At 65.1% G+C, this 113,015-nt stretch carries 104 protein-coding genes (2 of these 104 only partly in view); 41 read left to right on the plus strand and 63 right to left on the minus strand.

The window, feature by feature from the left end; all coding sequences use genetic code 11:
* Positions 1-44: the 5' end (the start) of a hypothetical protein gene (locus tag ACFSQR_RS09700; RefSeq protein WP_377729552.1), read on the minus strand. 370 nt of this gene lie to the left of the window's left edge; only the first 44 of its 414 coding nucleotides appear in the window; its start codon is at positions 42-44; the stop codon falls past the left edge of the window.
* Positions 45-482: 438 nt separating this feature from the next.
* Between ACFSQR_RS09700 and miaB the strand changes: the two genes are divergently transcribed.
* From miaB to ACFSQR_RS09750, 10 genes are all read left to right on the plus strand, one after another.
* Positions 483-1,844, plus strand: coding sequence for a tRNA (N6-isopentenyl adenosine(37)-C2)-methylthiotransferase MiaB (miaB, locus tag ACFSQR_RS09705; protein WP_377729553.1), 1,362 nt, complete (start codon positions 483-485; stop codon positions 1,842-1,844).
* Complete coding sequence (locus ACFSQR_RS09710; protein ID WP_377729554.1) at positions 1,841-2,899, plus strand: PhoH family protein; 1,059 nt, start codon at positions 1,841-1,843, stop codon at positions 2,897-2,899. Before miaB ends, ACFSQR_RS09710 begins: the two co-directional genes overlap by 4 nt.
* Entirely contained in the window at positions 2,883-3,338 is a 456-nt protein-coding gene (gene ybeY, locus ACFSQR_RS09715; RefSeq protein ID WP_377729555.1) for an rRNA maturation RNase YbeY, read from the plus strand. Before ACFSQR_RS09710 ends, ybeY begins: the two co-directional genes overlap by 17 nt.
* Positions 3,339-3,557: 219 nt before the next feature.
* Entirely contained in the window at positions 3,558-4,436 is an 879-nt protein-coding gene (locus ACFSQR_RS09720) for an HlyC/CorC family transporter (protein WP_377729556.1), read from the plus strand.
* Complete coding sequence (lnt, locus tag ACFSQR_RS09725) at positions 4,436-5,971, plus strand: apolipoprotein N-acyltransferase (protein WP_377729557.1); 1,536 nt, start codon at positions 4,436-4,438, stop codon at positions 5,969-5,971. Before ACFSQR_RS09720 ends, lnt begins: the two co-directional genes overlap by 1 nt.
* A 144-nt stretch (positions 5,972-6,115) precedes the next feature.
* Positions 6,116-7,036: a glycine--tRNA ligase subunit alpha gene (gene glyQ / locus ACFSQR_RS09730; protein WP_377729558.1), complete on the plus strand. Its 921-nt coding sequence runs from the start codon at positions 6,116-6,118 to the stop codon at positions 7,034-7,036.
* Positions 7,037-7,053: 17 nt separating this feature from the next.
* Complete coding sequence (gene glyS / locus ACFSQR_RS09735) at positions 7,054-9,141, plus strand: glycine--tRNA ligase subunit beta (protein ID WP_377729559.1); 2,088 nt, start codon at positions 7,054-7,056, stop codon at positions 9,139-9,141.
* Between the two features lies 1 nt (position 9,142).
* The gene (gmhB, locus tag ACFSQR_RS09740; protein ID WP_377729560.1) at positions 9,143-9,706 is read left to right on the plus strand and encodes a D-glycero-beta-D-manno-heptose 1,7-bisphosphate 7-phosphatase; all 564 of its coding nucleotides are present in this window, start codon (positions 9,143-9,145) and stop codon (positions 9,704-9,706) included.
* Positions 9,707-9,772: 66 nt separating this feature from the next.
* Positions 9,773-10,465: a lysophospholipid acyltransferase family protein gene (locus ACFSQR_RS09745; RefSeq protein WP_377729957.1), complete on the plus strand. Its 693-nt coding sequence runs from the start codon at positions 9,773-9,775 to the stop codon at positions 10,463-10,465.
* Positions 10,466-10,512: 47 nt separating this feature from the next.
* Positions 10,513-11,409 carry a M48 family metallopeptidase gene (locus tag ACFSQR_RS09750; protein WP_377729562.1) on the plus strand — a complete coding sequence of 299 codons (897 nt, stop codon included), beginning with the start codon at positions 10,513-10,515 and terminating at the stop codon, positions 11,407-11,409.
* Between the two features lie 138 nt (positions 11,410-11,547).
* On the opposite strand, the gene ACFSQR_RS09755 is transcribed toward ACFSQR_RS09750, so the two are convergent.
* The 10 genes from ACFSQR_RS09755 to rfbB form a co-directional block, all read right to left on the minus strand.
* A complete protein-coding gene (locus ACFSQR_RS09755) occupies positions 11,548-12,969 on the minus strand; it encodes a M20/M25/M40 family metallo-hydrolase (protein ID WP_377729563.1) in 1,422 nt (473 codons plus the stop codon).
* A gap of 100 nt (positions 12,970-13,069) precedes the next feature.
* Positions 13,070-14,338 (minus strand): lipid IV(A) 3-deoxy-D-manno-octulosonic acid transferase, encoded by a 1,269-nt coding sequence (gene waaA, locus ACFSQR_RS09760; protein ID WP_377729564.1) that lies wholly within the window; start codon positions 14,336-14,338, stop codon positions 13,070-13,072.
* Complete coding sequence (gene waaC / locus ACFSQR_RS09765) at positions 14,338-15,303, minus strand: lipopolysaccharide heptosyltransferase I (protein ID WP_377729566.1); 966 nt, start codon at positions 15,301-15,303, stop codon at positions 14,338-14,340. The genes waaA and waaC overlap by 1 nt, the downstream gene beginning before the upstream one ends.
* 7 nt (positions 15,304-15,310) lie before the next feature.
* On the minus strand, positions 15,311-16,693 hold the full coding sequence (locus ACFSQR_RS09770) for a phosphomannomutase/phosphoglucomutase (protein WP_377729567.1): 1,383 nt from the start codon (positions 16,691-16,693) through the stop codon (positions 15,311-15,313).
* Positions 16,694-16,858: 165 nt separating this feature from the next.
* Positions 16,859-17,164, minus strand: a complete 306-nt coding sequence (locus tag ACFSQR_RS09775) for an H-NS family nucleoid-associated regulatory protein (RefSeq protein ID WP_377729568.1) — start codon at positions 17,162-17,164, stop codon at positions 16,859-16,861.
* 82 nt (positions 17,165-17,246) lie between these two features.
* Positions 17,247-18,341, minus strand: a complete 1,095-nt coding sequence (locus ACFSQR_RS09780; RefSeq protein WP_377729569.1) for a glycosyltransferase family 4 protein — start codon at positions 18,339-18,341, stop codon at positions 17,247-17,249.
* Between the two features lie 61 nt (positions 18,342-18,402).
* Positions 18,403-19,254: a dTDP-4-dehydrorhamnose reductase gene (rfbD, locus tag ACFSQR_RS09785; protein WP_377729570.1), complete on the minus strand. Its 852-nt coding sequence runs from the start codon at positions 19,252-19,254 to the stop codon at positions 18,403-18,405.
* Entirely contained in the window at positions 19,251-19,796 is a 546-nt protein-coding gene (gene rfbC, locus ACFSQR_RS09790) for a dTDP-4-dehydrorhamnose 3,5-epimerase (protein WP_377729571.1), read from the minus strand. The genes rfbD and rfbC overlap by 4 nt, the downstream gene beginning before the upstream one ends.
* Positions 19,796-20,677 carry a glucose-1-phosphate thymidylyltransferase RfbA gene (gene rfbA / locus ACFSQR_RS09795; RefSeq protein WP_377729572.1) on the minus strand — a complete coding sequence of 294 codons (882 nt, stop codon included), beginning with the start codon at positions 20,675-20,677 and terminating at the stop codon, positions 19,796-19,798. Before rfbA ends, rfbC begins: the two co-directional genes overlap by 1 nt.
* Positions 20,678-20,680: 3 nt before the next feature.
* Complete coding sequence (gene rfbB / locus ACFSQR_RS09800; protein WP_377729574.1) at positions 20,681-21,742, minus strand: dTDP-glucose 4,6-dehydratase; 1,062 nt, start codon at positions 21,740-21,742, stop codon at positions 20,681-20,683.
* Between the two features lie 93 nt (positions 21,743-21,835).
* Between rfbB and ACFSQR_RS09805 the strand changes: the two genes are divergently transcribed.
* A complete protein-coding gene (locus ACFSQR_RS09805) occupies positions 21,836-22,690 on the plus strand; it encodes a symmetrical bis(5'-nucleosyl)-tetraphosphatase (protein ID WP_377729576.1) in 855 nt (284 codons plus the stop codon).
* Between the two features lie 8 nt (positions 22,691-22,698).
* On the opposite strand, the gene ACFSQR_RS09810 is transcribed toward ACFSQR_RS09805, so the two are convergent.
* From ACFSQR_RS09810 to ACFSQR_RS09835, 6 genes are all read right to left on the minus strand, one after another.
* Positions 22,699-23,430 carry a lysophospholipid acyltransferase family protein gene (locus ACFSQR_RS09810; protein WP_377729577.1) on the minus strand — a complete coding sequence of 244 codons (732 nt, stop codon included), beginning with the start codon at positions 23,428-23,430 and terminating at the stop codon, positions 22,699-22,701.
* A 94-nt stretch (positions 23,431-23,524) separates the two neighbouring features.
* Complete coding sequence (locus tag ACFSQR_RS09815; RefSeq protein ID WP_377729578.1) at positions 23,525-24,823, minus strand: dihydroorotase; 1,299 nt, start codon at positions 24,821-24,823, stop codon at positions 23,525-23,527.
* Complete coding sequence (locus ACFSQR_RS09820) at positions 24,820-25,785, minus strand: aspartate carbamoyltransferase catalytic subunit (protein ID WP_377729579.1); 966 nt, start codon at positions 25,783-25,785, stop codon at positions 24,820-24,822. Before ACFSQR_RS09820 ends, ACFSQR_RS09815 begins: the two co-directional genes overlap by 4 nt.
* Positions 25,778-26,299 (minus strand): bifunctional pyr operon transcriptional regulator/uracil phosphoribosyltransferase PyrR, encoded by a 522-nt coding sequence (pyrR, locus tag ACFSQR_RS09825; protein WP_377729580.1) that lies wholly within the window; start codon positions 26,297-26,299, stop codon positions 25,778-25,780. Before pyrR ends, ACFSQR_RS09820 begins: the two co-directional genes overlap by 8 nt.
* Complete coding sequence (gene ruvX, locus ACFSQR_RS09830; protein WP_377729581.1) at positions 26,286-26,678, minus strand: Holliday junction resolvase RuvX; 393 nt, start codon at positions 26,676-26,678, stop codon at positions 26,286-26,288. Before ruvX ends, pyrR begins: the two co-directional genes overlap by 14 nt.
* Positions 26,678-27,331 (minus strand): YqgE/AlgH family protein, encoded by a 654-nt coding sequence (locus tag ACFSQR_RS09835; protein WP_377729582.1) that lies wholly within the window; start codon positions 27,329-27,331, stop codon positions 26,678-26,680. Before ACFSQR_RS09835 ends, ruvX begins: the two co-directional genes overlap by 1 nt.
* Before the next feature lie 173 nt (positions 27,332-27,504).
* On the opposite strand from ACFSQR_RS09835, the gene ACFSQR_RS09840 reads away from it, so the two are divergent.
* From ACFSQR_RS09840 to ACFSQR_RS09850, 3 genes are read left to right on the plus strand one after another with little or no spacing between them, the layout of a single operon-like run.
* On the plus strand, positions 27,505-28,947 hold the full coding sequence (locus tag ACFSQR_RS09840) for a cryptochrome/photolyase family protein (protein WP_377729583.1): 1,443 nt from the start codon (positions 27,505-27,507) through the stop codon (positions 28,945-28,947).
* A 43-nt stretch (positions 28,948-28,990) separates the two neighbouring features.
* Positions 28,991-29,635 carry a hypothetical protein gene (locus tag ACFSQR_RS09845; protein WP_377729584.1) on the plus strand — a complete coding sequence of 215 codons (645 nt, stop codon included), beginning with the start codon at positions 28,991-28,993 and terminating at the stop codon, positions 29,633-29,635.
* Positions 29,632-30,255 (plus strand): RES family NAD+ phosphorylase, encoded by a 624-nt coding sequence (locus ACFSQR_RS09850; RefSeq protein WP_377729585.1) that lies wholly within the window; start codon positions 29,632-29,634, stop codon positions 30,253-30,255. The genes ACFSQR_RS09845 and ACFSQR_RS09850 overlap by 4 nt, the downstream gene beginning before the upstream one ends.
* A gap of 81 nt (positions 30,256-30,336) precedes the next feature.
* On the opposite strand, the gene ACFSQR_RS09855 is transcribed toward ACFSQR_RS09850, so the two are convergent.
* From ACFSQR_RS09855 to ACFSQR_RS09880, 6 genes are all read right to left on the minus strand, one after another.
* A complete protein-coding gene (locus ACFSQR_RS09855) occupies positions 30,337-35,880 on the minus strand; it encodes an Hpt domain-containing protein (RefSeq protein WP_377729586.1) in 5,544 nt (1,847 codons plus the stop codon).
* 17 nt (positions 35,881-35,897) lie between these two features.
* Entirely contained in the window at positions 35,898-38,189 is a 2,292-nt protein-coding gene (locus tag ACFSQR_RS09860; protein ID WP_377729587.1) for a methyl-accepting chemotaxis protein, read from the minus strand.
* 66 nt (positions 38,190-38,255) lie between these two features.
* Positions 38,256-38,774 carry a chemotaxis protein CheW gene (locus ACFSQR_RS09865; protein WP_377729588.1) on the minus strand — a complete coding sequence of 173 codons (519 nt, stop codon included), beginning with the start codon at positions 38,772-38,774 and terminating at the stop codon, positions 38,256-38,258.
* Positions 38,771-39,142, minus strand: coding sequence for a PleD family two-component system response regulator (locus ACFSQR_RS09870; protein ID WP_377729589.1), 372 nt, complete (start codon positions 39,140-39,142; stop codon positions 38,771-38,773). Before ACFSQR_RS09870 ends, ACFSQR_RS09865 begins: the two co-directional genes overlap by 4 nt.
* A gap of 27 nt (positions 39,143-39,169) precedes the next feature.
* A complete protein-coding gene (locus ACFSQR_RS09875; RefSeq protein ID WP_377729590.1) occupies positions 39,170-39,562 on the minus strand; it encodes a PleD family two-component system response regulator in 393 nt (130 codons plus the stop codon).
* A 127-nt stretch (positions 39,563-39,689) separates the two neighbouring features.
* Positions 39,690-39,884 carry a rubredoxin gene (locus tag ACFSQR_RS09880; RefSeq protein WP_377729958.1) on the minus strand — a complete coding sequence of 65 codons (195 nt, stop codon included), beginning with the start codon at positions 39,882-39,884 and terminating at the stop codon, positions 39,690-39,692.
* Positions 39,885-39,957: 73 nt separating this feature from the next.
* Between ACFSQR_RS09880 and ACFSQR_RS09885 the strand changes: the two genes are divergently transcribed.
* From ACFSQR_RS09885 to ACFSQR_RS09905, 5 genes are all read left to right on the plus strand, one after another.
* Positions 39,958-40,788: a hydroxymethylpyrimidine/phosphomethylpyrimidine kinase gene (locus ACFSQR_RS09885; RefSeq protein ID WP_377729591.1), complete on the plus strand. Its 831-nt coding sequence runs from the start codon at positions 39,958-39,960 to the stop codon at positions 40,786-40,788.
* 2 nt (positions 40,789-40,790) lie between these two features.
* Positions 40,791-42,074: a glutamate-1-semialdehyde 2,1-aminomutase gene (gene hemL / locus ACFSQR_RS09890; protein WP_377729592.1), complete on the plus strand. Its 1,284-nt coding sequence runs from the start codon at positions 40,791-40,793 to the stop codon at positions 42,072-42,074.
* A 69-nt stretch (positions 42,075-42,143) separates the two neighbouring features.
* Positions 42,144-43,418 (plus strand): NRAMP family divalent metal transporter, encoded by a 1,275-nt coding sequence (locus tag ACFSQR_RS09895; protein ID WP_377729593.1) that lies wholly within the window; start codon positions 42,144-42,146, stop codon positions 43,416-43,418.
* Between the two features lie 15 nt (positions 43,419-43,433).
* The gene (locus tag ACFSQR_RS09900; protein WP_377729595.1) at positions 43,434-43,931 is read left to right on the plus strand and encodes a hypothetical protein; all 498 of its coding nucleotides are present in this window, start codon (positions 43,434-43,436) and stop codon (positions 43,929-43,931) included.
* On the plus strand, positions 43,928-45,250 hold the full coding sequence (locus ACFSQR_RS09905) for a GAF domain-containing protein (protein WP_377729596.1): 1,323 nt from the start codon (positions 43,928-43,930) through the stop codon (positions 45,248-45,250). The genes ACFSQR_RS09900 and ACFSQR_RS09905 overlap by 4 nt, the downstream gene beginning before the upstream one ends.
* Before the next feature lie 32 nt (positions 45,251-45,282).
* Here the strand turns inward: ACFSQR_RS09905 and ACFSQR_RS09910 are convergent, their stop codons facing one another.
* The 10 genes from ACFSQR_RS09910 to mpl all read right to left on the minus strand — a co-directional run bounded on the left by ACFSQR_RS09910 (position 45,283) and on the right by mpl (position 54,728).
* Positions 45,283-45,993 (minus strand): hemerythrin domain-containing protein, encoded by a 711-nt coding sequence (locus tag ACFSQR_RS09910; RefSeq protein ID WP_377729597.1) that lies wholly within the window; start codon positions 45,991-45,993, stop codon positions 45,283-45,285.
* Between the two features lie 173 nt (positions 45,994-46,166).
* The gene (gene corA / locus ACFSQR_RS09915; protein ID WP_377729598.1) at positions 46,167-47,135 is read right to left on the minus strand and encodes a magnesium/cobalt transporter CorA; all 969 of its coding nucleotides are present in this window, start codon (positions 47,133-47,135) and stop codon (positions 46,167-46,169) included.
* A 144-nt stretch (positions 47,136-47,279) separates the two neighbouring features.
* Positions 47,280-47,672: a DUF4124 domain-containing protein gene (locus ACFSQR_RS09920; RefSeq protein ID WP_377729599.1), complete on the minus strand. Its 393-nt coding sequence runs from the start codon at positions 47,670-47,672 to the stop codon at positions 47,280-47,282.
* Between the two features lie 11 nt (positions 47,673-47,683).
* Positions 47,684-48,403: a monofunctional biosynthetic peptidoglycan transglycosylase gene (gene mtgA / locus ACFSQR_RS09925; RefSeq protein ID WP_377729600.1), complete on the minus strand. Its 720-nt coding sequence runs from the start codon at positions 48,401-48,403 to the stop codon at positions 47,684-47,686.
* Positions 48,400-49,209 (minus strand): shikimate dehydrogenase, encoded by an 810-nt coding sequence (gene aroE / locus ACFSQR_RS09930; protein ID WP_377729601.1) that lies wholly within the window; start codon positions 49,207-49,209, stop codon positions 48,400-48,402. Before aroE ends, mtgA begins: the two co-directional genes overlap by 4 nt.
* A complete protein-coding gene (locus ACFSQR_RS09935) occupies positions 49,209-50,060 on the minus strand; it encodes a TonB family protein (RefSeq protein ID WP_377729602.1) in 852 nt (283 codons plus the stop codon). The genes aroE and ACFSQR_RS09935 overlap by 1 nt, the downstream gene beginning before the upstream one ends.
* A gap of 124 nt (positions 50,061-50,184) precedes the next feature.
* Positions 50,185-52,203: a ribonuclease catalytic domain-containing protein gene (locus ACFSQR_RS09940; RefSeq protein WP_377729603.1), complete on the minus strand. Its 2,019-nt coding sequence runs from the start codon at positions 52,201-52,203 to the stop codon at positions 50,185-50,187.
* A gap of 1 nt (position 52,204) precedes the next feature.
* The gene (locus tag ACFSQR_RS09945) at positions 52,205-52,786 is read right to left on the minus strand and encodes a chorismate--pyruvate lyase family protein (protein WP_377729959.1); all 582 of its coding nucleotides are present in this window, start codon (positions 52,784-52,786) and stop codon (positions 52,205-52,207) included.
* Positions 52,783-53,364, minus strand: coding sequence for a YqiA/YcfP family alpha/beta fold hydrolase (locus ACFSQR_RS09950; RefSeq protein ID WP_377729604.1), 582 nt, complete (start codon positions 53,362-53,364; stop codon positions 52,783-52,785). The genes ACFSQR_RS09945 and ACFSQR_RS09950 overlap by 4 nt, the downstream gene beginning before the upstream one ends.
* The gene (gene mpl / locus ACFSQR_RS09955; protein WP_377729605.1) at positions 53,364-54,728 is read right to left on the minus strand and encodes a UDP-N-acetylmuramate:L-alanyl-gamma-D-glutamyl-meso-diaminopimelate ligase; all 1,365 of its coding nucleotides are present in this window, start codon (positions 54,726-54,728) and stop codon (positions 53,364-53,366) included. The genes ACFSQR_RS09950 and mpl overlap by 1 nt, the downstream gene beginning before the upstream one ends.
* A 102-nt stretch (positions 54,729-54,830) precedes the next feature.
* On the opposite strand from mpl, the gene ACFSQR_RS09960 reads away from it, so the two are divergent.
* From ACFSQR_RS09960 to ACFSQR_RS09995, 8 genes are all read left to right on the plus strand, one after another.
* Positions 54,831-55,436, plus strand: coding sequence for a hypothetical protein (locus tag ACFSQR_RS09960; protein ID WP_377729606.1), 606 nt, complete (start codon positions 54,831-54,833; stop codon positions 55,434-55,436).
* Positions 55,437-55,450: 14 nt separating this feature from the next.
* Positions 55,451-56,002, plus strand: coding sequence for a TlpA family protein disulfide reductase (locus tag ACFSQR_RS09965; protein WP_377729607.1), 552 nt, complete (start codon positions 55,451-55,453; stop codon positions 56,000-56,002).
* Positions 56,003-56,101: 99 nt separating this feature from the next.
* Positions 56,102-56,539, plus strand: a complete 438-nt coding sequence (gene aroQ / locus ACFSQR_RS09970; protein WP_377729608.1) for a type II 3-dehydroquinate dehydratase — start codon at positions 56,102-56,104, stop codon at positions 56,537-56,539.
* A gap of 94 nt (positions 56,540-56,633) precedes the next feature.
* Positions 56,634-57,125, plus strand: coding sequence for an acetyl-CoA carboxylase biotin carboxyl carrier protein (gene accB, locus ACFSQR_RS09975; protein WP_377729609.1), 492 nt, complete (start codon positions 56,634-56,636; stop codon positions 57,123-57,125).
* Positions 57,126-57,210: 85 nt separating this feature from the next.
* The gene (gene accC / locus ACFSQR_RS09980) at positions 57,211-58,569 is read left to right on the plus strand and encodes an acetyl-CoA carboxylase biotin carboxylase subunit (protein ID WP_377729610.1); all 1,359 of its coding nucleotides are present in this window, start codon (positions 57,211-57,213) and stop codon (positions 58,567-58,569) included.
* Entirely contained in the window at positions 58,566-59,483 is a 918-nt protein-coding gene (prmA, locus tag ACFSQR_RS09985) for a 50S ribosomal protein L11 methyltransferase (protein ID WP_377729611.1), read from the plus strand. The genes accC and prmA overlap by 4 nt, the downstream gene beginning before the upstream one ends.
* Before the next feature lie 7 nt (positions 59,484-59,490).
* Entirely contained in the window at positions 59,491-60,846 is a 1,356-nt protein-coding gene (locus tag ACFSQR_RS09990; protein WP_377729612.1) for a zinc-ribbon and DUF3426 domain-containing protein, read from the plus strand.
* Positions 60,847-60,852: 6 nt separating this feature from the next.
* Positions 60,853-61,797 (plus strand): carbohydrate kinase family protein, encoded by a 945-nt coding sequence (locus tag ACFSQR_RS09995; protein ID WP_377729613.1) that lies wholly within the window; start codon positions 60,853-60,855, stop codon positions 61,795-61,797.
* A 26-nt stretch (positions 61,798-61,823) separates the two neighbouring features.
* On the opposite strand, the gene ACFSQR_RS10000 is transcribed toward ACFSQR_RS09995, so the two are convergent.
* The 15 genes from ACFSQR_RS10000 to ACFSQR_RS10070 form a co-directional block, all read right to left on the minus strand.
* Entirely contained in the window at positions 61,824-62,123 is a 300-nt protein-coding gene (locus ACFSQR_RS10000) for a DUF167 domain-containing protein (RefSeq protein ID WP_377729614.1), read from the minus strand.
* Positions 62,120-62,575 (minus strand): YggT family protein, encoded by a 456-nt coding sequence (locus ACFSQR_RS10005; RefSeq protein WP_377729960.1) that lies wholly within the window; start codon positions 62,573-62,575, stop codon positions 62,120-62,122. The genes ACFSQR_RS10000 and ACFSQR_RS10005 overlap by 4 nt, the downstream gene beginning before the upstream one ends.
* A 153-nt stretch (positions 62,576-62,728) precedes the next feature.
* On the minus strand, positions 62,729-63,718 hold the full coding sequence (locus ACFSQR_RS10010) for a hypothetical protein (RefSeq protein WP_377729615.1): 990 nt from the start codon (positions 63,716-63,718) through the stop codon (positions 62,729-62,731).
* A 757-nt stretch (positions 63,719-64,475) separates the two neighbouring features.
* A complete protein-coding gene (locus ACFSQR_RS10015; protein ID WP_377729616.1) occupies positions 64,476-65,039 on the minus strand; it encodes a hypothetical protein in 564 nt (187 codons plus the stop codon).
* Positions 65,040-65,280: 241 nt separating this feature from the next.
* Entirely contained in the window at positions 65,281-65,820 is a 540-nt protein-coding gene (locus ACFSQR_RS10020) for a DUF4256 domain-containing protein (RefSeq protein WP_377729617.1), read from the minus strand.
* Between the two features lie 163 nt (positions 65,821-65,983).
* Positions 65,984-66,652, minus strand: coding sequence for a toll/interleukin-1 receptor domain-containing protein (locus ACFSQR_RS10025; RefSeq protein ID WP_377729618.1), 669 nt, complete (start codon positions 66,650-66,652; stop codon positions 65,984-65,986).
* Positions 66,653-66,738: 86 nt separating this feature from the next.
* Positions 66,739-67,656 (minus strand): TIR domain-containing protein, encoded by a 918-nt coding sequence (locus tag ACFSQR_RS10030; protein WP_377729619.1) that lies wholly within the window; start codon positions 67,654-67,656, stop codon positions 66,739-66,741.
* A gap of 32 nt (positions 67,657-67,688) precedes the next feature.
* On the minus strand, positions 67,689-68,549 hold the full coding sequence (locus tag ACFSQR_RS10035) for a DUF4231 domain-containing protein (protein WP_377729620.1): 861 nt from the start codon (positions 68,547-68,549) through the stop codon (positions 67,689-67,691).
* Positions 68,546-69,049 carry a TIR domain-containing protein gene (locus ACFSQR_RS10040; RefSeq protein WP_377729621.1) on the minus strand — a complete coding sequence of 168 codons (504 nt, stop codon included), beginning with the start codon at positions 69,047-69,049 and terminating at the stop codon, positions 68,546-68,548. Before ACFSQR_RS10040 ends, ACFSQR_RS10035 begins: the two co-directional genes overlap by 4 nt.
* Positions 69,050-69,131: 82 nt before the next feature.
* The gene (locus ACFSQR_RS10045) at positions 69,132-70,244 is read right to left on the minus strand and encodes a ribonucleotide-diphosphate reductase subunit beta (protein ID WP_377729622.1); all 1,113 of its coding nucleotides are present in this window, start codon (positions 70,242-70,244) and stop codon (positions 69,132-69,134) included.
* Between the two features lie 132 nt (positions 70,245-70,376).
* A complete protein-coding gene (locus ACFSQR_RS10050) occupies positions 70,377-73,301 on the minus strand; it encodes a ribonucleoside-diphosphate reductase subunit alpha (RefSeq protein WP_377729623.1) in 2,925 nt (974 codons plus the stop codon).
* A 435-nt stretch (positions 73,302-73,736) separates the two neighbouring features.
* Positions 73,737-75,206 (minus strand): sigma-54-dependent transcriptional regulator, encoded by a 1,470-nt coding sequence (locus ACFSQR_RS10055; RefSeq protein WP_377729625.1) that lies wholly within the window; start codon positions 75,204-75,206, stop codon positions 73,737-73,739.
* A gap of 28 nt (positions 75,207-75,234) precedes the next feature.
* Positions 75,235-76,899, minus strand: a complete 1,665-nt coding sequence (locus ACFSQR_RS10060) for a sensor histidine kinase (protein WP_377729626.1) — start codon at positions 76,897-76,899, stop codon at positions 75,235-75,237.
* Positions 76,900-77,151 (minus strand): PP0621 family protein, encoded by a 252-nt coding sequence (locus tag ACFSQR_RS10065; RefSeq protein ID WP_377729627.1) that lies wholly within the window; start codon positions 77,149-77,151, stop codon positions 76,900-76,902.
* Complete coding sequence (locus tag ACFSQR_RS10070; protein WP_377729628.1) at positions 77,148-77,951, minus strand: inner membrane protein YpjD; 804 nt, start codon at positions 77,949-77,951, stop codon at positions 77,148-77,150. The genes ACFSQR_RS10065 and ACFSQR_RS10070 overlap by 4 nt, the downstream gene beginning before the upstream one ends.
* 297 nt (positions 77,952-78,248) lie before the next feature.
* Here ACFSQR_RS10070 and ffh point away from each other — a divergent pair, with 297 nt between their 5' ends.
* Positions 78,249-79,619, plus strand: coding sequence for a signal recognition particle protein (ffh, locus tag ACFSQR_RS10075; RefSeq protein ID WP_377729629.1), 1,371 nt, complete (start codon positions 78,249-78,251; stop codon positions 79,617-79,619).
* Positions 79,620-79,707: 88 nt separating this feature from the next.
* On the opposite strand, the gene ACFSQR_RS10080 is transcribed toward ffh, so the two are convergent.
* Together ACFSQR_RS10080 and ACFSQR_RS10085 are read right to left on the minus strand one after the other, a co-directional pair.
* The gene (locus ACFSQR_RS10080; RefSeq protein ID WP_377729630.1) at positions 79,708-80,586 is read right to left on the minus strand and encodes an SDR family oxidoreductase; all 879 of its coding nucleotides are present in this window, start codon (positions 80,584-80,586) and stop codon (positions 79,708-79,710) included.
* A gap of 15 nt (positions 80,587-80,601) precedes the next feature.
* Positions 80,602-81,261, minus strand: a complete 660-nt coding sequence (locus ACFSQR_RS10085) for an NADPH-dependent F420 reductase (protein ID WP_377729631.1) — start codon at positions 81,259-81,261, stop codon at positions 80,602-80,604.
* A 103-nt stretch (positions 81,262-81,364) separates the two neighbouring features.
* Here ACFSQR_RS10085 and ACFSQR_RS10090 point away from each other — a divergent pair, with 103 nt between their 5' ends.
* From ACFSQR_RS10090 to ACFSQR_RS10100, 3 genes are all read left to right on the plus strand, one after another.
* Positions 81,365-82,318: a LysR family transcriptional regulator gene (locus tag ACFSQR_RS10090; protein ID WP_377729632.1), complete on the plus strand. Its 954-nt coding sequence runs from the start codon at positions 81,365-81,367 to the stop codon at positions 82,316-82,318.
* A 21-nt stretch (positions 82,319-82,339) separates the two neighbouring features.
* Positions 82,340-83,332, plus strand: a complete 993-nt coding sequence (locus ACFSQR_RS10095) for an alcohol dehydrogenase catalytic domain-containing protein (protein ID WP_377729633.1) — start codon at positions 82,340-82,342, stop codon at positions 83,330-83,332.
* 199 nt (positions 83,333-83,531) lie between these two features.
* On the plus strand, positions 83,532-83,894 hold the full coding sequence (locus tag ACFSQR_RS10100; RefSeq protein WP_377729634.1) for an SWIB/MDM2 domain-containing protein: 363 nt from the start codon (positions 83,532-83,534) through the stop codon (positions 83,892-83,894).
* 132 nt (positions 83,895-84,026) lie between these two features.
* On the opposite strand, the gene ACFSQR_RS10105 is transcribed toward ACFSQR_RS10100, so the two are convergent.
* From ACFSQR_RS10105 to ACFSQR_RS10120, 4 genes are read right to left on the minus strand one after another with little or no spacing between them, the layout of a single operon-like run.
* Positions 84,027-85,391 carry an alkaline phosphatase gene (locus tag ACFSQR_RS10105; RefSeq protein WP_377729635.1) on the minus strand — a complete coding sequence of 455 codons (1,365 nt, stop codon included), beginning with the start codon at positions 85,389-85,391 and terminating at the stop codon, positions 84,027-84,029.
* Positions 85,385-86,827 (minus strand): alkaline phosphatase, encoded by a 1,443-nt coding sequence (locus ACFSQR_RS10110; RefSeq protein WP_377729636.1) that lies wholly within the window; start codon positions 86,825-86,827, stop codon positions 85,385-85,387. The genes ACFSQR_RS10105 and ACFSQR_RS10110 overlap by 7 nt, the downstream gene beginning before the upstream one ends.
* A complete protein-coding gene (locus tag ACFSQR_RS10115) occupies positions 86,824-87,441 on the minus strand; it encodes a lytic transglycosylase domain-containing protein (protein WP_377729637.1) in 618 nt (205 codons plus the stop codon). Before ACFSQR_RS10115 ends, ACFSQR_RS10110 begins: the two co-directional genes overlap by 4 nt.
* A 32-nt stretch (positions 87,442-87,473) precedes the next feature.
* Positions 87,474-89,198: a proline--tRNA ligase gene (locus tag ACFSQR_RS10120; RefSeq protein WP_377729638.1), complete on the minus strand. Its 1,725-nt coding sequence runs from the start codon at positions 89,196-89,198 to the stop codon at positions 87,474-87,476.
* Between the two features lie 207 nt (positions 89,199-89,405).
* Here ACFSQR_RS10120 and ACFSQR_RS10125 point away from each other — a divergent pair, with 207 nt between their 5' ends.
* Both ACFSQR_RS10125 and ACFSQR_RS10130 read left to right on the plus strand, forming a co-directional pair.
* Entirely contained in the window at positions 89,406-90,071 is a 666-nt protein-coding gene (locus ACFSQR_RS10125) for an RNA pyrophosphohydrolase (protein WP_377729640.1), read from the plus strand.
* 6 nt (positions 90,072-90,077) lie between these two features.
* Complete coding sequence (locus ACFSQR_RS10130; RefSeq protein ID WP_377729641.1) at positions 90,078-90,500, plus strand: DUF1841 family protein; 423 nt, start codon at positions 90,078-90,080, stop codon at positions 90,498-90,500.
* Between the two features lie 72 nt (positions 90,501-90,572).
* Here ACFSQR_RS10130 and ACFSQR_RS10135 read toward each other — a convergent pair whose 3' ends face one another.
* Together ACFSQR_RS10135 and ACFSQR_RS10140 are read right to left on the minus strand one after the other, a co-directional pair.
* Entirely contained in the window at positions 90,573-90,911 is a 339-nt protein-coding gene (locus tag ACFSQR_RS10135; RefSeq protein WP_377729642.1) for a c-type cytochrome, read from the minus strand.
* Between the two features lie 12 nt (positions 90,912-90,923).
* A complete protein-coding gene (locus tag ACFSQR_RS10140; RefSeq protein ID WP_377729644.1) occupies positions 90,924-91,256 on the minus strand; it encodes a c-type cytochrome in 333 nt (110 codons plus the stop codon).
* 175 nt (positions 91,257-91,431) lie between these two features.
* Between ACFSQR_RS10140 and ACFSQR_RS10145 the strand changes: the two genes are divergently transcribed.
* The 5 genes from ACFSQR_RS10145 (at position 91,432) to ACFSQR_RS10165 (ending at position 96,547) form a co-directional block, all read left to right on the plus strand.
* A complete protein-coding gene (locus tag ACFSQR_RS10145) occupies positions 91,432-92,286 on the plus strand; it encodes an AAA family ATPase (protein WP_377729645.1) in 855 nt (284 codons plus the stop codon).
* Positions 92,286-92,885, plus strand: coding sequence for a GNAT family N-acetyltransferase (locus tag ACFSQR_RS10150; protein ID WP_377729646.1), 600 nt, complete (start codon positions 92,286-92,288; stop codon positions 92,883-92,885). Before ACFSQR_RS10145 ends, ACFSQR_RS10150 begins: the two co-directional genes overlap by 1 nt.
* Positions 92,886-92,888: 3 nt before the next feature.
* Entirely contained in the window at positions 92,889-94,058 is a 1,170-nt protein-coding gene (locus ACFSQR_RS10155; RefSeq protein ID WP_377729647.1) for a VWA domain-containing protein, read from the plus strand.
* A gap of 145 nt (positions 94,059-94,203) precedes the next feature.
* A complete protein-coding gene (locus tag ACFSQR_RS10160; protein ID WP_377729648.1) occupies positions 94,204-95,394 on the plus strand; it encodes a cation:proton antiporter in 1,191 nt (396 codons plus the stop codon).
* A complete protein-coding gene (locus tag ACFSQR_RS10165) occupies positions 95,384-96,547 on the plus strand; it encodes a YbdK family carboxylate-amine ligase (RefSeq protein WP_377729649.1) in 1,164 nt (387 codons plus the stop codon). Before ACFSQR_RS10160 ends, ACFSQR_RS10165 begins: the two co-directional genes overlap by 11 nt.
* A gap of 138 nt (positions 96,548-96,685) precedes the next feature.
* Here ACFSQR_RS10165 and ACFSQR_RS10170 read toward each other — a convergent pair whose 3' ends face one another.
* Positions 96,686-97,624: a gamma-glutamyl-gamma-aminobutyrate hydrolase family protein gene (locus tag ACFSQR_RS10170; protein WP_377729650.1), complete on the minus strand. Its 939-nt coding sequence runs from the start codon at positions 97,622-97,624 to the stop codon at positions 96,686-96,688.
* 55 nt (positions 97,625-97,679) lie between these two features.
* Positions 97,680-98,474, minus strand: coding sequence for a two-component system response regulator (locus ACFSQR_RS10175; RefSeq protein ID WP_377729651.1), 795 nt, complete (start codon positions 98,472-98,474; stop codon positions 97,680-97,682).
* Between the two features lie 188 nt (positions 98,475-98,662).
* Here ACFSQR_RS10175 and ACFSQR_RS10180 point away from each other — a divergent pair, with 188 nt between their 5' ends.
* Positions 98,663-100,660 (plus strand): DNA topoisomerase IV subunit B, encoded by a 1,998-nt coding sequence (locus ACFSQR_RS10180; RefSeq protein ID WP_377729652.1) that lies wholly within the window; start codon positions 98,663-98,665, stop codon positions 100,658-100,660.
* Between the two features lie 122 nt (positions 100,661-100,782).
* Complete coding sequence (gene parC, locus ACFSQR_RS10185) at positions 100,783-103,098, plus strand: DNA topoisomerase IV subunit A (RefSeq protein ID WP_377729653.1); 2,316 nt, start codon at positions 100,783-100,785, stop codon at positions 103,096-103,098.
* A 122-nt stretch (positions 103,099-103,220) separates the two neighbouring features.
* Here the strand turns inward: parC and ACFSQR_RS10190 are convergent, their stop codons facing one another.
* Positions 103,221-104,057 (minus strand): hypothetical protein, encoded by an 837-nt coding sequence (locus ACFSQR_RS10190; protein WP_377729654.1) that lies wholly within the window; start codon positions 104,055-104,057, stop codon positions 103,221-103,223.
* A 134-nt stretch (positions 104,058-104,191) separates the two neighbouring features.
* Positions 104,192-105,613, minus strand: a complete 1,422-nt coding sequence (locus ACFSQR_RS10195) for a M64 family metallopeptidase (RefSeq protein WP_377729655.1) — start codon at positions 105,611-105,613, stop codon at positions 104,192-104,194.
* Between the two features lie 141 nt (positions 105,614-105,754).
* Here ACFSQR_RS10195 and ACFSQR_RS10200 point away from each other — a divergent pair, with 141 nt between their 5' ends.
* Positions 105,755-106,876 (plus strand): succinylglutamate desuccinylase/aspartoacylase family protein, encoded by a 1,122-nt coding sequence (locus tag ACFSQR_RS10200; protein ID WP_377729656.1) that lies wholly within the window; start codon positions 105,755-105,757, stop codon positions 106,874-106,876.
* Between the two features lie 72 nt (positions 106,877-106,948).
* On the opposite strand, the gene ACFSQR_RS10205 is transcribed toward ACFSQR_RS10200, so the two are convergent.
* The 3 genes from ACFSQR_RS10205 to ACFSQR_RS10215 all read right to left on the minus strand — a co-directional run.
* Positions 106,949-107,374 carry a GNAT family N-acetyltransferase gene (locus tag ACFSQR_RS10205; RefSeq protein ID WP_377729657.1) on the minus strand — a complete coding sequence of 142 codons (426 nt, stop codon included), beginning with the start codon at positions 107,372-107,374 and terminating at the stop codon, positions 106,949-106,951.
* Between the two features lie 43 nt (positions 107,375-107,417).
* The gene (locus ACFSQR_RS10210; RefSeq protein ID WP_377729658.1) at positions 107,418-107,981 is read right to left on the minus strand and encodes a hypothetical protein; all 564 of its coding nucleotides are present in this window, start codon (positions 107,979-107,981) and stop codon (positions 107,418-107,420) included.
* Positions 107,982-108,114: 133 nt separating this feature from the next.
* Positions 108,115-113,015: the end of an Ig-like domain-containing protein gene (locus tag ACFSQR_RS10215; protein WP_377729659.1), read on the minus strand. Its footprint extends 6,175 nt past the window's final position; the window shows 4,901 of its 11,076 coding nt (coding positions 6,176-11,076); its start codon lies off the right edge, out of view; it ends in the stop codon at positions 108,115-108,117.

Here is a 113,015-nt window from a genome sequence, read left to right on the forward strand (position 1 = left end):
TTGGGGTTGTAACTTTCCTGAGATGCCAATGCATGATGTGCCATGATTTTCCTCATCTATGTTAGTTGAAATGCGCTCTCCGACAGCGCGACCAAATTCCCTCCCGTGTCTTTTCAACAATTATTAGGCTTCACAGCAACGACGATGTGCGATCGCAACAGGCTGGCAATTGTTAAAAATCAAGCTATCGGTCGGAAATTTTGTCACGCGTACATTTCACCACATGAAGACGAATGGTGGCGCACGCAAGAGCGAATTTGCATCAATTGCTAAAAAGCTTGTTATCGATGTTAACTCACTTCTTTTACGAAATATGATTTCGATGTCTTTTGGATAATCACGGAAAAGGGATTTTGTTGCGCTATTAACATCTTTTACATTTCCGCAAAGAATGATTGAAACGACCACGTCGCGCGCGTAGCGGGGCTTTTGCTATTTACGGTAAACTTCGTCCTCTTGTACTGCCCTTCGCCCTCTTATTCATGCAGAAAAAAGTATTCATCAAGACCTTCGGCTGCCAGATGAACGAGTACGACTCCGCCAAGATGGCGGACGTGCTCGGTGCCGCCGATGGCCTGGTGCGCACCGAGAAGCCGGAAGACGCCGACGTGATCCTCCTCAATACCTGTTCGGTGCGGGAGAAGGCCCAGGAAAAAGTATTCTCGGACCTTGGCAACATCCGCAAGCTCAAGGCATCGAAGCCGGAGCTGGTGATCGGCGTGGGCGGCTGCGTGGCCTCGCAGGAAGGCGAAGCGATCGTCAGGCGCGCGCCCTTCGTGGACGTGGTGTTCGGTCCGCAGACGCTGCACCGCCTGCCGCAGCTGATCGAGCAGCGCCGCAGCAGCGGCCGCGCGCAGGTCGACATCAGCTTCCCCGAGATTGAAAAGTTCGACCACCTGCCGCCGGCGCGCGTGGAGGGAGCCAGCGCCTACGTGTCCATCATGGAAGGCTGCAGCAAGTACTGCAGCTACTGCGTGGTGCCCTACACCCGCGGCGAGGAAGTCTCGCGCCGTTTCGAGGACGTGCTGACCGAAGTCGCGGGCCTGGCCGCGCAGGGCGTGCGCGAGATCACGCTGCTGGGCCAGAACGTCAACGCGTTCCGCGGCGAGATGGAAGGCGGCGAGACCGCCGACTTCGCGCTGCTGATCGAATACGTGGCGGCCATTCCCGGCATCGAGCGCATCTACTTCGTGACCAGCCATCCCAAGGAATTCACGCAGCGCCTGATCGACACCTACGCCAGGGTGCCGCAGCTGGCCAGCCACCTGTACCTGCCGGCGCAGCACGGGTCCGACCGCATCCTGAACGCCATGAAGCGCGGCTACACCACGCTGGAATACAAGTCGATCATCCGCCGCGTGCGCGCGGTGCGGCCGGACATCACGATCGCATCGGACTTCATCGTCGGCTTCCCCGGCGAGACGGACGCCGATTTCGAGGCCATGATGAAGTTCGTCGAGGACGTCGGCTTCGACAACAGCTACAGCTTCATCTTCAGCAAGCGTCCCGGCACGCCGGCCGCCAACCTGCCCGACAACACGCCGCCCGAAGTGAAGCAGCAGCGCCTCGCGCGCCTGCAGTCGCTGATCGACGCGCAGACCCGGCGCATCACCGAAGCGATGGTGGGCAAGGTCGAACGCATCCTGGTCGAGGGCCCGTCCAAGAAAGGCGACGGCGAACTCAAAGGCCGCACCAGCACCAAGCGCCAGGTCGTGTTCCATCCGGGCGAGGCCGGCGAGTCCCTGGTGGGGCAGCTGGTCGACTTGCGCCTGGTCGAATCCCTCGATTACTCACTGCGCGGCGAACTCGTCGCCTGCGCGGACCACTTAGCCAAAGCCAGTTGAAAACCAAGACCCCATCCCAGCCGCACTACTTCATTCCCGAGCCGCTCGATAACACGCGCCTTGCGCACCTGTGCGGCCCCCTCGACGAAAACCTGCGCCAGATCTCGGCCGCACTGGACGTGACCATCTTCCGCCGCGGCGAGAAGTTCATCGTCAGCGGCGCCAACGCCGAGCGCGCGGTGGAGATCCTGGAGCGCTTCTACGCCGTCGCCAACAAGATCGTGCCGATCGAGGAAGTGCAGCTGGCCCTGGTGGAGCAGCGCACGGGCCTTAAGCCGCACATCGAAGCGCCCGAAGGCGAGGCGCCGGCGGCAGAAGAGGAAGAGGACGAAGAACTCGTCAGCCCGATCCTCAAGACGCGCCGCCACGACCTGCGCGGGCGCACCCCGCACCAGATCCGCTACCTGAAGGCGCTGCTGGAACACGACATCAGCTTCGGCGTCGGGCCGGCAGGCACCGGCAAGACCTACCTTGCGGTGGCGGGCGCGGTCGATGCGCTCGAGCGCGACGCGGTCAAGCGCATCATCCTCACGCGCCCTGCGGTGGAAGCGGGCGAACGGCTCGGCTTCCTGCCGGGCGACATGTCGCAGAAGGTCGACCCGTACCTGCGTCCTTTATATGACGCGCTGTACGACCTGCTCGGCTTCGACCGCACGCAGAAGATGTTCGAGAAGCAGGTGATCGAGATCGCGCCGCTGGCCTACATGCGCGGGCGCACGCTGAACCACGCGTTCGTGATCCTGGACGAGGCGCAGAACACCACCGTCGAGCAGATGAAGATGTTCCTGACCCGTATCGGCTTCGGCAGCAAGGCCGTGGTCACCGGCGACGTCACCCAGATCGACCTGCACAAGACCCAGCGCAGCGGCCTGGTGGACGCCATGCGCGTGCTGAAGGACGTGCGCGGTATCGCCTTTACCCAATTCTCGTCCGAGGACGTGGTGCGCCATCCGCTGGTGGCCCGCATCGTCGACGCCTATGAAAACGCCGCCTCGATCGAAGAGCTGGCCCCGATCCCGAAACCTGCCACGACCCGCAATGCAAGAAAAAAATAGCCTGTCCCTGTCCGTCCAGTACCCCGATCCGCGCCTGAAGGACGTGATCACCCGGCCCAAGGTGCGCCGCTGGGTGCAGGCCGCCCTGTTCGCGCCGGCCGAACTGACCATCCGCTTCGTCGACGCCGCAGAAGGCCAGGTCCTGAACCGCGACTATCGCCATAAGGACTATGCCACCAACGTGCTGACCTTTGCCTACTCCGAGGATACCGACGGCCCGGTGCAGGCGGACATCATCCTGTGCACCGACGTGCTGGAGCAGGAAGCGAAAGAGCAGAAGAAATCGCTGGAAGCGCACTGCGCGCACCTGATCGTGCACGGCGTGCTGCACGCGCAGGGCTACGACCACATGGACGAGGAGGAGGCAGAGGAGATGGAAGGCATCGAAACCGAGATCGTCCAGAAGCTCGGTTTCCCCAACCCGTACCAGGCCGCCTGAGAAGATATCTTCAGCTGGCAAGGTGCCAGGGGGTATCTGCCCACCTGCTGCCTTCAGGCATATACCCCTCCCCAGTATCCAACGCAAATCCTGAATTCCGGGATACCCGGGGGGAGTATCTTCGCCCGCCGGGGATCCCCCGCGCACTGCCTAAAAAACAGGCAGCGCGCATTTTGGTGTATCCTATAACCCTCCGTAACAACGGCTTCACGCCAATATATGCCCGAGTATCCCTCTGACGTCAGAAATGACGGCAAATCCCACCGCTCCCTGTTTGAACGGCTCACCGCACTGATCGCTCCTGAGCCGGAGAACCGCACCGAGCTTCTCGATGTCCTGCACGAAGCGCACCAGCGCAACCTGATCGATGCCGACGCGCTGTCGATGATCGAAGGCGTGTTCCAGGTTTCCGACCTTTCCGCCCGCGACATCATGGTGCCGCGCTCGCAAATGGACGTGATCGACATCACCCGCCCCATCGACGAATGGCTGCCCATCGTGCTGGAAACCGCTCACTCGCGCTTCCCGGCCATCGAGGGCGACCGCGACAAGGTAGTCGGCATCCTGCTGGCGAAAGACCTGCTGCGCTACTACGCGGAAGAGTCGTTCGACGTGCGCGACATGCTGCGCCCGGCCATCTTCATCCCCGAATCGAAGCGCCTGAACGTGCTGCTGCGCGACTTCCGCGCCAACCACAACCACATGGCGATCGTGGTGGACGAGTACAGCGGCGTGGCCGGCCTGTGCACCATCGAGGACGTGCTGGAGCAGATCGTCGGCGAGATCGAGGACGAATACGATTTCGACGAGGAAGAAGACAACATCCTGTCGATCAAGGAAGGCCAGCAGGGCCCGCGCTGGCGCGTCAAGGCGCTGACCGAGCTTGACCAGTTCAACGAAGAGCTGGGCACCAGCCTGGAGGACGACGACGTCGACACCATCGGCGGCCTGGTCGCCAACCACCTTGGCCGCATGCCGCACAAGGGCGACGAATTCACCATCGAGAACCTGCGCTTTGAAGTGCTGCGCGCGGACGCCCGCCAGATCCACGTGCTGCTGGTCGAAAAGCTGCCGCAGTCGGACGAAGACCACGACTGATGCGGTTCCGCAGCAAGCCAGCGGCCGATGCGCCGCGCGCGCCGCGTACGACCGTGCGGCCCATGATCTTCGCGGTGCTGGCGGGACTGTCCAGCATCCTCTCCTTCGAACCGTTCGGCTGGTGGCCCGTGCAGCTGGTCGCGCTCGCGTGGCTGTTCTACCAGGTCGGCATGACCACTTCGGTCAAGCGCAGCGCGTGGATCGGCTGGGCCTTCGGCTTCGGCTGGTGCGTGGCCGGCATGCACTGGCTGTACGTGGCGATGAACACCTACGGCGCGATGCCGGCGCCGATCGCCGCTATGGCGATCGTGCTGCTGGGCGCCTACATGGGCATCTACGGCGCATTCGCGACGGGCGCCGCGTCCTGGCTGCGCAATCGCTGGGCGCTGCCGGTGCGCTCCTTCCTGCTGGTCGCGCTGCCGATCGGCTGGGGCGTGGGCGAATGGCTGCGCGGCTGGGTGTTCACCGGATTCCCGTGGGCGAACGCGGGCTACGCGCATAACATCAGCCCCCTCGCCGGCTACGCGCCGCTGGTGGGCGTGTACGGCGTGTCGATCATCGCCGCGCTGTGCGCCGGATGCCTGGCCATGCTGACGCAGCGCGCGCGGCTGCAGGCAATCGGCCTGCTCGCCGCCGCGATGGCGGCCGGCTTCGGCCTCACCCACATCGAATGGACCACCCCGCACGGCAAGCCGATGACGGTGCGCCTGCTGCAGGGGAACGTCCCGCAGGACCAGAAGTTCGACAACGCCTACATCGCCGACACGCTCAAGCTGTACCAGGACATGGTCACCTCCGCGCCGGCCGACCTGGTGGCGACGCCCGAGACGGCCATCGTGATGTTCCCGCAGCAGCTGCCGCCGGGCTACCTCGGCTCGTTCGCATCGTTCGCGGCGCGCACCGGCAGCACGGTGATGTTCGGGATTCCGTTCTCGGACGGCCCGATGACGTATTCGAACAGCGTCGGCGGCGTCAATCCGCAGGGCGACTCCTACCGCTACGACAAGCACCACCTGGTGCCGTTCGGCGAATTCGTGCCGACCGGTTTCCGCTGGTTCGTTAACTTCATGTCGATCCCGCTGGGCGACTTCACGCGCGGGGCGGCAGTGCAGGCGCCGTTCGCGGTCAAGGACCAGCTGGTGCTGCCGAACGTCTGCTACGAAGATGCGTTCGGCGAGGAGATCGCCGACCAGCTGCGCGGCTCGGCGACGCCCGCGACCGTGCTGCTGAACGTGTCCAACCTGGCCTGGTACGGCGAGTCGGTCGCGATCCCGCAGCACCTGCAGATTTCGCAGATGCGCTCACTGGAGACGGGCCGGCCGATGCTGCGCTCGACCAATAACGGCGCGACCGCCATCGTGGACGGGCGCGGCAAGGTCACGCACCAGCTGCCGTTCTACACGCGCGGCGCGCTGGCGGGGACGGTGCAAGGCATGACCGGCTTCACGCCATATGTCCGGTTCGGGAACTACCTGTTCCTCGCGCTGTCGGCGCTGGCCCTGGCCGCCGCCTTCTTCGCCGCCCGCCGCCGCTAGCGTAATAGGGGGTGCGCCCCCTTGACCGGCATCAGCACACAAAAAGACCGGGGACAGTCACGTAGAGACAGTCCCCGGTGCTAAAATTGGTTGTTTAGCAAACTCACCCGCGATGCGCCCTGCGCGCACAGCCACTTCGATCCAATGCTCACTTTCCAACAAATCATCCTGACGCTGCAATCCTACTGGGACAAGCAGGGTTGCGCCCTGCTCCAGCCGTACGACATGGAAGTCGGCGCCGGCACCTTCCACACCGGTACCTTCCTGCGCGCGATCGGCCCGGAGCCATGGCGCGCGGCCTACGTGCAGCCATCGCGCCGCCCCAAGGACGGCCGCTATGGCGAGAACCCGAACCGCCTGCAGCACTACTACCAGTACCAGGTGGTGCTCAAGCCGGCGCCCGAGAACATCCTCGACCTGTACCTCGGTTCGCTGGAAGCGCTGGGCCTGGACCTGAAGCAGAACGACGTGCGCTTCGTCGAGGACGACTGGGAAAGCCCGACCCTCGGCGCCTGGGGCCTGGGCTGGGAAGTCTGGCTGAACGGGATGGAAGTCACGCAGTTCACCTACTTCCAGCAGGTCGGCGGCCTCGATTGCAAGCCGGTGCTGGGCGAGATCACCTACGGCGTCGAGCGCCTGGCGATGTACCTGCAGGGTGTGGAAAACGTCTACGACCTGGTGTGGACCGAGTGGGAAGAAAACGGAGCGGCCGGCGCTCCGGAGAAGAAGACGCTGAAGTACGGCGACGTCTTCCACCAGAACGAAGTCGAGCAGTCCACCTACAACTTCGAGCACGCCAATACCGAGCTGCTGTTCGCCGCGTTTGCGAACCACGAGTCGGAGGCCAAGCGCCTGATCGAGCTGGAGCTGACGCTGCCGGCCTATGAGCAGATCATGAAGGCCTCGCACAGCTTCAACATGCTGGACGCGCGCGGCGCGATTTCCGTGACCGAGCGCGCCGCCTACATCGGCCGCGTGCGCACGCTCTCGCGCCTGGTGGCGCAGGCGTACTACGACTCGCGCGAAAAGCTCGGCTTCCCGATGCTGCCGACGGCCGCAGCCTGAATACAAAGATCACAGACATGAACCAGACCCTCCTCGTCGAACTCCTGACCGAAGAGCTGCCGCCGAAGGCGCTCGCCAAACTGGGCGCGGCTTTCGCCAGCGGCATTGAAAACGGCCTCAAGGCCCGCGACTTCCTGGAAAGCGACAGCGTCGCTACCGCTTACGCCACCCCTCGCCGCCTCGCGGTTTCCATCACCAACGTGCGCTCCACCTCGCCGGACAAGGCGATGCGCGAAAAAGTGCTGCCGGTCTCGGTGGCGCTGGACAAAGACGGCAACCCGACCGCGCCGCTGGCCAAGAAGCTCGCTGCGATGGGCCGCGCCGAACTGACCGTGGCCGATCTCGAACGCGCGCAGGATGGCAAGGCCGAGAGCTTCTTCCTGAACTACACCGCTACGGGCAGCGCGCTTGCCGCCGGCCTGCAGCCGGTGCTGGAAGAAGCGCTGGGCAAGCTGCCGATCCCGAAGGTGATGAGCTACCAGCGCCCGGACGGCAGCACCGTGCAGTTCGTGCGCCCGGTGCACAAGCTGGTCGCGCTGCACGGCGAGACCGTGGTGCCGGTGTCGCAGCTGGGCATCGATGCCGGCCGCGAGACGCTCGGCCACCGCTTCCTTGTGGAGCGCGGCGCGATCCGTATCGGTCATGCCGACCAGTATGCGGCCACGCTGGAAAACGAAGCGAAGGTGATCCCGAACGTCGAAGCGCGCAAAGAGAAGATCCGCGCGGCGCTGCTGGCCAAGGCCGGTTCCGACAAGGTGCTGATGCCTGAATCGCTGCTGGACGAAGTATCGGCGCTGGTCGAGTGGCCGGTGGTATACGAATGCCGCTTCGAGGAAGAGTTCCTGTCGGTGCCGCAGGAATGCCTGATCCTCACCATGCAGACCAACCAGAAATACTTCGCGCTGACGGACGAACAGGGCAAGCTGCGCTCGCGCTTCCTGATCGTCTCGAACATCGAAACGAACGATCCGCAGCACATCATCGGCGGCAACGAGCGCGTGGTGCGCCCGCGCCTGTCAGACGCCAAGTTCTTCTTCGAGCAGGACAAGAAGAAGTCGCTGGAATCGCGCCTGCTGCACCTGTCGAACGTCGTCTATCACAACAAGCTGGGCACCCAGGCCGAGCGCACCGAGCGCGTGATGTCGCTGGCCGGCTCGATCGCAAAACGCCTCGGCTACGACGTGGCGCTGGCCGAACGCGGCGCGCTGCTGGCCAAGGCCGACCTGCTGACCGACATGGTGGGCGAGTTCCCCGAGCTGCAAGGCATCATGGGCACCTACTACGCGCGCCACGATGGCGAGCACGAGGAAGTGGCGCTGGCAGCCTCCGAACACTACCAGCCGCGCTTCGCCGGCGACTCGCTACCGTCCACCCAGACCGGCACCGCCGTCGCGCTGGCCGACAAGCTCGAAACGCTGGCCGGCATCTGGTCGATCGGCCTGCAGCCGACCGGCGAGAAGGATCCGTTCGCGCTGCGCCGCCACGCCCTCGGCGTGCTGCGCATGATGCTGGAAAAGCGCCTGCCGCTGCAGATCTCCGGGCTGCTGGGCGACGCCGTGGCGTTGTTCGCCAAGCGTGCCGAGTTCAAGGACCCGACGCTCGACATCACCGTGTTCATGCAGGACCGCCTGCGCGGCATGCTGCGCGAGCGCGGCTTCTCGCCGAACGAGGTGGAAGCGGTGCTGGCGCAGAATCCGGACCGACTGGACGACATCGTGCAGCGACTGGACGCCGTCAAGGCCTTCGCCGCGCTGCCGCAGGCCGAGTCGCTGGCCGCCGCCAACAAGCGCATCACCAACATCCTCAAGAAAACCGAGGTGGAGCCGGGCTCCGTCAAGCCGGAACTGCTGGCGGAAGCCGCCGAGAAGAACCTGTTCGCCGCCATCGAGCGCGTGCGCCCGGAGGTCGATGCGGCCTGGGCGCGCGGCGACTTCGAAGGCACGCTCAAGACGCTGGCGCAGATGCGCGACGACGTCGACGCGTTCTTCAACGACGTGATGGTGATGGCGGAAGACGAAGCCCTGCGCCGCAACCGCCTGGCGCTGCTGTCGCAACTGCACGGCATGATGAACCGCGTCGCCGACATCTCCAAGCTCGCTGCGTAACATGAAGCTGATCATCCTCGACCGCGATGGCGTCATCAACTACGACTCGCCGGAATTCATCAAGTCCCCCAAGGAGTGGATTCCGATCCCCGGGTCGCTGGAAGCGATCGCGCGCCTGAACCAGGCCGGCTACCGCGTGGTCGTGGCGTCGAACCAGTCGGGCATCGCGCGCGAACTGTTCGACATCACCACGCTCAACGCCATCCACCAGAAGCTGCACACCAGTGCGCAGCAGCTGGGCGCCTCGGTCGATGCGATCTTCTTCTGCCCGCACGCGGCGGTGGACAACTGCGACTGCCGCAAGCCCAAGGCCGGCATGTTCGAGGAGATCTCCAAGCGCTTCAAGGTCAGCCTGAAAGGCGTGCCGACCGTGGGCGATTCGCTGCGCGACCTGCAGGCCGGCTTCATCAGCGGTTGCGCGCCCTACCTGGTCCTGACCGGCAAGGGGCAGAAGACGTACGAGACCGGCGGCCTTCCGCCCGGCACGCAGGTGTTCCCCGACCTCGCCAGCATGGTGAATTCGCTGCTCAAGGTGAACGCCGCTGCAGCCCACATCCCCATCTGATCAACCTGGAGACTTCGTTTGCGTTCCGTGATTCCGTTCATTCGTTCGGCCCTCTTTGTCGGCATCATGCTGGCGGCTACCGTGATCTGGGTCGTGCCCTGCATGCTGGCCGCCCCCCTGCCCTATAACAAGCGCTATTGGGTGACCGCGCGCTGGAACGTGTTCTGCATCTGGCTGGCGAAAGTCCTGTGCGGGATCGAATACCAGGTCAAGGGCTGGGAGAACCTGCCCGATTCGCCGGCCATCCTGCTGTCCAAGCACCAGTCGGCGTGGGAGACGGTGTTCCTGCTGCAGGCGATGCCGCGCCCGCTGGTCTACGTCTTCAAGAAGGAGATCCTGTACATCCCGTTCTTCGGCTGGGGCATGGCGCTGCTGCGCATGATCCCGATCGACCGCAGCCGCGGCAAGAACGCCTTCGAGCAGGTGGTCCGCATCGGCAAGCGAAGGCTGGCCGGCGGCCAGTGGGTCATGATGTTCCCGGAAGGGACGCGCATCCCGGTCGGACAAAAAGGCAAGTACAAGACGGGCGGCACGCGCCTCGCGATCGCGACCGATACCGTTGTGGTACCGATTGCTTTAAACTCCGGTGAATGCTGGCCCAAGAACTCCTTTACTAAACGTCCGGGCCTGGTGACGGTCTCTATTGGCAAGCCGATATCGCCGAAAAACCACACCCCGGAAAGCATGATGCAAGAGGTCGAAACTTGGATAGAATCAGAAATGCGCGTCATTTCGCCTCACGCTTACAGCGCTGGCTGAACGGAGGTATTGGCGCGCTGACAAGAGCATCATCACCGCGCCAGCACATGACATCAGCACCAAAGAACGCCTCGCAACTCGAACTCTTCGCCCAGGATTTTTTCGCTGCACTGGAGCCGGCTCCCCGGCCCCTCCCCCACCAGCCGCTGTTCAAGGCTCCGCCCCAAGTGGAGCCGGTTCCGCTGCTGCCCTTGCAGCCGCTGCAGCCGCTGTCCTCGCCCAAGCGCCAGATCCAGCTCGGTTCCCACACTGTCGAATACGAGCTGAAACGCTCGGCGCGCCGCACCATCGGTTTCATGATCGATGACGCCGGCCTGCACGTCACCGCGCCGAAGCGCCTCACCCTCTCAGAGATCGACAACGCCATCCGCGCCAAGCAGCGCTGGATCGTGACCAAGCTGCTCGAACGCGGCGAGCGCCGCGCAATCCGCGAAGAGAAGCCGGTGGCGTGGGTGGACGGCGCCAGGCTGCCCTACATGGGCGGCGAGATCACGCTGCGGCTGGAGCCGGCGGCCAGGAGCCACTGCTACTTCGACGCGGTGCTGCAGGAGCTGAACGTGGGCGTGGTGCCGGGGCTGCAGGAGTGGCAGCTGCAGGAACGCGTGCGCCTGTGGTTCGAATCGCAGGCCAAGAAGGTGTTCCGCGAGCGGCTCGACCACTACGCGCAGAAGATGGGCGTGTCGTACAACGCGTTCGCGCTGACGTCGGCGGGCACGCGCTGGGGCTCGTGCACGGTGCAGGGGCACATCCGCCTGAACTGGCGCCTGATGCACTATCCGCTGGCGCTCATCGACTATGTGGTGGCGCACGAACTGGCGCACCTGCGCGAGATGAACCACAGCCCGCGCTTCTGGGCGACGGTGGGCACCGTCTATCCCGACTACGAGGGCGCCAAGGCCGCCCTCAAGAAACGTTCCGCCGAACTTCCGATCGTCTTCGCATAGGAAGGGGACTGTCCCTGCGCCGCTGAACGGGCAGTTCCGTCCCCGGACTTCCGGCGAACATTGGCGGAATCGAACCATTCATGGCGGAATCCGCCAAAAGTCCGGGGACATTCCCTGGGGGACGGTCCCCAAACCCGCTTACTTCGAGACGGTTTTCAGGGCTTTCAGCGCGTCGGTGCCGGAGCCGAAGCTGACCGGCGACTGCGCCGCCATCCACGCAAACGCCGCATACGCCGCAGCAGTCTGGTTGATGCGCGCCGGGACGATCTTGTCGAAGGTGTCGTCCGGGGTGTGGTGCAGGTCGAAGTAGTCCTCGTTGTTCAGGCCCAGGCCAAAGCTGGCAGTGCCCGCGCTCTTGAGGATGCCCATGTCAGGTCCCGGATGCGCATCGTTGTCGCCCGCCTGCACGCCCAGCGGCGCCAGCACGTCGAACATCTGCTTCACTACCGGCAGCGCCGCAGGCTGCACGTACGACGAGAAGCGCACCACCGGGCCCTGGCCGGAATCGGCTTCCGCCGCCGCCTGGATCTTGTGCAGATCCTTCACGTGCGCGTCGTGGTACGCCTTGCCGCCGATGAGGCCCTGCTCTTCGTTCGCGTACAGCACCACCCGGATCGAACGCTTCGGGCGCAGGCCCTGGCGCTTGATGAATTCGCCCGCGGCCATCGTGATCGCCACGCCCGCGCCGTCGTCGATGGCGCCGGTGCCCAGGTCCCACGAGTCGAGGTGGCCGCCGATCAGCACGTATTCGTCCTTCTTCTCGGTGCCGGTGATTTCGCCGATCACGTTGTACGAGGTGTAGGTGCCTTCGTTCTCCGCGCCCAGGCGCAGCTTGAGCGAGACAGGCTTGCCGCGCTCGAGCATGCGCACGACGAGGTCCGCGTCAGGGTTGGAGATGGCCGCTGCCGGGATCTTCGGAATGCCTTCCTTGTAGCGCATCATGCCGGTGTGCGGGAAGCGGTGGCTGTCCGTGCCGACCGAGCGGATCACCAGCGCGACCGCGCCCTTCCTGGCCGCTTCCGATGCGCCCTGGCTGCGCCCGGCCTGCACCGAACCGTAGTCGCTGGCCTTCTGCATCTTGTGGTCGATGAAGGCGATCTTGCCGCGCACCGCGTCGTCCGGCGCCTCGATCAGGTCCTTGAGGGTGGCAAAGCGCACGATGTCGCCGGTGATGCCTTCCGCCGGCGTGCCGACGCTGAAGCCCAGCGCGGTGACCAGCAGCGGCTGCGGGAACGGCGCCACGATTTCGGCGCTTTCCACGCCGCGCGTCCACACCGGGAACGTCACGGGCTCCTTCCATACCTTGTCGAAGCCGAGCTCCCTGAACTTGGCTTCCGCCCACGCCACCGCGCGCGCATCGTTCTTCGAACCGGCCATGCGCGGACCGATTTCGGTGGTCAGCGATTCGAGGATGCGGTAACTGAGGTTGCCGGTCTGGGCGGCATCGCGCAGCGCTGAGGCGGTCTGCAGGTCCTTGGCGGACAGCGTCTCGGCCGCGAATGCAGGGACGGCAAATACAGCGGCAACGGCAGCTGTAATTACGTACTTAGTGAACAGCATCTGCTTCTCCGGGGTGTGGGCAAACCGCTAGCGTAGCAGACGCCGCCCGATCTTGTCGATGAAAGGCCCGGGGCAGTCTACATTCGAGGACAGTCCCGGCTTAGCGGACGTAAGGGGCCAGCATGTCAACGGTGCGGGCAGTGGCGCCGCGATGCTGGTTCGCGAACGCAGCGGCCCGCTCCCCCATCGCAGAGCGCGCAGCGCCGTCGTCGAGCAGCGCCAGCGCCGCGCGGACCAGGTCCTGCGCATCGCGCACGCGCTGCGCGCCGCCGGCCGCGACGGCCTGCTCGCTCACTTCGAGGAAGTTGAAAGTGTGCTCGCCGATCAGCACCGGCTTGCCGAGCGCGCACGCTTCGATCAGGTTCTGGCCGCCCAGCGGTTGCAGGCTGCCGCCGATGAACGCCACGTCGCACGCGGCGTAATAGGCGAACATCTCGCCCATCGAATCGCCCAGCACCACGTCCGACGACACGGTATCGTCCGCGCCCAGCCGGGAGCGGCGCTGCACCGACAGTCCGGCTGCATCGGCCAGCCCCGCTACTTCGTCGAAGCGCTGCGGATGGCGCGGGACGATCAGCAGTAGCGGCCGCGCTGCAGGATCGACCTTGGTGAACGCCTCGATGATCTGCTGTTCCTCGCCATCGCGCGTACTGGCGCACAGGAATACCTTGCGCCCGCCGAAGCGTTCGCGCATCCACGCGCCCAGGTCCAGCGCCGCTTGCGGCACCACGACGTCGAACTTGATCGAGCCGGTCACGCCGACGTGCGGCGCGCCGAGCGAGCGGATGCGGGCGGCATCGTCTTCGGTCTGCGCCGCGACCACCGTGACGGAACTCGCCGCTTCGGTCATCAGCCTGCCGAAACGCTGTCCACGGCGCAGGGACCGCTCCGACAGGCGCGCATTGACCAGGGCGACCGGCACGCTCATCGACTTGCAGGTCGCAATCAGGTTCGGCCACACCTCCGTCTCCATCAGGATGCAGATCGACGGCGCGTAGTGGCGGATGAAACGCGACACGATGAAGCCGATGTCGTAGGGCAGGTAGGATTGCAGCAGGCGATCGCCATGTTTCGCGAACAGGCTCTTGCCGGTCGCGCGCCCGGTCGGCGTCATGTGCGTCAGCAGGATGCGGCTGCCGGGGTACGCCTCGAGCAGCGCGTCGACCAGCGGCTCGGCGGCGCGCGTCTCGCCCACCGATACCGCGTGCACCCAGATCGTCTTGCGGTCCGAGCGCGTGGCCCGGCTGTAGAAGCCGAGCCGTTCGCTCCAGTGGCCGCGGTAGCCCGGCTCCTTGCGGCCGCGCAGCCACAGGCGCAGCAGCACCAGCGGCAGCGCCAGCACCCACATGAAAGAATAGAAAGCGCGCATCAGCTCAGGCGGCGGACCGCGTCCAGTACTTCCTCCACCGTGGGCGGAGAACCCTGGTCGCCCAGGTTGATGATGTTGGGCGACCAGTTCCCTTCGGTCTTCCACTTGGGGGAGTCGCAATACAGTTCGATGGTCGGTCGCACGAAGGCCGCCGCGATGTGCGTCAGGCCGGTGTCGACGCCGATCACCAGCCCCGCGTGGCGCGCCAGCTGCGTGGCCTCGTCCATCGACAGCCTGGGCAGCACAGTCGCATTCGGCAGTTCGGCTGCCAGCGCTTCCGCATCGGCCTTCTCGGCAGCGGAACCCCACGCCAGCAGCACCGGCTTCGGCGCCAGCGCGCGGCCCACGGCGATCCAGTTTTCACTCGGCCATTTCTTCGCGGCGCGCGCGGTCCCGTGGAAGAACACGGCGTAGTCCTCCGCCGGCATCCATGCCGGGCGCGCATCGCTTGCCGATGGCGCCGGCAGGCCGAAGTCGGCCGGCTCGTCCGGCGAATAGCCGAGCGCGCGCGCAGCGACGATCCGGCCGCGCTGCACCGCATGCGTGCGCGGATCCGTCGGGATGCTCTTGGTGTGGAAGATGCGGGAGATGCCCTCGTAGCCGGAACCTTCGCTGCCGTTGGCCATGCCGACCTTGTTGTGCCCCCGCGCCGCGCCCATGATGATGCCGGTCTTGAGCAGGCCCTGCGTGTCGAACACGTAGTCGTACTGCTCGGCGCGCAGCTTGCGGAAGAAGTCCTTCATTTCCGCGCGCGTTGCGGCCTTGAGCAGGCTTTTGCGCCAGCGCCGCAACGCCCACGGGATGATCCGCCGCACGCCCGGGTTCAGGCGCACCAGGCTGACGTAGCCCTCCTCGACCACCCAGTCGATCTGGGCGTCGGGGAAGTGGCGGTGGATATCGGCCACCATCGGCATGTTATGCAGCACGTCGCCGAGGGAGGAGACGCGCACCAGGAGAATCTTCACGCGCGGCTCAGAACGGAAGCGTTGCGTCGGGCTTGGCCGCCACGATCACACGGCGGAATTCGCCCTGGATGCGGCGCAGCGCCTCCGGCGACTCCGCTTCGAAGCGCATCACGATCACCGGCGTGGTGTTCGAGGAGCGCGCCAGGCCGAAGCCGTCCGGGTACTCGACGCGCAGGCCGTCGATGGTGATGGTCTGGTCCGAGCCGGGGAAGGTGGCGTTGGCGCGCAGCTTGTCCATCAGCTCGACGTTCTCGCCCTCGCCCAGGTGCAGGTGCAGTTCCGGCGTGCTGTCCGACTGCGGCAGCGCGTTCAGCACCACCGACGGGAACTGCATGCGGGTGAGCAGCTCGATCAGGCGCGCGCCCGAGTACAGGCCGTCGTCGAAGCCGTACCAGCGGTCCTTGAAGAAGATATGGCCGCTCATTTCCCCTCCCAGCGGTGCGCCGGTTTCGCGCAGCTTGGCCTTGACCAGCGAGTGGCCGGTCTTCCACATCAGCGGCTTGCCGCCGTGCTTGGCGATCCATGGCGCCAGGTGGCGGGTGCACTTCACGTCGAACAGGATTTCCGCGCCCGGATGGCGGGTCAGCACGTCCTGAGCGAACAGCATCATCTGGCGGTCCGGGTAGATGATCTGGCCGTCCTTGGTGACCACGCCCAGGCGGTCGCCGTCGCCATCGAAGGCGATGCCGATTTCGGCATCGGTCTCGCGCAGGCAGCGGATCAGGTCCTGCAGGTTCTCGGGATGCGCCGGATCGGGGTGGTGGTTGGGGAAGGTGCCGTCCACTTCGCAGAACAGTTCGATCACTTCGCAGCCCATCCCGCGGAACAGCTGCGGCGCGAACGCACCGGCCACGCCATTGCCGCAGTCGACCGCGATCTTCATCGGCCGCGCGAGCCTGACGTCGCCGATGATGCGCTCGAGGTAAGCCGGCGCGATGTCATGCGTGCTGTAGCCGCCCGGCGTGACGGCGCCCTCGCCGTCGTGCGCCAGGATCGTGTCGTACAGGCCCGTGATCGCATCGCCGTAGATCGCCTCGCCGGCGAGCACCATCTTGAAGCCGTTGTAGTTGGGAGGATTGTGGCTGCCCGTGACCATGATGCCGGAGCGGGTCGGCAGCACGTGGGTCGCGTAATAGACCATCGGGGTGGCCACGACGCCCAGGTCGATCACATCCACGCCGGCACTCTGCAGGCCTTCCGCCAGCCGGGATGCGAGCTCGGGGCCTGACAGGCGCCCGTCCCGGCCGATCACGACCGATTTCTCCCCCTTCGCCAAGGCTGCCAGGCCGAACGCATGGCCGATCTTTCTTGCGATGCCGCCGTCGAGCGTGCTGCCGATGACGCCGCGGATGTCATAAGCCTTGAATATCGATTTGGAGAGTGGAAGCATGGGTCGCCGTGGGAATAAGATTAACCGGGTGATTGTAGCGGCTCGCGCAATTGTTTGGAATGCGCACACCGTAAACGGCATCTCCCCGCGCAAACAGGCCCGGCAAGCGGACCCGCCCGTGCGGGGAGACGATTCCGGCGCGCGCAGGCGCCGGCAAGACCGGTATTAAACGCGCAGCTTGTCCATCGATTTGCCGCTTTCGACCCAATCCTTGACCCACTTCGGCTGGCGGCCACGGCCGGTCCACTGCTGCGATGCATTGTCCGGATGGCGATAGCGCACTGCCACGCTGCTGCCTTTGCCGCGGGTATTGGCGACCAGGTCCTTGAGCGGAACGCCGACGCTTTGGGCGATGGCCAGGATCTGCTCGCGCGCTTTTGCTACTTCCTGGTGCTCGCGTTTTTTCATTTCCTGTTTGATCTGGTCTTGCAGGTTGCGCAAATCGCCGAGCGACATATTCGAGAGATCCATCGTGATTCCTTATTTGTCAGGGGTTAAGGGCAGAAGTTAAATGTCACCAATTGTCGCAATATACTACATTCGCAGTTTTATGCTAGCCCTTCTTGCGGAAAATCAGCCAGCGCGGCGACTTAAACCGAACAATACGCGCATAAAGCCACACATAACTGACGACAAACAAGAAACAGAAAGAAATAAGGATGCTGGTCCGGTCCCAGAAGACGGTGGCGGGAATAACCGCCATCAGCGACAGCAGCCACAAATAAGGTGAAGTCAGCGAATTGCGCCGCATCAGGGCGCGCGCTTCCTTGCCGCCGATCGCCCATACGACAATGCGGCGGAATATCAGGCTGTGCAAATGAATACCATCGGGCATCGCCGGGGATTTGCCGCGAATGAACATCCGGCGATAAGCGGAAAATATCGTTTCAAATGCCGGGTAGATCAGCAGGAGCGCCGCGTACCAGGTGGACACTTCCGGATTGCGCATCACCAGCAGCAAGGCCAGTTCGCCCAGCATGAAGCCGATGAAGTAGGCGCCGCCGTCCCCCAGGAATATCAGTCCGACGGGGTAGTTCCATATCAGGAAGCCAGCCGTTGCGCCGGCCACCATCAGCGCCGTCACCAGCACGAACGTATCGCCCACTTGCAGGGCGACATAACCGAGCGAGATCAGCATGCACACCACCACCATGCCGGCCAGCCCGTTAAAGCCGTCGATGATATTGACCGCATTGGCAATACCGGCCACCGCCAATACCGTAAATGGCAGGCTTATCCAGACCCATTCGATCGGAATGGTTCCAAAAGGCAGATCAATACGGTCCAGTTTGGCGTCGATCAAATAATACGCGCATAAAGCCGCCGCTATCGTCAGCACCAGGCGGCGCATTGCGCTCATCCGTCCGGTGTAATCCTCGACAATACCGCCGACAAATGCCACCGATGCGCACAGCATCAGCCCGAGGACGAGCGGCGCCATGGGCGGCACGCGCCAGACGGAAATGGCGGCACTGATTGCGGTGGCAAGGAAAATCGACAAGCCGCCGATGCGGGCGACTTCGTGTGCGTGGACTTTCTGGACGCCCTGGAAATCACGGTCCAGCGCCGGACCATGCAAGGTCACCTGCTTGATCACCAGGAGGGTCAAGAGCGCTGACGCCGTGAAACTGACTAGAAAAGAAAACATTTAAATTAGGAGCGGGCTCGCACAACTGACCGGGCATTGTAACGGAACCGAAGCACGAGAACTAACGCATGCAAAGGCGAAGCGACGTTTTCCAATGAGGTAGCGCACATAAATGCGCAGTAAGCTTGTCGGCATTCATCAGCGAATTGGCCGGGCGGCGTGCGGCAGCCGGATAATCCGCGCCCGGGATTGGCAAAACGGGGGATTCCAGCCCGGCCATCTCCATAATGGCCTGGGCAAAACCATACCAGGTGGTTTCGCCGCGCGCGGTCAGGTGGTAGGTGCCGCCGTGGCGCTGCCACCAGCCCTCCGCCCGCGCTTGTGCCAGAAGCACCGCGGTCGTGTCGGCGATCGTACGCGACCAGGTCGGCGCCCCATGCTGGTCACTGACCACACGCAGCTCCCCGCGCTCCTTGGCCAGCCGCAACATTGTAAGCAGAAAATTCTTGCCGCGCAGGCCGTACACCCAGCTGGTGCGCAGGATCAGGTGGTCGATCCCGGCGGCGGCGACCAGCTGCTCGCCTTCGAGCTTGGTCCGGCCATACACGTTGAGGGGATTGGCCGGGTCGGTTTCGAGATAGGGGCCCTGCTTGGTCCCGTCGAACACGTAGTCGGTCGAATACTGGACCATGGCGGCGCCGAGCCGCCTGGCTTCCTCGGCCATCACGCCGGGGGCCAGCGCATTGATGCGGCGCGCCAGCTCCGGCTCCGATTCGGCCTTGTCGACGGCGCTGTAGGCCGCCGGGTTGACGATCAGGTCCGGCCTGACCGCGCGCACCACTTCGCGCACCTGGACCAGGTCGGACAGGTCCATGCGGCCGCGGTCGACCGCCACCACCTCACCCAGCGCCTGCAGGCTGCGTTCGAGCTCATAGCCGACCTGCCCGCTGCATCCGGTAAGGAGGATCCTCATTCGAAAGTCTCCGCGTCGGCCAGGCCCCTGGCCTGCGCATCCCTGGCGGACAGCTGCGGCGCACCGCGCAGCGGCCATTCGATGCCGACAGCCGGGTCGTCCCAGCGCAGCGCGCGCTCGAGCCCGGGCTCCCAGTAGTCGGTGGTCTTGTACAGGAACTCGGCGAAGTCGGACAGGACCAGGAAGCCGTGCGCGAAGCCCGGCGGGATCCACAGCTGCCGCTTGTTCTCCGCCGACAGCTCGACTCCCACCCACTTGCCGAAGGTCGGCGCGCTGCGGCGCAGGTCCACCGCGACGTCGAAGACCGCGCCAGCCACAACCCGCACCAGCTTGCCCTGCGGTTGGCGGACCTGGTAGTGCAGCCCGCGCAGCACGTTGCGCGCGGACCTCGAGTGGTTATCCTGGACGAACGGCTGCGCGACGCCGGTCAGCTCGCGGAACCTGCGCTCGTTGAAGCTCTCATAGAAAAAACCTCGCTCGTCGCCGAATACCTTGGGTTCGATGATGACGACGCCGGGGATCGCGGTCGGGATCGCGTTCATCAGAACACCTTGTCGCGCAGGACGCGCCGCAGGTACTCGCCGTAGCCGTTCTTCAGTGGTCCGGCCAGGCGCTCCACAGCAGCGGCGTCGATATAACCTTTGCGGTAGGCGATTTCCTCGGGCACCGCGATCTTCAGGCCCTGGCGTTTTTCCAGCGTGCCGATGAACTGCGAGGCATCGAGCAGCGATTCGTGCGTGCCCGTGTCGAGCCAGGCCATGCCGCGGCCCATCACCTCGACCGACAGCGCGCCGCGCTCGAGGTAGGTCTGGTTCACGTCCGTGATTTCCAGCTCGCCCCTTGCGGACGGCCGGATCGCGGCGGCGATGTCGCACACCTGGTTGTCATAGAAGTACAGGCCGGTGACGGCGTAGTTGGACTTGGGCTGCGTCGGCTTTTCTTCGATCGAGACCGCGCGCATACCGTCCCCGAACTGCACAACGCCGTAGCGCTCCGGGTCGAGCACGTGGTACGCGAACACGGTCGCGCCTTCGGCACGCTCGTCGGCCTTGCGCAGCTGCGCATCCAGGTCGTGGCCGTAAAAGATGTTATCGCCCAGGATCAGGGCGCAAGGATCGTTGCCGATGAAATCGCGGCCGATGAGGAATGCCTGCGCTAGCCCCTCCGGCGCCGGCTGCACCGCGTAGCTGATCGCGATGCCCCACTGGCTGCCGTCGCCCAGCAGCTCGCGAAAGCGCAGGGTATCTTGCGGCGTAGTGATGACCAGGATGTCGCGGATCCCCGCCAGCATCAGGGTCGTGAGCGGGTAGTAGATCATCGGCTTGTCGTAGACCGGCAGCAGCTGCTTCGACACGCCCATCGTGATCGGATACAGGCGCGTGCCGGAGCCGCCTGCGAGGATAATGCCCTTCCGTGCGCTCATCGCTTACTCCCTGTCCCGGTAATTCTGTGCGATCCAGTCCTGGTATGCGCCGGACTGCACGTCGCGCACCCATTCCTGGTTGCCCAGGTACCAGCGCACTGTCTTGAGGATACCGGTCTCGAAAGTCTCGGCGGGGCGCCAGCCAAGCTCGCGCTCCAGCTTGCGCGCGTCGATCGCGTAGCGGCGGTCGTGGCCCGGACGGTCCGCCACGAAGGTGACCAGCTCGCGGTAGCTGCCGCCCGCCCTGGGCGCTTCGCGGTCGAGGATGCCGCACAGGGTGTGGACGACGTCCAGGTTGGCCATCTCGTTCCAGCCCCCGACGTTATAGGTTTCTCCCGGCTTGCCCGCTTCCAGCACCCGGCGGATCGCGGCGCAATGGTCGCTGACGTACAGCCAGTCGCGCACCTGCTGGCCGTCGCCGTAGACCGGCAGCGGCTGCCCGGCCAGCGCATTGGAAATCACCAGCGGGATCAGCTTTTCCGGGAACTGGTACGGGCCGTAGTTGTTCGAACAGTTCGTCGTCAGCACCGGCATGCCATAAGTATGGTGGTAGGCGCGCACCAGGTGGTCCGAGGCTGCCTTGGATGCCGAATAGGGACTGTTCGGCGCGTAGGCAGTGGTCTCCGAAAACGGCGGATCGTTCGGTCCCAGCGTCCCGTACACCTCGTCGGTGGAGACATGCAGGAAGCGGAACGCATTCTTCGCGGACTCGGGCAGCTCGCTCCGGTAGGCGCGCGCCGCCTCCAGCAAGCCGAAGGTGCCGTTGATGTTCGTCTGGATGAATTCGCCCGGGCCGAGGATCGAGCGGTCGACATGGCTCTCCGCCGCGAAGTTCAGGATGGCGCGCGGCTTGTGGCGGCCCAGCAGTTCCAGCACCAGTTCCTTGTCGCCGATATCGCCGCGCACGAACAGGTGGCGTGCGTCGCCTTCCAGCGAAACCAGGTTCTTGAGGTTGCCCGCATAGGTCAGCTTATCGAGATTGAGCACGGGCTCGTCGGATTGGGCAAGCCAGTCCAGCACAAAATTCGATCCAATGAAACCGGCTCCGCCAGTCACAAAAATCATTTAGCATCCCGCGGGCGTAATAGGTAAGATCGTATTCTATTGGAAACTCTTACGTCGCGAAGTGAGAATCGTGCGCGTTGACACAACACAAACATGAAGATTTACGTGATCGGCGACCTGCAGGGATGCGCGCACGAGGCGCAGCTGCTGCTGGACCGGATTGACACCGATGCACATGGCGAGGAACGGCTCATCTTCGTGGGCGACCTGGTCAACCGCGGCCCGGATTCGCTGGGCGCCTTACGCCGCATCAAGGCGCTGCAGGAGGCTGGCAAGGCAGAGGCCCTGCTCGGCAACCACGACCTGCACCTCGTGGCGGTCGCCGCCGGCGCCCAGGCGCGCTCGCACGCCGATACCCTGGACGAGATCCTCGATGCCCCGGACTGCGACGAGCTGATGGCCTGGTTGCGCGCGCGCCCGCTCGCCGTGATGCACGATGGCTGCCTGATGGTGCACGCGGGCGTCCTGCCGCAATGGAGCGCTACCCGCACCCTCGAGCTTGCGGGTGAAGTGCAGGACGTGCTGCGCGGCGAGCAGTACGGCGATTTCCTGCGCGAGATGTACGGTAACCAGCCGGACCGCTGGGACGACTCGCTGACCGGCTTCGCGCGCCTGCGCTGCATCGTCAACGCCCTGACCCGCATGCGCCTGTGCGCGCCCGACGGCACCATGGATTTCAAGGTCAAGGAAAGCGCAGGCGCGCCGGACGGCTCAGGCCTGCTACCGTGGTTCGACCTGCCCGGCCGCGCCACGGAGGACACCACAGTCGTATTTGGGCACTGGTCGGCACTTGGCCTGCTGCTGCGCCCCAACCTGATCGGGGTAGACAGCGGCTGCGTCTGGGGTGGCAAGCTCAGTGCCGTCCGTCTCGACACACGCCAGGTCATCCAGGTTGCGTGCCCCGAATACCGCGAACACGCCGGCAAGAGGAGCGTCGCCCCGGCATAGCGGCGCCGTCAGGCGGCCATGGCGCTTTCGATCTCGGCACGGGCAGCCTGCGCCAGGTCGCGCCGGTGCGCACCAGCCGCCTCGATCGGCTCGAGGCAGGCCAGCTGCGCCTCCAGCCCATCGGCACGCAGGATCTTCATGACACTGTCGACAAACGTCGTGTCGCCGGTGAAGTCGACAGCATGATGCAGCGCGCCGCCCGCATCCACGTACTTGAGCGCAAAGGGCTGGACCGGCACTTTGGCATCGATCGCGGCTTCGAACAGATTTGCATGGAACGGCAGCACCACGCCTGGCGGCGCGGTCTCGCCCTCAGGGAAGAAGGCGACGCGCTCGCCCGTCTGCAGGCTCGCAACGAGTCCCTTGAAGACGTGGCGCAGGTCGCGCCGGTTACCACGCGCGATGAAGACCGTCCCAGCCATCGCCACCAGCCAGCCCACTACCGGCCACCGGCGAATCTCCGCCTTGGCGACGAATCGCGAGGGGTAGAGCGCGTTGATAACGAAGATGTCCAGCCAGCTGACGTGGTTGGCGACTACCAGCGCGTGGGCCAGCGCGGGAGCACCATCCACTGGGGTGAGCCTCACGCCGCAGATGCCGAGCAGGCGGCGAGACCAGCCCAGCGTGAGGCGCTGGCGCGTCGCAGGCGACGCCCAGGGGAAGACCAGGGCGCACTTGGCCAGCCCTTCAATGAGGTGCAGGAGAATGCGCGCGAGGCGCCATGCGAGGCGGATGTTCAAGCGGTGTCGTCAGCAGACAGTCTGCTGTTAAGCAAGCAGACCGGTAAATCGTACGAAGAATCAGGGGACAGTCCAAGGAGACTGTCCCCGTTGGTCAGGCCTGGTAGGCGACGTGGCCGCCGACGATGGTGGCGCGCACCTCGCCGGTCAGCTCGTAGCCGGCGAACGGCGTGTGCTTGCCCTGGCTGGCCAGCCTTGCGCCCTCCACCTTCCAGCGCGCAGACGGGTCGAACAGCACGACATCCGCAGCAGCGCCGGGCGACAGCGTGCCGGCATCCAGCCTGGCGATGCGGGCTGCATCGACGGTAATGCGCGACAGCGCCGCCGACAGCGAGGACGGCTCGCCGCGGCCGTGCTCCTCGGCCCAGCGCAGCGCCAGCGACAGCAGCAGCTCCAGGCCGGTTGCACCCGGCGAGGCTTCCGCGAACGGCAGCAGCTTCTCGTCGTCGTCCACCGGCGTGTGGTCCGAGCAGATCGCGTCCACCGTGCCGTCCGCCAGTCCGGCGCGGATCGCGTCGCGGTCGCGCTGGCTGCGCAGCGGCGGCGTCAGGCGCGCGCTCGAATCGAAGAAGCCGATGTCGGCATCGGTCAGGTGCACGTGGTGGGCGCCGACGTCGCAGGTGACGGGCAGGCCTTCCTGCTTGGCGGCCTTCACCAGCGCCAGGCCGGCGGCGGACGACATGCGGCACAGGTGCACTCGCGCGCCGGTTGCGCGCATCAGTTCGAAGATCGTGTGCAGCGCGATGGTCTCGGCCATCACCGGCACGCCGGACAGGCCAAGGCGCGAGGCCAGCGGTCCGCTGTGCGCAACGCCGCCCTGCCCGATGTACGAATCCTGCGGACGCAGCCAGACCGTGTAGCCGAAGGTGTTCGCGTACTGCATCGCGCGCAGCAGCACATTGGTATCGCGCACCGGCTCCTCGGCCTGGGCGAAGCCGACGCAGCCCGCTTCGGTCAGCTCGGCCATCTCGGTCAGCGCCTGGCCCTTGAGGCCGGTCGTCAGTGCGCCCAGCGGGTGCAGGTTGGCGCCGCGGCGCGCCGTGTGCAGGTCGCGCGCGCGGTGCTTGAGCATTTCGACCAGGCCCGGCTCGTCGAGCACGGGATCGGTGTCGGGCGGGCACACGAGACTGGTCACGCCGCCGCGCAGCGCGGCCTGCATTTCCGATTCCAGCGTGGCCTTGTATTCGTAGCCTGGCTCGCGCAGGCGCGCGGACAGGTCCACCAGGCCGGGCGCGACCACCAGGCCGTGTGCGTCGATGACCTGGTCTGCTGCGAAACCGGCCGGCGCTGCGCCCAGCGCCGCGATCTTGCCGTTGTCGATGTACAGGTCCTGTACTGCGTCCACCTTGTTGGCCGGGTCGATCACGCGGCCGTTCTTGATATGTAGTTTCATGCCTGGGTTCCCGCCACAATACTCATTACCGCCATGCGCACCGCAATACCGAAGGTCACCTGAGGCAGGATCACTGCCTGCGGACCGTCCGCCACCGCCGAGTCGATCTCGACGCCGCGGTTCATCGGACCCGGGTGCATCACGATCGCGTCGGGCGCCGCCAGCGCCAGGCGCTCGGGCGTCAGGCCGTAGTGCTTGAAGTACTCCTGCGCCGATGGCAGCAGCGCGCCGCTCATGCGCTCGTGCTGGAGGCGCAGCATGATGATCACGTCCACGCCCTTCAGGCCCTCGTTCATGTCATTGAACACGCGCACGCCCATCTGTTCCAGGCCGCCCGGCAGCAGGGTCGCCGGGCCGATCGCGCGTACTTCAGGCACGCCCAGCGTGGTCAGCGCGTGGATGTCCGAGCGCGCCACGCGGCTGTGCAGGATGTCGCCGACGATCGCCACGCGCAGGTTGGTGAAGTCCTTCTTGTAGTGGCGGATGGTGTACATGTCGAGCAGGCCCTGCGTCGGATGCGCGTGGCGTCCGTCGCCGGCGTTGACCACGTGTACGTGGTTCTGCTTCGTTTCGTTCAGGTGCTTGGCGATCAGGTAGGGCGCGCCGGACTGCGAGTGGCGCACCACGAACATGTCGGCGTGCATGGCGGCCAGGTTGTCGATGGTGTCGAGCAGCGATTCGCCCTTGGTGGTGGACGATGCCTGGATGTTCAGGTTGATCACGTCCGCCGACAGGCGCTTGGCGGCGATTTCGAAGGTGGTGCGGGTGCGGGTCGAGTTCTCGAAGAACAGGTTGAACACGCTCTTGCCTCGCATGAGCGGCACCTTCTTCACTTCGCGGTCCGAGATCCCGACGAAGGACGATGCCGTGTCGAGGATGTGGTTGATGATCGACTTGGGCAGGCCCTCGATGCTGAGGAGGTGCTGCAGTTCGCCGTTTTTGTTCAGCTGCGGATTAAACATTGTCCTCTTCCACCGTGAGCGAGAGTTGCGAATCGGGTCCCTTGGCCAGCGCCAGCGACTGCCCCGGCGCGAGGTCCACGCGCACGCCGATGAAATCGGCCGCCACCGGCAGCTCGCGCCCGCCACGGTCGGCCAGCGCTGCCAGCATGATGCGCTGCGGGCGGCCATAGTCGAACAGCACATTGATCGCGGCGCGCGTGGTGCGGCCCGTGTACAGCACGTCGTCGACCAGCACGATGGTGGCGCCATCCACATTGAACGGGATATGGGTCGGCTTCACGTCGGGATGCAGGCCCTTTTTGGCGTAGTCGTCGCGGTAGAACGAGACGTCGATGAAGCCGAGCCGGTGCGACAGGCCAAGGTCGGTGGCCAGCCGTTCGGCCACCCAGGCGCCGCCGGAGAAGATACCGACGATGGCAGGATCGTTGGCCTGCGCGAGGCCGGCGCGCATCTGCGCGAGCAGCTCCCGGTATGCGCTGTCGGCGTCAGCGCTCGGGTTGTCAGTGAGGGACATGTTCGTCAAAGTATTGTTGCAAAATGATTGCCGCGGCTTTCGCGTCGATGACTTCACCGCGTTTGGCCGTGATGACGGCCGACGAATAGCGCTCGTCGACCAGGATGACAGGGAGGTTGAAGCGGCCGCCGAGCTGGTTCGCGAAGCGCCGGCAGCGCAGCGTCATCTCGTGCTCGGCGCCGTCCGGATGGCGCGGCTCGCCGACCACCAGGCGGGCCGGGTTCCAGTGGGCGATCAGGTCGCCGATTTCCTTGAAACGGGTGGCATTGTCGGCGGCGTGGATCACCGATAGCGGCTGCGCCTGCCCGGTGATGGTGTTGCCCATTGCAATGCCGATGCGCTTGGTGCCGAAGTCGAAGCCCAGGATCAGTTCAGCCATTACGCATGACCGGCCTCGGGGGCAAGCATCAGTGGGTCAATGCCGAGCAGCTTGATGGCGGCCGTGTAGCGCTGTTCCGCCGGCAGGTCGAACAGCACGTGCGCATCGGCGCCCACGGTCAGCCAGCCGTTGCGGCTGATTTCTTCCTCCAGCTGGCCCGGGCTCCAGCCCGCATAGCCGATCGACACCAGCAGGCGCTTGGGACCGACGCCCTTGGCGACCGCTTCCAGCACGTCGATGGAGGTGGTGAACGCGACTTCGTCCGTGACGTTGAGCGAAGATGAGTAGCGGCGGCCGGGCGTATGCAGCACGAAGCCGCGGTCGTCCTGCACCGGTCCGCCGAACATGATCGGCTCGTTTTCCACGGCAGGACGCATGTCCTCGGCCAACTGCAGGTCAATCCGTTCAAACAGGATCTCCATGGTCATGTCGGTCGGCTTGTTGATGACCACCCCGAGCACGCCTTTTTCGTTGTGTTCGCAGATGTAGACCACGGTGCCGCCGAAAATGGGATCCTCCACCGCCGGCATTGCAATCAGGAAGTGGTTGGCCAGGTTGAGCGTAGGCGCACCCACGCCGCTTTCGAGGTGATCGGTTTCCTCCTGCGTGAGACCATGCAAGGGGAGAGTTTTGCCGACTTTGCTCTTCTTCATACCGGTACTTTCTCTTGGCGTGCTCTCTCTGGCCTGGCTGCGGCGCAGTCTATGATGAACTTTGCGATAGTTTACACCGTTTTGTTCATTCGACCGTTCGCTGCCCCCTACCGCGCGCGGATGAGGGAAATCGTACAATGACTGGCCCCAACTGATATTGACGAGAAGCACTTATGCAGTTTTCCGCCGCCCTGGTGTGGTTCCGCCGCGATCTGCGTCCGTTCGACCATGCCGCTCTCCATCACGCGCTCGCGACATCCAGGGTCGTCTATTGTGGTTTTATTTTTGATAACGCTATTTTAGCATCGCTGCCCCGGACCGACCGCCGGGTAGCGTTCATCCATGCGAGCGTGGCTGCGCTCGACCGCGAACTGGCCGCCATGGGCGGGCACCTGCTGGTGCGGCAGGGCAATGCCGAGGAAGTATTGCCCCGGCTGGCCGCCGAGCTCGGCGTGGACGCGGTCTTCGCCAACGAAGATTACGATCCCTACGCCATCGCCCGCGATACCGCCGTGGCGCAGTCGCTGCACGCGGCAGGCAGGCGTTTCCTCACCTACAAGGACCAGGTCGTGTTCTCCGGAAACGAAGTGCTGACGCAGGCCGGCAAGCCGTTTTCCGTATTCACTCCATACAAGAACGCCTGGCTGCGCCGGCTCGACGCCGAGCCGTGGGCCAGCGACCCGTTCGACACCTATGCGCATGCTGCACGCCTGGCGCCTGCCCCGCCGGGGCACCGAATTCCTGCGCTGCACGAAGTCGGCTTCGAACCCGTCGCGCTGGAGGCAGCCGGCCTCGTTCCCGGAACGGACGGGGCGGCGCAGGCGTTCGAGCAATTCCTCAACCGCATCGGCGACTATGCCAGCGCGCGCGACTTCCCTGCCGTGCAGGGAACGTCCAGACTGTCGATCTACTTGCGCTTTGGCACCACCTCGGTGCGCCACCTCGTGCGGACCGCACGCGAGCTCATCGCACGGGGCGCCGGCGTGGATGGGGCGCGCACCTGGTTGAGCGAACTCATCTGGCGCGAGTTCTACCAGGCCATCCTGCTGCACCACCCGTACGTCGTGGAGCACGCGTTCAAGCGTCCCTATGACGCCATCGTCTGGGAAACGGGGCCGGAAGCGGACGCCATGTTCGAGGCGTGGTGCACAGGACGCACCGGCTATCCCCTGGTCGATGCGGCCATGGCGCAGCTGAACCAGACCGGCTTCATGCACAACCGGCTGCGCATGGTGACGGCCAGCTTCCTGACCAAGGACCTGGGGATCGACTGGCGGCGAGGCGAGCACTACTTCGCGCTCAAACTGAACGATTACGAACTGGCATCGAACAACGGCGGCTGGCAATGGGCCGCTTCGACCGGGTGCGATGCGCAGCCATGGTTCCGCATCTTCAATCCGGTTACCCAATCGGAACGGTTCGACCCCAAAGGCGACTTCATCCGTCGTTACATTCCCGCCCTGCGCGGGCTTGACGCAAAGCAAATCCATGCGCCCTGGACCGCACGCATTCCAGTCGACGGGTATCCTGAACGCATCGTCGTGCATGAGGAAGCACGCCAGAAAACACTGGAGAGGTACGGTGCGCTCAAACTTTTGGCCCCCGACGACGGGTAAAACCCGCTTGAAGTCATCAAAGTCATGAACTAGAATGGATTTCATGACTAGCACCTTGCGCACCTTTTCCCCGCTGGCCGCGTGCGGCGCGGCCGTGGACGCGAACAGTCCGTTTTCCGGTTTTCGCAAGAGTGTCGCCCGCAGCCGGGCGCGCGCCAAACCCGGACCGGAGCAGGTCCTCGCCGACCGCCGCATCCGGCAGCTGGTCGACTTGGCGGTGGAAGAGCGGCTGGAGGAATTCCAGAGGCTGCTCGACCTGGCGCCGCCCGCGCCAACCCCGCTTGAAACAGCACGCCAACGGGGCGTGTCCTACATGAAGGCGGAGCTGGACCAGCCGGACAACCTCACCCTGGGCGAAGCGGCGGCCTATTGCGGACGTTCCGACCGCGTCGTGAATGAAGCCCGCCAGCGCGGCGACTATTACGCGCTGGTCATGGAGGGCAACAGCCGTGGCTTTCGCTATCCGCGCTGGCAGTTCGATGCGCCCCACGGCCGCCTTGCGGCTGTCCTGCACAAGCTGGACGCGCTCGACGCCAGCTGCTGGTCGAAGCACCACTTCCTCACCCGCCCCTCCCCCACCCTGCACGGCCGCATCCCCCGCGACATCATCCTCGACCAGCACGCCGACCTTGGCGCGGTATGCCTGGCCATCGACGAGCACTTCAGCGGAGAACAGGGAGCGGCATGACGGAGCGGGAAGCGCGCGACCATTGCCCCCTTCCCCCGGCAGATTTTGCCAAGCGCGAGCTGCCGGTCCGCAGCGTCGAAGCCATGCGGCTGATGCGGATCCATCCGCGCGGGCGCGACCCGCTGTTCTATTCCCGGCGCTCGGCCTGCACGCCGGCCAACCGCTTCGACGCGCCTGCCGATGAATTCGGCGTGCTGTACGCGTCGCTGTCGTTCGCGGCCTGCATGGCGGAGACGCTGGTGCGGGACCGGTTTGCCGGATCGGTGGCGCCGCTGGTGCTGGAAGAATCGAGGCTGAAGCTGCGCTGCCTGTCGCTGCTGGAGCCGGCCGGGCCGGGGCTGCGGCTGGCCGACTTTACCGCGCCGCTGTTCGGGCTCGGCTTCTCGACCCAGGTGCTGGCCACGCCCGACTACCTTGCGCCCAACCTGTGGAGCCGGGCCGTGCACGACCATCCCGCGCGCGTGGACGGGATCTATTTCGTGTCGCGGTATGCGAATGAGGCGTCGGTGGCGGTGTTCGACCGCGCGCGGCTGGCGGCATGCGGGGCGCCAGTGCCGCTACTGGAATGCCCGGAGCTGGGGCCGTTCCTGGCGCGCCACGATATCGCCCTGGTCCCGTAGGCAGGCCGTCGCCAAAGGAGACTACCCCCCTGATCTCCGCGCGCCGGCCACGCCGGCTGAAGACCAGGGGCGGCACTGCCGCTATCGGCGCAGCAGTCCTTCGATGGCTTCGAGCAGGTTCTGCTCCTGGAACGGCTTGCCGAAGTACGCGTCCACGCCCAGTTCCATCGCGTAGTTGCGGTGCTTGTCCGCGGTGCGCGATGTGATCATGATGATCGGGATGGCGCGCGTGGAGTCGGCGCCGCGGATGTTGCGGGTCAGGTCGAAGCCGTCCATGCGCGGCATCTCGATATCGACCAGCATCAGGTCCGGACGCGTCTCCTGCACCTGCGCCAGCGCGTCCACCCCGTCCTTGGCCAGCAGGACCGTGTAGCCCTCGCGCTCCAGCAGGCGCTGGGTCACGCGGCGCACGGTCAGCGAATCGTCCACCACCATGATCGTGGCGTTGCGCGGCAGGTCGGGCTCCACATGGCTGCCCGCCGCGACGCTGCGCTTGAGTTCAGGATGCTGCGCGATGTGGTTCGCCAGCGCCACCGGGTTGAGGATCAGGACGATCTCGCCCGTACCGAGCACGGTGGCGCCCGCGATGCCCGCCACGCGCGCCAGCTGCGGGCCGATGTTCTTGATGACGACCTCGCGGTTGCCCTCCACCTCGTCCACCTGCAAGGCGATGCGGTCGCCGCCGCTGCGCAGCACCAGCACCGACGTCGTGCGCTGCACCGGCGGCAGCGCCACGTCCTCGCCAAGCAGCACCGGCAGGTAGTGCAGCGGCACGCCTGCGCCCTTGTAGTCGATGGCGCCGGCCGCCTGCGCCTGCGTCATCGGCCCCTGTTTCATATGCAGGACCTGCTCCACCAGGATCGCCGGCACCGCATAAGTGCGGCCTCCGCCGGTCACCGGCACCACCTGCGTGACGGCCAGCGTCAGCGGAAGGTGGATGGTGAAGCGCGCGCCCTTGCCGCTGGCGGTCTCGATCGATACCCGCCCGCCCAGCGCCTCGGCCTCAGCACGCACCACGTCCATGCCGACGCCGCGTCCTGCCAGCTCGGTCAGCGACTCGGCGGTGGTGAAGCCCGGTTCGAAGATCAGGCCGGCCGCCTGCGCGTCGTTCAGCTGTTCGCCTTCCGTGATCAGGCCGCTCTTCAGGGCGCGTGCCCGGATGCGCTGCAGGTCGAGGCCTGCGCCGTCGTCGCTGAACTGCAGCACCACTTCGTTGCCCTGCTGGCTGACCTGCACCAGCAGTTCGCCCGTTTCCGGCTTGCCGGCAGCGACGCGCGCCGCGCGCGGCTCGACGCCGTGCACGATCGCGTTGCGCAGCAGGTGCTCGAACGGTGCGGCCATCTGTTCCAGCACGCTGCGGTCGATCTCGACCGAGCCGCCGCGAATGTCCAGGTTGACGCGCTTGTCCAGCTCCTTGGCTGCCCCGCGCGCCACGCGGTACAGTCGCTCGGACAGGCTGGAGAACGGCACCATGCGCACGCGCATCAGGTCCTGCTGCAGTTCGCGCGTCAGGCGCGACTGCACCTGCACGTCAAAGCTGGCGCCGTCCACCGAGCGCGTCAGCGATTCATGGAAGGAGGCCACGTCGTTGACGCTCTCGGCCATCATGCGGGTGAGTTCCTGCAGGCGCGTGAAGCGGTCGAACTCGAGCGGGTCGAAGCCGCGCTCACCGGCGATCGACAGGCGCGACGCGATCTGCGATTCGGCTTGCATTTCCACTTCGCGCAGCTGGGCCGACAGGCGCACCAGGTTTTCGGACAGGTCCTGCAGCGTGGACTTCGCCGCCCCGATCTGCGTTTCCAGCTTGGAGCGGGCGATCGACACCTCGCCGGCCTGGTTGACCAGGCGGTCGAGGATGTCGGCGCGCACGCGCACCAGCGGCGTGCGGGTATGCGCGACCTGCGCTTCCTCGATGACCGGCGCGGCTTCAGGCGCCGCCGCTTGCGCCGACGGAACCGGCTCGGCTGCGGGCTGGGGCGAGCCACCCGACTGGAGCTGCTCGAACATCAGCAGCGCCTGGTCGTAGTTGGCCATCAGTTCGTCGAACGCAGCCGGCGTGGTGGTGCCGGCATGGACCATGTTCTCGATCTGCGTTTCGATGTCGTGCGTGTGCTGGCCGAGGCGCATTGCGCCGGCCATGCGGGCGCTGCCCTTGACGGTGTGCAGGCTGCGCAGCAGCGACTTGGCCGGAGCGGTATCGGCCGGGTTCTGCTGCCAGGCGCGCAGCGCGTTGCCGATCTCCGGCAGCGTGTCGGTCGCCTCTTCGATAAAGACCGGCAGCAGGTCCGGATCGAGCTCGTCGACGATGGCGCCGCCCAGTGGGGCCGGTGCGGCGGCCGCAACCGGCTCCGCGTATGCGCCCTGCTCCAGCTCGGACTCGACCAGTTCTTCGGCGTCCGACGCTGGCGACGCGCTGAGGGCGAATTCCTCGACATGCTCTTCGTCTTCCGGCAGCGGCGCCGCGTCCAGCGCGAACGCTTCCACGTCCTCGTGCGGTTCCGGCAGGTCGAATTCGATCGCATCCTCGACCAGCTCCTCCGCGTCGGCGGCCGGAGACGACGCCAGGGCTGCCGCCTCGGCATGCTGCTCGTCGCCTGCGACCGGCGCAATCTCCAGCGTAAACGCGTCGGCGTCCTGATGCGGCGCAGGCAGCGCCAGGTCCTCGTCGCCGGGAGCGGGCACGGCTTGCGTACCGGCCTCGTCGCCAACCTGGGTCAGCTCCGGCTCGCCGAACTGGTCGGCGAAGGCATTGTCGAAGGCGTCCATCATCAGCGCTTCGGCGTCGCCCGGCTGCGGATCGGCCAGCGCCGGTTCGACCAGCCCTGCGTACGCATCCAGTTCGGCTGCGGGGGCTTCGCCACCCTGGCGCGGCAGCTGGTCGCGCAGCGCCTGCAGCCCGGCCACGAGGTCCGGACGCGCGTCAGGCAGCTCGCCCGCCCCGAAGTCGCGCAGCATCGCGCGCACCGCGTCCAGTGCCTTATCCAGCAGTGCGCGCTGGCTGTCCTGCAGCGTGGCGGGCGCCGGCGGCACCAGCACCTGCAGCGCCATTTCCAGCGCATACGCGATCTCGCGCAGCGCCTCGAATCCCACGGTAGCCGAGGTACCGGTCAGCGTGTGCGCAGCCTTCAATGCCTCCGGCGACACCGCGCGCCCGGGCTCCTGGCGCCACTCGCTGAAGTCGCGCTCCAGCACGCGCACCAGCTCGTCCGTCTCGGCGAGGTAGATATTGAATAGCGGGGTCGCGATTTCCAGCGAGCCGATGCGGCGCGTCGGACCCTCGACGGCAGCCGCGGACGGCGCCATGCCCGGGAACTCGATCACGTCGGCGCTTGGCGCCTCGATGGCCAGCTCTTCGTAGTCGAAGTCTTCCAGCGGCGGCGGAGCGAGTTCGATCACCTCGGCCAGCGGCAGCGCGGTTTCGTCCGGCAGCGGTTCGCCGGCCTGCACCAGCGCTGCATCCGCGACCAGCAGGTCGGCAGTGCGCGCCGAGCTGCCGGTCGCGACCAGCTCGTCCACCCAGGCCGCCATCTCGCGCTGCGCGCGTCCGAGCAGCGCCAGCAGGTCGTCGCTTGCGGGACGCGATTCGGACAGCCAGTGGTTCATGACCTTTTCGATTGCGTGCGCGGCGTCGGCGAACTGGTTCAGGCCAACCATGCGCCCACTGCCCTTGAGCGTGTGGAACGCGCGGCGCAGGCGCGTCAGCGTTTCCTGGCTGGCGCGATCGGCGTGCGCATCGGGCAGCGTGTCGGCCACCGTCTGCAGCACTTCCTGCGCTTCCATGATGAAGATCTCGAGCAGCTCGGCTTCGACCGCTTCGCCCGGCGCTTCCGCCTCCAGCGACACGCCGGCGGCGGCGTCGGCAACGGCTTCCTCCGGCTGCGCCTGAGGGGCGGCCTCCTGCGGCGCGAGCTCGCCCTTGACGCGCCCGAACGGCACGGAGGAGAACAGGCCTTTGGCCTCGTCGAATTCGAACCGTTCACGGGCCTGCTGCGGCTGGTGCGCGAGCGTATCGATGAAGAAGCCCAGCGCGCCCACATTCTGCGCGATGTTTTCGAGCGACGCCGCCGCGGCATCGCGGCCGGCCGCCAGTGCCCGCACCGCTTCCTTGACGTGCTGCGCGGCGCGCATGGCGTCTTCCTGGTCGAGGATCGCCAGCGCGCCCTGCAACTGGTGCAGGACCGGGTCGATCTCGGCCAGCGTGTCGCGGCGCGACGGGTCGGCGTGGAAGTCGTCCAGCACTTTTTCGGCCTGGCGCAGGCCGGTCTTCATTTCTTCGGCCAGCACCTGCACTGTTTCGTCGCGTTCCGGCGTGCCCGCCAGCGCGCCCTGCCAAGCCGTCGCGGCGGGCGGCGTCTCGCCGGCAGCCAGCGCCAGCAGGCGCGCGCCGATGGCCTCCGCATGGTCGGCCAGCTCCGCCGGCAGCTTGCGCGCCTGTTCCAGCGCCTGGCCGATGAACAGCAGGGCCGAGGCCATCTCGATCCCGAACTGCTCGCTGTTTCCTGCGTGGCGTACATCGCTGGCCGCGCGGCGCAGCTCGTCCGCCAGCTGGCACAGCGCTGCAATCCCGAGTCCCTGGAGCGCATTGTCGAGCGCGCCCAGCGCATCGTCGACGCGCTGCAGGCCTGCCTCGCCGGCGCCTTCCGCAGGCAGTGCCGACCACGCGGCCTGCGCCTGCGCCAGCGCGTCCTTTGCTTGCGCCAGCGCGGCAGGATCGATGCGGCCGTAGCGCTTGCGTTCGTAGTCTGCCGGCACCAGGCCGTCCAGTCCGAACAGCGCGCGCAGCTGGCGCGCACCCGGCGACGGCGAAGCGGCTGCGGCCACGAAGAACAGCGCGTCGCGCAGCATCTGTTCCGGCAAATCGGGCTGTCCTTGCGCCAGGCGGCGCATCTGCAGGTTGACCTGGCCGAACAGCTGCTTGACGTAGACGCTGCCATCGAGTTGTCCATCGGCCACCAGTTCGGCAAACGCTTCCATCGCGGCCCAGAAGGTGCGGGCGCGCGGCTCTTCCTGCGCCGCGGCGACCAGCGCCACCGCTGCGCGCAACTCGGCGGCATGCGGCTGGCGCGAGGCCGCGTCGGGCGCGCGCAGGAACGGCAGCAGCGACCTTTCGAAGCGGGTGCGGTAGGCAGCGTAGTCAGGCGCTGCGGTGGGCGGCAACGGCGGCAGGGCCGCCTGCGGCAGCTCGCCTGCGAACAGGTCGGACGGGTGGATGCGGTCGGCGCCCTGCATGGCAAGCAGCGCGCGGTAATAGGGGAACAGGCGCACCGGCTGGGGCGGATCGCCCGCCAGCAGCTCGTCCAGGTACTCCACCAGCGCGGCGTACGCCTCGCGCACGGTGGCCGCCTGTCCGGCGGTAACAGGCTCCGCCGCGCCGCGCAGCTGGTCGATGGCCTGCTCGGCTGCCTGCGTCATCGCGGACGCGCCGGCTACATCGACCATCTGGAGCGCGCCGTGCGCCTGGTGCAGGTGGGTCTTCGCCAGCTGCAGCTGCGTCGCGGCGCCGGACGCATCGGACGATGCGCTCTCGAGCGCTTCGGCCGAGCGGTCAAGCGCCTCCCGAATTTCGCCAATCACCCAGGACAGCGGACCGGTATCGAACGCCGCCGGGCGGTGAAGATCGCTCATCTCGTACGCCTTCAAGGTCACGCGCTCACACGGAAGCGGGATACCGAATTCTTCAGTTCCTGTGCGAGGACGGACAGCTGGCGAATCGATTGCGCGGTCTGCTGGGTGCCTTCCTGCGTGTGCTGGGTCACCTCGAGGATGTGGCCGATGTTGCCGGCCACGCCGTTGGCGGACGTCGCCTGCTTTTCGGTCGCGTGCGAGATGCCCTCGATCAGTTCCGCCAGCTGGTTCGACACGCGCGAGATCTCCGCCAGTGCCGCGCCGGCCGCGTCGGACAGCCTTGCCCCTTCCACCACGCCCTGGGTCGACTTCTCCATTGCGGCCACCGCATCATGGGTGTCGGTCTGAATGGTACGCACCAGCGCGCCGATCTGCTTGGCCGCGCCGGCCGAGCGTTCCGCCAGGCGCTGGACCTCTTCCGCCACGACCGAGAAGCCACGTCCCGCTTCGCCCGCGGACGCAGCCTGGATCGCCGCGTTCAGCGCCAGCACGTTGGTCTGTTCGGTAATGTCGGAGATCAGCTCGGTGATCTCGCCGATCTCCTGCGAGGATTCGCCCAGGCGCTTGATTCGCTTGGAGGTTTCCTGGATCTGGTCGCGGATCTCGTGCATGCCGACGATCGCGTTTTCCACTGCGGTCGCGCCCTGGGTCGCTGCCGCAACCGACTGGCGCGCAACGTGCGCCGATTCGGTCGCCGAGCGCGACACGTCGGTAATTTCGGTCGCCAGCTTCAGGACCGTCGCCGAGGCGTCTTCGATCTCACGCGACTGCTGGCGCGCCGCGTTCAGGAGCTCGGTCGAGATCTCCTGGGCATGGCCCGATGCCGCCGTCACCTGTTCCGCCGTGGTGGTCACGCGGCCCACCAGGCCGCGCAGTTCTTCCACCGTGTAGTTGACCGAGTCGGCGATCGCGCCGGTGATATCCTCGGACACGGTGGCGTGGATGGTCAGGTCGCCGTCCGCCACTTCCTGCAGTTCGTTCATCAGGCGCAGAATCGCGGCCTGGTTCTGGTCGTTGGTCGCCTTGGCTTCCTCTTCCTTGGCCTGCGCCTGCAGGCGCATCGCTTCCGCTTCCTGGCGGCGCTGTTCCGCGCCGCGGGTACGGTTGCGCGAGTCCTGCAGCAGCACGCGGCTGACCGAGCCTGCCGTCAGCAGCGTGAAGATCGCAGAGGCGACCATCAGCCAGAACCAGATGTCCGGCGTGCCCTGTTCGGCGCGGTAGGTTTCCTGCACGCCGGTCAGCTGCTTCTTCAGTTCCTCGTTCTCATAGAAGATCGACTGCTCCGCCGCTTTCGCCGCCGAGAACTTGCCGAGGTTGTTGAGGATCGATCCCACGGTCTCCTGGTAGCCGTCGAAACGGTTGTTCAGTTCTTCCAGCTTGGCCAGCAGGACCGGGTCGCTGGTTTTGGCGATGCCCATCGCGGCGTTGCCGTTGTTGAATGCGTCGATGGTGGCGCCGAACGCGGTGGAGTCACGGCCCAGCTGGAATGCGGTCTCCGAGCGGATCGCGCCGGCGGTCAGGAAGTCGCTCGCGCTGCGCGACATGCGCTGGCTCATCATCATCATGCGGCCCAGCGCGGCCAGCTCGCGCGGAGAACCGCCGCGCGCGACCTTCTGGTTCAGCATCTCCTCGGAGAGGTTCAGCAGCAGCGGCGCGATGGTGTCGAGCTGGCGTACGGATTTCTCCAGGCCCAGCAGCTCCGACTGCATCTTCAGGATGGTCGATGCCGCGTTGTCGGTGCTCTTCCATTTGCGCGACACTTCGTTCAGTACGCGCTCCATGCGCACGCTGGGCGCCGGCAGCGAGCGGCCGGCAAACTCGCCGCCCTTCGAGAGCAGGACCAGGTCCTGGATCAGGCGCTTGCGGCTGTCCTCCAGCTGCGCGAACGCTTCCGGATTGCCGCGCACGGCGTTCGGCGCCGCCTTGCCGATACGCTGCGAGTGCATCAGCGCGTCCGATGCCACCTGGGTCAGGGCCGATGCGTCGGCGCTGCTGGCGGCGTTGCGCCACAGCGCCAGCACCGTCAGCAGGATGCCCGCGCCCAGCACCATCAGCAGGATGCGCAGCTGGCGCGGCAGCGACAGGTGGCCGATCAGCGGCAGCGGCGTGTCGAGTTCGGCGTCGTCGTCCTGGGTGCGCTTGCGGCCCATGATGGAGCCGATGCGCAGCGGCGCATTCGGGTCGTCCTGCTCCACCGGGGCGGACAGGTTCGGCAGCAGGCGCGTGCCGAATTCCGTGTCCTGTGCCGGCGTCACGTGCAGTTGATCCTTCTTCGCCCGCCCCAAGCTGAATTTATCCGCGAATCCCATTCCGTTCCCCTGTCCGATGGCCTGTGCCGCGCTGTTAGCGAGGCTGATTATTATGAAAAAGCGAAGCTACATTCCAATGTGAAGGAAGCGCGGTTCCTTCACGAGTTGTGCGAGGTCGAGCGCGGTCCACTCGTTGCCATCCGCGTCCACCAGCGCGCCGTCCGCGCCATGCATGGCGGCGGCGTCGCGCAATCCGTACACGCGCGACACCAGCAGCGCGCATTGCAGCCCCAGCGCCGGCGCCAGCGTCACGATCCTGCTGCTGGGGCCCGGCGCCGCCTCGCCCACGCCCAGGTAGCGCGCGATGTCGATCACGCCCACCAGATTGCCGCGGATGTTGGCCAGGCCGAGGTACCACGCGTGCGTGAGCGGCACCCGCGTAAGCGGCGCCGCGGTCACGATCTCGCCGGCTTGCGCGAGGTCGAGCAGCAGGCGCTTGCCCTGCCCGTCCGCTCCGGCCTGGACGCCGAGCAGGCTGGCGCGCTGGCCCCTGGCCGTGCGCGCGGCCTGCACCCGTTCGATCAGCTGCGTCTGGTACTCGCGCAGCCGGGTGCGGCGCGCCGAGAGGTCGGGCGTTTCGCTCATGCTCCGCCGAGTGCGTTGATTTTTTCGAGCAGCTCGGCCGGATTGACGGGCTTGACCAGGTAGTCGCGCGCGCCCTGGCGCATGCCCCAGATGCGGTCGGTTTCCTGGTCCTTGCTGCTGCAGATAATCACCGGCACATCCTGCAGCTCGGGGTCGCGCGCGATCGAGCGCGTCACCTGGAAGCCGTTCGCTCCCGGCATCACCACGTCCATCAGGATCAGCTCCGGCTTGTCGGCGCGGATCTTCGCCATCGCCTCTTCGCCGTTTTCCGCGGTCGACACGGAGTAGCCGTGCTTGACCAGGATGTCGGTGAGGTAGTAGCGCTCGGTGGGCGAGTCGTCAACAATAAGGATGCGTTGGATGGGCACTGTTTCTCCTGCTGTGTGTTGGCGTGTTTATCCCGCGACATGCGCCGTGTGCTCGCGCACGGCGGCGAGCAGGCTGTCTTTGGAAAATGGTTTGGTGAGGTAGGCCGACGAGCCGACCATCGCGCCGCGCGCGCGGTCGAACAGGCCGTCCTTGGACGACAGCATCAGTACGGGGGTGTCGTGGAAGCGCGCGCTCTTCTTGATTAGCGCGCAGGTCTGGTAGCCGTCGAGGCGCGGCATCAGGATGTCGCACAGCACGAGGGCCGGATGGTGGTCGTTGATCTTGGCGAGGGCGTCGAATCCGTCTTCAGCCAGCACCACCTGGTAACCGGCCTGGCCCAGGAAAATCTCGGCGGAGCGCCGGATCGTGCTGCTGTCGTCGATCACCATGATCTTTAAGCCTGTCGGCGCTGTCGTCATTTTCTCGTGCCACCCTAGTCTCGCTTACTTGTGTATGCACGATAGCATAGCGAAACGGGCTTGTGCGAAAATGTTGCGTCACGTCAACTCCGACAAGCAACATCTGTGTATCTACTGCTAACGCCTATTAAATAGCCGTCAATTCAAAGTCGTCCTTGCGCGCGCCGCACTCCGGGCAAGTCCAGTTCATCGGCACGTCTTCCCAGCGCGTGCCGGGCGGGATGCCATCTTCCGGCGCACCGGCGGCCTCGTCGTAGACCCAGCCGCAAATCAGGCACATCCAGGTCTGGTAAGGGCGGTCGGCTGCCGCGTTCGATTCCATGCTGCTCACGTTGCTGATCCTTCAATCTAGTAAAATGACGAATCAGGTATCTTAAAGCATCCACACGCCGCCCGTGCAAAAGAGAACTCGCCCGCTCATCCTCACCTTTAATATGTTCGACCCGGTCGGCGCCATCGGCACCCAGGCCGACGTCTCCGTATTCTCGAGCTTCGGATGCCACGGGCTGTGCGTCCCCACCGCCATGCTGGTGGCCGATACCGCGCGCATCGAGGAAGTGCACCCGATGGAATGCGACTGGCTGATCGACCAGGCGCGCGTGCTGCTGGAGGACATGCCGGTGGCCGCGTTCAAGGTGGGCGCGCTGGCCAGCATCGCCCAGGTGTCGTGCATCGCCGAGGTGCTCTCGGACTACCCCCACATCCCGTTGGTGCTCGATCCCTTCGTGTCCGCGCTGCCCGAAGGCGGCGTGCCGGGCGAAGACATGCTCGAAGCGGTGCGCCAGGTCTTGATCCCGCAGGCCACCGTGCTGGTGCTGTCGCACACGGAGCTGGACCGCGTCGCCGAGACCTGGCGCGAGCCGAACGCGGACGATGACCGGATGGCCAGCGACGCCGGCGAGCTGACCGCGACCGGCTGCGAATTCGTGCTGGTCAACTGCACCGCGCCGCACGGGCACGGCGACAAGAAGTCCCTCTCGAACACGCTGTTCGACATCGAGGGCGAAATCGAAACCCTCAGCTGGCCGCGCCTGCAAGGCCCGTTCACCGGCGCCGGCAGCACGCTGTCGGCGGCGATCGGCGCGCTGATGGCGCACGGCCACGAAGTGCCGGACGCCTCGGCCGCGGCGCAGGAATACACGGCGGGCGCGCTTGCCCATGCGCAGCGCTTCGGCATGGGCAAGCTGGTGCCCAACCGCCACTACAGGATACTTACTCAGGAATGACCATGACCTCCAAGAATGACACTCTGTTCGCCCGTGCCCAGAAAACGACGCCCGGCGGCGTGAACTCGCCGGTGCGCGCGTTCCGCTCGGTGGGCGGCACGCCGCGCTTCATCACCCGCGCCGAAGGCCCGTACTTCTGGGACGCGGACGGCAAGCGCTACATCGACTACATCGGCTCGTGGGGCCCGGCCATCGTCGGCCACGCCCATCCCGAAGTGGTGAAGGCCGTGCAGGATGCGGCCACGCGCGGCCTGTCGTTCGGCGCGCCGACCGAAGGCGAAATCGAGATGGCCGAAGAAATCTGCCGCCTGGTGCCATCGATCGAACAGGTGCGCCTGGTCTCGTCCGGCACCGAGGCGACCATGAGCGCGCTGCGCCTGGCGCGCGGCTTCACCGGCCGCGACAAGATCATCAAGTTCGAAGGCTGCTACCACGGCCACGCCGACTCGCTGCTGGTGAAAGCGGGCAGCGGCCTGCTCACCTTCGGCAACCCGACTTCGGCGGGCGTGCCGGAAGCCTTCGTCAACAACACGATGGTCCTGAACTACAACGACACCGAGCAGCTGGAAGAGACCTTCCGCACGATGGGCGAGGACATCGCCTGCGTGATCGTGGAACCGGTGGCCGGCAACATGAACCTGATCCGCGCCAAGCCCGAGTTCCTGCAGGCGATGCGCGACCTGTGCACCAAACACGGCGCACTGCTGATCTTCGACGAAGTGATGTGCGGCTTCCGCGTCGGCCTGCACGGCGCGCAGGCCATGTACGGCATCACGCCGGACCTGACCGCGCTGGGCAAGGTGATCGGCGGCGGCATGCCGGTGGCGGCGTTCGGCGGCCGCGCCGACATCATGCACCAGATGGCGCCGCTCGGCCCGGTGTACCAGGCCGGCACGCTGTCGGGCAACCCGGTCGCGGTGGCGGCGGGCAAGACCACGCTGCGCCTGATCCAGCAGGACGGCTTCTACGAGAAGCTGGCCGCGCAGACGGACAAGCTGGTCAAGGGCTTGGCTGCGGCGGCGCAGGAAGCGGGCATCCCGTTCAGCACCGATTCGGTCGGCGGCATGTTCGGCATGTACTTCAGCGACGAGGTGCCGGAAGACTACGCGGCGATGATGGCGGGCGACCGCGAGCGCTTCAACCGCTTCTTCCACGGCATGCTGGACGAAGGCGTGTACTTCGCCCCGGCCGCGTTCGAGGCGGGATTCGTCTCGGCGCAGCATGGCGACGAGCAGATCGAGGAAACCATTTCAGCCGCGCGCAGGGTATTTGCCGCGCTGACGTAAGATCGAGGTGCCTGCCGGCACCTTTCCCAACCCATGCGCCGGCTGTGCATAAAGAATGCTGGCCGACGCATGATATTTTCGCTCCATACCCGATTCTTCAACCAGGCGCTCAAAGCGCTCGGACCCGGCCTCGTCACCGGCGCGGCCGACGACGACCCGTCCGGCATCGCCACCTACTCGCAGGCCGGCGCGCGCTTCGGCTTCAACACGCTGTGGACGCTGGTGCTGACCTTTCCTTTCATGGTCGGGATCCAGCTGGTATCGGCGCGCATCGGCCGGGTCACCGGCCGCGGTCTGGCCGCCAACATCGCCCACGCCTACTCGCCTTCCCTGCTGTACCTGGTGGTGCTCCTGCTCCTGATTGCGAACGTGATCAATATCGCCGCCGACATCGCGGCCATGGGCGAAGCGATGCGGCTGGTGACCGGGCTCGGCTCCGCGCACTACTACTCGCTCGGCATGGGCGTCCTGTGCATGGCGCTGCAGGTGTTCCTCCCCTACCGCATCTACGTGCGCTACCTGAAATGGCTGACGCTCGGCCTGCTGGCCTATGTCGCCGCCGTCTTCGCGATCGACACACCCTGGATCGAAGTGGCAAAACGCACGGTCTGGCCGCATTTCACCTTCACGCCGGCGTCGCTGGGCATGGTGGTGGCGATCTTCGGCACCACCATCAGTCCCTACCTGTTCTTCTGGCAGGCCTCGCAGGAAGTGGAAGAGATCCGCGCGGACGACGCGGCGGGTGCGCTGCGCAAGCAGCCGGCCGACGCCCCGGCCCAGATACGCCGCATGAAGATCGACACCGTGCTGGGCATGGGCTTTTCCAACCTGGTCGCCTTCTTCATCATGCTGACCACCGCCGTGACGCTGGGCGCCCATGGCATCACCAATATCGAAAGCTCGGCGCAGGCAGCCGAGGCCCTGCGGCCGGTCGCGGGAGAATTCGCCTTCGTGCTGTTCGCCAGCGGGATCATCGGCACCGGCATGCTGGCCGTGCCGGTGCTGGCCGGTTCGGCAGCCTACGCCGTCACCGAATGCTTTAAATGGCGCAACGGGCTTGACCGCAACTTCCTGCAGGCGCGCCGCTTCTACCTGATCATCCTGCTGGCGACGGCGGGCGGCATCACGCTCAACTTCACCCCGATCGACCCGCTCAAGGCCCTGATCTGGTCGGCCCAGATCAATGGCGTGATCGCCGTGCCGATCATGGTCGTGATGATGATGCTGGCGCAGAACCGCCGGGTCATGGGCGAGTTCACGCTGTCCGCGCGCCACAGGGTGCTGGGCTGGCTCGGCGTGGCGCTGATGGCGGCAGCAGCAGTTGCCATGTTGACCACGATGTAGAGTAAACTCCGGTGTATGCACGATGCTGCAAGCACCCTCATCGACCCCGAACTGGCTTCCTTCATGGAGAGCGGGATCTCGCTCAACCTGGCCTCCTGCGACAGCGCGCTGAAGCCCAGCGTGGCGCGCGCGGCCGGCTGCCGGGTGACGGACGGCGGGCGCGTGGTACGGGTGCTGGTGTCGCAACAGCAGTGCGCCAGGGTGCTCGAGCATATTGCGGGCAATGGCCGCGTGGCCGTGGTGATTTCCAGGCCGTCCACCCACCGCACGGTCCAGATCAAGTCCGACAGCGCCCGCATCGAATCGGCCTGCGCCGAGGACCTGGCCGCCGTCCGGCGCTACCTCGACAGCTTTCCCGCTGAGCTGCAGCAGCTGGGCTACGACCCCGCCATGATCCGCACATTCCTGCAGTGTCCTGAGGAGGACGTGCGCGCGGTCGTCTTCACGCCGTGCGCGGCATTCCTGCAGACGCCGGGATCGTCGGCCGGACGCGAACTGAAAGGCGCGCCGTGACGGTCAAGCTCGACGCGATCCGCGCCTGCTTCGAGGGCGTCATCCCCGGCACCATGGCGACCTGCTCGGAGGACGGGGTGCCGAACGTGTCCTACCTGTCGCACGTGCACTTCATCGACAGCGAGCATGTCGCGCTGTCCTACCAGTTCTTCAACAAGACGCGCCAGAACCTGCTCGCCAATCCGCACGCGGAGTTGGCGGTGATCGATCCGCACACCGCCGCGCACTACCGGCTGGCGCTCGAATTCCTGCGCACCGAAACCTCCGGCCCGCTTTTCGAATCGATGAAGGCGCGCCTGGCCGGCATTGCATCCCAGGTGGGCATGACGGGCGTGTTCCGCCTGCTCGGTTCCGACGTGTTCCGGGTGCACGACATCAGCCAGGTGCCCGGCGCCACGCTGCCGCCGCCGCCCGCGCGCCATAACCTGCTGGCCTCGCTGCGGCGCGCCTGCGAACGCATGGGCGACCCGCGCGACCTCGAGACGCTGCTGTGCGACACGCTGCAGGCCTTGTCCCGGCACTTCGGCATCGATCACGCGATGGTGCTGCTGGCCGACGAATCCGCCCAGCGGCTGTACACGGTGGCCAGCCACGGCTATGACGCCTCCGGCGTGGGTTCCGAGATCGGCATCGGCGAAGGGGTGATCGGCGTGGCCGCGCGCGAGCGCACGCCGATCCGCATCGGCCACATGACCTCCGAGTACAGCTACAACCGCGCGATCCGCGACAACACGGATGGTGGCGCCCCGGACGTGGAGATCCCGCTGCCGGGTCTGGCCGATCCGCGCAGCCAGCTGGCGGTCCCGCTGGCGTCGGGCGCGCGCCTGCTCGGGGTGCTGTACGTCGAGAGCCCGCACGACCTGTGCTTTTCCTATGACGACGAGGATGCGCTGGTGGCGCTGGCCTCCCAGCTGGGCATGGCGATCCACATCCTGCAGGCGCAGGCGGACGATGCGGAGTCGGCCGCCGACCACGCCGCCGCAGGCCAGCCGCGCGGCGAGCCGGTGGTGGTGCGCCACTTCGTCGGCAACGACAGCGTGTTCCTGGGAGACGACTACCTGATCAAGGGCGTGGCCGGGTCGATCTTTGCGATGCTGGTGGCCGACTACACCCAGCGCGGGCGCACGGAATTCTCGAACCGCGAGCTGCGGCTCGATCCGCGCGTGCGGCTGCCGGATGTGGGCGACAACCTGGAGGGGCGCCTGCTGCTGCTGGCGCGCCGGCTGGTCGAGCGCGACGCGTGCGTGCGGATCGAGAAAACCGGGCGGGGGCGGTTCAGGCTCGTGGCCGACCGTCCGCTCAGCCTCGTCGCACTTTAAGGGACCGTCCCGGCGGGGGCGGTCCCCTTCCCTCAAGCGGCAAGCAGGGGCGCTTCGTAGCCCAGGCCGTCGGCAAGCTGCTGCCACTGGCGCGCGGGCAGGAACTGCCGCAGCGCTTCCATCATTGCGCAGAACACCTGCACCGGCGCGCCCATCTTGACGCCGCCCAGCATGCCGAGGCGCTCTTCCGGCGTCATCGACGGGATCATCCACTGCAGGGTCATGCCGTGTTCTTCCGGCGTCAGCGTCGCCACGATGCCCATTTCGATCGCGTGCAGCTGCGCGTCCGAATAGGCCGCCCACAGCACCTGGTTGTTGTCGGTTTCTTCCATGTGCATGTGCTCCAGGCACTCGGCCATGAACAGGCACAGCGCGTGGTACAGCTGCGCGGCCAGTGCGCCACGCGCCTCGGCCGGCGCGGCCAGCACGCGGTCGGCCAGCGCGGATATCCGGCGGCATTCCTCCACGTGCTGCGGGTGCTCGGTCGCGGCGGCATGGGTCGAGCCGGGGCTGGCCTGTTCCATGGCCGGGTGGACGTGCTCGCCCTCGTGCTGCAGGTGGCTTTCGGTGAAGGTGCACAGCGCCTTGACCTGCGCCACCAGGGCGGCGGTCTCGGTGTCGTCGCTGCGGTCGAGGCGGCCGAGCCGCACCATGGTGTCGGCCATGATGGCGCGCAGGGCCTTGTGGATGTGGCTGTAGATGTCGTGGCGCTTGGCGGTGCTGATGTCCTGTACGGTTTGCATGATGGTTCCTTTGGTCTGCCGGGCCGCTCACAGTGGGCCGGGTACGTGCGACAAAGGATAGGTTTTTCAGCGCGCAGGCGTGCTTAAAACTTCATTCAGCAAATCGTAAAAAAACCTTAACTTGCCGTGGGGACTGCCCAGCCCGGCTTTGCGGCCTCCGGTCCCCCGGCGGGCTAGCGCAGCCAGCCGCGGTGGCGGAAGTAGAGGAACGGCGCAATCGCCGAGAACACCATCAGGCCCAGTGCGAACGGGTAGCCGAACGCCCAGTCCAGTTCCGGGAACCAGCGGCGGAAGTTCATGCCGTAGATGCTCGCGATCAGCGTCGGCGGCAGGAACGCCACCGATGCGACGGAGAAGATCTTGATGATCTTGTTCTGGTTAATGTTGATGAAGCCGACGGTGGCGTCCATCAGGAAGTTGATCTTGTCGAACAGGAAGGAGGTGTGGCCGTCCAGCGATTCGATGTCGCGCAGGATCTGGCGCGCTTCCTCGAACTGCTCGGTGTTGAGCAGGCGGCCGCGCATCAGGAAGCTGACCGCGCGGCGCGTGTCCATCATGTTGCGGCGGATGCGGCCGTTCAAGTCTTCCTCGCGCGCGATCGCGGACAGCGCTTCGGCCGCGTCCTGGTCGGTGAAGTGCTTTTGCAGCACGCGGCCGGAGACTTCTTCCAGGTCCTGGTAGATGCCTTCCAGCGCGTCCGCCGAGTACTCGGCGTCGGTCGCGTACAGGTCCAGCAGAACGTCCATGTAGTCGCTGATCGAACCCGGGCGCGAGCGCGCGCGCATGCGCACCAGGCGGAATACCGGCAGGTCGTCGGTATGGACCGAGAACAGCATCTTGCGGGCCAGGATGAACGCGACGGTGACGATGCGCGACGGGCCTTCGTCTTCTTCCAGCAGGAAGTCGGTGCGCAGGTGCAGGTCGCCGTTCTCCGCCTCGAAGTAGCGCGACGACGCCTCGATGTCCTGGACCTCGTCTTCGTCCGGAAGGGTGACGCCGTAGATGGATTTGACCCAGGCGCGCTCGTCTTCGTTCGGGTCGGTCAGGTCCACCCACACCGGTTCCACGTTCTCGAGATCGGAACGGGATTCGATGGGCACCTGGTTCAGCCGGCCATTTTGTAGGACAAATACGTTGATCATGCGCGCTCTCGGCCAGACGATATTGCAAAACAGCGCAAGTGTAACCGTAAAGCTGCCCGACCACCTACCCCTGTGGCATTAATTTTGCCCGTGCCGGCGAATAATCGATGCTGCGTCATCCCGGCGGATGCCGGCGGTGGCGCTTCAGGTCTGCTGTTCGATCACCTTGTCGAGCGCGGGATTGGACCCAGGCGCAGCTTCCGGCGGTTTTGGCGGGACCCTGGGCGCCTCGATGCCCTTGGTGTCGTGGATGTCGATGGTCCGCGTGCTACGGTTGTCATCCTTGCATTCGGTGTTGGAGATGACGGTCTGGCCGTCGATGACGCAGCGCTTGAGCGGCTGCGCCGGCGCGTCGGCCAGCGCGGTGGCCTGCTCCATCGCCTGCGCAGGCACCTTGTCGGTCACCTTGGCCCAGGCCTCGGCGAAGTAGTTGCGCTCGTGGCGCATCGACATCAGGCCGGCCATCATGACCGCGGCGAGGACGCCCATGATCACTGCTACCCACAACAAGCTGATACCACGCTGGCGATGCAACATCGATAAGCTCCTTACGGCAGGTCCGCCGAGTTCATGCGTTTGAGGATAAGGTTGGTACGCCGCGCGAGGTAGCGCGTGTCGCGGTTCCTGTCGTAGTAGCGCGGATTGGGCAGCATCACCGCCAGCCGCGCCGCCTGCGCGGGTCCGAGCCGCGCCGCGCTGGTCTGGTAGTAGTGGCGCGCCGCCGCTTCCGCGCCGAACACGCCGCGGCCGAATTCCACCACGTTCAGGTACAGCTCGAGGATGCGTTGCTTGTCCAGCACCGCTTCCAGCATCCATGCGATCACCAGCTCCTGCCCCTTGCGGATGTAGCTGCGCGAACCGGACAGGAACAGGTTCTTGGCCAGCTGCTGGGTGATGGTGGAGCCGCCGGCGGCGATCTTGTGGCGGCGGTTGTTCTTCTCGAAGGCCTTGAGCGTCGCGTCCCAGTCCACGCCGTCGTGCTCGGCGAAGTTGGCATCTTCCGAGGCGACCACCGCGCGCTTGAGGTGGTTCGAGATGCGGTCGTACGGGACCCAGGTGTGGCGCAGCCTGGCCTTCGGATTCTTTTCGCGCAGCGCTTCTTCCTGCTGCGCCATCATGCTGGTCATGGAAGGATTGTGGTCGATCCACCAGACGATACGGGCGAGGTAGTACGCCTGGACCGCCAGGATCAGCAGGACCGGCGCCAGGATCAGCCACTTGAACATGCGGCGATGTGGGCCCGGTCCCTTGCGGGTTTTCTTTTTCATTGTGTGCGCAGCTGTCGCAATATCCCTTGCGTGGCCGGGCGCACGCCGCGCCAGACGTAAAACGCCTCGGCGGCCTGCTCGACCAGCATCCCCAGTCCGTCCCGCACCCGGGCGCCGTTCTGCGCGGCGAACTCCATGAATACGGTCGGTTGTTTTCCGTACATCATATCCAAAGCGAGCGTATCTGGGGAAAAAGCTTGCGGGGGCACCGGCGGGACGCTGTCGGCGAGGCTGGCGGAGGTGGCGTTGACGATCACGTCGAAGGTGCCGTCGAGTTCCTCGAAGCCGCTGGCCCGCACCGCGCCCGCATCGGCGAACCGGGCGGCCAGCGCTTCGGCGGTGGCGCGGGTGCGGTTGGCGATGACGAGTTCGCGCGGGCCCTCTGCCAGCAGCGGCAGCATCACGCCGCGCGCGGCGCCGCCGGCGCCCAGCAGCAGGACGCGCTTGCCATGGAGCGGAACGCCGGCGTTGCGCACGATGTCGGCAACGAGCCCGGCGCCGTCCGTGTTGTCGCCTTCGATGCGGCCGTCACGGAACACCAGCGTGTTGACCGCGCCGGCGGCCGTGGCGCGCGCGCTCAGCACGTCGCACAGCTGCGCCGCTTCGAGCTTGAACGGTACGGTGACGTTGGCCCCGCTGAAGCCCTGCGCGGCCAGCGCGCGCACGGTGGCGGCGAATCCGTCGAGCGGGGCAAGGCAGGTGCCGTAGGTCAGGTCGATGCCGCAATCGCGGGCGAAGGCCGCATGGATCTCGGGGGATTTGCTGTGGGCGACCGGATTGCCGATCACGCAGTAGCGGTCGGCCATCAGATGCCGCTGCGCAGGTCGGCCTCGAGCCGCTCGTCGCGCGTGAAGGTAAAGCGGGTAATCACGACCCACAGGTCGTCGCGGTCCGACGACAGCATCCTGGCCGGGAATTTGCCGAACGGCGCGGAGCGGCGCACGATCTCCATCGCGGCCTTGTCGAGATCCTTGTTGCCGGACGATTTCTCGACGCGGATGCCTTCCTTCTTGTAGATGGTGCCGTCCTCGAACACGGGGATGTACATGACCAGCTCCCCGTACAGCTTGCGGCCGTTCTTCTGCGGGAAGTTGAGCGTGCCGACGTCCTCGATCTTCTTCTGCATCGTCTTGTAGTAGATCGCGTAGCCGACCCCGCGCGTGCTCGGCGTGATGTGCGTCTTGCGCGGGCGCTTGTTCTGCTCTTCGATGCGTTCCGCGATTTCAGCGGCCGCCATCGACATCTGCTTTTGCGATTCGAACAGGTCCTGGCCGGTGCGGGTCGGATCGGGCTTGTCTTTTTCGGTGACGGGACGGGTCCGGAACTGCGACTGGCTTACGCGCGTGAGCAGGTTCTGCTGGACCGCTTCCAGTTCGGCGATGCGGCGCTGGGTCGCCTTGGTGCTGGCGCCGGTATCGGTGCGGCGCAGGTCGGGCAAGGGGGATTTCGAGCGGCCGGCGTCGGCGTTGCCGCCGCCTTCGAGGTTGGCCTGCGCGAGCGCTTCGGCCTTGGCCGGCGGGTTCTTGTGCTTGGCGTTGACCAGGATGACTTCCAGGCCGGGATCGACCGGCTTGAAGCGGAATGCGTCCGGCGGGACAAAGCGAACCGCCAGCAGCAGCGCATGCGCCAGCACCGAAACGGTGACGGCTACGGCCATCGGGCGGTTATCTTGAAAATACTTCAACACACGTGGTACCGGGCGGAACGCAAAAGGTCATTCTAACCCAGGCGTCCGGGGTTGGGGACTGTCCCTGCAAGGGACTGCCCCCCCCTTCGGCTGGCTACTCCGGTTGCGGTTCGATGACGGTGACGGCGGCTTCGGCTTCGACAGCCTCCGCCACCGCAGCCTGGCCGGTGTCTTCCTCTTCGTCGAACGCGACATCCTCGACCGGCGCCTGCGCCGCCGGCACCTCCAGCAGGCGCGCTTCGATCGAGAGGTCCACTTCGTCCCAGCGCAGGATGTCGAGCCTGACCTGCGCGCCGCGCGCCACCTGCGGCATGCCGGGCAGGCGCACGATCAGCGGAATGTCCACCAGGCGCAACACTTCCTCTTTCAGCACCACCGCATCGACCTGGCGCGCGCCTTCCTGCCCCAGCCAGCGCAGGCACCAGTAGCGCTCCATGTTGGACTGGTGGTCGGCGTAGGCGGTGTAGGCCGCGTCGAACGCGGACACGATCGAGAACAGCGTTGCGTCGCGCGGCTTGAACGGGGCGACGAGCGGCGCGGTCACGCCGGCGCGCGCGCAGGCGAGGATCTGCCACTGGTTCACCAGGTCGGTGTAGCGGCGCAACGGCGAGGTGCTCCATACGTACTGGTCCACGCCCAGGCCCTGGTGCGGGGCCGCGTGCGTCAGCATGCGCACCTGGATCTTGGCGTTCCAGCCGCCCGCGCCCGGACCTTGCGAGCGGTAGATGCCCGGCACGCCGGAGTCGTGCAGCAGCTTGCCCCAGGTGCTGTTCGCAAAGATCATCAGTTCGGCGACGATCTTGTCGAGCGGCGCCCCGCGCTTGCGGCGCACCACGGAGACGACGTCGTCCTCGACGTAGAAGTTGTAGTCGACGCGGTTGGTCTGCTCGGGACGCAGCCCGAACGCCTCGCGCTTCTTCATGCGCTGCCCTTCCAGGTCCAGCGCCCAGCCCCACAGCAGCGACAGCTCGGCCTTGTGCGGGTACTCGCCTTCGCCGCTGGCGAGCGTCTCTTCGTTGACCAGCTCATCGAGGTCGTTGTGGCGCAGGTTGGCGGCAATCGGCACCATCTCGGCGCGGGTTTCGGTGGAGAGCACCGACCAGTCCTTCGTGTCGACGGTGGCGTACAGCGACAGCGCCGGGCAGGTCTTGCCTTCGGCGAGCGTGAACGCATCCACCACTTCGTCAGGAAGCATGGTGATCTTATCGCCCGGCATGTACACGGTGGACATGCGCGCGCGCGCGATCTTGTCGATGGCGTCGTCCAGGTTCACCGCCAGCGCGGGCGCGGCGATGTGGATGCCGATGCGCGCGCGGCCGCCGTCCAGCATGGTGACCGAGAACGCATCGTCGATCTCGGTGGTGGTCACGTCGTCAATCGAAAATGCCGCCACGTCGGCCAGCGGGAGGTCGCCCGGCGCACGCGGCACCTCGACCGGCGGGAACTGCGCGCCGCGCGGGAAGTTCTCGAACAGGAAGCGCGACATGTGCAGGTCCTTCGGCGAGGCGATGCCGCCTACCTGCAGCATCAGGCGCTGCGGCGTCGTGTGCAGTTCCTCGCAGGCCGCTTCCAGCGCCTTGTACTCGATCGAGTTCTTCTCCGGCTTGAACAGCAGCTGGTGGACGATGTTCTTCATCGCGTCCGGCAGCTTGCCGGCCTTGAGCTCGTCCACGTAGGCTTGCTGCACCAGCGCCTGCTGCTTCTTTTTCTCGATGCCTGCCAGCGCGGCCTGCAGCGACTGCTCGGGCGCGGCCTTGTAGCGTCCGCGGCCCTTTTTATAGAAGTAGACCGGCGCGCCGTGCAGCGCGAGGATCAGGCCTGCCGCTTCCGCAGGCAGCGGCGCGTGTCCGAAATATTCCTTGCCCAGGTCTTCGAAGCCGAATTCCTCCTGGCCCGCGACTTCCCACAGGAAGCCGAGGTCGACGTCGGCGGCGACGGCCCTGGCCGACTCCAGCAGTTCGGCCGGGGATGGCTTTTCGAACTGGACCAGCACGTCCTTGGCCTTGACCTTGGTGCGCTTGCCGCTCGCCAGCTCGACCTGGTAGGCCTCGCCCGCCTGGGACAGTACGGTGCCGGCCTTGAAGTCGCCGGATTCTTCGAAAAAGAGATTCATCTTATTGTGTGTTGGTTCGTTGCGAGGCAGGCGCCAGGCTGGTGACGCGGGGCAGGAATACCTCCGTGACCAGCAGCGTGCCCTTCTTGCGGCGGTACAGGCACCGCCGCGCGTATAAAACAGTATGCCCGTCGCACCCGAGCGCGGCGCACGCGCGCTGCATCAGCGGATGGCCGGGGCGGATGCGGGCGAATTCCAGTTCGCCGCGCCGCACCAGCGGATCATAGAACAGTGTCGTGCCCAGCGAGCGCTCGCCCAGCGCCGAGAACAACGGCCAGTCGTTGGCGGTGGCCGACAGCGGCACCACGGTGTGCGCAAACACGACCGGCTCGCCGTCGCAGCGCAGCAGCACTTCGCGCTCCCAAACGTGGGCGCGGCGCGGCAGGCCGATCAGGTGCGCCTCGTCGGCCAGGCACAACGCGCTCTTCTGGTGCAGGCGCTGCACGCGGAATGCCCGGCTGTGCGCGACCAGCCTGGCGGTGAGCGAGCCTTCGGTGGTCAGCCAGCCGGTCATCGCGGCAGGTGCGCCGAGCGCCAGCGCATTGCGCCGCCACATCGCCTGGCGCAGCGTGGCGCCCCTCACCAGCACGGCGGCGCCAGGCAGAAGTCGAGCACTTCGTCCACGTACTCGGGGAATTCGGAAATCGCGTGGTCGCTGCCTTCGATCACGTGCTGGCGCGCGCCGGCGTAGTGCGCCACCATGTCGCGGTAGTCCAGCACCTCGTCGCCGGTGGCGGCCAGCAGGAAGTAGCGTTCCGGCCGGGTGATGTGCGCCACCTTCAGGTCGCGCAGCTCTTCGATGTATTCGCGCTTGAACTCGAATGGCTTGTCCGAATGGTACTCGGTCGTCACGCCAACGTGCTGCTCCAGGTTCCTGAGCGGATCGACGGCCGGGTTGATCAGCACCGCGCGGCAGCCGAGCCGCTCGGCCAGCCAGGTGGCATAGAAGCCGCCCAGCGAGGAGCCGATGATCGCCAGGTCTTCACCCTCGGGCCTTCCCGCGGCGACCCCGAGCGCGAGCTCCATCGCCGCCTTCGGCGAAGCCGGCAGCTGCGGGCACACCAGCTCTTCCGCCCGCCCGCGCGCGGCCATCCGCTGCGCCACCACGCGTGCCTTGAAGGACAGCGGGGACGATCGGAAGCCGTGCAGGTACAGCAACATCAGGCCAGCGCCTCGAGGATCTTGCCGTGCACGCCGCCAAAGCCGCCATTGCTCATCACGAGGATGTGGTCGCCCGGCTGGGCCGCGTCGGTGACCGCCTTCACCAGGAAGTCGATCTGGTCGAAGCTATGGGCATTGCCGCCCAGCGGCTTGAGCGCGTCGGCCAGGCTCCAGCCCAGCGCCTGCTGGCTGCCGTAGCCGAACACCAGGTCGGCGTCCTTCAGGCTGCCCGGCAGCGCATCCTTCATGGCGCCCAGTTTCATCGTGTTCGAGCGCGGCTCCAGCACGGCCAGGATGCGGCCGGTGCTGCCGATCTTCTGGCGCAGGCCGCCGACGGTGGTGGCGATCGCGGTCGGGTGGTGGGCGAAGTCGTCGTACACGGTCACGTTGTTCACCACGCCGCGCACTTCCATGCGGCGCTTGACGCTTTCGAAGCGCGACAGCGACTCGGCCGCCTGCGCCGGCGTCACGCCCACATTGCGCGCCGCGGCGATCGCGGCCAGCGCGTTCATGCGGTTATGCTTGCCGGTCAGCTTCCAGTCCACGGTGCCCACGGTCTCGCCGCCGAAGATCACGTCGAAGCTGCCGCCCGGGTGCTCGACCAGGGTCCAGTCCACGCCATCGGAGACGCCGAAGGTCTCCTTCTCGCTCCAGCAGCCGCGCTTGATCACGCGCCCGAGCGAGGCTTCATCGCCGTTGACGACCACGCGGCCCACGCCCGGCACGGTGCGCACCAGGTGGTGGAACTGGGTTTCGATCGCGCCGATGTCGGGGAAGATGTCGGCGTGGTCGTATTCCAGGTTGTTCAGCACCGCCGTCTTGGCGTGGTAGTGCACGAACTTGCTGCGCTTGTCGAAGAACGCGGTGTCGTATTCGTCCGCCTCGATCACGAAGAAGTCCGATGGCTTGTCGCCCTGCAGGCGGGCCGAGATACCGAAATTCATCGGCACGCCGCCGATCAGGAAGCCGGGCGCGTAGCCGGCGTCTTCCAGGATCCAGGCCAGCATCGACGAGGTGGTGGTCTTGCCGTGCGTACCGGCCACCGCCAGCACCCACTTGTTGCGCAGGATGTGCTCGCCGATCCACTGCGGGCCGGAGACATACGGCAGGCTGCGGTTCAGGATTTCCTCCACCAGCGGGTTGCCGCGCGAGACCACGTTGCCGATCACGTACAGGTCCGGGTTCAAATCGACCTGCTCCGGGCCGAAGCCGGTGATCAGTTCGATGCCCTGCGCCTCGAGCTGGGTGCTCATCGGCGGGTACACGTTGGCGTCGCAGCCGGTCACTTTGTGGCCCGCCTCTTTGGCGAGCACTGCCAGTCCACCCATGAAGGTGCCGCAAATGCCGAGGATATGAATATGCATGAACCTGTACCGGAAGAAATGTCGAATACGCGATTTTACCTGAGCCGCCGTCGTTTTCGTTCTGAAGGTATGATGGGCTCACCCGATATACATACTGCAACGATGAACTATCAACTCCAGCAGCTGCGCGCCGAAATCGCCGCCGCTGCCGCCCGCATGATCGCCCAGGATGGCGCCGATTACGACACCGCCGTGCGCAAGGCAGCCCAGCGCATCCTGGGCAATACCCGCTTTACCGGCGACCAGTTGCCCGACACTGCCCAGGTCGAGGAAGAAGTCCGCCAGTACCAGGCGCTGTTCCAGGCCGACGACCAGCCCGGGCGCCTCGAGCACCTGCGCGAAACCGCCCTGCAGCTGATGGACGCGCTGGCCGAGTTCCACCCGCACGTGACCGGGGCGGTGGTGACCGGGACCGCCGGTGAGCACGACGATATTCATTTACAATTGTTTGCTGAAAGTACTAAGGACATCGAAATCTACCTGTTGAACAAGAACCCCAACATCGAGATTTCGGAAACGCCGCATTTCAAAGGTCCGCGCTACGACCCGGTCGAGACCATCAGTTTCCTGTACCGGAACGAAGCCGTCCATGCGCAGCTCTATGAGCTGGACGACTTGCGCGGGGCGAAGAAGCTGCGCGCGGACGGGCGCCAGGTGCGCGCCGACGCAGCCGGACTGCGGGCCCTGATGTCCGGCGAAGCCAACTAATATATAGATGAACCATGGATAAGAAAAAACTGGCGATGTTTGCCGTCATCGGTGTCGCGTTCGCGGTCATGGGCGCCTGGGTGGGCGTGAACCAAAAGCAGCCTGAACCGCGGACCGCCACCTACCTGCCGACCCCGGAAGGCAAGCCGCACAAGGCCGTGGACGCGCTGTTCGCCACTACCCTGAACGACCCTGCGGGCAAGCCGGAGCCGCTGTCGCAGTACAAGGGCCAGCTGCTGGTGGTGAATTTCTGGGCGCCATGGTGTGCACCGTGCGTGCAGGAGATGCCCGAGCTGTCCACGCTGGCCGCCGAGCATGGCAAGGCGAAGGTGATCGGCATCGGCATCGATTCGCCGTCCAATATTTCCGAGTTCGCGGGCAAGCACAAGATCGCGTTCCCGCTGTACACCGCCGGGATGGATGGCACCGACCTGGCGCGCAACCTGGGCAATGTATCGGGCGGGTTGCCGTTCACCGTCGTGATCGGGGCGGACGGCCAGGTCAAGAAGACCTACCTGGGCCGCCTGAAGTTCGATCAGTTCAAGGCCGACCTCGCCACCATGTAGCCGCGGTTTTGTCCAGCCCCGCAGGAACAATTTATTGCTTGCAATAGCCAGAAGTTGGCGGCAAAATGCGACACTTTCGCGTAGAAGCAATACTCTAACATGGCAAAAAAGCTGCTCCTGCTTAACGGCCCCAACCTGAATCTGCTGGGGACACGTGAGCCTGAGGTGTATGGCGCCGGAACGCTGGCGGACGTGGAAAACGCGGCGGCCAGCCAGGCCGCAGCCGCGGGAGCCACGCTGTCGAGCTTCCAGAGTAACCACGAAGGCGCCCTGATCGACCGCATCCATGCGGCAAAGGGCGAAGGCGTGGACGCGATTGTCATCAACCCGGGCGGGCTGACCCACACCAGCGTGGCGCTGCGCGATGCGCTGGCGGCGGTCGCCATCCCGTTCATTGAAGTTCACATCTCTAATATTTACCAGCGCGAGGAATTCCGGCAGCACTCCTATCTTTCGTCACTCGCCGCGGGCGTCATCTGCGGCATGGGAACGGACGGCTACCGCCTCGCCATCGACTTTGTTCTTAAAAAGCGTTAACCTACGCTATCTTCACGTAATTTGCGCGGACTGGCCTTATCTGTGGCCATCTGCACGAAACAACGACTAAAACAAAATAATCAAGGGGTTTTACATGGATCTACGCAAGCTCAAGACGCTGATTGACCTCGTCGCAGAATCGGATATCGCCGAACTCGAAGTGACCGAAGGCGAAAGCAAGGTCAAGATCGTCAAGTCGTGCGCGGTACAACAGAACCCGATGGTGATGTACGCGCCGCAGGGCATGGGCATGCAGCATGGCTACCCGCAAGCTGGCGCGCCAGCCGCGGCCCCTGCAGCGAATGGCGCCCCGGCCAGCGCGCCGGTCGCCGTCGAAGCCGCCGAACCGGCCGGCCACGTGGTCAAGTCGCCGATGGTCGGCACCTTCTACCGCTCGTCCGCACCGGGCGCTCCGGCCTTCGTCGAAGTGGGCGCGTCGGTCAAGGCTGGCGACACCCTCTGCATCATCGAAGCGATGAAGCTGCTGAACGAAATCGACGCCGATGTCTCCGGCACGATCACCAAGATCCTCGTGGAAAACGGCCAGCCGGTCGAATTCGGCCAGCCGCTGTTCGTGATCGGCTAAACCCATCGTGGCCGGGCGGCTTAGCGCCGCCGCCACGATCGCAGTTCCCGGCCGCGCCGGCACTACCAAGACTCATCGAACCGACATGTTTGAAAAAATCCTCATCGCCAACCGCGGCGAAATCGCGCTTCGCATCCAGCGCGCCTGCCGCGAAATGGGCATCAAGACCGTGGTCGTCCACTCCGAAGCGGACAAGGACGCCAAGTACGTCAAGCTGGCCGACGAATCCGTCTGCATCGGCCCCGCCCAATCGGCACAGTCCTACCTGAATATGCCCGCGATCATCAGCGCGGCCGAAGTGACCGACGCCGAAGCGATCCACCCGGGCTACGGCTTCCTGTCCGAGAACGCGGACTTTGCGGAACGCGTGGAGAAATCCGGCTTCGTCTTCATCGGCCCGCGTTCGGACTCGATCCGCCTGATGGGCGACAAGGTCTCGGCCAAGCAGGCGATGATCAAGGCCGGCGTGCCGTGCGTGCCAGGCTCGGACGGCGCACTGCCGGACGACCCGAAGGAAATCGTGCAGACCGCGCGCCGCGTCGGCTACCCGGTCATCATCAAGGCGGCAGGCGGCGGCGGTGGCCGCGGCATGCGCGTGGTGCACACCGAAGCTGCGCTGCTGGCGGCGGTGGCGATGACCAAGACCGAAGCCGGTTCCGCGTTCGGCAATCCGGAAGTCTACATGGAGAAGTTCCTGGAGAATCCGCGCCACGTGGAGATCCAGATCCTCGCCGACGAACACAAGAACGCCGTCTGGCTGGGCGAACGCGACTGCTCGATGCAGCGCCGCCACCAGAAGGTGATCGAGGAAGCGCCGGCGCCGGGCATCTCGCGCAAGCTGATCGAAAAGATCGGCGACCGCTGCGCTGAAGCCTGCCGCAAGATCGGCTACCGCGGCGCGGGCACCTTCGAATTCCTGTACGAGAACGGCGAGTTCTACTTCATCGAGATGAACACCCGCGTGCAGGTGGAGCACCCTGTGACCGAGATGATCACCGGGATCGACATCGTGCAGGAGCAGATCCGCATCGCCGCCGGCGAAAAGCTGCGCTTCCGCCAGCGCGACATCATGCTGGCCGGTCACTCGATCGAGTGCCGCATCAACGCGGAAGACCCGTTCAAGTTCACCCCGTCGCCAGGCCGCATCGTGGCGTGGCACCCGCCGGGCGGCCCTGGCGTGCGCGTCGATTCGCACGCGTATGCCGGCTACTTCGTCCCGCCGCACTACGATTCGATGATCGGCAAGGTCATCACCTACGGTGCGACCCGCGAGCAGGCAATCCGCCGCATGCAGATCGCGCTGTCGGAGATGGTGGTGGAAGGCATCTCGACCAACATCCCGCTGCACCGCGAGCTGATGGTCGACGCCCGCTTCATCGAAGGCGGCACGAACATCCACTACCTCGAGCACAAGCTGGCCGACATGCCGAAAGCCGGAAAATGAGCTGGACCGAAGTCGTCATCGAAGTCGCCCGCGAACACGCGGAAGCGCTGTCCGACGCCCTGATGGAAGCGGGCGCCCTGTCCGTCTCCGTCGAGGATGCGGACGAAGGCACCGACCAGGAGAAGCCACTGTTCGGCGAACCTGGCATGGTGCCGACGGAAGCCGCGTGGGAGCACTCGCGCGTCGTCGCGCTGACCGATCTCGATGCCGACCAGGCAGTCATCGTGGCCGAAGCGGCGCAAGCCATCGGCCTGGCGACGCCGCCGCAGTTCACCACCCGTAACGTGGCGGACGAGGACTGGGTCCGCAAGACGCAGTCCCAGTTCGAACCCATCCACATCGGCAAGAACATCTGGGTCGTGCCGAGCTGGCACGACGCGCCGGACCCCGACGCACTGATCCTGGAACTCGATCCGGGCCTGGCGTTCGGCACCGGCAGCCACCCGACCACGCGCCTGTGCATGGAATGGCTGGAGGCGAATCCTGCGCCCGGCAAGACCGTGCTCGATTACGGCTGCGGTTCCGGCATCCTGGCGATGGTCGCGCGCAAGCTGGGCGCGGGCAGCGTGTCCGGCGTCGACATCGATCCGCAGGCGATCGAATCGGCGCGCGACAACGCCGAACGCAACCACTGCGAGATCGACTACTACCTGCCGGAAGACTTCGCGCAGTCCGCGCATGCCGACGAGCGTTTCGACATCGTGGTCGCGAACATCCTGTCCAGCCCACTCAAGCTGATGGCGCCAATGCTGTCCGGCCGCGTGGCGCCGGGTGGTTCGCTGGTCCTGTCGGGCGTGCTCGCGCGCCAGGCCGAGGAAGTGGCGCAAGCCTACGCACCGTTCATCAAGCTGTCCGTCTGGGCCGAGCTGGATGGATGGGTCGCCCTGCACGGGCAGCTCCAGCAAGGCAGCTGACCCGCGCATGGCGCTCGCCACCAAATGCCCCCACTGCGGAACCGTCTTCAAGGTCGCTGCCGACCAGCTGAAGCTCCGCGGGGGCATTGTCCGCTGCGGCAAGTGCAGCGAAATCTTTGACGGCAACGCCGCCCTGGTCGATCCGGAAGCGGCGCTGCACCGCCCCGTCCCGGACGCCGAAGCCGCCGAAGCCCCCGAGCCGACGCCGGAAGAAGAAGAGATCCCGGTCTACACCCTCGACTTCGATACCGCCCTCGATCCACTCGGCATCATCCCCAAGGCGGATAGCGCCGAAGAAGCGCCCGAACCCGAGACCCCGGAAGCCGAACCGGCGCCGCAGCTCGACATCGATTTCGACCTCGACCTGGTGCCACCGCCATCGCGCACCGAATCCGCGCCCTTCCCCGAGCCAGCGCCGGAAGCTGAAACGGAGTCCGCTCCCGAGTCCGAGCCTGAGCCTGAGCCTGAGCCAGAGCCTGAGCCAGAGCCTGAGCCTGAGCCAGAGCCTGAGCCTGAGCCTGAGCCAGAGCCCGCGCCAAGGCTAGAGCCGGAGGCTGAGCCAGAGCCGGAGCCGGAGCCGGAGCCGGAGCCAACGCCAGAGCTTGAGCTTGAGCCTGAGCCTGAGTTCGAGCCGACGCCTGAGCCTGAGTTAGAGCCGGCGCCTGAGCCGGAGCCGCCCCTTTCGCCCGCGATCGAGTCCGAGCCAGACCTCGCCGCACATCCCGTCGCTAGCGAAGAAGCGACCGAGCCCGCCGATGTCCAGGGCACGGAGCTCGTGCCCGGCGCCATGGCAACGGAGTCCGCGCACGCCGAGGAACCGGTCCGCGCCGATGACGACGTCGAGGAGCCAGGCTTCGTCACCCGCGTCCGCAAGAAGGAAAAGGCGACCCGCGTCACGCGCATCCTGATGGCATTCGGCAGCGTACTGCTGCTGGCCGCCCTGCTCGCGCAAGGCGTCATCACCTTCGGCTCCGTGCTCGCAGCCCGCTACCCGCAGGCCAAGCCGGCGCTGTCCGAAGCCTGCAAGCTGCTGCGCTGCCAGATCGCCCTGCCCGCCCAGATCGACACCCTGTCCGTCGAAACCGGCGAATTGCAATCGATTGCAAACGACACCTTCCTGTTCGCCACCGTGCTGCGCAACGACAGCACGCTGGTGCAGACCTGGCCGCACATCGAACTGGCGCTGACCGACACCGCCGACAAGACGCTGGTCCGCCGCGTCATCAAGCCTGCCGACTACCTGCCGCCGCGCACCGACACGCGCCGGGGCTTCCCGGCCAAGACCGAGCAGCAGGTGAAGGTCTACTTCAAACTGAACGGCGTGACGGCCTCCGGCTACCACATCGCCATCTTCCATCCCTGACACGCCATGACCCAGAATAAAACCGCCCTGATCTGCGGATCGCTCGCCTTTGACAAGATCATGCAGTACCACGGCCGCTTCGGCGAAGCGCTGCTGGCCGACCAGCTGCATAAGGTGAACGTCTCGTTCCTGGTGCCGACCCTGCGCACCGAATACGGCGGCTGCTCGGCCAACGTGGCGTACAACCTGAACATGCTGGGCGGCGACCCGCTGATCATGGCGACCATCGGCCAGGACGGCGGCGAATACATGGAACGCTTCGCGCAGCTGGGCATCGAGACCCGCGCGATCCGGAAGATCGCCAGCGCCTACACCGCGCAGTGCTTCGTCACCGCGGACCTGGACGGCAACCAGATCAACGCCTTCCACCCTGGCGCGATGGAACACTCGCAGGAACTGTATGCGGGCGACGTGGGACAGGTGGCGATCGCCATCATCGGCCCGGACGGCCGCGAAGGCATGGTCAAGCACGCCGCCGACTGCGCCGCGCTGGGCATCCCGTTCATGTTCGATCCGGGCCAGCAGCTGCCGCGCTTCGACGGCGCTGAACTGATCCGCTTCATCGACCAGGCCACCTACCTGGCCGCCAACGACTACGAATTCGAACTGCTGATGGACCGCACCGGCCTGACGCTGCCGGAGATCGCCTCGCGCTTGGAAGCGCTGATCGTCACGCGCGGCGCGCAGGGCTCGGAGATCTACGCGGGCGGCGAACGCCACCTGATCCCGGCCGTCACCGCCGAAAAGGTGGTCGACCCGACCGGCTGCGGCGACGCCTACCGCGCCGGCCTGCTGTACGGGATCACGGAAGGCTTCGACTGGCCGACCACGGGCCGCCTCGCGAGCCTGATGGGTGCACTCAAGATCGCGCACCAGGGTGGCCAGAACCACGCCTTCACCCGCGACGAAATCGCCACCCGCTTCCACGCCGCTTTCGGCTACGCCTTCTAGAGAATTGCGGGAGGGGGGGCAACGCCCTAGGCGCGCAGAAGCTCCGCGACACGCCCGGGCGTCAAGCCCTCCGCCATCACCACGATCAGTTTGCGCTTATTGGTCAGCCCGTGGGTAATCTCCACGGCGCTGCGGGGAACCGACAGCATGGAGGCAACCCAGCGCACCAGCGCCTCGTTCGCCTTGCCCTCGATGGGCGCTGCCTGCAGTTTGATCTTGAGGGCGTCGTCCAGCACGCCCACCACTTCCGTCTTCTTCGCGTTCGGCTGGATCTGCACCGCAAGACGCACGCCGCCAGGAACGGCGGCACACCAGCCTTTGGTCATGCAAACCCGAACAGCATGCGCAGCAGGAGCAGCGCAATCTGGAGCAGGATGATCGCCACCAGCATCGACAGGTCCAGCCCGCCGATCAGCGGGACGACGCGGCGCAGTGGCCGCAGCAGCGGGTCGTTGAGGGCGCGCACGAAAGGCGCCAGCGGCGCATGCGGGTTCACCCAGCTGAAGATCGCCTCGATAATCAGCATCGCGATGAAGCCGTAGATAATCCAGGTGAGGAAGCGGTACAGCGCAGCGACGAGGACCACCTCCCAGCTGGCACCGACAAAGAACATGATCGAGGTGGCGAGCAGCACGATCAGGAATCCGCCAATCAGGCTGGCCCAATCAAAGCCGCCCACGCCAGGGACGATGCGGCGCAGCGGGCGCACCAGCCAGTCCGACAGCGTAAAGATGAACTGCGCCACCGATTGCGGCGGGCGCACACGGATGGCCTGCATCCAGAACCGCAACAGCAACACACCGCCGAGGATCGTGGCGGCGGCATTGATGATTAACTGGACGATATCAAACACAAACACTCCTCAATAAAAAAAACCGCTGTGTGACTGATCACACAGCGGTATTCTGCCCTATTCCAGGCCCAGCTGCGATTACGGACGGCTGCTGGTCGGGAATGGCCATGCTGCTGCAGGAGCGAGCACGGTCTTGGCAGCTGGTGCTGCCGGTGCTGGCGTCGATGCTGCTGGCTTGGTCTCTGCTGCTGCCGGCTTGGCTTCTGCTGGCTTGGCTGCCGGTGCTGCTGCCTTAGGAGCTGCTGCCTTTGGGGCTGCTGGCTTCTTGGCCGCTACTGGCTTAGCTGCTGGCTTAGCAGCTGCTTCAGGCTTTTTTGCTGCAGGCTTAGCCGCTGCCTTTGCTGCTGGCTTCTTAGCTGCCGGCTTTGCTGCTGCCGACTTGGCCGCTGGTTTTGCTGCTTTGGCTGCCGGCTTGGCTGCCGCCTTCTTTGCTGCTGGCTTAGCTGCGGCCTTCTTGGCTGCTGGCTTGGCTGCGGCTTTCTTGGCTGCTGGCTTAGCTGCTGGCTTGGCTGCTGCCTTCTTTGCTGCTGGCTTGGCTGCTGCTTTCTTCGCTGCTGGCTTGGCTGCTGCCTTCTTTGCTGCTGGCTTAGCTGCTGCTTTCTTCGCTGCTGGCTTGGCTGCTGCCTTCTTTGCTGCTGGCTTAGCCGCTGCTTTCTTTGCTGCTGGCTTGGCTGCTGCCTTCTTGGCTGCTGGCTTAGCTGCTGCTTTCTTCGCTGCTGGCTTGGCTGCTGCCTTCTTTGCTACTGGCTTGGCTGCTGCCTTCTTTGCTGCTGGCTTAGCTGCTGCTTTCTTCGCTGCTGGCTTGGCTGCTGGCTTAGCTGCTGCCTTCTTCGCTGCTGGCTTTGCTGCTGGCTTAGCTGCTGCCTTCTTCGCTGCTGGCTTGGCTGCTGCCTTCTTCGCTGCTGGCTTAGCTGCTGGCTTGGCGGCTGCCTTCTTCGCTGCCGGCTTGGCGGCTGCCTTCTTCGCTGCTGGTTTAGCTGCAGCTTTTTTTGCTGCTGGCTTGGCAGCAGCCGCTGGTTTAGCGGCTGCCTTCTTCTTGGTATCGTCTTTCTTAGCGGCTGTTGCCATTTGAGTTCTCCTTCATCTGCGATGAAAAATGTAGCTTCAATGTTTGAAACCCGTCCGGCCCAAAGAACCAGGCCAGGCGAATTATTCATCGGCACAAACCGCGTCTATCGGCGTTTGTGCTAATGAATCCGGCACCAGCTGAACTGCTGCAACTCCTCACGAATTGCAGCACTTCAGCCATCGTCGCTTGCGCGACGTATCTGTTTACTACCGCTGTCCCCACCCGTCCAAGCCACCCCGAAAACGAAAAAGCCGCCTTGCCCGACTCAATCAGGCAATGCGGCTTTGCGAATTCGGCGATGGTTTTAACGGCATATTTGTCGGGTTCAGCTTCCCACTTTTGATCGGTTTTTTTGCGTTCGCACGTACAAAAAATTTTTGTTTTCGTGTTGCGGCAAATTCAATCACGTAAAGTACACGAAAACCTTGTCAATGCGCAACTAGTGCGGCGAATTTTCTCACGCTTTTCCGCATCGGGCCGCACGCCATGCAGAGCCCGTTTCGCATTTTGCGTCCGCGCGTGCGGTCATTGGCGCGGAAATGCCACCGCACCGAAAACGTTGTTCATCAAAGTAGACCAATTGCCAATTGGGTTTCTTTGAAATGCAGGCGCGCGTGTGCGCCCGCATCGCGGCCACATCGAACATGCGCGTGGAATCGCCGCGACTGTGTTCTGCACGCGACACTCCTTCACCACTCGCACGCAAAAAAGCGCGCGCGTTCGACCAAGATTCGCGTCGGCGCGCGCGCGTCCGCGCTACCTGCGCATCGCGCGCAAGCGCCGCATCGCGAGTTCACGCCAGGCCGGACTACCATACCCGCTCACCAGGTCACGCCCGGCTTCGGTCCACGCTGGATCGGACGCATCCAGGCCAAGCAGCTCGATGAAGTGGCGGTCCACCACGATGAACTGTCGCCGGTACGGGAGCAGGTAGAGCGAAGACGATGCGTCGTGGATCGCGCGGGCTTCGGCATAGTGGGCGAACCACTGGTTGGTCAGCGCCTCGCAGGCGTTGTCATACCAGAGCGTGCCTGCGTCGTCGCCATCGGGGGCCACGCCGCCGAGCACGCGTCGCGCGTGGTCCCAGTGCTGGAATCCGGCGCGGGCGGAGGCGATGTTCATGCAGTGGGTGAGCGTCCATTCGGCAGGTTCCGCCCAGCGGCGGGATGCCGAAACGGACCGGGCGAGTTCGATGGCCCCGGCTTCCTGCCGGCGCAAAGCGTTCAGCAGCAGGCGTGCGCGTACCTTGATTTCGTTGGCGGGAACCGCGGAGGTGGTTTGGCGAGTCGAAGCGTCGCCGTTCAGGGGGAGATTGGTCATGATGCCTTCCATTCGTTATCGATGGCTTCCCGCTAAGCCGAACGAACAGATTGATCATATCCAGAGAAATCGGATTGAAGGGTGAGCGCCTCTTTTGCGGGAAGGCGCCCCTGTGCACCTGGCGCGAATAGTAGCACGCCGTCGTCCCAGCGGAGGCTGGGACCCATACTGAGCGTCCCATCGCGCCGGTTCCTGTCACGCCACCTCAGTATGGATTCCTGCCTTCGCAGGAATGACGGGGCTACACGCTCAGCGCGCCGCGGAAGCCACGGCTGCCGTAATAGGATTGGGCGCCGTTGTGATAGACGAATACCCGACCGAAGCGAAAGTCGCCGAAGATCGCGCCGCCCAGCTTGCGGATGTCGGCGGGCGTATTCAGCCAGCTGGACGTCTTGGCGTCGAACGAGCCCAGGGTCTGCAGGTGGCGGTACTGCTCCTCGGTCAGGATCGAGATGCCCATGGCCTCGGCCAGGTCCACGGCCGTGTTCTCAGGCCGGTGCTCCTTGCGGGACTCGAGGCCGGCACGGTCGTAACAGAGGCTGCGCCGCCCCGAGGGACTCTCCGCCGAGCAGTCGTAGAAGATGAATTCGCCCGACGCCTTGTCATAGCCGACGACGTCCGGCTCGCCGCCGGAGTGTTCCATCTGCGCCAGCGACCAGAGCTTTTCCGGATGTGCTTCCAGCCGGGCCGCGATTGCAGCCCACTCCAGGCCGGGGTGGCGCTTCATATTCGCCTCGAAACGGGTCTTCAAGGTGTCCAGCAGCCCTGCACTTTGCTCCATGCTCCCCTCCACAAAACGTCCTGGTAATAAAAAAGCGCCGAGCAAGTCGGCGCTTTTCGATCGTCCTCGTATCAGGATTAGGTCAGTCCCAGTTCAAGGCGCCACCGAAGAAATTGCATCCCCCTCTTCAGGTCGACACCTCCAAAGTGACAGATGACCGTGATCAAGCATCTTCTAATAATGCGATCGCGGCATCGCGAACGCCAATGGCAACCACGGTCAAAGCCTCATCAATATCGCCCCACGTCATAACCGCCTTGCCATCTGTCGGGAGGGCTTTCAAACGCCCTAAGGGAGATTTATTCCACAAACAGCTTCTAAGAATCACCGGAATTACTTTCGCGTCGCCTTCCGCCTCTCGTTCCAGTGCTTTTTCTAGCTCTACAGCATAGCAATACTTGGAATTGATGAAGTCTATACTTACAAGGGCCAAGACAACGTCTGCACTACTCAATTTTTTTGCGATTTCGGCATCCCAATCATCACCAGCTTTAATTTGATGATCAACCCATATCGCAATCAAACCCTCATTTTCAAGAGGCCGTAAATGATTTATTAGCCGGTCCTTTAGATCTTGATCTTTGTGACTATAAGAAACGAAAACCTTCATTCGATCCGCCTTCTTATTCGCCGCAAGTGCAACCAACCCTCCACGACCGCGCTTTACCACAATAAGCTCCTCTTGCCGTAAAGAGCTATGAATGGCTTTGTACTTCGACTTTTCCCACTTCAGTTCAACACGCAGTGTGTCATTGGTCACAAAACCGCCCTCTGGGGCGGAAAGCTTTTCCAAGCGCTTAAGGAAAAGATCTCTATCGCTAATACGCGCCATATGGCTCCATTTAAATTGTCCTATAAAACGTATACCGAGAGAGGACTTTGATCAGACAGAAGTTCCGAAATTAGCAATGTCGCTCACTACTTACCTCTTAAAACCAAATTCCAGTCAATTTCGAATCCAGCAGCTTGGAGCTCTCGCGCCAGCGCGCCTTTCCATACCCCCCCGGAATCAAAATCCTCGTACAAAACCCCTCCAAAATCAGATGGAAGTTCAAGTTCGCCTCTCTTCAGCGCACAGACATGGCTGCGGCCAAGTCGTCCGATAAAATATCCGAGTTCTAACATCACGTTCTGCCGCACTCGCGAACGTTGCTGTCCACCTAGCACGCTTCCCACATCGTCCGGTGTAAGCAGCACAACGGCAAATCCCACATCGCTGTGGGCTTCGATCTTCTCGATAACCGTGCGACCCAAATTCGCCTGCTCATGAAGAACGATTGGCTCAAATTCGATTTTCTCTAAGAATCGAGCAACCGAATCAAGGATTGAATGATCGTGGCCATGCACGACAAAAATTTTTCGCGTAGGCAGATCGGGCCTCGAATTAATTTGCGCCACTTCCTGCGTTCCAGTGGCCGCAGTAAGAAAATTGATATAATCCCGCACAAACGGAACAAGAATTTGCTCAACCATTTTTTGCAAATTGGACGAAATACTCCCGCCGGCATAGCAAAAAGTGAATGAGAAATCTACCGCCCAACTCGGTTGTTCGGCGAAGCGGTCTACTAACTTGATGGCAAGACCAAGCTCAGCTTCCGTATCCATGGGCCATTCGAGCTGGGCACTGCCGACCATACTCCCTGCGGTAGCTTCTCCGGCAGCAATCCATGCATCCAGATCGACCATTTCTGCCAGCTGGGACGTCAAGTCTTCAAGTTGCTGATCATGAAGCAGTCTCGACAGCTTTTTTATATATCGGGAGAACGAATTAAAGTCAGACGACCTCAAATCAGAGACCGTATTCTCAATATCACGCAGCAATTTTGGGTGTATCAAGCGCCATCTCCGAGAGAAATCTACCTATCCTATCAGTCTCGCCTGGCCACCCATTGAGTATGCTCTCGCGAGAAAGCATTCTCGGCATCTCCGACGAAGTGGGAAAATTTCGCATCACCAGATACATTGAACAGCTGCTCTCGAATCAAACTAATTTCTTGTGCGGTTAGCGCGTATGAGGCGCTTAACTCGCGATATCGTTTAGCTTGAGTCCAAGCAAGTAGTGCTCCAGCAATGGCAATTGCTATATCAGTCGGCCAAAACTGCTCATCTGAATACTTTATTCTAGAGAGTGCGAGTCCGATAGCGATGATGTTCGCAGCACACAGCACAACGAAAAAGATCGTCGCCGCTCTATCATTAGCCCGAGCTTTGCCTTGATACCAGTTCAGTTGATCGCAAATACGTCCCTGAAGATAAAATTCTTTCCGCTTTGAAAAAGAAAGAGCACGCGTCGACACCATGAAATTAGTTACTTGATAGCTCATACTTTCATCAAGTAACTTCTTCGATATTTCTGTATTACTCCCTCTCAATTTAGCTAGGACCTCAATGAATGCCAATCGCGCCTGTGCGTCGGGCACATTGTAGGGCTCAGCCCTCATCATGTATCGCCACGTTACCGTTTTTATTGATTCCGCCAAGGCTCTCCCGCCATACCAAATCCTTTCCGGGCGCGCGAAGCCCAAGTATAATGCACAGCCCAAACTGAGTAAAAGCACGGTGGCTTGAGCGTAGGCGATTTCGACAAGCGGAAGGTCAAAAACAGACAGCGTTGCAGCGATGACAAGTAAGAATAAATTGAGGAAGAGAACTTTAAAAAAATGTGTCTGCGCTTTGCTTGCTAATCGGTCCCCGGCACGGTAGAGGGCAGGATAATCTTCATCCTTCATTCGATCCCCAGACTGGAATATGTAGCGGCAGGATAAAAGCAGTCGGTGATCCCTTGCGCAACATATTGGTGGTAGTTGGCGCAAAAATCATCGAGAGCGAGCCTGATAATTTTCATTTTGAATGGGACATGAACAACACACTTATTTTTTAAGATGGGTGGGCAAAGTTTTCCGTCCATGATGCGAAGGCCATTGAGGTTTACAGCGACGATCGGAATACCCAAGTCGATACAGCATTCGATTTCCCATCGCACGTACCGATACAGATTTTTTGTATTCTCCCCAATCAAGACAATGGCCTGCTTCGCGTTGGCCAGCCGCTCGCGTAACTTTCTTTTGACCGTAGACTCCGCACTGCCATCGCGCAGAGCATTAAGGTCGTGGGCATCGAAAAAATTAAAGTCGACCGTTTCGAGGGCATTCCACCCTTTCATTCGGCCATACGCCCAAATATCTTCATCCCCATCGAAGATCACATAAGTCTTATTTCGGTAACTCATTTGTCTCCTTTTTTTGCAAAGGGTGCAGTCGCCACGTTGTCGACTTAGGCGACTGCTAAGACAAGCAGCGATAAATCAATAATTAGTCCCAGTTCAGGGCGCCGCCGGTCTGGTACTCGGTCACGCGGGTCTCGAAGAAGTTGCGTTCTTTTTTCAGGTCGATCATCTCCGACATCCACGGGAACGGGTTTTCCTCGTTCGGGAACAGCGGCTCCAGGCCGATCTGCACCGCGCGGCGGTTGGCGATGAAGCGCAGGTAGCCCTTGAACATGGTGGCGTTCAGGCCCAGCACGCCGCGCGGCATGGTGTCTTCCGCGTAGCGGTACTCCAGGTCGACCGCTTTCAGGAACAGCGTCTTGATCTCTTCCTTGAAGGCCGGGGTCCACAGCAGCGGGTTTTCCATCTTGATCGTGTTGATCAGGTCGATGCCGAAGTTGCAGTGCATGGACTCGTCGCGCAGGATGTACTGGTACTGCTCGGCGGCGCCCATCATCTTGTTCTGGCGGCCCAGCGCCAGGATCTGGGTGAAGCCGACGTAGAAGAACAGGCCTTCCATCAGGCAGGCGAACACGATCAGGGACTTGAGCAGCTTCTGGTCCTGCTCCACGGTGCCGGTCTTGAACTCAGGATCGGTCAGCGTGTCGATGAACGGGATCAGGAACTGGTCCTTGTCGCGGATCGAATCGATCTCGTTGTAGGCGTTGAAGATCTCCTTCTCGTCCAGGCCCAGCGACTCCACGATGTACTGGTAGGCGTGGGTGTGGATCGCCTCTTCGAACGCCTGGCGCAGCAGGTACTGGCGGCACTCGGGGGCGGTGATGTGGCGGTAGGTGCCCAGCACGATGTTGTTCGCGGCCAGCGAGTCGGCGGTGACGAAGAAGCCCAGGTTGCGCTTGACCAGGCGGCGCTCGTCTTCGGACAGGCCGTTCGGGTTCTTCCACAGCTCGATGTCGCGCTGCATGTTCACTTCCTGCGGCATCCAGTGGTTGGCGCAGCCGGCCAGGTACTTGTCCCATGCCCATTTGTACTTGAATGGGACCAGCTGGTTCACGTCGGTCTTGCCATTGATGATGCGCTTGTCGTCGGCGTTAACGCGCTTTGCCACCTGCTCTGCGGTGGCGCCGGTGTCGGCTGGGGCTTGTGGACGCGCGGCTGGCGCGGCGCTGGAAGCGGCTTCGTCATCCCAAGATAGCATTGTGTTCGTCCTCGTTTATTTTGTAGGTGGTTCTGTTCTGGCTGAAAAGCTGGGGACGGTCCCCGTTGGGGACAGTCCCCTGGGCTTAAGGCGGGGGACAGTCCCATAGGGACAGTCCCCTCTTCGCTTAGGTTACTGGCAGGCTTCGCATTCCTCGAAACCGTCGTCGCCTGGACGCAGGTAGCAGGCGGCGCCTTCTTCGACTGCTGCCGGCGCTGCAGCTGCGGTGACCGCTGCTGCAGCCGCCGTCGCCGAGGCGGACATGCCGCCGTCCACTGCCACTGCGTTCAGCGCGCCGGTGCGGGAGGTCGACTTCTCCATGTGCGTCGCGGCGATCGTGCGCAGGTAGTAGGTGGTCTTCAGGCCACGCAGCCATGCCAGCTTGTAGGTCTCGTCCAGCTTCTTGCCCGATGCGCCGGCCATGTAGATGTTCAGCGACTGGGCCTGGTCGATCCACTTCTGGCGGCGCGATGCGGCTTCCACCAGCCAGGTCGGCGAGACTTCGAACGCGGTAGCGTAGATGTCGCGCAGGTCCTGCGGTACGCGGTCGATCTTGGAGAGCGAGCCGTCGAAGTACTTCAGGTCGGCGATCATCACTTCGTCCCACAGGCCGCGCGCCTTCAGGTCGCGCACCAGGTAGGCGTTGATCTCGGTGAACTCGCCCGACAGGTTGGACTTCACGTACAGGTTCTGGAAGGTCGGCTCGATGCAAGCGGACACGCCGATGATGTTCGAGATGGTCGCGGTCGGAGCGATCGCCACGCAGTTCGAATTGCGCATGCCGTGCTGCTTGATACGCTCGCGGACCACGGTCCAGTCCATCTTGGACGAGGTGTCCTGCTGCAGGTAGTCGGCGCCGCGCTCTTCGGCCAGCAGCTTGATCGAGTCCTGCGGCAGGATGCCGCGGTCCCACAGCGAACCGGCGTACGACTCGTAGCGGCCGCGCTCTTCGGCCAGCTCTGACGATGCCAGGTAGGCGTAGTAGCAGACGGCTTCCATCGAGGTGTCGGCGAACTCCACGCATTCCTGCGAGGCGAACGGCACGCGCATCATGTGCAGGCAGTCCTGGAAGCCCATCACGCCCATGCCGACCGGACGGTGGCGCATGTTCGAGTTGCGGGCCTTGTCGACAGCGTAGTAGTTGATGTCGATGACGTTGTCCAGCATGCGCATTGCGGTGCGCACGGTCTTCTGCAGCTTGACGTGGTCCAGCTTGCCCTCTTTCATGTGGGCCGGCAGGTTCACGGAGCCCAGGTTGCAGACCGCGATTTCCGATTCATTGGTGTTCAGGGTGATCTCGGTGCACAGGTTCGAGCTGTGGACCACGCCCACGTGCTGCTGCGGCGAACGGATGTTGCATGGGTCCTTGAAGGTGATCCATGGGTGGCCGGTCTCGAACAGCATCGACAGCATCTTGCGCCACAGGTCCAGCGCCTCGACCTTCTTGAAGACGCGCATTTCGCCGCGCGCCGCCTTGGCTTCGTAGCCGGTGTAGGCTTCTTCGAAGGCCTTGCCGACCTTGTCGTGCAGGTCTGGCGCTTCCGACGGCGAGAACAGGGTCCACTGGCCCTTTTCCATCACGCGCTTCATGAACAGGTCCGGAATCCAGTTCGCGGTGTTCATGTCGTGGGTGCGGCGGCGGTCGTCGCCGGTGTTCTTGCGCAGGTCGAGGAATTCTTCCACGTCCATGTGCCAGGTTTCCAGGTAGGCGCAGACCGCGCCCTTGCGCTTGCCGCCCTGGTTGACCGCGACGGCGGTGTCGTTCACCACTTTCAGGAACGGGACCACGCCCTGCGATTTGCCGTTGGTGCCCTTGATGTGGGCGCCCAGCGCGCGCACCGGGGTCCAGTCGTTACCCAGGCCGCCGGCGAACTTGGCCAGCAGTGCGTTTTCCTTGATCGCGTCGTAGATGCCTTCCAGGTCGTCCGAGACGGTGGTCAGGTAGCACGAGGACAGCTGCGAACGCAGGGTGCCCGAGTTGAACAGGGTCGGGGTCGACGACATGAAGTCGAAGGTCGACAGCAGGTTGTAGAACTCGATGGCGCGCGCTTCACGGTCGGTTTCGTTCAGCGCCAGGCCCATCGCGACGCGCATGTAGAACGCCTGCGGCATCTCGATGCGCACGTCGCGCACGTGCAGGAAGTAGCGGTCGTACAGGGTCTGCAGGCCGATGTAGCCGAACTGCAGGTCGCGGTCCGCGACCAGCGCCTTGGCCAGCTTGTCCAGGTCGAAGGTTGCCAGCTGCGGGTCGAGCAGTTCGTTGGCGATACCCTTGGCGATGTACTGCGGGAAGTAGGTCACGTAGTGCGCAGCGGCCTTCGCCTGCGGCACTTCCTGGCCGAACACTTCCTTGCGGATGGTGTGCAGCAGGATGCGTGCGGTCACCTGGCTGTACGCAGGATCCTTTTCCATCAGCGCGCGGGCGGCCAGGATGGCGGACTTGTGCAGTTCTTCGACCGGCACGCCGTCGTACAGGTTCTTGACGGTTTCGGCCTGGATGGCTTCGGCGTCGACGTGCTTTTCGAGGCCGACGCAGGCGGCGCCGATCAGGGAGCGGACTTCTTCGATGTCCAGCAGGCGGCGGGTGCCGCCGTCGACCACGTGGATCTGCGGTGCAGCCACGACTGGCGCGCCTTGCGCTTCACGCGCGGCCTTGCGCTCTTCCATCTGCTTGGCGCGGTACAGCACGTAGGCGCGCGCGACGTCATGCTCGCCCGAACGCATCAGGGACAGTTCCACCTGGTCCTGCACGTCTTCGATGTGGAAGGTGCCGCCGGACGGCTGGCGGCGCACCAGCGCAGCCACCACGTTGTTGGTCAGCTGTTCCACCAGGTCGCGAATGCTCGCGGACTGGGCGGCCTGGCCGCCGTTGACGGCGATGAAGGCCTTGGTCATCGCGACCGAAATCTTGGACGGCTCGAACGCGACCACGGCGCCGTTACGGCGGATGATGCGGTAGTCGCCGCGCGAAGCCGCCTCGGTGGCCGACACGTCAGCGCGTGGTGCGGCCGTGGTAGCGGAAGCGTGGGAAGTGGAAATGTCTTGAGAAGTTTGCATTGGGCCCCCAACAGTGCGACGGTCGTGCCGCCGCTTCGTTATTCATTAATAAGGCAGAAAAAACCCCGCCAACCGATGCCGCCAGCTGGCTTTCGCTTCAATTGTGTGGAATCTACTACTTGGGGAGAGTTCCCCGTTTTGCTACTACATCTAGTGATGAGTCTTAAGATGGGACTAATTGTAGTGCCTGAAATTGCCCTGTGCAACAACTCCAAACCTAAATTTTTGTCTATTTTTTTCCCGTGCACACTTGACTTTGGAAAGGCCGCGAACGGAAAGCCTTGCGCGGTTAGCGAGCACTAACTTACGTATGCATGAGGCTCCGGGAACGGGACTGTCCGCGGCGGCGCCAAGGCGGCAATACCGTCCCCGGCTTTTTGGCGGAATCGCCATATAAATAGTCATTTCCGCCAAACGCTGGCAGACGGGGCACCGCTATTCGGGCGCCTGGATGTCCAGCTTCTGCATCTGATAACGCAACTGCCGGAAGCTGATCCCCAGCAGTTGCGCCGCCTGGGTGCGGTTGAACTGCGTCTGCGCCAGTGCCCGCAGGATGATCTCCCGCTCCACCTGTTCCAAATAAGCGGGCAGGTCGCTCGGCAGCGTATCCGGCACATGGGGCAACGAGGGCCGCGCCGCAGCCGGCGCTACCGCCGGTGCGCCACGCTCGGCGACCTCCGGTTGCGCGGAAACCGGGTGCGGCGGCGGTGGCGCTGGCGGCACGAGCGCCGCTGCCGGCACCCGCTGCTCGGCCGGCCGCGCCGCCTTGAGCGACAAGTCCCCCACTTCGATCACGCCGTCCGCGGCAAATGCCAGTGCGCGTTCCAGCACGTTCTCCAGCTCGCGCACATTGCCCGGGAAGCTGTACGCCCGCAGCGCATCCATCACGCCCGGTCCCAGCCGCGCCGGAGCCTGCCGGGCCGGCGCCAGCCGCGCCAGCACCGCATCGGCCAGCATCGGCAGGTCGTCCAGGCGCTCGCGCAGCGGCGGCAGCGCCAGTTCGATGACGTTCAAGCGGTAGAACAAGTCCTGCCTGAACTTGCCGTTTTCAACACACTTCGCCAGGTCCTGGTGCGTGGCGCTGATGATGCGCACGTCCACCGGCTCCTCCACGGTCGCGCCGATCTTGCGCACGCGGCGCTCCTGGATCGCGCGCAGGAGCTTGACCTGCATCGCCAGCGGCAGGTCCGCCACTTCGTCGAGCATGAGCGTGCCGCCATTGGCGGCCTGGAAGAAGCCGTCGCGCTCGTCCGCCGCGCCCGTGAACGCGCCCTTGCGGTAGCCGAAGAACTCCGCTTCCATCAGCGCCTCCGGGATCGCGCCGCAGTTCACCGCGATGAAGGGCTTGCCGGCGCGCGTCGACTGCGCGTGGATTTCGCGCGCGGCCAGTTCCTTGCCGCTGCCCGATTCGCCGGTGATGGAAATCGGCGCCATCGAGCGCGCCAGCTTGCCGATCTGCGCGCGCAGCGCCTGCATTTTCTCGGAGCCGCCGATCAGGCGCGACGGCGGCGTGGCCGCGGCCGCGTCCGGACCCGGCGCGGACAGGCGCAGCGCGGACTGCACCATCACGCGCAGTTCGTCCAGCACCACGGGTTTGGAGACGTAGTCGAAGGCGCCCGCCTTGAGCGCGATGACGGCGTTGTCCGCCGAACCGTACGCGGTGACCACCGCGATCGGCGTCGACTTGTAGCTCGCGGCTACCTCGCGCACCAGTTCCAGTCCCAGCCCGTCGGGCAGGCGCATGTCGGTCAGCACCAGCGCGTAGCTGTTCTCCTTGAGGAAGGCGCGCGCTTCGCGCAGCGTCTCGGCGCTGTCGACGTCGAGCCCCATCCGCACGAGCGTGATCTCGAGCAGCTCGCGCAGGTCTGCTTCGTCGTCGACTACCAGGATGCGGGGTGAACTCATTGAGTGCTGCCTTTCAAATCTGCTTGCGCTAGATGCCGTTGCGCTGGCCGAAGGTGATCACGAACCTGCCGCTTGCCTTGCGCTGGTTGCCGTGCATGCCGTCGAAGCGGTATTCGTAGTCGAGGTTGGCGTGGTTGTTCATGCACAGTTCGCGCGCCAGGTACAGGCCCAGGCCGGTGCCTTTGCTGGAGGTGGTGTAGAACGGCTCGAACAGGTGGGCACGCACATCGGGCGTGATGCCGGGGCCGTCGTCCTGCACGTGCAGCTCGGTCCGGCCATCGCTCACGGCGTACAGCCGGATGCTGCCCGGCGCCCCGCTCGCGTAGCGCACCGCGTTGTTGAGCAGGTTGGCAATCACCTCGCGCAGGTGCAGCGGATCGAAGCGCACCGCCGGGTTGGACCGCGCCTCGAAAGCGACTATACCATCGGCCAGCTTGTGGGTTTCCTGGAACTCCGCCACCACCTCGGCGAGGAAGGCCTGCAAATGCACCGGCTCGCCGTGCGGCTGCACCTTGCGCGACAGCTGCAGGATGTCCTCGACCATGCGGTTCACGCGGCCGACGTTGTCGCCCACGATCTTGAGCAGGCGCTTGTGCGGCTTCTCGACCAGGTCCTCGGCCAGCAGCGACGTGGCATGGCTGATGGCCGAGAGCGGATTGCGCACCTCGTGCGCGATCGAGGCGGTTAGCCGCCCCATCGATGCCAGCTTGAGTTCCTGCGCCTGGTTCTCGATAGCGCTCACGTCCTGCAGGAAGATCACGCAGCGGTCGGACGCCGGGTCGGGCGTGTGCGCGCGTGCGAAACGCAGTTGCAGATGGGCGGAGGTGCCGCGCCGTCCGCTCCACACCGGCGCGCCGGCGCCGCCCGCGTCGGCCACCGGCTTGATATGGACGAACGCGACGCGCTGCCCGTCCGGATCGTCGATCCATGCCTGGAACGCTGCCAGGATCGGTTCGAGCGCGGGCGCGGCGGCCAGCAGGAAGCCTCCGCCCACCGGCCCCAGGCCCAGCATGCGGCGGGCCGCCGGGTTGGCGGCGAACACATGGCCGTCGCGCCCCGTCACCAGCACGCCGTCGCCCATGTCGGCCATGACGATCTCGTTGACGGCCTGCTGGATCGCCAGGTCCACGCCGCGGCGCACGGCCAGCTCTTCCTGCCAGATCAGCTTGGCCGCGAGCCGGTTGACCACGAACACCGCGGCGAAATAGGCGGCGCCATACAGGCCGGTCTGCAGGTATGGGATGTCGCCGTCGGCAATGAACACCTTGTAGGTGGTCTCGGCCAGCATGAACAGCGCCACCACCGACGCGCAGAACAATGCCAGCAGGAGCGGCGCCAGGATCGCGGCGCCTGCGAGCGGGAACAGGTAGAGGATGGCCAGCCCGCTGCGCAGGCCGCCCGCGACCACGTACAGTGTCGAGATGATCGCAATGTCGACCGCCACCTGCGTCATCAGCTGCAGCAGGAAGCGGCGGCGCACGAAATAAGTGAGCGCGGCGAACCCCAGCGCGAACGCCAGGTAGGCCATGCAGGCTTCGGTGTAGAGCCAGGCGACCGGGCGGCCGGTAGCCGGACCAAGCACCGCGTAAGCCAGCAGCACCGCCGCGATGACGGCGCGGGTGATGTTCAGCGTGCCCAGCGACCGCCAGAATGTGGCGCGCGACTCCTGCGACAGCGCCTGGAAGCGTGCCATTTACTTGGCAGGCAGGCGGACGTGCGCCGGGCAGCAGTAGTCGAGACCGTCCGCGCGGACCGATTCGGAGGACGGGAAATATACGTGGCAATGGGCGCAGCGCGCCATCGCTTCAGGGCTGGCCGCGCCAGCCTGCGGCTGGTCGTCGCGGCGCGCGGCCGCTCCATGGCGGCGAATCTCCGAACGCAGTTTGGCGCGAATCGCCATGACTACCAGGACCACCAGCGCGATCCAGAACAAAAGGCGCATCATGCGAGTCCCCTGTGCAGCACAACTTCAAGTACAAAACGGCTGCCGACATACGCGAACAGCAGGGTGGCGAATCCGGCCAGGGTGAAGCGCAGCGCGGTCTTGCCGCGCCAGCCGCGCCACTTGCGGCCGGCCAGCAGCGCGCCGAACAGCAGCCAGGACAGCAGCGCGAACACGGTCTTGTGGTCCCACTTCAGCACCAGTCCGAACAGCTGCTCGGAAAACACCACGCCCGACAGCACGGTCAGCGTCAGCAGCGCAAAGCCGATCCCGATCATGCGGAACAGCAGGCGCTCCATGGTCATCAGCGCGGGCAGCTGGTCGATGGTGGAAGCGAGCCAGCCCTTGCCGGCGTCGCGGGTGTGCAGGCGCGTCTCCTGCAGCGCCATCAGCACCGCGTGGAATGCCGCGATCGTGAGCGTGCTGTAGGCCATGATGGCGATGGCGACGTGCCAGCCGAAAGCGCTCGCGCGGCCTCCCAGCGCCAGCAGCGAACCCGGGAAGGCCAGCGGCAGCGCGGCGGCGACGGCCGCGGCGGGCATGACCAGGCGGCGCAGCCCGTCCAGCGAGAAGTTGCGGTTTTCGATCCAGTACGCGAACACGGACACCCACAGCGCCGACGACAGCATCATCGCAAAGCCGACCCGCACCGCATCCTGCGCGCCTATATATAAATAGAGGCCGTAGCCATGGGCCAGCCAGGCGAGCGCGCTGGTGGCGGTCAGCGCGCCACGCATGCGCGCCGGGAGGACTGCGCAGACTCCGTACAGCACTGCGGCCGCGACAAGGAAAATATTTAGCATCGCTCCAGTTTACACCAACGGCGGCAACAGTTGCCGGCCACCTCGTCGGCCCGGCGCCAGGGCGGGACCCGGCTGGGCCCATACTGAGCTTCATGCGGGGCGCGCTCCGCATCTCAACCTCAGTATGGATCCCGGCATACGCTGGGATGACGGGTTGGAGATGTGGACGCAGGCGGTTGATGCGGAAGGGTTTTCACCCGACGCGCGCACTGTTTTTGGGCAAACCCCTTCTGCCCGATGGGGTAAAATGCCGCTTTGCGGATTTCTGCATTCCTCATCCAGATTGCCAGGTAGACCATGCTTGATAACTTGACCCAACGCCTTGCCAAAGTCGTCAAAACGATGCGCGGCGAGGCCCGCCTGACCGAGGCGAATACCGCGGAGATGCTGCGCGAAGTGCGCATGGCCCTGCTCGAGGCCGACGTGGCGCTGCCGGCGGTGCGCGAATTCATCGCGCGCGTAAAAGAAAAGTCGATGGGCGAAGAAGTCATCGGTTCGCTCAGCCCGGGCCAGGCCCTGGTCGGCGTGGTCCAGCGCGAGCTGGGCGTGCTGATGGGCGCGGACCTGGGACCGGAGGCGACCCAGCTGTCGTTTGCCCAGCAGCCGCCCGCGATCATCCTGATGGCCGGCCTGCAGGGTGTGGGTAAAACCACCACCGTCGGCAAGCTCGCCAAGTACCTGCGCGAAGAGAAAAAGAAGAAGGTCCTGACCGTCTCGGCCGACGTCTACCGCCCTGCCGCGATCGCGCAGCTGGAAACGGTGACCAAGCAGGTCGGCGCCGATTTCTACCCGTCCAGCGCCACCGACAAGCCGGTGGACATCGCGCTCGGCGCGCTCGACTGGGCCAGGAAGCACTACCACGACGTGCTGATCATCGACACCGCCGGCCGCCTGGCGATCGACGAAGCGATGATGCAGGAGATCGCGGCCGTGCACGCGGCGGTCAAGCCGATCGAAACGCTGTTCGTGGTCGACGCGATGGTCGGCCAGGATGCGATCAACACCGCCAAGGCCTTCAACGACGCGCTGCCGCTGACCGGCGTGGTGCTGACCAAGCTCGATGGCGACTCGCGCGGCGGCGCGGCGCTGTCGGTGCGCCACATCACCGGCAAGCCGATCAAGTTCGCCGGCGTCTCCGAAAAGCTGGACGGCCTGGAAGCGTTCGATCCGCAGCGCATGGCCAACCGCGTGCTGGGCATGGGCGACATCCTCGCGCTGGTCGAGGAAGCGCGCAAGGGCGTGGACGCGAAGGCGGCTGCGGACCTGGCCAACAAGATCAAGGTCGGCGGCCGTTTCGACATGAACGACTTCAAGGCGCAGCTGGGCCAGATGAAGAAGATGGGCGGCATGGCCAGCCTGATGGACAAGCTGCCGGCCCAGTTCCAGCAGGCCGCAGGCGGCGCCAACATGGACCAGGCGGACAAGCAGGTGCGCCGCATGGTCGGCATCATCGACTCGATGACCAAGGCCGAACGCGCCAAGCCGGAGCTGATCAAGGCCACGCGCAAGCGCCGCATCGCGGCCGGCGCGGGCGTGCAGGTGCAGGAAGTGAACCGCATGCTGGCGCAGTACGACCAGATGGCGACGATGATGAAAAAGCTCAAAGGCGGCGGCATGATGAAGATGATGCGCTCGATGAAAGGCATGATGCCTCCGGGGATGCGCTGATCGTAAAAAAAAAGCCGCTTTATGCGGCTTTTTTTCACTTCAGTCTCAGTCGGCGCAGCAGCGGCACTGAACGCGCCACCTCGGGGCCTTAGCCGACGCTTGGCTTGAGCATGCCGCCAATCCCGAAGGCGCCATAGACGTTTTGCATGATCTGCTCAAGCTGGTCGTTGTAAGGAGTGACCTGGCTCGCCATCCCGGTAAAGTCAACCGCTGTCCGGACCGGGCGCTGGCCTGCGGGTGTGGCGATGAGATCGACGATGGCCTGTGCAACCTTGCGTGGATCCTGCTCGGGATTCGACTTCAGCGCCGTCTCGAACGACTCCAGCGCATGCTGCGGTGCTTGCGCCATCGGACCGTAGCCGGCGTCGCGTCCCTGGTCAGTCGGCTTGATCAGATTATCGATGAAGCCCGTCAGGTATCCGCCCGGCTCCACGATGACACTCTCTACGCCGAATCCCCCCAGCTCGACACGATAGCTTTCGGCCATTGCTTCCACGGCCCATTTACTCGCATTGTATGGGCCGTAAAAAGGAAGCACCATGCGGCCAAGCAGGCTCGACACATGCACCAGCAGCCCGCGGCGCTGTGCGCGCAAGGTGGGGAGCGCCGCGCGGTTGACGCGCACCATGCCAAACACATTGATATCGAACAGTTTCTGCCAGTCTTCCGGCGTGAAGCTTTCCTGCAGGCCCATGACGCCATAGCCTGCGTTGTTGATCACCACATCCAGGCGTCCGCCAAGCTTGTCGAGCGCGGCTGCCATCCCGGCCTCGACACTCGCATCGCTGGTCACGTCCATGTCGACCAGCGCCACGCCGGCCCCGCGCAGCTCGGCAGCAACGACGCGGTTGCGTCCTTCGATGTCGCGCAGCGTGCCCACCACGTTGTGGCCAGCTTGTGCCAGCGCCAGCGTGGTCAGTTTGCCGAAGCCGCCGCCGGCGCCGGTGATGATGATGTTCTGTTGCATAGATTTCTCCTGTGTTTATGACGCTTGTTGGCCGAGCAGGCTGAAGCCGTGGCTCCAGTGCTGGTGGCGGAAACCGTAGGTGATCCAGATCATTGCAAGTGGCTCGAGCAGGCGGCTCTGTTCGATTCCGCCCAGGTCGATCGGGCCGCGCCAGCCGAAATGACGCAGGATTTCCGCGACGGAGCCTTTTGCCTGTTCGTCGTTGCCCGCTATGAACATGTCAGCCTGCCCGGCGTCGAAGTGCGGGCGTACCATCTTCCCAGCGGTGATGATATTGAAGGCTTTGACGACGCGCGCCCCAGGCAGCAGCCGCTGGACCGTTTCGCCGGCCGAGTCGGTATGGCCCAGGGCGAGCACCGGTACGCCGGCCGAGAAATCGAGCGGGTTGGTGGCATCGATGACGACTTTGCCCGCCAGCGCGGACGCCATGCCGGCCGACAGGGTTCCCGCGACGGCACTCCATGGGAGGGCGATGACGGCCAGGTCGGCAGCGTCTGCGGCCTCCGGATGGCTTGCAGCAGTCGCGCCCGGCACTTCCGCAAGCGCGGAACTGGCTTTCTCGCCGGCCGGCGTACGGGTGCCGAAAATGACTTTATGACCGGCTGCAATGAAGCCCTTGGCCAGCGCGACGCCAACGACGCCCGTGCCCAGGATGGCCACCGTGTAGTGTTTCATTCGTTCTCCTTGGAAGATGGATGCTGCGAACGACAGTGTGAAGCCGGTGAAGAATTAAAATAAGATAGGTGAAGGTTGATTGATTCGTAAATGGAGGTTGTGAATGGATGCTGCCCAGCGTGTCCCTGCGATACTGTCGTTCGTGCAAACCGCCGACCGCGGCAGTTTCGCCTCGGCCGCCCGTGCCCTCGGCATTTCGCCTGCCGCTGTCAGCAAGAACGTCGCCAACCTGGAAGCGGCGCTCGGCGTGCGCCTGCTGAACCGCACCACCCGCTCCCAGCGCCTGACGCGCGAGGGCGAAGCGTTCCTCGAGCGCGCCCGCGTCGCCATCGAAGCGCTGGAGGCCGCCGTCGACGCAGTAGCCGCGCAGCGCGCCGAGGTGAGCGGCACCATCCGAATTTCATGTGCCAACAACTTCGGACTCACCTACCTGATGCCGCTGGTACCGGGATTGCGCGCCCGCTATCCCGCGCTGGAACTCGAGATCGATTTCGATGACCGCCAGGTGGACATCATCGCCGAAGGCTATGACATTGCGCTGCGCGGCGGCCACAATGCGGACTCCAGCCTGGTATCGCGCCAGATTGCGGTCCTGCAGACGGTACTGGTAGCGTCCCCCGGCTACCTTGCGACCCACGGCGTGCCCGTCCGCGTCCGCGACCTGGCACGGCATCAGCTGATCAGCATTCGCTTTCTCAGCGGGCAGGTCTCGCCCTGGAATTTCACGAGGCCGGATGGCCCTCCCCTGGCGTACCGCCCGGAGCAGCCGGTACTGACGGTGTCGTCGCCATTCGCCGCGATCGATGCGGCCGCACGAGGCATCGGCATCGCCCAGGCCGGATTGCCGCATGCCTGGGAGCTCATCCGCGACGGCAAATTGAAGGTATTGCTCCCGCATGTGCACCAGGCGGGTTCGCGCACCCTCGCCATACAATTCCCGCACCGGGCGCTGGCGGCACCGCGCGTGCGAGCAGCGGTTGACTACCTGGCAGAAGGGTTCGCCGCCAACGAGGCGTTCAACATCACCCGGGACGAACTCGGCCCCTATTACGCCTGACCCGGTCGCGCGAGGATAACCATGCAAGCACTCATCTATGACCCTGCCACCGACACGTTTGCTGTCGCAGAACGCCCCCGGCCGCAATTGTCACCGTTTGACGTGCTGGTGAAGGTCCATGCCTGCGGACTGAATCCGGTCGATGCGAAGATCGACCAATGGCATGGCATGGTGCCCGCAATGAGCGACGCCTGGGTGGCGGGGCTCGACGTGTCGGGCGAGATTGCCGCTGTTGGCGCGGCGGTTTCGGGCTGGGCAGTTGGCGACCGGGTGCTCTACCACGGCGACATGTTCCGGCCGAACGGCGGATTCGCGGAATTTTCCGCGCACGATTCGCGCACGCTGCTGCCGCACCCCAGGCTCCCGGCGGAGATTGCCGCGGCAAGTCCGTGCGCCGGCTGGACCGCGTGGAGGGCATTGGTGGACAAACTGGGTGTCCGCGATACCGACCGCCTGCTGATCGCAGGAGGAGCGGGCGGCGTGGGGACGTTTGCCATCCAGCTGGCGCGCCATCTTGGCGTGCGCCAGGTGCTGGCCACTGCTTCGCCGCAGAACCATGGCCTGGTGCGCTCACTGGGCGCGACCGAGGCGATCGATTATCGTACCGGGGATGTGCCGGCGCAGGTGTTCGCGCGGACCGGCGGCCAGGGTGTCACTGCCGCCATCGATGCGGTGGGCGGCGACAACGATATCGTTGTCGCCAGCACGCTAGGGTACGAGGGAAGGATGGTGGAACTGGTGCGCACCGTCCGGCCGGAGGTTTATCCGGAAGCGTTCATGAACGGGCTCAGCTTCCATCAACTCAGCCTCGGGTCCGGCCATCGGCACGGAGCGCCGGGCCGGGCGTCCCTGCTGGCAGCGGGACGACAGGTCAGTGCCCTGCTCGAAGCCGGGTTGCTGATCGTCCCGCGGCTGGCGACGATTGGCTTGCACGAAGTCGGCGACGCCTTGAAGCGGATGCGCTCTCAGCACACGGTGGGCAAGATTGTGGCAATGCTGGTCGAGAACCGGTAAGCGCGGGGCGCCCGATCTTCACCGGCACGTCCCTCCCGTGTACTCCCAAGGCATCAAAAAGTGGCGAATCTCCCTCTATACAATGGGCTCAGGCGAAAAAATTACGAAAAGACTTGCAACAACGGAAAATCCCCACCAATATAAGCCGGTGCGAATCTGACAATCGCAATTTCCCATTGTTCGTTAAGGAGGCTCGAAGATGGCAACAGCCAAAAAAACCCCAGCAGCAGCTCCAAAGAAAGCGGCAGCAAAGCCAGCGGCAAAGAAGGCGGCACCAGCTAAGGCAGCAGCAGCCAAGCCTGCAGCAGCACGCAAGCCTAACGCAGCATTCATGAAAGCGATGACTCCATCGGCGAACCTGTCGGCCGTGGTCGGCGCGAGCCCGCTGCCACGCACCGAAGTGACCAAGAAGGTCTGGGAATACATCAAGAAGCACAACCTGCAAGACGCAGCAAACCGCCGCATGATCAACGCGGACGACAAGCTCAAGCCTGTCTTCGGCGGCAAAGCCCAGGTATCGATGTTCGAAATGACCAAGCTGATTTCGGATCACCTGAAATAATAAGAATACAGCTGGTATTGTCCACCCAATATCGCAAACGAAAAGCCCCGGCATGCCGGGGCTTTTACATTGGGGGCTGGGGTGGGGGACTGTCCCTACGCCGCTGAGCGGGCAGTTCTGCCCTCTTCCTCGTCAGAAGCCGAAGGCGGCCTTCATCAGGTCGAACACTTTCGTGTTTTCGATCGTGCCCTTGAACGCGGCGGAACCCGCGCCAATCGCGTACAGCTTCACGTCGCCGCCGCCGTGCGTTTCGCTGCGAATGCGCACACCGCTCTCCTGGTGGTACGCGTGCGCCTGCGCCAGTTCGCCGTCCACGTCCGAACGTTGCCCCGGCCGGTTCGGGCCGGTGCCGAACACCAGCGTGGTGAAGGTCTTGCCGTCCGCATCGCGCGCCGGCTGGCCGTCTTCCACGTTGCGCACGATGTCGAGGATCGGATTGCCGCGCTTCGAGTAACCGTTGATCTGCATGGTGTGGTCGTGGTCCGCGGTGACCACCAGCAGCGTGTTCTCCAGCTTCGGATCGGTCTCGCGCACCTTGTCCAGCACCGCCTTGATCGCGTCGTCGAACGCCACGGTTTCGATGACCGCGTTGCGCGCGTGCGAATCGTGCAGCGCATGGTCGATCTTGCCGCCTTCGACCATCAGGAAGAAGCCCTTGGGATTCTTCGACAGCATCTCAACCGACTTCACCGCCATCTCGGCCAGCGTCGGCTGCGCCGCATTGCGCTCGGACACATAGGCCAGGTGGCTCTCCGCCGAATACAATCCGATGAATTTGCCGGCCGGGCGTGCCGCCATCAGTTGCGTGCGGTCGCTGGCAACCGTGTAGCCGCGCGCGGCCAGTTCCGCCACCAGGTTGCGGCCGTCGGCGCGGCCCTTGGGGTTGCTCGCCTTGTCGAACGGCGTGAAGTGGTTGCGGCCGCCGCCCATCAGCACGTCCACGCCATCGAGCAGCGCGCTGTTGTAGCCTGCGCCGAACGGCACGACCGCGGCGGCGATCTGGTAGGCCATATCGCGGTGGCAGACATGCGAGAAGGTCGATGCCGGGGTCGCGTGCGTCAGCTCGGTGGTCGTCACGGCACCCACCGACTTGCCGGCCGCCTTGGCCAGCTCGAGGATCGTGGTGTACGGCTTGTCGGTGTCGTCGCAGCGCGGGATGGAACGGTTGCCGTTCGCGTCCTTGGCCGGGTCGAACGGCCTGGCCGCCGACGAGATCACGTCGTTGTTGATCTTCCGCCCCGTCATGTAGGCGCCCATCGACGGTGCGCTGTCGGTGGTCTGCGCGTCGTTGGAGTAGGTCTTGATGCGAGCTGTGCGCTCCCACTGCTCGAAGTGCAGCAGGCCCTCTTCCTTCGCCTTGTAAATGCGCGCGGCCGTGATCGCCGCCGGACCCATGCCGTCGCCGAGGAAGAAGATCACGTTGCGGGCGTCGCCCGCCTGCGCTGCCGTGCACGTGAATGCCAGCGCCAGCGCGGCGCAAATCGTCTTGTTTACCATTGTGCTGCCGCCTTGATCAGTTCAAATACACGGGTGTTCTCGATGGTGCCGCGGAAGGTCTCCGCGCGCGCGCCGGTCGCGCCCAGGTACACGTCGATGCCGCCATGGGTCTCGCGGCCCGGCTTCACGCGCACGGTTGCTTCCTGGTGGTACTCGTCGCCGGCCGCGGCCGCATCGGTCAGGTGCGGCGCATCGCCGCGGCTGCCCGCCACGCGGTTCTCGCCGTTGCCGAAACCGATGATGGTGAACGGCGCGCCATCCATGTCGCGCAGCGGCTTGCCGTCTTCCACCGATTTGATGATGCCGATGACGCCCGGTTCCGAGGCCGTGGTCGGGCCGGTGCGGCGCGCATAGCCGTTCAGCAGCAGCGTGTGGTCGTGGTCCGCGGTGGCCACGATCAGCGTGTTCTTCAGGCCGGGATCGAGCGCCTGCATCCTGTCGATGGCGGCCTTGAGCGCGTCGTTGAACGCGACCGTCTCCTGCAGCGCGCGTTTGCCCAGCGTGGCGTGCAGCGCGTGGTCGATGCGGCCGCCCTCCACCATCAGGAAGAAGCCCGACGGCTTTTTCGCCAGCACGTCGATGGCGGCCTCGGTCATCTGCTTCAGGCTCGGCTCCTTGGCCGGATCGCGCACGGCGTCGAAACTCATGTCGGCTGGTGCAAACAGGCCCACCATGCGTGCTGCCGGTTGCGCCAGGTCGGCGCTGGCGCTGGCGACGGTGTAGCCGCGCGCGCGCAGTTCGCCCAGCAGGTCGCGGTTGTCGGCGCGCGCGCCGCCTTTCGCGTGCGGGGTGAAGAATTGCAGGCCGCCGCCGAACAGCACATCGACGCCATCGCCGAGCGCCGGGTTGAAGCCCGCGCCGCCCGGCACCAGCTGCGCCGCGATATCGTTTTCCATCTTGCGGTGGCAGGCGTGCGCGTAGGTCGCCGCCGGGGTCGCGTCGGTGATGCGGGTGGTGGTCACAACGCCCGTACCCATGCCGCGCGCTTTCGCCAGCTCCAGCAGGTTGCGCACCGGCTTGCCGTCCTTGCAGGCGCTGACCTGGCTGTTGCCGTTCGCGTCCTTCGCCGGATACACGGCGCTGGTGTCGGTGCTCATGCCGACCACGTTGTTGTTCACCTTCACGCCGGTCATCAGTGCGGACATCGCCGCCGCGCTGTCGGTCACCTGCGCGTTGTTGGAGTAAGTCTTCACGAATGCCGACTCGGGCAGCTGGTCGATCGGCAGCATGCCTTCTTCGCCCACCGCGTAGATGCGCGCAGCGGTCAGCGTGGTGATTCCCATGCCGTCGCCGAGGAAAAAGATGATGTTCTTCGGTGCGGCGCCCTGGATTGCCGGCGCAGGCTGGGCCAGCGCGAGCGGCGCCTGCCGGGGTGCGCTTGCGCAGCCGGCCAGTGCCGCCAGCGCCAGCGCCGCGGCGATTGTCTTCAGTTTCATTGTGGTGCTTTCGTCGATGTGAGGTGGAAGCCCGGCTTGAACTCCCACTTCTTCCACGCCGCGAGGACGGCGTTGGGGTACTTCGGTTTGCCGCGGCTGCCGTTGTAGCGGCCGAGCGCGAGATAGAGGTTGCCGCGCTCGATGTCGATGTACATGCGCAGGATCGAGCAGCCGTAGCGCAGGTTGGTGTGCATGTCGAACAGCGCGCGGCGGTTGCTGTCGCCGATGACTTTCGTCCAGAACGGCATCACCTGCATGTAGCCGCGCGCGCCGACCACCGACACGGCGTATTTGCGGTAGGCCGATTCGACCTGGATCAGGCCGAGGACCAGGCCGGGCTCGAGGCCGGCGCGGGTGGATTCGTACCACACCGCTTCGAGGAATTCGATGCGGGCCTGCACATCGGGGATCTTGCGGTGCAGGCGGTCGGACATCTGCACCACCCACTGTTCGTAGTAGGCGCGCGCCTGCGCATTGCGGAAGCTCGGCTTGGGGGGACGGGCGTCGCGGATGGAGTTGGAAAGCGCCACGCGCACCGAGTCGGCCAGCGCTTCCTCTTTCTGGTTTCCCGCACTGGCCGGGGCCGCGTCCAGCAGCCCGGCCACGACCAGCATACAGGCGGCAGCCTTTTTGTACGCCCTGCCGATCACTGCTTCAGCTTGGCCTTGATGAAGTCGACCATGCCGGAAACCGGCACCTGGGTCGCCTCGGCGTCGCGGCGGCCCTGGTATTCCAGGTTGCCTTCCTTGAGGCCGCGGTCGCCGATCACCACGCGGTGCGGCACGCCGATCAGCTCCCAGTCGGCGAACATCGCGCCCGGGCGCAGGCCGCGGTCGTCGATGATCACGTCCACGCCGGCCGCTGCCAGCGCATCGTGCAGCTTGTCGGTTTCTTCCTTGACCGCTTCGCTGCGGTCGTAGCCCATCGGGCACAGCACCAGCGCGAACGGCGCGATCGAGGTCGGCCAGATGATGCCCTTCTCGTCGTAGTTCTGCTCGATCGCCGCGCCCAGGATGCGGGTCACGCCGATGCCGTAGCAGCCCATTTGCAGCGGGACCGGCTTTTGCGCTTCGTCCAGGTAGGTCGCGCCCATCGCTTGCGAGTAGGCGGTACCGAGCTGGAACACGTGGCCCACTTCGATGCCGCGCTCGATCGCCAGCACGCCCTTGCCGTCCGGCGACGCGTCGCCTTCGACCACGTTGCGCAGGTCCTCCACTTGCGGCTCGGCCACGTCGCGGCCCCAGTTCACGCCGGTGTAGTGAAAGTCCTTGTCGTTCGCGCCGCAGACAAAGTCGGCCATGTTGGCGACGGTGCGGTCGGCCACGACCTTGAGCGGCAGCTTGGCGCCGACCGGGCCAAGGTAGCCCGGCAGCGTGCCGTAGGCTTCGACGATTTCCGCTTCGGTCGAGAAGCGGTGGTTGGCCAGGCCCGGCACCTTGCCGACCTTGACTTCGTTCAGCTCATGGTCGCCGCGCAGCAGCAGCAGCCAGTACTCCTTGGCGCCCTCTTCCTTTTCCACCGTCAGCGCGATCGATTTGACGGTGCGCGACAGCGGCAGGCCGAGGAACTCGGCTACCTGTTCGCACTTGGCCTTGCCCGGCGTGGAGACTTTTTCCATCTGCTGGGTGGCAGGGGCGCGCTCGGCGGCCAGCGGCATCGCCTCGGCCGCTTCCATGTTGGCGGCGAAGTCGGAGGTCGGGCAATACACCAGCGCGTCCTCGCCGGTGCTGGCGATCACGTGGAATTCATGTGAGCCGGTGCCGCCGATCGCGCCGTTGTCGGCCGCGACCGCGCGGAACTTCAGGCCGAAGCGGTTGAAGATGCGGGTGTAGGCGTCGTACATGACCTGGTAGGACTGCTTCATGCCTTCCACGTCGCGGTCGAACGAGTACGCGTCCTTCATGGTGAATTCGCGGCCGCGCATCAGGCCGAAGCGCGGACGGCGCTCGTCGCGGAACTTGGTCTGGATGTGATAGAAGTTCAGCGGCAGCTGGCGGTACGACTTGATTTCGCTGCGCACCACGTCGGTGATCACTTCCTCCGAAGTCGGCTGGATCGCAAAGTCGCGGCCATGGCGGTCTTTGACGCGCAGCAGTTCCGGACCCATCTTGTCCCAGCGGCCCGTCTCCTGCCACAGCTCGGCCGGCTGGACCAGCGGCATCAGGAGCTCGACCGCGCCGGCCGCATTCATTTCCTCACGAATGATCGCTTCCACCTTGCGGATCACGCGCAGGCCCATCGGCATATAGGTATAGATGCCGGAACCCAGGCGCTTGATCATGCCCGCACGCATCATCAGCTGATGGCTGACGATCTCGGCGTCCGATGGCGCTTCTTTGAGTGTGGAAATAAAAAATCGGGAGGCACGCATATAGATGAATTCTTTTTAAAAAGAGAGGGTTATAATCGACCTTAATTTTAAAGGATTAGCTGGCTGGTGCGTCCAATCTTTATAGAAATGGGTCTGTTTGTGGTCGAACACGCAAGTTTCGCGCGACAGGCGCGGCCTTGGACCACGCGTATCAAATAAAAATGTAAAGACAGGATCGCTTGCCGGCAGAAAGTATCGAGGTGGACCATGCTCGATCGTGAAGGGTTTCGGCCCAACGTCGGCATTATCCTGCTGAACGCTCACAATGAGGTTTGGTGGGGCAAGCGGGTGCGCGAGCACTCGTGGCAGTTCCCGCAAGGCGGGATCAAGTACGGCGAAACGCCGGAACAGGCGATGTACCGCGAGCTCGAGGAAGAAATCGGCCTGCGCCAGGAGCACGTCAAGATCGTGGGCCGCACCCGCGACTGGCTGCGCTACGAGGTGCCGGACCACTTCATCAAGCGCGAAATCCGCGGCCACTACCGTGGGCAGAAACAGATCTGGTTCCTGCTCCGCATGGTCACGCGCGATTCCAGCGTCAACCTGCGCCTGACCGACCATCCGGAGTTCGACGCCTGGCGCTGGCACAACTACTGGGTGCCGCTCGACACCGTGATCGAATTCAAGCGGGACGTGTACCAGCGCGCCCTGCAGGAGCTGTCGCGCTTCCTGACCTGGCCGCCGCATGGCGAACGCCGCCACAACGCCCGCTACCTGCGCAGCCCGCGCGGGGCGGAGGGCGCCAGCGGCAAGGCGCCTGCGCAGTCCCGTCCGGCCATGGCCGGGCGCGCACCTGCGCCGGCCGCGGTCGCGCAAGTCGCGATTGCCGGGGTGGCGGAGACGCAACTCATCCTGTCGCCGGAAAAGGACTAGCCCGCGTTGTTTACACCATCATCGGACGACGTCCGGCGCTTTTTCTGCGAAAGCTACCGCAAGCTGCGCGCGGGGGAAGTGCTCACGCCCATGGAAGCCATGGCGGCGGACTGGATCTCGCATCATCCCGAGTACGAGGACGTGCTGAAGGACGTCGAGCACGCGCTCACGCGCGACTATTCGGTCGAGGGCGGGCAGGCGAATCCCTTCCTGCACCTGTCGATGCACCTGTCGATCGAGGAGCAGGTGTCGATCGACCAGCCGCGCGGCGTGCGCGACGCGGCGGCGGCGCTGGCGCAGCGCTACGGGCAGCACGAGGCGCATCACCGCATCATGGAGTGCCTGGGCGAGATGATCTGGGCCTCGCAGCGCAGCGGGATGCCGCCGGACGGCGCCGCCTACGTCGAGTGCCTGCGCCGCCAGGTCTGACGCTCCATCGTCCCCGGGGCGGAACAAAAAAAAGCCACGCGACGCGTGGCTTTTCTTTTGCGGCGAAGCGGCTTAGCGCTTCTGCGACACCGACGCCGGCAGGCTTGCCAGGTACGCTGCGATGTCCTTCATGTCCTTGCCCGACAGCGGCGCCACCTGGCCCGACATGATCGGGTTGACGCGGCCGTTGACGCTGTCGCCACGCTTGTAGGCAGCCAGCGCGGTCGCCAGGTAGTCGGCGTGCTGGCCGGCCAGCTTTGGATAGCTCGGGTCGATCGGCTTGGCGTAGTCGGCGCCGTGGCACGCTGCGCAGTTGTACTTCTTGGCCAGCGCTTCGCCTGCGGCGATGTCGGCGGCAAACGCGTTGATCGATACGAGGCCGCAGACCAGGGCAATCGTCAGTTTTTTCATGTTCGGTCGTCCTTATTTCTTCGCTTGGGTCGGCTGGGCGTAGTACGCTGCCAGGTCGGCGATGTCCTGGTCGGACAGCGTGATCGCGATGCCGCGCATCGAGGCGTTCTTGCGCTCGCCCTTCTTGTAGGCGTGCAGCGCCGCTTCGATGTACTTGGCGTTCTGGCCGCCCAGTTTTGGCACGCGGTACACTTGCGGATAGCCCATCTTGTAGTCAGGCAGGCCGTGGCAGCCGATGCACATTTCGAGCTTGCCCTTGGCATTCGATGCGTTTCCGACGATTTCCGCGGCTGCGGCAACATTGGCCATGCCTGCGAGCACGAGGAGTGCGAAGATTTTTTTCATGGTGGGGATGATCTGATTTGGTATCGTTTGCTGCCCGTGAAAAACTTGACCTAAGCCAAATTCTTTCCTACAAACTCAGATTCTAACCCAATCGGCAACCCGAGTCCACCGCGCACCAGCCCCGTGCGATTGGCATATACTCGATTGGTTCGTATGTTAAATTTTATTGATGACCATGCAAGCTTCCCAACGATTCGAAGGTTCGAGCGGCTACGTCGCGACCGATGACCTGAAACTGGCGGTCAACGCCGCCCTCGCGCTGCAGCGCCCCCTGCTCATCAAGGGCGAGCCGGGCACCGGCAAGACCATGCTGGCCGAGGAAGTGGCGGCGGCGCTGGACATGCCGCTGATGCAGTGGCATATCAAGTCGACCACCAAGGCACAGCAAGGCCTGTACGAATACGACGCCGTCTCGCGCCTGCGCGACTCGCAGCTGGGCGACGAGCGGGTGCGCGACATCCACAACTACATCATCAAGGGCGTGCTGTGGCAGGCCTTCACCGCGCCCGAACCGGTGGTGCTGCTGATCGACGAGATCGACAAGGCCGACATCGAATTCCCGAACGACCTGCTGCGCGAACTGGACCGCATGGAGTTCTACGTCTACGAGACGCGCGAGATGGTGGTGGCGCGGCACCGCCCGCTGGTCATCATCACCTCCAACAACGAAAAGGAGCTGCCGGACGCCTTCCTGCGCCGCTGCTTCTTCCACTATATTAAGTTCCCCGACCGCGACACGATGGAAGCCATCGTCAAGGTCCACTACCCGACGCTCAAGCAGGACCTGCTGGCCGCTGCGCTGCAAAGCTTCTACGAAGTGCGCGACGTGCCGGGCCTGAAGAAAAAGCCGTCCACCAGCGAGTTCCTCGACTGGCTCAAGCTGCTCATGGCCGAGGACATCCCGCCCGAGGCGCTGCGCTCGAAGGACCAGAAGGCGGTGGTGCCGCCCCTGCACGGCGCGCTGCTCAAGAACGAGCAGGACGTGCACCTGTTCGAACGCCTGGTGTTCATGTCGAGGACCAACCGCTGATGATCAAGGTCGAACCGGTTGCGCTGGAGTTCAACGGCGTGCGCCTGGAGCCGCTGTCGCTGGCGCACGCCGACGGCCTGCGCGCCGCCGCCAGCGACGGCGAACTGTGGAACATCCGCGTGACCAGCGTGCCGGAACCCCACAACGTGGCCGCCTACATCGGCGACGCGCTCGACATGCCGAACCGGCTCGCGTTCGCGGTGATCGACCTGGCCAGCGGGCGCGTGATCGGCAGCACCAGCTACCACGACATCCTGCCGCAGGTGGACCGCGTCGAGATCGGCTGGACCTGGTACGGCAAGAGCTGGCAGCGCTCGCACGTGAACACCAGCTGCAAGCTGGCACTCCTGTCGCATGCCTTCGATACGCTCGGCTGCGCGGTGGTCGGCCTGCGCACCGATAACTTCAACCACGCCTCGCAGGCTGCCATCGAACGGCTCGGTGCGAAGAAGGATGGCGTGATCCGCCACCACCACCTGCGCCGCGACGGCACCGTGCGCGACACCGTCATGTACAGCATCGTGCGCGGCGAGTGGCCGGAGATCAAATCGCACCTGCACTACAAATTGCAGCAGTACGCCGGACCGGCGGACAGGTAAGCCATGCTGGTCGATTTCTTCTTCACCCTCAAGAACGCCAAGGTCCCGGTCACGATCAAGGAATTCCTGACCCTGCTCGAAGCGATGGAGCGCGGCGTGGGCGGGGAGTCGCTGGACGACTTCTACTACCTCGCGCGCCTGGCGCTGGTGAAGGACGAGGCCCACTTCGACAAGTTCGACCGCGCCTTCGCGCACTACTTCAAGGGCATCAACGCGGCGTTCGAGCCGAATGCCGGCGTGCCGCTCGACTGGCTGATCCAGCGCATGAAGCGCGAACTCACCCCGGAGCAGGCCGCGGCCCTCGAGAAGTTCGGCTACGACAAGCTGATGGATCGCCTGAACCAGCTGCTGCAGGAACAGAAGGGCCGCCACGAAGGCGGCGGCAAGTGGATCGGCACGGGCGGCACCTCCCCGTTCGGCAATGGGGGCACCAACCCGGAAGGCATCCGCATCGGCGGCAAGGGCGGCAACCGCACCGCGGTCAAGGTCTGGGACCAGCGCTCCTTCCGCGACTACGACGACGAGCGCGAACTGGGCACCCGCAACATCAAGGTCGCGCTGCGCCGCCTGCGCAAGTTCGCGCGCCAGGGCGCGGAAGAGGAGCTCGCGCTCGATGCGACCATCCGCGCCACCGCCAGCAATGCCGGCTACCTCGACATCAAGATGCAGCCCGAGCGCAAGAACCGCATCAAGGTGCTGATGCTGCTCGACGTGGGCGGCACCATGGACGACCACATCGACCGCACCGAAGAACTGTTCTCGGCCGCGAAGAGCGAGTTCAAGAACATGGAGTTCTACTACTTCCACAACTGCGTCTACGACTATCTCTGGAAAAGCAACCGTCGCCGCACCGCCGAGCGCTTCGCGACCTGGGACGTGCTGCGTAAGTACCCGCCCGACACGCGCCTGATCTTCGTGGGCGACGCGACCATGAGCCCGTATGAAGTGCTTCAAGCCGGCGGCTCTGTCGAATACAATAACGATGAAGCAGGCGCCGACTGGCTGGCCCGCTTCGTCAATACGTTCCCGCACTTTGCATGGCTCAATCCGGAGCCTGAAGGTGTCTGGCAATACCGCCAATCGATCTCGGTCATCCGCCAGATCATGAATCACCGCATGTTCCCGCTCACCCTGGACGGGCTGGAACGGGCGATGCGCCTGCTGGCGAAATAAGGCGTATCAACGGTTCCAATCGTGCGGCATTGCGCGCCACGGGCTTGCTATGCTCGCGCCGCCTCGTCGTCCCTGCCCAGGCAGGAAAAACCGGTCTGCAGGCCATCCGGCCCGCGCGGGCCGGCACATAAAAAGAAAGGACCTCATGCCAGATCTCCTGACATTGCTGACCAACCTCTCGTGGCCGATTGCGATCGCGATCGCGTGGCTCGCCGGCGAATTCGGCCAGCGCTGGACCGGCCTGCCGCGCATCAGCTTCTACGGCATCGTCGGCTTCACCATGGCCAGCACCCAGCTTGGCGCCCTTCCCGAAACCGGCCCCGGCCCCGTGCTCGCGCTGGCCGACGTGGCCTTCGGCCTGATCCTGTTCGAACTGGGCTACCGCATCAACCTGCGCTGGTTCCTCTCCAATCCATGGCTGCTGGTCTCGGGCCTGACCGAAGCGCTGCTCACCTTTGCTGCGGTGTTCATCACCGCGCGCTGGTTCGGCACCAGCGACATGACGTCGCTGATGCTCGCCTCGCTGGCGATGTCCACCTCCCCCGCCACCGTGGTCCGGATCGTCAACGAGCAGCGCAGCTCGGGCCAGGTGACCGAGCGCGTAATGCACCTGGCGGCGCTCAACTGCGTGCTGTCCGTATTCGCCTTCAACGTCATCATCGGGTTCTGGATTTTCCACAGCGCGAACAACCTCCAGGACGCCACCCTGTCCACCCTGGTGCGGCTGGCCATCTCCATCATGCTGGGCGGCGTGTTCGGCGTGTTCGTCCCGGCCCTGCTGCGCCACCTGGGCAGCATGGCCAAGGACGCCACCGTCGCCTTTGCGATCTCGGTGGTGCTGCTGGTGGCGATCACGTATTCGCTGCAACTGTCGTCCGTCATCGCCACGCTCGGCTTCGGCCTGATGGCGCGCCACCGCCGCGTCGCGTTCTCGCAGGCGCAGCGCAACTTCGGCGTGCTGGGCGAGGTGCTGACCGTGCTGCTGTTCGTGTACGCGGCGGCGACGCTGGACTTCAACAAGGTCATGGCCGGCGGCGCGCTCGCGCTGTCGGTGGTGGCCGTCAGCCTGCTGACCAAGACGGCCGGCGTGGCCGTCTTCGCCAAGCTGTCCGGCATCTCCTGGCGCAAGGGCGCGCTGACCGGCTTCGCGCTGGCGCCCGTGTCCGTGTTCGTCGTGCTGCTGCTCGAGCATGCGCGCACCCGCGGGGTCGACGTCATCGAGGAACTGCGCGCGATGGCCGCCGTCACCATGCTGCTCGAAGTGTTCGGGCCGATCATCATCCAGCGCGCGCTGATCTGGGCGCGCGAATCGCAGGGGACCAAGAATGCCTCTTGAACCATTTGCCAAGTCGGAGGCGCTGACCTTCGGCGTCGAACTCGAACTCCAGCTGGTCAGCCTGTCGGACATGGACCTGATGGAGGCCAGCCCGGACCTGCTGCACCTGCTGGCGCGCAAGCCCTTCCCCGGCAACGTCACGCCGGAGATGACCGAGGCCATGATCGAGATTAACTCGAGCGTGCACTCGCAGTACGAGCCGCTGCTGGCGCAGCTGCTGGAGATCCGCGATACGCTGGTCGCGGCGGCGGACACGCTCAACATCGGCATGTGCGGCGGCGGCACCCACCCGTTCCAGCACTGGTCCGAGCGCACCATCTTCCACAAGCCGCGCTTCCGGGAACTGTCGCAGCTGTACGGCTACCTGGCCAAGCAGTTCACCGTGTTCGGCCAGCACGTGCACATCGGCTGCGCCTCCGGCGACGACGCGCTGTTCCTGCTGCATTCGCTGTCGCGCTACATTCCGCACTTCATTGCGCTGTCGGCGTCCTCGCCGTTCGTGCAGGGGCACGACAGCCTGTTCGAATCGGCGCGCCTGAACTCCGTGTTCGCCTTCCCGATGAGCGGGCGCGCGCCGTTCGTGCTCAAGTGGGACGATTTCACCGACGTGTTCTTCTCCAAGATGGAACGCACCGGCATCATCCGGAGCATGAAGGACTTCTATTGGGACCTGCGGCCCAAGCCGGAGTACGGCACCATCGAACTGCGCGTGTGCGACACGCCGCTGACGGTGGAGCGCGCCGCCGCGCTGGCGGCCTACCTGCAGGCGCTGTGCCGGCACCTGCTGGAGCGGCGCGAAGAGCCGCCGGTGGAAGACGACTACCTGGTCTACAACTACAACCGCTTCCAGGCCTGCCGCTTCGGCCTCGACGGCGCGGTCACGCATCCCAAGACCTACGAGACGCGGCCGCTGCGCGACGACATCCTCGACACGCTCAAGCTGATGGAACCGCACGCCGAGGCGCTGGGCTCCAGCGAAGCGCTGCGCCACCTGCGCAAGGCCATCCACGAAGGCAGCGATGCGACCTGGCTGCGGCGCCAGTTCAACGACCAGGGCAGCGTCGAAGGCATGGTCAATGCCGCCATCTCGCGCTTCCGCGGCGCCGACACCGAAGAGCACGGCCTCCTGCACCACCTGCGCCGCTTCCGCTAAAAAAGGGACTGTCCCTGCGGGACTGGCGGAATCGCCTAAAACATGGCGGATTCCGCCACGCGCGCTCAAGATCAGCGGACGGCCTCCTCCCTGCCTGGCGGAATCGGCTAAAACATGGCGGATTCCGCCATCTGGCGGCTAGAGGAAGCGGGTTTCGCGCGCGGCGCGCAGGAATTCGTCGAGGATCGGCGTGCAGTCGAGCAGCTCGACGCCCCCCGCCCGGTGGAATTCCGGGTGCCACTGCAATCCCATCACGAAGTCCGCCTTGGTGTAGCGGATCGCCTCCACCACGCCGTCCGGGTCCGAGATGGCCTCGATCCGCATGTCGCGCCCCAGGTCCTTGACCGCCTGGTGGTGGATCGAGTTGACGATCGGCCGCGTGTAGTTCTTGAACATCTGCCCCAGCGAGGAACCCGGCGGAAAGCGCACCGCGTGCTTGTGCGCGTCGTAGTCCGCGTTCACGTGCGCGATCGAATCAGGCACGTTCTCCTCGATGTCCTGGTACAGCGTGCCGCCGAACGCCACGTTGAGCAGCTGGCACCCGCGGCAGATCCCCAGCACCGGCTTGCCCGCTTCCACGAAGGCATGCAGCAGTTCAAGCTCGTACAGATCGCGCGCCCGGTCGCCGCTCCACTCCGGCCGGGTGGGCGATTCCGAATAACTCTGCGGGCACACATCGGCGCCACCCTGCAGCACCAGACCGTCGAGCTGGCGCGCGTAGTGTTGCAGCGTGATATTGCTGGGATGCAGCAGCCCGCTGGTGTTCACGGTAGGCACCATGAATACCAGCACGTCGCGCGACATCACCCAGTGCGCGATCGATTCCTCGAGATACTGGAGATTCTTGGAGCGCAGCCCGGTGGCGCCCGGCTCAGGATGGAAGATCCGTGCCGAGACGCCAATCCTGAGCGTACGGTGCATGAAACTGCGGCTGAGTTTGTCGCGCGCGGCGCGCATCCTCGACTGCAGCACCCGCCATCCCAGTGCTAGCGGTGTATCGTTGGGCCGCTGGTAGCGCGGCGCGTTGTCCTGCGAACGCCTGTCCGGGATGCGTTCGGGTTGATCCTCTTCGTCCATGGGTCAACTATAAGACGGCCCGACCCGAGCACGATTCGAGGGTTGTAACAAAAAGCTATAGCGGCAAGGACAGTAGTTTCTTCAGGGTAGCTTCGAGGTGGCGGTCGGCCACCGGCTTGTCGAGCAGGCCGCGCACGCCCGCGGCGCGGGCACGCGCCGTGTGGTACGGGGAGTTGTCGCCGACCAGCAGCACCACCGCGATGCGGTTGGCCGCATCGAGCTGCTTGATTTCGGCGCACAGGGCATATGGATCGACGCCGGGGGTGGAAGTATTGATGAGCACGACCGCCACCGCCGTCTCGTCGCACAGCCGCACCGCGGTGGACGCGCTGTCGGTCCACTCCACCGACAGCTTGCGCGCGCTGAACAGCCTGGAAATATGGTCGCGCAGCGCCCCGCCCTTGTCGACGATCAGCACGGCGCCGGCCGGCGGCCCCTTGCGGCGGCGCTGGTAGTCGGCCGGATCGGTCAGGTCGAAGTCGGGCCGCTGGCGCCGGCGCCGCTCCGCCACCTGCGGCAGGCCGCGCGCGGTCAATGCAGCAAGCGCCTCGGCGCGCTCCGCCACGACCGAGGCGAGCGCCGCAAACAGCGCCTGCGACGCGACCGGGCGGGGCAGGACGGGATAAGGCAACTCGACCTGCGGGCGTCCGACCAGCAAGGCCGGCTTCAGCGCGCAGGGACGCGCATCGGATAGCGCCGCCAGCGCGCGGATATTCTCGCCATTCGCCATGTACAGGTCGGGCTCTTGCAAACTGTCCTCATGCAGGCAAAAATAGCCCGGCCCGCCAGCCGGCCCCAGCGAGAGCATCGCGGCAATATGCTCGCACTCGCCCTGGTCGAAACCGAACATGCGTACGGCAAAAGGATATTTTTTTTCAGCCATTATCTGAAAGTAAAGGAACGTTGGTCGGCAGTCAACACGGCTCCTGGCGTACCAATCTAACCACATCCGGACCCGGCTTGGCTAGTCCGTAAAAATACCGCTGCTTTCTGCCTGACAAGATAGAATGCGCAGGCATCATTGAACGAACATCCCGTATGGCGACCAAGAAACCAGCATCCGATTACAGCGAATCATCCATCCGCGTCCTCAAGGGACTCGAACCCGTCAAGCAGCGTCCCGGCATGTACACCCGGACCGAAAATCCGCTGCACATCATCCAGGAAGTGATCGATAACGCCTCCGACGAAGCGCTAGGCGGCCACTGCAAGAACATCGAGGTCACCCTGAATGCGGACGGCTCGGTCACGGTCGAGGACGACGGCCGCGGCATTCCGGTCGGCGTGCACCCTGAAGAGGGCGTGCCGACGGTCGAGATCGTGTTCACGCGCCTGCACGCGGGCGGCAAGTTCGACAAGGGTTCGGGCGGCGCCTACGCCTTCTCCGGCGGCCTGCACGGCGTCGGCGTCTCGGTGACCAACGCACTGTCCAAGCGCCTCGAAATCACCGTATGGCGCAAGGAGCCGGACGGCACCGGCCTGCACAAGATCGCCTTCGAAGACGGCGACCTGGTCGAGCCGCTCAGCTCCGTGAATGCGCCGCGCGACGGCAAGAAGTCCGGCACCCGCGTCACCGCCTGGCCGGACGCCAAGTACTTCGATTCGTCCGCCATCTCGCAGACCGAGCTGCAGCGCCTGCTGCGCTCCAAGGCCGTGCTGCTGCCGGGCGTGACCGTCACGCTCATCAACGGCAAGACCGGCGACAAGCAGACCTGGAAGTACGACGACGGCCTGCGCGGCTATCTGGTGGAGGCGCTGGCGCAGTCCACCTCGGCCGAGCCGGTGATCCCCTTCTTCGAGGGCGAGCAGTACGCCAGCGGCGACAACGAAGGCTTCGCCGAAGGCGAAGGCGCAGCCTGGGTGGTGGCCTGGACCGAGGAAGGCGCGATCGTGCGCGAATCCTACGTCAACCTGATCCCGACGCCGAACGGCGGCACCCACGAATCGGGCCTGCGCGAAGGCCTGTTCGGCGCGGTCAAGAGCTTCGTCGAGATGCACTCGCTGCTGCCCAAGGGCGTCAAGCTGCTGCCGGAGGACGTGTTCAACCGCGTCTCGTTCGTCCTGTCGGCCAAGGTGCTGGACCCGCAGTTCCAGGGCCAGATCAAGGAGCGCCTGAACTCGCGCGACGCGGTGCGCCTGGTGTCGACCTTCGCCAAGCCGCCGCTCGAACTGTGGCTGAACCAGCACGTCGAATACGGCAAGAAGCTGGCCGAACTGGTCATCAAGCAGGCCCAGTCGCGCCTGCGCTCGGCGCAGAAGGTCGAGAAGAAGAAGTCGTCCGGCGTGGCTGTCCTGCCGGGCAAGCTGACCGACTGCGAATCGACCGACATCACCCGCAACGAACTGTTCCTGGTCGAGGGCGACTCGGCGGGCGGCTCGGCCAAGATGGGCCGCGACAAGGAATTCCAGGCCATCCTGCCGCTGCGCGGCAAGGTGCTCAACTCCTGGGAGACCGACCGCGACCGCCTGTTCGCGAATAACGAAATCCACGACATCGCGGTGGCAATCGGGGTCGACCCGCACAGCTACACCGATTCGCCGGACCTGTCGAACCTGCGCTACGGGAAAATCTGCATCCTGTCGGACGCGGACGTGGACGGCTCGCACATCCAGGTGCTGCTGCTGACGCTGTTCTTCAAGCACTTCCCTGCCCTGTTCGCGCATGGCCACATCTGCGTCGCGCGTCCGCCGCTGTACCGCGTGGATGCGCCGGCGCGCGGCAAGAAGCCGATCCAGAAGCTGTACGCGCTGGACGACGGCGAACTGCAGGCGATCGAGGACAAGCTGAAAAAGGACGGCCTGAAGGAAGGCGCGTGGAGCATCTCGCGCTTCAAGGGCCTGGGCGAGATGAACGCGGAACAGCTGTGGGAAACCACGATGAACCCGGACACGCGCCGCCTGCTGCCGGTATCGCTGGGCGACTTCCAGCATGGCGACGCGGCGGCCCGCTTCAATATGCTGATGGGTAAAGGCGAAGCGGCCGCGCGCCGCGCCTGGATCGAAGAACACGGCAACGAAGCCGAAGCCGACATCTAACCCGTCGTCCCGGCGCAGGCTGGGACCCATGCTGAGCTTGCGAAAAGGCGGCGTTGTCCCCTTCGCTCACTTCAGCATGGGTTCAGCTTTCGCTGGAACGACGGTTGAGGAACGATTGAACGATGACTGACCAGAACAACCTATTCGAACAGGCAGCAGCGCCCGGCGACGACGCCGAAGCGCTGACGCTGTCCACTTTCGCCGAGCGCGCCTACCTGGACTACGCCATCTCGGTGGTCAAGGGCCGCGCCCTGCCGGACGTCTCCGACGGCCAGAAGCCGGTCCAGCGCCGCATCCTGTACTCGATGAACGAGCTGGGCTTGAGCTCCACCGCCAAGCCGCGCAAGTCCGCGACCGTGGTCGGCGACGTGCTGGGTAAATTGCACCCGCACGGCGACCAGTCGGTCTACGACGCGCTGGTGCGCATGGCGCAGGACTTCTCGCTGCGCTACCCGCTGATCGACGGCCAGGGCAACTTCGGTTCGCGCGATGGCGACGGCGCCGCGGCGATGCGCTACACCGAAGCGCGCCTGACCCCGATCGCGCGCCTGCTGCTCGACGAGATCGACATGGGCACGGTGGACTTCCAGCCCAACTACGACGGCTCGACCGAAGAACCGCGCCAGCTGCCGGCACGCCTGCCGATGGTGCTGCTGAACGGCGCCTCGGGCATCGCGGTGGGCCTGGCGACCGAGATCCCGTCGCACAACATCACCGAAGTGGCCGCGGCCACGGTCGCGCTGATCCGCAATCCGAAGCTGCCGCATGCGGAGCTGATGTCGCTGCTGCCAGGCCCGGACTTCCCGGGCGGCGGCCAGATCATCACGCCGCCATCGGCGATCTCGGAGATGTATTCGACCGGCCGCGGTTCGATGAAGGTACGCGCACGCTGGAAGATCGAAGAGCTGGCGCGCGGCCAGTGGCAGGCGGTGGTGTACGAGCTCCCGCCCGGCACGTCGGCCCAGAAGGTGCTGGAAGAGATCGAGGAACTGACCAACCCGAAGGTCAAGGTCGGCAAGAAGGCGCTGTCGCCGGAGCAGCTGACCATGAAGCAGCTGATCCTCGGCTCGCTCGATTCGATCCGCGACGAATCCGGCCGCAACGCGCCGGTACGCCTGGTGTTCGAGCCGAAGTCGAAGAACCAGGACCAGAACGAATTCATGACGATGCTGCTCGCGCACACCTCGCTCGAGACCTCGGCCTCGATCAACCTGGTGATGATCGGCGGCGATGGCCGTCCGCGCCAGAAGGGCCTCACCGAAATCCTGCAGGAGTGGATCGACTTCCGCTTCGTCACCGTTCGCCGCCGCACCGAGTTCAGGCTGGGCAAGGTCAATGACCGCATCCATATCCTGGAAGGCCGCGAAACCATCCTGCTGAACATCGACGAGGTGATCCACATCATCCGTAATTCGGACGAGCCGAAGGCGGCGCTGATCGCGCGCTTCAACCTGTCCGACCGCCAGGCCGAGGACATCCTCGAAATCCGCCTGCGCCAGCTGGCGCGCCTGGAAGCGATCAAGATCCAGCAGGAGCTGGCCGAGCTGCGCAAGGAAAAGGCGGGCCTGCAGGACCTGCTGGAGAACCCGGGCTCGATGAAGCGCCTGATCATCCGCGAGATCGAGGCCGATGCGAAAGCCTACGGCGACGCGCGCCGCACCGTGATCGAGGAAGCGCAGAAGGCAGTGCTGGAGCAGAAGGTCATCGACGAACCGGTCACCGTGATCATTTCCGAGAAAGGCTGGGTACGCGCGCGTACCGGCATCGGCCACGATCCGGCGCAGTTCACGTTCAAGCAGGGCGACTCGCTGCACGGCGCATTCGAGTGCCGCACCATCGACGCGCTGCTCGGCTTCGGCGACAACGGCAAGATCTACTCGGTGCCGGTGGCGGCGCTGCCTGGCGCGCGCGGCGACGGCGTGCCGATCACCACGCTGGTCGACCTGTCGGGCGGCGTCCGCATCCTGCACTACTTTGCGGGCAGCGCATCCACCAACCTGCTGCTGGCTTCGTCCGCGGGCTACGGCTTCATGGCCAAAGCCGGCGACATGGTCAGCCGCCTGCGCGGCGGCAAATCCTTCATCACGCTCGACGATGGCGCGCAGCCGCTGGCCCCGCGCATCGTGACGGAGACCGCCAGCGCGATAGCCTGCCTGTCCGAGAAAGGACGCCTGCTGGTGTTCGGCATGGACGAGATGAAAACGCTGACCAACGGCGGCCGCGGCGTGACGCTGATGGAGCTGGAAGACAAGGAAAAACTGCTGGCGGTGCAGCCGATCACCCAGAAGGGCGTGACCGTGACGGGAACGTGGGCGGGCAAGCCGCGCGACGTGTCGCTCAATGCGACGGCGCTGCAGCCGCACATCGCGAAGCGGGCGCGCAAGGGCAAGCCGCTGGTGTCGAAAGTGAAGGCCCAGGGACTCGCCCCCAATACCTGACCTGCAAGTCTGCCGCTGCGGACACGCCGGCAGCGGCAAGCTGAAAAACGAAAGGGACAGTCCCCATAAGGGCTGTCCCTTTTTTTTGCTGCCCGGTGCAGGCTGGCCAGGCCTTCCTGCGCTTACTTCGTCTGGTCCTTCTTCATTTCGGCGAGGGCCTTGGCCTTCTTTTCGTTGGCTTCGGCCTGCGCTGCCGCCTTGTCGGCACTCGCCTCGACGGCTGCCTTGGCCGCCTTTTCGTTGGCGCGGATTACCTTCTTTTCGGCCTTGGCCTTGGCTTCGGCCAGCTGCTTGTCCTGCTTGGCCTGTTCTTTGGCGCGGTCTTCAGGGTCGGCTTCGCGCACTTCCTCGTTTGCTTCCGCGCGTGCCTTCGCCAGCTTCTTGTTGGCTTCGGCCTTCTGCTCTTCGGCTTTCAGCGCGGCCTTCTTGGCTTTCTGGTTGGCTTCCGCGACTTCTTCCGCTTCTTCGTGCTCGGCCTTGGATACCTTCTTGGCCGTGCGGTTATCCATCAGCACAGGCTCCTTGCGCTGCACCGGTGCAGTCGGCGTGGCGGCCGTGCGGGCGGTGGTGGCAGTGGCTGCAGCTTCGGTGCCAACCGGCGCTCCCTGGGCGGTGGTCGCGGTCTGGCCGGCGCCGCCAGCCTGCGCAGCGCTGCCGCTTTGCGCGGTGCCGGACGCCTGGGTCGCGCCCATCTGGCTGTCGCCGCTCTGCGGCACCGGGCCGGTGCTCTGGGTGACGGCGGTCGAAGGCGTGGTCGGATTGGCCGGTTGCGCTGCAGGGCCGACCGACTTGCCGGTGGTCGGCACGACGCCGCTGGTGGCGGCCGCCGAGGTGGCCGGCGTGGCGGCATTGCGCGGATTGGCGGCCTGGGTCGTGTCTGCGGCCGGTGCGGTCTGGGTCTGGGCAGTCGCGGCGGTGGCGAACAGGCCGGCGATCAGGGTTGCGAGCAGTTTATTCATGACTGTACCTTCTCCTTGTAATGAGGGCTGGTCGAGGGCGAAACCGGTGTTTCGCCCAGCCAAAGCTTTGCCCAGAATAGAAGTCGGCACAGCGGAAGGTCTGTGCGTCACCGCACACAGGCCTCCCTGCCGGGTTACGGTTTTGCGGTGGGGCGCGAGTACAGGTCCATGGTTTCCTGCAGTGCGTCGCTGCAGACGTGGCAGAACTCCTCGCTGCGGTCGAACATCACGCATTGCATCTGGGAACGGTAGTAGCCGGTGGCTTCGTAGTTCGCGCCTTCGAATGCGCCGATATCGTGCTTGTGCTTCGCCTTCGAGAACAGCCTGGCGGTGAATTCGAGGTCTTCCTTGAACAGCTTGCTCATTTCCGACTCGGGACGGTTGGCGGCCCGCATCTCGGCGCGGCGCTTCTGGTAGGCGCGCGAGTGCTCCTCGTACTCCGCCTTGGGCCACGGCGTCGGCAGCGGCGTGCCGGCAGTGACGCGCTTCTTCCACTTGATGCTGGCCGGGTCGCGCAGCGCGGTCACGTTGGGCTCCCACGGCTCCGGGCGCTCGCCGGTGCTCTGGTACGACACCGGCGAGGTGTAGTACTCGTCCGCCAGGCCGGCGAAGTGGTGGCCGAATTCGTGCACGAACAGGTAGTTGGCCCAGTCGTTGCCGGCAGCGGCCGTCGAGAACTGTCCATAGATGCCGCCGCCGCCGTAGGTCTCGTTGTTGACCAGGATTTCGATGAACTCGTAAGGCGCATGCTGGGCGATGTCGCGCAGCGCGCGGTTGTCCAGCGTGAGCACGTAACGCTCGGATCCGAAAATGTCGTAGCGGGTGCCCAGCGCGGACGCCTGGTGCTTGCCGGTCGACGGGCGCGATACGCCCGATTGCTCGGTCGGCACGGCCAGGCCCCACACGTTGAAGTCGCCCGCGCGCTCCTTGAACGGCGATACCGTAAACAGGTAGTCGGCAAGGCGCCTTGCGTCGGCCTCGAACTTTTTCATTTCCTTTGCCGTGTAGCCGTCGCCCAGCACCAGCAGGTCGACCTTGGACGGCGACGGGCCGGACACGCGGATCGGGATCGGCTTGGCGGGCGCGGCTGGCTGCGCGCGCACGACGTCGAGCGCGGTCGGATCGACATCCACCGTCCACACCACCGAGAAGGCGTTGCGCTCGTCGCGCTTGAGGATCCTCACGCGCACCGGCCTGTCGAAATGCGGGAAGCGCACCGACTCGTGGAAGGCGCGATTGAGCTTGCCGGCCTCCGTGGTGGTGCGCCATTCGCCGAAGATGGTGGAGAAGCCGCGCGAGTACAGCAGGTCGCCGGTCCTGGGATCGACCACCTCGACGCGATTGACGCCGCGGTCGGTGGTATCGATCGCCTGCGACAGCGACCCGGGCCACGGCAGCGGCTCGACCAGCACGCGCTCGAGCGCATAGCTGTCGTCCAGCGCGTTCCCGCTATGGACGTAATCGACGCGCATGGTGCCCGGCTGGGCCTGCGCACTGGCTGCAGGGGCGGCCAGCGCCAGCAGCGCGGCGCAAAGAACGGTGGAAAAACGCAGCATCTCGCCTCCTCGTGAATGAATCCGGCCATTGTACTAGGGGACTGCCGCTGCGGCCTGCCTCGCCATGGGTACAGGTGGGCGCGGCCCCTGCGTGAATTATGAGAGACTGCCACTCCCGGTTCCACTCATCCGCAAGCACCCATGCACGTACAAAAGCACGCGATTTCCACCGAGGACAGCAGCGCCTCGTTCCAGCTGACCTCCTTCCATTTCGGCCAGCCCGGCACCGGCAAGAAGGTCTATATCCAGGCGGCGCTGCATGCCGACGAAATCCCCGGCATGCTGGTCGCCCAGTTCCTGCGCATCGAACTGGAAGCGCTCGAACGCGATGGCAGCATCAAGGGGGAAGTCATCCTGGTCCCGGCGGCGAACCCGATCGGCATGTCCCAGGCGATCCACGGCGCGCCGTTCGGCCGCTTCGACCTGGCCACGGGCGTCAACTTCAACCGCGCCTACAAGCATGTGGCCGCGGACCTGAAGTACTCGCTGGCCGGGAAGCTCTCGACCGACGACGCGGCGGCCAACGTGGCCCTGATCCGTGAACATGCGCGCGAGTCGGTCGCCAGCTGGACGCCCGGAACGAATGCGGAGACGCTGAAGAAGACCTTGCTGGCGATGGCGATCGATGCGGACTATGTGCTCGACCTGCATTGCGATAACGAGGCGGTGGTGCACATGTACGCGGGGACGCCGTTGCAGCAGGCGGTCAAGCCGCTGGCTGCCATCATGGGCGCGCACGCGGTCCTGCTGGCGCTGGAAGCGGGCGAGGAACCGTTCGACGAGGCGTGCAGCCGCCTGTGGTGGGACCTGCCGGCGCACTTCGGCGCGGCGTTCCCGATTCCGCCGGCCTGCGTATCGGTTACGGTCGAATTGCGCGGCGAGATGGATGTGAGCTACGAGTACGCCAGGCAGGATGCGCGCAGCCTGATCCAGTATCTCGCGCACGAAGGCGTGCTCGATATCCCGGTCGAGCCGCTGCCGGAACCGATCTGCGCGCCCACGCCGCTGGAAGGCGTGGAGCCGATCCACGCGCCGCACTCGGGCGTGCTGGTGTTCATGAAAAACCTGGGCGACAAGATCGAGGCCGGCGAACCGATCGCCGACCTGGTGGAGCCGGTCAGCGGCAAGACCACGCAGTTGCGTGCGACGCGCGACGGCGTGTTCTTTGCGCGCACGGCGCACCGCTACGTGCATCGCGGCATGAATGTGGGAAAGCTGGCCGGAGACACGGCCTACCGCGTCGGCAAGCTGCTCAGCTCATAAAGCTGACGTGGCCCGGGCGAACCTGGTAGCGGCAGATGCTCAGTTTGGGTCCCAGCCTGCGCCGGGACGACGTTACGAGATGTAGATGTTGGGCTGGTAGCGTTCCATATGGTTGTCGGGCGCGGCCAGCGCCTGGAAACCATATTTCTCGTACACATGATGGGCGTTGGTCGTTGCCAGCGTGAACCGGCGCAGGCCCTGCAGGGACGGGTGCGCCATGATGGTATTCATCATCTGGGAGCAGTAGCCGCGCCCCCGATACTGCGGCAGCACGAACACGTCCACCAGGTTGGCGAAGGTCGCGTAGTCGGTAATCACACGGGCGAAGGCCACCTGGCGCCCGTCCAGGAATCCCCCGAAGCACATCGAATTCTCGATCGCGCGGTCGACCACGCGGCGAGGGATGCCCACGGCCCAGGTCGATTGCTCGCTGAGGAACTGATAGATCATCGGTACATCGAGCAACGTCTTATCGGTGCTGATCTCTAACTCGGACATGGAAGCGCGCCTGCAGTGATCGGATGGCCTATTCTACAGAAAATCAGCGGCTTTGCAGGTACCGTTCGGGTAGTTTGAGTTTGTCGTCTTCCGAGCGCCATGCCAGGCTGGCGATCCACCAGCGCTGGCCGTCGTTGTAGAGCTGGATGCTGTTGATGCCTCGCGCAAACGGCGCAGACTCGCGCGTGCCGCGCCGCGCCTCGTAGGTGCTGAACACGTGCACGAGCTGGCCGAACGATTCCGTAGTGCGCGCCAGTTCGGTTTCAAAGAAGCCGTGTTCCAGCAGGACTTTGCCGCTGCGCGCGATGTAGCCGTCCACGGTCATCGGAACCGCCTTGAAGCTGCCGTCTTTCTGGGGCGCCACCACCATCATGCGCCCCTCGGGCATGAACAGCGAATGCATGCGGTCCCAGTCGCGCGCCTGGCCGGGCGGACCGGAGATGACGTCGTACAGCGCGGCAATGATGCCGTCGACCGATGCGACGTCTGCCGCGCGCGCCGTGTACGTGGCGGCCGGGGCGGCGGGAACAGGTGCTTCGGCGGCCTGCGCGCACAGCGCAGCCAGCGCCAGCACGGCTGCTGCGGGAAAGCGGATCAGTGTATGCATGTTGTCTCCTGTGATGTGCTTTATTTCCAGCTGGAATAGTCCTCTATTTCGTTGACGCTGTCACGCCGCCATCACATGCCAGCGGCAATAAAAAAAACCGGGCGCGAGGCCCGGTTCTTTTTGCGCGGATGGATCAGGAACCGCCATTCCCATCGATGGTGGTGCTGATCAGGCCCACCAGCGCGATCTTCTCCGCCGAATCGGCAAAGCCCAGCAGGACGTCACCGCGGTCCAGGCGTCCCTCGTCGAGCAGTCGGGTCCAGCCTTCCACCTCGCCCGGCTTGGCGTCACGGTGCAATGCCCCGTGGTACAGCGCCGCCACGAACTGCGCATTGGTCATCGCGCCGTACAGTGCCTGAGACTCCGCCGAACCGATAAAGCCATCGGCGATATCGCCCATCGACACGCCGGCTTCCGACAGCGACAGCCAGTGGTTGATGCCGCCCATGTCCGGTGCGCGGCCGTACAGCGAGTCGTACATGCGCACCAGCGTGCCGGCGTCGGTCGCGGCGAAGTCGATCTCGCGCACGACAGGCATGGCCAGCTTTTCGGCCGAATCGACCACCGACAGCGCCAGTGCAGCCTGAGTCAGCTTGCCCTCGTCGAGCATGCGGGTCCAGAATGCCAGCCCTTCCGCATCGGCCGTGCGGCCCAGCGACTGGATGTAGAGCGCGGACACGAACTCCTCGTTGCTCAGCTCCAGCTGGGCGAACTCCGAGCCTGCCAGCATATGCTGCGCCACCGTCGCCAGCGACGCGCCGCGGCCAAGTGCTGCCATCCACGCACTGATGCCTTCGGCGTCCGGAGCGCGGTCGAACAGCGCTTCGTACAGGCGCGTGATGGTGCCGTACGCCGTGGTGTCCGCCTCGCCGTTCATGAAGCGCAAGCTCTCGACGCCTGCGACCGTGTCCACGCCGTCGGCGCCGCCATCGCGGTGCGTGAGCACCAGTTGGCCTTCGCTGAAGCGCATGATGTAGTCGTCGCGGCTGCCGCCCACCAGGCGCAGCACGTCCAGGCCGGAACCGCCATCGATGCTGTCGTTGCCAAGGCCGCCGAACACCAGGTCGTCGCCCTCGTCGCCGAAGATCAGGTCATTGCCGCCCGCGCTGCCGATGGTGTCGTTGCCGGCGCCGCCGTGCAGGATGTCGTCGTCCGCGCCCAGCATGATCTCCTGGTCCTGGCCGTCGCCCCACACGCTCTGCGAACCGGCGCCGCCGGTCACGCGCACGTTGCCGACGATCGCCGCGAACGCGACGTCGTTCAGCTGGATTTCCGAACCCGTCGGCAGGTTGTTCGCGTCGATTACCAGCGCCGACAGCGGACCGCCGAGGCCGGGCGCCGCGCCCTGGATGACGATCGGGTTACCTGGCGTGACGCCGCTGCCCACGGTCGGGACGACCGTCTTGACGAGCAGGTTCGCATCGGTCGGCAGGCCGGACAGGAAGCCCGAGCCGCCGCCGGTCATCTGCTGCTGGTCGTGCGAACCGGCCTGGGTGACGCCGCGAATCTCGCGGATCAGGTCCGCCATCGCCTTGTCGACCGATTGCGGTGCGGACGAACCGATCACCTGCAGGCCGACGCCGGTCGGCACCAGCGCCGTCAGCAGGTCGGTGCCATTCGAACTTGCCAGCGGGATGTCCGCGGCCGTCGTATTGCCCACCTGTTCCTGACGGTCCGATTGGACCACCGGCACCGTGACCACCTGGCTGGTCGTGCCGTCGTCGTTGGTGCGCGTATCGGTACCCACCGACACGCCGTCGACCACCGCCACGTCGGTAACCGCGACCAGGAGGTCCTGCGTGTCGCTGCCGAAGGCATCGCTTGCGGTCACCTGCACCGAGTAGGTGTTGTCCGCGCCCGCGTCCAGCGGGGCACTGTAGTCCGGCGTGCCGATGAAGCGCAGTACGCCCGTGACCGCATCGATCTCGAAGAGCGCCGCATCGGCGCCGCCCGAGATGGCGTAGCTCGCCGTCGTGAGCGAGCTTGCCGAGACCGTGGTCACCAGGCGGGTCATTTCGGCCACGCTTACGCGCACCGTCTGGCCGCCGCCGTTACTGCCGATCAGCGGCGCGATCGTGGCGACGCCGCCCGGATCGCGGATGCTGCCGTTGGCCAGGCCGTCGCTGTCGAAGATGCCGCCGTCGGTCAGCGAGAAGGTGATCTTGGTCTTGGCGCCCACCGTGGTGACCGAGGTGGCCAGGTTGGTCCACACGCCGTTGTTGTCCTGCTTGAAGTAGCCATTCACGTTGCGCGACGCGTCGACGTAGATGCTCATCTCCACCGTGCCGCCCGGCGCCACGTTACCGATCGTGAAGTCGAACTGGCCGACCGGCATCTTGACGTGACGCGGCAGGCCCGCCGGCGCAGCGGAGCTGCTGACCGACGACAGGCTGTAGCCCTCGGCCACCGCCAGCGTGGCGTATGGCGCCCCAGCCACCACGGTGGCGATCGACGCGACGTTCAGTTGCAGGCTGTCGGCCACGCCGTCGCCATTGCCGTCGCCGTTGCCGCCGAAGGCGCCAGGAACTGGATCTTCCGCGGAGTTCGGGCGGCCGTCGTTGTCGATGTCCGCGTCGAAGTTGTCGGGCAGTCCGTCGCCGTCCAGGTCAGCCAGCAGGTTGACGGTGATGGCCTGCACGTCCGTTCCGCCCTTGCCGTCTTCGGCCGTGACCTCGACTTGGAAGCGGTTGTCCGCGTCGCTGTCGGCGGGCGCCGCCACGCGATGCGCCGCCTTCAGGCGCAGTGCGCCGGTGGCCGCATCGATGTCGAACAGCGCTGCATCGGCGCCGCCGCTGATGCGGTAGCTGACGGTGTCGCCGTCGGCATCTGCCGCCACCAGGGTGGCTACCGCGGTGAGCTTCTCGGCCAGGCTGTATTCGGCCGTTGCCGCGCCTGCGAAGACCGGCGACGCGTTGAAGCGGGCGCCGTGCTGTGCGCCCTCGGCGAAGCCGGCGCCGATCGCATTGCCGGCGCTGTCGGCCACGCCGGTGCCCGAACCGTTCAGGTCCAGCCTGATCGTGCCGTCGCCCTGGATGCCGCTGACGCGCACGGTGTAGCTGTTGCCCGATCCGGTCACGCTGTTGATGCTGGCGACGGTAGCGCCGGTCAGCGCGAGCGCGAAGTCGGACACGTCAAGGCCGCCGACCGCTTCGGTGAACTGCACGATGAAGTCGATCTCGGTCGCGCTGGCAGCTGGCGTGCCCGCGAGCGTGATGCTGCTCACCAGCGGACGGATGGCGTCGATGCGCAGGTTGGCCGTATCGGTGCGCGCAGCCGCGTTGCCGGCGTCGTCGGTGACCGTCACCGCGACATTGCGGTTGGCCACGTCCGTCCCCAGCTCGGTCACCGTGTAGCTTGCGCTCCAGGTGCTGCCGTTGCGGGTGGCGGCAACCGTGCCGCCGCCAAACTGGCTGAAGTCGAAGCTCACGCCTGCGATATCGCCGTTGTTGTCGCCTGCTGCGCCGTCGTTCCAGGTCGCGGTCACGGTGTCGCCGATGCGCAGCACGCCGTTGGCGCCGCCGCTCACCGCCAGCGCCGCATCGGACACGACCGGAGCCTGATTGTCGACGCTGGCGTTGCTGCTGTCCGCAGCGGTCGCCGTGTTGCCGGCATTGTCGGTGACGGTGATGCTCACATTGCGGTTGATGCCGTCGATCGCGCCTGCGCCGATCTGGAAGCTCGCGCTCCAGACGCCGCCCGCCTTCGTGGCCGCCACTGCGGCAGGCCCGCCGAACTGGCTGAAGTCGACCGTCGCGCCCGCGGTGTCGCCGTTGTCGTCGCCGCTTGCGCCGTCATTCCAGCTGACGGTGACGGTATCGCCTGCGCGGAACGCGCCGTTGGTTCCGGTGGCGCCGGTGACCGACAGGTGGGCGTCGCTGATCTTCGGCGCCAGCGTATCGACGCTGAACACCACATTGATCGTGCTGGCCGCGTTCTGGTTGCCTGCCGCATCCATGAAGGTCGCGCCGGCGACGCTGATCGCGCCTGCCACGCTCGGGCTGTTGGCCGACGGCGTGAATGTCGCTGTATAGACGCGCGGGTCGGCGGTAGGCGCCAGGCCGTCCAGCGTGCCGCCAATAACGGTGACATCCGCCAGGCTGAAGCCCAACGGCGCTTCGCTGAAGGTGAACGACACGGTCGCGCTTTCTCCCGCGCTGAAGCTGTCCTGGCCGATGGCGATAGCCACCGTCGGCACCAGCGTGTCGCCGGTGATGACGGCATTGGCGGTGCTGGCCAGGTTGAGAAGCGTGGACTGGTCGCTGAAGGTGCCTGCCGCGATCGAGACCGATGCGTTCAGGTTCTGCACGCCAGGGGTCGGGGTGAACGTCGCGGTGTACACCTTGCTGTCGAACGGGCTGACCGTGAGGGCGCCCAGCGTGCCGCCCACCACGGTCACGTCGCTGGCGCTGAAGCCGACCGGCGTGTCGCTGAAGGTGAAGGTGATGGTCGTGCTGCCGTTCGCCTTGAGGCTGAGCGCATCGCTCGATATCGCTACGGTCGGCGGCGCATACACGGTCACGGACAGCACTTCATCGTGCGCGTTGCCGGCGGCGTCGATGGTACGCACGCGTACCGACTTGACGCCTTCGGCCATGGAAGCCGGGTCGATCGCGCGCAGTGCATTGCCGACGACCTCGAACGATGCGTTGTCGGTGGAGCCGTCGCCGGCAACAAGCGCGTAGGTGAAGCTGTCGCCAGGGGTTGCATCGGTAGTCGACAGGGTGCCCACGGCGCCATGGGCGCCGGCCAGCGTGGTAACGGTTGCGTTGCTCAGGGCGACAGCGGCCGGAGCGAGACCATCGATGGCGATCGCCTCGTTGGCGCCAAGCGAACCGGCCGCGCCGGCCGCCGGCAATGCCAGGACGGCCGCATTGCCCGCGGCGTCGACGATGGCGCCGGCCAGTGCGGCGATGCCGGTGATGTCGAGGTCCGACGACAGGTCGCCCGCCTGCACTGTGTAGGTGAAGGTGAGCGTGCTGGTGCCGCTGCCCGATTCATAGGAGGCGCTGCGGCCGGCGACGCCGGTTTCCAGCG

The organism is Pseudoduganella sp. GCM10020061 (assembly GCF_042683405.1).
Lineage (GTDB): Bacteria > Pseudomonadota > Gammaproteobacteria > Burkholderiales > Burkholderiaceae_D > Telluria.

Coding starts and splice junctions, on each gene's coding strand:
- miaB (WP_377729553.1), top strand. CDS start 483: ATGCAGAAAAAAGTATTCATCAAGACCTTCGGCTGCCAGATGAACGAG.
- ybeY (WP_377729555.1), top strand. CDS start 2,883: ATGCAAGAAAAAAATAGCCTGTCCCTGTCCGTCCAGTACCCCGATCCG.
- ACFSQR_RS09720 (WP_377729556.1), top strand. CDS start 3,558: ATGCCCGAGTATCCCTCTGACGTCAGAAATGACGGCAAATCCCACCGC.
- lnt (WP_377729557.1), top strand. CDS start 4,436: ATGCGGTTCCGCAGCAAGCCAGCGGCCGATGCGCCGCGCGCGCCGCGT.
- glyQ (WP_377729558.1), top strand. CDS start 6,116: ATGCTCACTTTCCAACAAATCATCCTGACGCTGCAATCCTACTGGGAC.
- glyS (WP_377729559.1), top strand. CDS start 7,054: ATGAACCAGACCCTCCTCGTCGAACTCCTGACCGAAGAGCTGCCGCCG.
- gmhB (WP_377729560.1), top strand. CDS start 9,143: ATGAAGCTGATCATCCTCGACCGCGATGGCGTCATCAACTACGACTCG.
- ACFSQR_RS09745 (WP_377729957.1), top strand. CDS start 9,773: ATGCTGGCGGCTACCGTGATCTGGGTCGTGCCCTGCATGCTGGCCGCC.
- ACFSQR_RS09750 (WP_377729562.1), top strand. CDS start 10,513: ATGACATCAGCACCAAAGAACGCCTCGCAACTCGAACTCTTCGCCCAG.
- ACFSQR_RS09755 (WP_377729563.1), bottom strand. CDS start 12,969: ATGCTGTTCACTAAGTACGTAATTACAGCTGCCGTTGCCGCTGTATTT.
- waaA (WP_377729564.1), bottom strand. CDS start 14,338: ATGCGCGCTTTCTATTCTTTCATGTGGGTGCTGGCGCTGCCGCTGGTG.
- ACFSQR_RS09770 (WP_377729567.1), bottom strand. CDS start 16,693: ATGCTTCCACTCTCCAAATCGATATTCAAGGCTTATGACATCCGCGGC.
- ACFSQR_RS09775 (WP_377729568.1), bottom strand. CDS start 17,164: ATGGATCTCTCGAATATGTCGCTCGGCGATTTGCGCAACCTGCAAGAC.
- ACFSQR_RS09780 (WP_377729569.1), bottom strand. CDS start 18,341: ATGTTTTCTTTTCTAGTCAGTTTCACGGCGTCAGCGCTCTTGACCCTC.
- rfbD (WP_377729570.1), bottom strand. CDS start 19,254: ATGAGGATCCTCCTTACCGGATGCAGCGGGCAGGTCGGCTATGAGCTC.
- rfbC (WP_377729571.1), bottom strand. CDS start 19,796: ATGAACGCGATCCCGACCGCGATCCCCGGCGTCGTCATCATCGAACCC.
- rfbA (WP_377729572.1), bottom strand. CDS start 20,677: ATGAGCGCACGGAAGGGCATTATCCTCGCAGGCGGCTCCGGCACGCGC.
- rfbB (WP_377729574.1), bottom strand. CDS start 21,742: ATGATTTTTGTGACTGGCGGAGCCGGTTTCATTGGATCGAATTTTGTG.
- ACFSQR_RS09805 (WP_377729576.1), top strand. CDS start 21,836: ATGAAGATTTACGTGATCGGCGACCTGCAGGGATGCGCGCACGAGGCG.
- ACFSQR_RS09815 (WP_377729578.1), bottom strand. CDS start 24,823: ATGAAACTACATATCAAGAACGGCCGCGTGATCGACCCGGCCAACAAG.
- ACFSQR_RS09820 (WP_377729579.1), bottom strand. CDS start 25,785: ATGTTTAATCCGCAGCTGAACAAAAACGGCGAACTGCAGCACCTCCTC.
- pyrR (WP_377729580.1), bottom strand. CDS start 26,299: ATGTCCCTCACTGACAACCCGAGCGCTGACGCCGACAGCGCATACCGG.
- ruvX (WP_377729581.1), bottom strand. CDS start 26,678: ATGGCTGAACTGATCCTGGGCTTCGACTTCGGCACCAAGCGCATCGGC.
- ACFSQR_RS09835 (WP_377729582.1), bottom strand. CDS start 27,331: ATGAAGAAGAGCAAAGTCGGCAAAACTCTCCCCTTGCATGGTCTCACG.
- ACFSQR_RS09840 (WP_377729583.1), top strand. CDS start 27,505: ATGCAGTTTTCCGCCGCCCTGGTGTGGTTCCGCCGCGATCTGCGTCCG.
- ACFSQR_RS09845 (WP_377729584.1), top strand. CDS start 28,991: ATGACTAGCACCTTGCGCACCTTTTCCCCGCTGGCCGCGTGCGGCGCG.
- ACFSQR_RS09850 (WP_377729585.1), top strand. CDS start 29,632: ATGACGGAGCGGGAAGCGCGCGACCATTGCCCCCTTCCCCCGGCAGAT.
- ACFSQR_RS09855 (WP_377729586.1), bottom strand. CDS start 35,880: ATGAGCGATCTTCACCGCCCGGCGGCGTTCGATACCGGTCCGCTGTCC.
- ACFSQR_RS09860 (WP_377729587.1), bottom strand. CDS start 38,189: ATGGGATTCGCGGATAAATTCAGCTTGGGGCGGGCGAAGAAGGATCAA.
- ACFSQR_RS09865 (WP_377729588.1), bottom strand. CDS start 38,774: ATGAGCGAAACGCCCGACCTCTCGGCGCGCCGCACCCGGCTGCGCGAG.
- ACFSQR_RS09875 (WP_377729590.1), bottom strand. CDS start 39,562: ATGACGACAGCGCCGACAGGCTTAAAGATCATGGTGATCGACGACAGC.
- ACFSQR_RS09880 (WP_377729958.1), bottom strand. CDS start 39,884: ATGGAATCGAACGCGGCAGCCGACCGCCCTTACCAGACCTGGATGTGC.
- hemL (WP_377729592.1), top strand. CDS start 40,791: ATGACCTCCAAGAATGACACTCTGTTCGCCCGTGCCCAGAAAACGACG.
- ACFSQR_RS09895 (WP_377729593.1), top strand. CDS start 42,144: ATGATATTTTCGCTCCATACCCGATTCTTCAACCAGGCGCTCAAAGCG.
- ACFSQR_RS09900 (WP_377729595.1), top strand. CDS start 43,434: ATGCACGATGCTGCAAGCACCCTCATCGACCCCGAACTGGCTTCCTTC.
- ACFSQR_RS09910 (WP_377729597.1), bottom strand. CDS start 45,993: ATGCAAACCGTACAGGACATCAGCACCGCCAAGCGCCACGACATCTAC.
- corA (WP_377729598.1), bottom strand. CDS start 47,135: ATGATCAACGTATTTGTCCTACAAAATGGCCGGCTGAACCAGGTGCCC.
- ACFSQR_RS09920 (WP_377729599.1), bottom strand. CDS start 47,672: ATGTTGCATCGCCAGCGTGGTATCAGCTTGTTGTGGGTAGCAGTGATC.
- mtgA (WP_377729600.1), bottom strand. CDS start 48,403: ATGAAAAAGAAAACCCGCAAGGGACCGGGCCCACATCGCCGCATGTTC.
- aroE (WP_377729601.1), bottom strand. CDS start 49,209: ATGGCCGACCGCTACTGCGTGATCGGCAATCCGGTCGCCCACAGCAAA.
- ACFSQR_RS09935 (WP_377729602.1), bottom strand. CDS start 50,060: ATGGCCGTAGCCGTCACCGTTTCGGTGCTGGCGCATGCGCTGCTGCTG.
- ACFSQR_RS09940 (WP_377729603.1), bottom strand. CDS start 52,203: ATGAATCTCTTTTTCGAAGAATCCGGCGACTTCAAGGCCGGCACCGTA.
- ACFSQR_RS09950 (WP_377729604.1), bottom strand. CDS start 53,364: ATGTTGCTGTACCTGCACGGCTTCCGATCGTCCCCGCTGTCCTTCAAG.
- mpl (WP_377729605.1), bottom strand. CDS start 54,728: ATGCATATTCATATCCTCGGCATTTGCGGCACCTTCATGGGTGGACTG.
- ACFSQR_RS09960 (WP_377729606.1), top strand. CDS start 54,831: ATGAACTATCAACTCCAGCAGCTGCGCGCCGAAATCGCCGCCGCTGCC.
- ACFSQR_RS09965 (WP_377729607.1), top strand. CDS start 55,451: ATGGATAAGAAAAAACTGGCGATGTTTGCCGTCATCGGTGTCGCGTTC.
- aroQ (WP_377729608.1), top strand. CDS start 56,102: ATGGCAAAAAAGCTGCTCCTGCTTAACGGCCCCAACCTGAATCTGCTG.
- accB (WP_377729609.1), top strand. CDS start 56,634: ATGGATCTACGCAAGCTCAAGACGCTGATTGACCTCGTCGCAGAATCG.
- accC (WP_377729610.1), top strand. CDS start 57,211: ATGTTTGAAAAAATCCTCATCGCCAACCGCGGCGAAATCGCGCTTCGC.
- prmA (WP_377729611.1), top strand. CDS start 58,566: ATGAGCTGGACCGAAGTCGTCATCGAAGTCGCCCGCGAACACGCGGAA.
- ACFSQR_RS09990 (WP_377729612.1), top strand. CDS start 59,491: ATGGCGCTCGCCACCAAATGCCCCCACTGCGGAACCGTCTTCAAGGTC.
- ACFSQR_RS09995 (WP_377729613.1), top strand. CDS start 60,853: ATGACCCAGAATAAAACCGCCCTGATCTGCGGATCGCTCGCCTTTGAC.
- ACFSQR_RS10000 (WP_377729614.1), bottom strand. CDS start 62,123: ATGACCAAAGGCTGGTGTGCCGCCGTTCCTGGCGGCGTGCGTCTTGCG.
- ACFSQR_RS10005 (WP_377729960.1), bottom strand. CDS start 62,575: ATGCAGGCCATCCGTGTGCGCCCGCCGCAATCGGTGGCGCAGTTCATC.
- ACFSQR_RS10010 (WP_377729615.1), bottom strand. CDS start 63,718: ATGGCAACAGCCGCTAAGAAAGACGATACCAAGAAGAAGGCAGCCGCT.
- ACFSQR_RS10015 (WP_377729616.1), bottom strand. CDS start 65,039: ATGACCAATCTCCCCCTGAACGGCGACGCTTCGACTCGCCAAACCACC.
- ACFSQR_RS10020 (WP_377729617.1), bottom strand. CDS start 65,820: ATGGAGCAAAGTGCAGGGCTGCTGGACACCTTGAAGACCCGTTTCGAG.
- ACFSQR_RS10025 (WP_377729618.1), bottom strand. CDS start 66,652: ATGGCGCGTATTAGCGATAGAGATCTTTTCCTTAAGCGCTTGGAAAAG.
- ACFSQR_RS10035 (WP_377729620.1), bottom strand. CDS start 68,549: ATGAAGGATGAAGATTATCCTGCCCTCTACCGTGCCGGGGACCGATTA.
- ACFSQR_RS10040 (WP_377729621.1), bottom strand. CDS start 69,049: ATGAGTTACCGAAATAAGACTTATGTGATCTTCGATGGGGATGAAGAT.
- ACFSQR_RS10045 (WP_377729622.1), bottom strand. CDS start 70,244: ATGCTATCTTGGGATGACGAAGCCGCTTCCAGCGCCGCGCCAGCCGCG.
- ACFSQR_RS10050 (WP_377729623.1), bottom strand. CDS start 73,301: ATGCAAACTTCTCAAGACATTTCCACTTCCCACGCTTCCGCTACCACG.
- ACFSQR_RS10055 (WP_377729625.1), bottom strand. CDS start 75,206: ATGAGTTCACCCCGCATCCTGGTAGTCGACGACGAAGCAGACCTGCGC.
- ACFSQR_RS10060 (WP_377729626.1), bottom strand. CDS start 76,899: ATGGCACGCTTCCAGGCGCTGTCGCAGGAGTCGCGCGCCACATTCTGG.
- ACFSQR_RS10065 (WP_377729627.1), bottom strand. CDS start 77,151: ATGATGCGCCTTTTGTTCTGGATCGCGCTGGTGGTCCTGGTAGTCATG.
- ACFSQR_RS10070 (WP_377729628.1), bottom strand. CDS start 77,951: ATGCTAAATATTTTCCTTGTCGCGGCCGCAGTGCTGTACGGAGTCTGC.
- ffh (WP_377729629.1), top strand. CDS start 78,249: ATGCTTGATAACTTGACCCAACGCCTTGCCAAAGTCGTCAAAACGATG.
- ACFSQR_RS10080 (WP_377729630.1), bottom strand. CDS start 80,586: ATGCAACAGAACATCATCATCACCGGCGCCGGCGGCGGCTTCGGCAAA.
- ACFSQR_RS10085 (WP_377729631.1), bottom strand. CDS start 81,261: ATGAAACACTACACGGTGGCCATCCTGGGCACGGGCGTCGTTGGCGTC.
- ACFSQR_RS10090 (WP_377729632.1), top strand. CDS start 81,365: ATGGATGCTGCCCAGCGTGTCCCTGCGATACTGTCGTTCGTGCAAACC.
- ACFSQR_RS10095 (WP_377729633.1), top strand. CDS start 82,340: ATGCAAGCACTCATCTATGACCCTGCCACCGACACGTTTGCTGTCGCA.
- ACFSQR_RS10100 (WP_377729634.1), top strand. CDS start 83,532: ATGGCAACAGCCAAAAAAACCCCAGCAGCAGCTCCAAAGAAAGCGGCA.
- ACFSQR_RS10105 (WP_377729635.1), bottom strand. CDS start 85,391: ATGGTAAACAAGACGATTTGCGCCGCGCTGGCGCTGGCATTCACGTGC.
- ACFSQR_RS10110 (WP_377729636.1), bottom strand. CDS start 86,827: ATGAAACTGAAGACAATCGCCGCGGCGCTGGCGCTGGCGGCACTGGCC.
- ACFSQR_RS10115 (WP_377729637.1), bottom strand. CDS start 87,441: ATGCTGGTCGTGGCCGGGCTGCTGGACGCGGCCCCGGCCAGTGCGGGA.
- ACFSQR_RS10120 (WP_377729638.1), bottom strand. CDS start 89,198: ATGCGTGCCTCCCGATTTTTTATTTCCACACTCAAAGAAGCGCCATCG.
- ACFSQR_RS10125 (WP_377729640.1), top strand. CDS start 89,406: ATGCTCGATCGTGAAGGGTTTCGGCCCAACGTCGGCATTATCCTGCTG.
- ACFSQR_RS10135 (WP_377729642.1), bottom strand. CDS start 90,911: ATGAAAAAACTGACGATTGCCCTGGTCTGCGGCCTCGTATCGATCAAC.
- ACFSQR_RS10140 (WP_377729644.1), bottom strand. CDS start 91,256: ATGAAAAAAATCTTCGCACTCCTCGTGCTCGCAGGCATGGCCAATGTT.
- ACFSQR_RS10145 (WP_377729645.1), top strand. CDS start 91,432: ATGCAAGCTTCCCAACGATTCGAAGGTTCGAGCGGCTACGTCGCGACC.
- ACFSQR_RS10150 (WP_377729646.1), top strand. CDS start 92,286: ATGATCAAGGTCGAACCGGTTGCGCTGGAGTTCAACGGCGTGCGCCTG.
- ACFSQR_RS10155 (WP_377729647.1), top strand. CDS start 92,889: ATGCTGGTCGATTTCTTCTTCACCCTCAAGAACGCCAAGGTCCCGGTC.
- ACFSQR_RS10160 (WP_377729648.1), top strand. CDS start 94,204: ATGCCAGATCTCCTGACATTGCTGACCAACCTCTCGTGGCCGATTGCG.
- ACFSQR_RS10165 (WP_377729649.1), top strand. CDS start 95,384: ATGCCTCTTGAACCATTTGCCAAGTCGGAGGCGCTGACCTTCGGCGTC.
- ACFSQR_RS10170 (WP_377729650.1), bottom strand. CDS start 97,624: ATGGACGAAGAGGATCAACCCGAACGCATCCCGGACAGGCGTTCGCAG.
- ACFSQR_RS10175 (WP_377729651.1), bottom strand. CDS start 98,474: ATGTTCGGTTTCGACCAGGGCGAGTGCGAGCATATTGCCGCGATGCTC.
- ACFSQR_RS10180 (WP_377729652.1), top strand. CDS start 98,663: ATGGCGACCAAGAAACCAGCATCCGATTACAGCGAATCATCCATCCGC.
- parC (WP_377729653.1), top strand. CDS start 100,783: ATGACTGACCAGAACAACCTATTCGAACAGGCAGCAGCGCCCGGCGAC.
- ACFSQR_RS10190 (WP_377729654.1), bottom strand. CDS start 104,057: ATGAATAAACTGCTCGCAACCCTGATCGCCGGCCTGTTCGCCACCGCC.
- ACFSQR_RS10195 (WP_377729655.1), bottom strand. CDS start 105,613: ATGCTGCGTTTTTCCACCGTTCTTTGCGCCGCGCTGCTGGCGCTGGCC.
- ACFSQR_RS10200 (WP_377729656.1), top strand. CDS start 105,755: ATGCACGTACAAAAGCACGCGATTTCCACCGAGGACAGCAGCGCCTCG.
- ACFSQR_RS10205 (WP_377729657.1), bottom strand. CDS start 107,374: ATGTCCGAGTTAGAGATCAGCACCGATAAGACGTTGCTCGATGTACCG.
- ACFSQR_RS10210 (WP_377729658.1), bottom strand. CDS start 107,981: ATGCATACACTGATCCGCTTTCCCGCAGCAGCCGTGCTGGCGCTGGCT.